This window comes from Microbacterium excoecariae (genome assembly GCF_011326725.1).
Lineage (GTDB): Bacteria > Actinomycetota > Actinomycetes > Actinomycetales > Microbacteriaceae > Microbacterium > Microbacterium excoecariae.
The window spans coordinates 54520-165937 of the sequence record NZ_JAANCO010000002.1 but is presented as its reverse complement, the minus strand read 5'-3'; the positions used below and the strand labels follow the sequence as shown (position 1 = coordinate 165937).

Annotated in this window: 109 protein-coding genes, 3 tRNA genes and 2 riboswitches (2 of these 114 running past the window's edge); of the genes, 40 read left to right on the top strand and 72 right to left on the bottom strand. The window is 71.6% G+C overall.

The features are described from left to right. The 6 genes in view from G8E01_RS12005 to G8E01_RS11980 are tightly spaced (at most 30 nt apart) and all read right to left on the bottom strand, a layout consistent with a single transcriptional unit that may run on beyond the window. A protein-coding gene (locus G8E01_RS12005) for a creatininase family protein (RefSeq protein ID WP_166320173.1) crosses the window boundary here: on the bottom strand, positions 1-605 show its 5' portion. Its footprint begins 175 nt before the window's first position; 605 of the gene's 780 nt are visible here — the first part of the coding sequence; the start codon lies at positions 603-605; its stop codon lies off the left edge, out of view. Next, positions 602-1936 carry an FAD-binding oxidoreductase gene (locus tag G8E01_RS12000; protein ID WP_166320171.1) on the bottom strand — a complete coding sequence of 445 codons (1335 nt, stop codon included), beginning with the start codon at positions 1934-1936 and terminating at the stop codon, positions 602-604. The genes G8E01_RS12005 and G8E01_RS12000 overlap by 4 nt, the downstream gene beginning before the upstream one ends. Then, positions 1933-3117: a substrate-binding domain-containing protein gene (locus tag G8E01_RS11995; RefSeq protein ID WP_166320169.1), complete on the bottom strand. Its 1185-nt coding sequence runs from the start codon at positions 3115-3117 to the stop codon at positions 1933-1935. Before G8E01_RS11995 ends, G8E01_RS12000 begins: the two co-directional genes overlap by 4 nt. A 30-nt stretch (positions 3118-3147) precedes the next feature. Beyond that, positions 3148-3993, bottom strand: coding sequence for an ABC transporter permease (locus tag G8E01_RS11990; RefSeq protein WP_166320167.1), 846 nt, complete (start codon positions 3991-3993; stop codon positions 3148-3150). Continuing rightward, the gene (locus G8E01_RS11985) at positions 3990-4760 is read right to left on the bottom strand and encodes an ABC transporter ATP-binding protein (protein WP_166320165.1); all 771 of its coding nucleotides are present in this window, start codon (positions 4758-4760) and stop codon (positions 3990-3992) included. Before G8E01_RS11985 ends, G8E01_RS11990 begins: the two co-directional genes overlap by 4 nt. Next, positions 4757-5983 carry an amidohydrolase family protein gene (locus G8E01_RS11980; protein WP_166320163.1) on the bottom strand — a complete coding sequence of 409 codons (1227 nt, stop codon included), beginning with the start codon at positions 5981-5983 and terminating at the stop codon, positions 4757-4759. The genes G8E01_RS11985 and G8E01_RS11980 overlap by 4 nt, the downstream gene beginning before the upstream one ends. Before the next feature lie 116 nt (positions 5984-6099). Here G8E01_RS11980 and G8E01_RS11975 point away from each other — a divergent pair, with 116 nt between their 5' ends. Further along, positions 6100-6657, top strand: coding sequence for a helix-turn-helix domain-containing protein (locus G8E01_RS11975; protein WP_166320161.1), 558 nt, complete (start codon positions 6100-6102; stop codon positions 6655-6657). Beyond that, positions 6654-7601: a PDR/VanB family oxidoreductase gene (locus tag G8E01_RS11970; RefSeq protein WP_166320159.1), complete on the top strand. Its 948-nt coding sequence runs from the start codon at positions 6654-6656 to the stop codon at positions 7599-7601. Before G8E01_RS11975 ends, G8E01_RS11970 begins: the two co-directional genes overlap by 4 nt. A gap of 4 nt (positions 7602-7605) precedes the next feature. On the opposite strand, the gene G8E01_RS11965 is transcribed toward G8E01_RS11970, so the two are convergent. The 3 genes from G8E01_RS11965 to galU are packed head-to-tail and all read right to left on the bottom strand — an operon-like array spanning position 7606 to position 10491. Further along, positions 7606-8898: an amidohydrolase family protein gene (locus tag G8E01_RS11965; protein ID WP_166320156.1), complete on the bottom strand. Its 1293-nt coding sequence runs from the start codon at positions 8896-8898 to the stop codon at positions 7606-7608. Between the two features lie 35 nt (positions 8899-8933). Continuing rightward, on the bottom strand, positions 8934-9563 hold the full coding sequence (locus G8E01_RS11960; RefSeq protein WP_166320154.1) for a GNAT family N-acetyltransferase: 630 nt from the start codon (positions 9561-9563) through the stop codon (positions 8934-8936). Positions 9564-9603: 40 nt separating this feature from the next. Continuing rightward, entirely contained in the window at positions 9604-10491 is an 888-nt protein-coding gene (gene galU / locus G8E01_RS11955; RefSeq protein ID WP_166320152.1) for a UTP--glucose-1-phosphate uridylyltransferase GalU, read from the bottom strand. A gap of 69 nt (positions 10492-10560) precedes the next feature. Here galU and G8E01_RS11950 point away from each other — a divergent pair, with 69 nt between their 5' ends. The 3 genes from G8E01_RS11950 (at position 10561) to mscL (ending at position 11928) form a co-directional block, all read left to right on the top strand. Continuing rightward, on the top strand, positions 10561-11142 hold the full coding sequence (locus G8E01_RS11950; protein ID WP_166320150.1) for a 5-formyltetrahydrofolate cyclo-ligase: 582 nt from the start codon (positions 10561-10563) through the stop codon (positions 11140-11142). Positions 11143-11187: 45 nt separating this feature from the next. Further along, positions 11188-11466: an FmdB family zinc ribbon protein gene (locus G8E01_RS11945; RefSeq protein WP_166320148.1), complete on the top strand. Its 279-nt coding sequence runs from the start codon at positions 11188-11190 to the stop codon at positions 11464-11466. A 63-nt stretch (positions 11467-11529) separates the two neighbouring features. Then, positions 11530-11928 carry a large conductance mechanosensitive channel protein MscL gene (gene mscL, locus G8E01_RS11940; protein WP_166320146.1) on the top strand — a complete coding sequence of 133 codons (399 nt, stop codon included), beginning with the start codon at positions 11530-11532 and terminating at the stop codon, positions 11926-11928. Positions 11929-11985: 57 nt separating this feature from the next. Here mscL and G8E01_RS11935 read toward each other — a convergent pair whose 3' ends face one another. Further along, positions 11986-12189, bottom strand: a complete 204-nt coding sequence (locus G8E01_RS11935; RefSeq protein ID WP_166320144.1) for a hypothetical protein — start codon at positions 12187-12189, stop codon at positions 11986-11988. A gap of 5 nt (positions 12190-12194) precedes the next feature. Then, the gene (locus G8E01_RS11930; protein ID WP_166320142.1) at positions 12195-15896 is read right to left on the bottom strand and encodes an AAA family ATPase; all 3702 of its coding nucleotides are present in this window, start codon (positions 15894-15896) and stop codon (positions 12195-12197) included. A gap of 183 nt (positions 15897-16079) precedes the next feature. On the opposite strand from G8E01_RS11930, the gene G8E01_RS11925 reads away from it, so the two are divergent. Beyond that, positions 16080-16697, top strand: a complete 618-nt coding sequence (locus tag G8E01_RS11925) for a DNA-3-methyladenine glycosylase I (RefSeq protein WP_166320140.1) — start codon at positions 16080-16082, stop codon at positions 16695-16697. Between the two features lie 57 nt (positions 16698-16754). Here the strand turns inward: G8E01_RS11925 and G8E01_RS11920 are convergent, their stop codons facing one another. Both G8E01_RS11920 and G8E01_RS11915 read right to left on the bottom strand, forming a co-directional pair. Continuing rightward, complete coding sequence (locus tag G8E01_RS11920) at positions 16755-18368, bottom strand: solute symporter family protein (RefSeq protein WP_166320138.1); 1614 nt, start codon at positions 18366-18368, stop codon at positions 16755-16757. Continuing rightward, a complete protein-coding gene (locus G8E01_RS11915; RefSeq protein ID WP_166320136.1) occupies positions 18365-18715 on the bottom strand; it encodes a DUF485 domain-containing protein in 351 nt (116 codons plus the stop codon). Before G8E01_RS11915 ends, G8E01_RS11920 begins: the two co-directional genes overlap by 4 nt. Positions 18716-18855: 140 nt before the next feature. Here G8E01_RS11915 and G8E01_RS11910 point away from each other — a divergent pair, with 140 nt between their 5' ends. Next, the gene (locus G8E01_RS11910) at positions 18856-19695 is read left to right on the top strand and encodes a LuxR C-terminal-related transcriptional regulator (RefSeq protein ID WP_166320134.1); all 840 of its coding nucleotides are present in this window, start codon (positions 18856-18858) and stop codon (positions 19693-19695) included. A gap of 17 nt (positions 19696-19712) precedes the next feature. Here the strand turns inward: G8E01_RS11910 and G8E01_RS11905 are convergent. The 8 genes from G8E01_RS11905 to G8E01_RS11870 all read right to left on the bottom strand — a co-directional run bounded on the left by G8E01_RS11905 (position 19713) and on the right by G8E01_RS11870 (position 25044). Next, positions 19713-19785: transfer RNA gene (locus G8E01_RS11905), tRNA-Arg, on the bottom strand. A 53-nt stretch (positions 19786-19838) separates the two neighbouring features. Next, a complete protein-coding gene (locus G8E01_RS11900) occupies positions 19839-20186 on the bottom strand; it encodes a histone-like nucleoid-structuring protein Lsr2 (protein ID WP_166320132.1) in 348 nt (115 codons plus the stop codon). A 62-nt stretch (positions 20187-20248) separates the two neighbouring features. Then, entirely contained in the window at positions 20249-20746 is a 498-nt protein-coding gene (locus G8E01_RS11895; protein WP_155048077.1) for an HNH endonuclease, read from the bottom strand. Positions 20747-21096: 350 nt separating this feature from the next. Continuing rightward, on the bottom strand, positions 21097-22020 hold the full coding sequence (locus G8E01_RS11890; RefSeq protein WP_166320130.1) for a M23 family metallopeptidase: 924 nt from the start codon (positions 22018-22020) through the stop codon (positions 21097-21099). Positions 22021-22225: 205 nt separating this feature from the next. Beyond that, positions 22226-22924 (bottom strand): iron-dependent transcriptional repressor DtxR, encoded by a 699-nt coding sequence (locus tag G8E01_RS11885; protein WP_166320128.1) that lies wholly within the window; start codon positions 22922-22924, stop codon positions 22226-22228. Positions 22925-23002: 78 nt separating this feature from the next. Beyond that, positions 23003-24112 carry a phosphoserine transaminase gene (gene serC, locus G8E01_RS11880; RefSeq protein ID WP_166320126.1) on the bottom strand — a complete coding sequence of 370 codons (1110 nt, stop codon included), beginning with the start codon at positions 24110-24112 and terminating at the stop codon, positions 23003-23005. 25 nt (positions 24113-24137) lie between these two features. After that, positions 24138-24680: a DUF3027 domain-containing protein gene (locus G8E01_RS11875; protein ID WP_166320124.1), complete on the bottom strand. Its 543-nt coding sequence runs from the start codon at positions 24678-24680 to the stop codon at positions 24138-24140. Beyond that, positions 24664-25044, bottom strand: a complete 381-nt coding sequence (locus tag G8E01_RS11870) for a cold-shock protein (RefSeq protein WP_166320122.1) — start codon at positions 25042-25044, stop codon at positions 24664-24666. Before G8E01_RS11870 ends, G8E01_RS11875 begins: the two co-directional genes overlap by 17 nt. Positions 25045-25156: 112 nt before the next feature. Here G8E01_RS11870 and G8E01_RS11865 point away from each other — a divergent pair, with 112 nt between their 5' ends. From G8E01_RS11865 to G8E01_RS11840, 6 genes are all read left to right on the top strand, one after another. Then, positions 25157-25420 carry a multidrug ABC transporter ATPase gene (locus G8E01_RS11865; protein ID WP_155048082.1) on the top strand — a complete coding sequence of 88 codons (264 nt, stop codon included), beginning with the start codon at positions 25157-25159 and terminating at the stop codon, positions 25418-25420. After that, entirely contained in the window at positions 25417-27102 is a 1686-nt protein-coding gene (locus G8E01_RS11860) for a helicase-associated domain-containing protein (RefSeq protein WP_166320120.1), read from the top strand. Before G8E01_RS11865 ends, G8E01_RS11860 begins: the two co-directional genes overlap by 4 nt. A gap of 42 nt (positions 27103-27144) precedes the next feature. Beyond that, positions 27145-28785 (top strand): DNA repair helicase XPB, encoded by a 1641-nt coding sequence (locus G8E01_RS11855; RefSeq protein WP_166320118.1) that lies wholly within the window; start codon positions 27145-27147, stop codon positions 28783-28785. Between the two features lie 73 nt (positions 28786-28858). Further along, positions 28859-29551, top strand: a complete 693-nt coding sequence (locus tag G8E01_RS11850; protein WP_166320116.1) for a response regulator transcription factor — start codon at positions 28859-28861, stop codon at positions 29549-29551. 96 nt (positions 29552-29647) lie between these two features. Next, positions 29648-31327: an ATP-binding protein gene (locus G8E01_RS11845; protein ID WP_166320114.1), complete on the top strand. Its 1680-nt coding sequence runs from the start codon at positions 29648-29650 to the stop codon at positions 31325-31327. Positions 31328-31447: 120 nt separating this feature from the next. Next, positions 31448-31735 carry a WXG100 family type VII secretion target gene (locus G8E01_RS11840; RefSeq protein WP_166320112.1) on the top strand — a complete coding sequence of 96 codons (288 nt, stop codon included), beginning with the start codon at positions 31448-31450 and terminating at the stop codon, positions 31733-31735. Positions 31736-31808: 73 nt separating this feature from the next. Here the strand turns inward: G8E01_RS11840 and groL are convergent, their stop codons facing one another. From groL to G8E01_RS11815, 5 genes are all read right to left on the bottom strand, one after another. Then, the gene (gene groL, locus G8E01_RS11835) at positions 31809-33431 is read right to left on the bottom strand and encodes a chaperonin GroEL (protein WP_155048086.1); all 1623 of its coding nucleotides are present in this window, start codon (positions 33429-33431) and stop codon (positions 31809-31811) included. Between the two features lie 183 nt (positions 33432-33614). Continuing rightward, positions 33615-33818, bottom strand: a complete 204-nt coding sequence (locus G8E01_RS11830) for a cold-shock protein (protein ID WP_155048087.1) — start codon at positions 33816-33818, stop codon at positions 33615-33617. Between the two features lie 119 nt (positions 33819-33937). Further along, entirely contained in the window at positions 33938-34483 is a 546-nt protein-coding gene (locus tag G8E01_RS11825; protein WP_166320110.1) for a LytR C-terminal domain-containing protein, read from the bottom strand. A gap of 22 nt (positions 34484-34505) precedes the next feature. Further along, positions 34506-34790, bottom strand: a complete 285-nt coding sequence (locus G8E01_RS11820; protein WP_155048091.1) for a DUF3263 domain-containing protein — start codon at positions 34788-34790, stop codon at positions 34506-34508. A 47-nt stretch (positions 34791-34837) separates the two neighbouring features. After that, positions 34838-35806, bottom strand: coding sequence for a DUF2332 domain-containing protein (locus G8E01_RS11815; protein WP_166320108.1), 969 nt, complete (start codon positions 35804-35806; stop codon positions 34838-34840). 74 nt (positions 35807-35880) lie between these two features. On the opposite strand from G8E01_RS11815, the gene msrB reads away from it, so the two are divergent. Further along, positions 35881-36282: a peptide-methionine (R)-S-oxide reductase MsrB gene (gene msrB / locus G8E01_RS11810; RefSeq protein WP_155048094.1), complete on the top strand. Its 402-nt coding sequence runs from the start codon at positions 35881-35883 to the stop codon at positions 36280-36282. Here the strand turns inward: msrB and G8E01_RS11805 are convergent. The 5 genes from G8E01_RS11805 to G8E01_RS11785 all read right to left on the bottom strand — a co-directional run bounded on the left by G8E01_RS11805 (position 36266) and on the right by G8E01_RS11785 (position 40789). Further along, on the bottom strand, positions 36266-37225 hold the full coding sequence (locus tag G8E01_RS11805; RefSeq protein ID WP_166320106.1) for a DMT family transporter: 960 nt from the start codon (positions 37223-37225) through the stop codon (positions 36266-36268). The genes msrB and G8E01_RS11805 overlap by 17 nt on opposite strands. A gap of 26 nt (positions 37226-37251) precedes the next feature. Then, positions 37252-37995, bottom strand: a complete 744-nt coding sequence (locus G8E01_RS11800) for a phosphoadenylyl-sulfate reductase (protein ID WP_166320104.1) — start codon at positions 37993-37995, stop codon at positions 37252-37254. Next, positions 37992-39713, bottom strand: a complete 1722-nt coding sequence (locus tag G8E01_RS11795) for a nitrite/sulfite reductase (protein WP_166320366.1) — start codon at positions 39711-39713, stop codon at positions 37992-37994. The genes G8E01_RS11800 and G8E01_RS11795 overlap by 4 nt, the downstream gene beginning before the upstream one ends. A 115-nt stretch (positions 39714-39828) precedes the next feature. Further along, positions 39829-39901, bottom strand: a tRNA-Thr gene (locus G8E01_RS11790). 27 nt (positions 39902-39928) lie between these two features. Then, positions 39929-40789, bottom strand: coding sequence for a DsbA family protein (locus G8E01_RS11785; protein WP_166320102.1), 861 nt, complete (start codon positions 40787-40789; stop codon positions 39929-39931). A gap of 234 nt (positions 40790-41023) precedes the next feature. Between G8E01_RS11785 and G8E01_RS11780 the strand changes: the two genes are divergently transcribed. After that, positions 41024-42127, top strand: a complete 1104-nt coding sequence (locus tag G8E01_RS11780; protein WP_155048100.1) for an ABC transporter ATP-binding protein — start codon at positions 41024-41026, stop codon at positions 42125-42127. A gap of 65 nt (positions 42128-42192) precedes the next feature. On the opposite strand, the gene rlmB is transcribed toward G8E01_RS11780, so the two are convergent. The 4 genes from rlmB to G8E01_RS11760 form a co-directional block, all read right to left on the bottom strand. Then, positions 42193-43164, bottom strand: coding sequence for a 23S rRNA (guanosine(2251)-2'-O)-methyltransferase RlmB (rlmB, locus tag G8E01_RS11775; RefSeq protein WP_166320100.1), 972 nt, complete (start codon positions 43162-43164; stop codon positions 42193-42195). Continuing rightward, positions 43157-44539, bottom strand: coding sequence for a cysteine--tRNA ligase (cysS, locus tag G8E01_RS11770; RefSeq protein ID WP_166320098.1), 1383 nt, complete (start codon positions 44537-44539; stop codon positions 43157-43159). The genes rlmB and cysS overlap by 8 nt, the downstream gene beginning before the upstream one ends. 31 nt (positions 44540-44570) lie before the next feature. Next, complete coding sequence (gene ispD, locus G8E01_RS11765; protein ID WP_166320096.1) at positions 44571-45761, bottom strand: 2-C-methyl-D-erythritol 4-phosphate cytidylyltransferase; 1191 nt, start codon at positions 45759-45761, stop codon at positions 44571-44573. Between the two features lie 65 nt (positions 45762-45826). Beyond that, the gene (locus G8E01_RS11760) at positions 45827-46312 is read right to left on the bottom strand and encodes a CarD family transcriptional regulator (RefSeq protein ID WP_155048103.1); all 486 of its coding nucleotides are present in this window, start codon (positions 46310-46312) and stop codon (positions 45827-45829) included. A gap of 162 nt (positions 46313-46474) precedes the next feature. On the opposite strand from G8E01_RS11760, the gene G8E01_RS11755 reads away from it, so the two are divergent. Further along, positions 46475-47008 (top strand): DNA modification methylase, encoded by a 534-nt coding sequence (locus tag G8E01_RS11755; protein WP_166320094.1) that lies wholly within the window; start codon positions 46475-46477, stop codon positions 47006-47008. Between the two features lie 64 nt (positions 47009-47072). On the opposite strand, the gene G8E01_RS11750 is transcribed toward G8E01_RS11755, so the two are convergent. Together G8E01_RS11750 and G8E01_RS11745 are read right to left on the bottom strand one after the other, a co-directional pair. Continuing rightward, the gene (locus G8E01_RS11750) at positions 47073-47756 is read right to left on the bottom strand and encodes a response regulator transcription factor (RefSeq protein WP_166320092.1); all 684 of its coding nucleotides are present in this window, start codon (positions 47754-47756) and stop codon (positions 47073-47075) included. Then, positions 47753-48946, bottom strand: a complete 1194-nt coding sequence (locus G8E01_RS11745) for a sensor histidine kinase (protein ID WP_166320090.1) — start codon at positions 48944-48946, stop codon at positions 47753-47755. The genes G8E01_RS11750 and G8E01_RS11745 overlap by 4 nt, the downstream gene beginning before the upstream one ends. A 194-nt stretch (positions 48947-49140) precedes the next feature. Here G8E01_RS11745 and phoU point away from each other — a divergent pair, with 194 nt between their 5' ends. After that, positions 49141-49824 (top strand): phosphate signaling complex protein PhoU, encoded by a 684-nt coding sequence (gene phoU, locus G8E01_RS11740; protein ID WP_155048106.1) that lies wholly within the window; start codon positions 49141-49143, stop codon positions 49822-49824. 59 nt (positions 49825-49883) lie between these two features. On the opposite strand, the gene G8E01_RS11735 is transcribed toward phoU, so the two are convergent. From G8E01_RS11735 to G8E01_RS11715, 6 genes are all read right to left on the bottom strand, one after another. Continuing rightward, a complete protein-coding gene (locus G8E01_RS11735; protein ID WP_155048107.1) occupies positions 49884-50630 on the bottom strand; it encodes a phosphoglyceromutase in 747 nt (248 codons plus the stop codon). A 31-nt stretch (positions 50631-50661) separates the two neighbouring features. Continuing rightward, a complete protein-coding gene (locus tag G8E01_RS11730) occupies positions 50662-51768 on the bottom strand; it encodes an FUSC family protein (RefSeq protein ID WP_166320086.1) in 1107 nt (368 codons plus the stop codon). A gap of 12 nt (positions 51769-51780) precedes the next feature. Continuing rightward, complete coding sequence (gene ygfZ / locus G8E01_RS11725; protein WP_166320084.1) at positions 51781-52884, bottom strand: CAF17-like 4Fe-4S cluster assembly/insertion protein YgfZ; 1104 nt, start codon at positions 52882-52884, stop codon at positions 51781-51783. Further along, positions 52884-53489 carry a nitrobindin family protein gene (locus tag G8E01_RS11720; protein WP_166320082.1) on the bottom strand — a complete coding sequence of 202 codons (606 nt, stop codon included), beginning with the start codon at positions 53487-53489 and terminating at the stop codon, positions 52884-52886. Before G8E01_RS11720 ends, ygfZ begins: the two co-directional genes overlap by 1 nt. Positions 53490-53580: 91 nt before the next feature. Continuing rightward, positions 53581-53715, bottom strand: a complete 135-nt coding sequence (locus G8E01_RS13000; RefSeq protein ID WP_268866060.1) for a hypothetical protein — start codon at positions 53713-53715, stop codon at positions 53581-53583. Between the two features lie 21 nt (positions 53716-53736). Beyond that, positions 53737-54078: a hypothetical protein gene (locus tag G8E01_RS11715; RefSeq protein WP_166320080.1), complete on the bottom strand. Its 342-nt coding sequence runs from the start codon at positions 54076-54078 to the stop codon at positions 53737-53739. Between the two features lie 168 nt (positions 54079-54246). Here G8E01_RS11715 and G8E01_RS11710 point away from each other — a divergent pair, with 168 nt between their 5' ends. From G8E01_RS11710 to G8E01_RS11655, 12 genes are all read left to right on the top strand, one after another. After that, the gene (locus tag G8E01_RS11710) at positions 54247-54960 is read left to right on the top strand and encodes a winged helix-turn-helix domain-containing protein (RefSeq protein WP_166320078.1); all 714 of its coding nucleotides are present in this window, start codon (positions 54247-54249) and stop codon (positions 54958-54960) included. A gap of 54 nt (positions 54961-55014) precedes the next feature. Continuing rightward, the gene (locus tag G8E01_RS11705) at positions 55015-57204 is read left to right on the top strand and encodes an RNA degradosome polyphosphate kinase (RefSeq protein WP_166320076.1); all 2190 of its coding nucleotides are present in this window, start codon (positions 55015-55017) and stop codon (positions 57202-57204) included. After that, entirely contained in the window at positions 57204-58175 is a 972-nt protein-coding gene (locus G8E01_RS11700) for an NUDIX hydrolase (protein ID WP_166320074.1), read from the top strand. Before G8E01_RS11705 ends, G8E01_RS11700 begins: the two co-directional genes overlap by 1 nt. 170 nt (positions 58176-58345) lie before the next feature. Then, on the top strand, positions 58346-59350 hold the full coding sequence (gene trpS / locus G8E01_RS11695; RefSeq protein WP_166320072.1) for a tryptophan--tRNA ligase: 1005 nt from the start codon (positions 58346-58348) through the stop codon (positions 59348-59350). Continuing rightward, on the top strand, positions 59343-59891 hold the full coding sequence (locus tag G8E01_RS11690) for a GNAT family N-acetyltransferase (RefSeq protein WP_166320070.1): 549 nt from the start codon (positions 59343-59345) through the stop codon (positions 59889-59891). The genes trpS and G8E01_RS11690 overlap by 8 nt, the downstream gene beginning before the upstream one ends. Before the next feature lie 49 nt (positions 59892-59940). Further along, a riboswitch (FMN riboswitch) is annotated at positions 59941-60079 on the top strand. A 56-nt stretch (positions 60080-60135) separates the two neighbouring features. Beyond that, positions 60136-61155 carry a bifunctional diaminohydroxyphosphoribosylaminopyrimidine deaminase/5-amino-6-(5-phosphoribosylamino)uracil reductase RibD gene (gene ribD / locus G8E01_RS11685; RefSeq protein ID WP_205827574.1) on the top strand — a complete coding sequence of 340 codons (1020 nt, stop codon included), beginning with the start codon at positions 60136-60138 and terminating at the stop codon, positions 61153-61155. Then, complete coding sequence (locus G8E01_RS11680) at positions 61155-61790, top strand: riboflavin synthase (RefSeq protein WP_166320066.1); 636 nt, start codon at positions 61155-61157, stop codon at positions 61788-61790. The genes ribD and G8E01_RS11680 overlap by 1 nt, the downstream gene beginning before the upstream one ends. Next, the gene (gene ribA / locus G8E01_RS11675; protein WP_166320064.1) at positions 61787-63070 is read left to right on the top strand and encodes a GTP cyclohydrolase II; all 1284 of its coding nucleotides are present in this window, start codon (positions 61787-61789) and stop codon (positions 63068-63070) included. Before G8E01_RS11680 ends, ribA begins: the two co-directional genes overlap by 4 nt. Positions 63071-63074: 4 nt before the next feature. After that, positions 63075-63548, top strand: coding sequence for a 6,7-dimethyl-8-ribityllumazine synthase (ribH, locus tag G8E01_RS11670; RefSeq protein ID WP_166320062.1), 474 nt, complete (start codon positions 63075-63077; stop codon positions 63546-63548). A gap of 233 nt (positions 63549-63781) precedes the next feature. Continuing rightward, positions 63782-64132: a Fe-S protein gene (locus G8E01_RS11665; protein ID WP_166320060.1), complete on the top strand. Its 351-nt coding sequence runs from the start codon at positions 63782-63784 to the stop codon at positions 64130-64132. 236 nt (positions 64133-64368) lie between these two features. Beyond that, positions 64369-65751 carry an MFS transporter gene (locus G8E01_RS11660; protein ID WP_166320058.1) on the top strand — a complete coding sequence of 461 codons (1383 nt, stop codon included), beginning with the start codon at positions 64369-64371 and terminating at the stop codon, positions 65749-65751. Between the two features lie 88 nt (positions 65752-65839). Continuing rightward, positions 65840-67699, top strand: coding sequence for an ABC transporter ATP-binding protein (locus tag G8E01_RS11655; protein WP_166320056.1), 1860 nt, complete (start codon positions 65840-65842; stop codon positions 67697-67699). A gap of 103 nt (positions 67700-67802) precedes the next feature. On the opposite strand, the gene G8E01_RS11650 is transcribed toward G8E01_RS11655, so the two are convergent. Beyond that, positions 67803-69659: a phosphoenolpyruvate carboxykinase (GTP) gene (locus G8E01_RS11650; RefSeq protein ID WP_166320054.1), complete on the bottom strand. Its 1857-nt coding sequence runs from the start codon at positions 69657-69659 to the stop codon at positions 67803-67805. A 131-nt stretch (positions 69660-69790) separates the two neighbouring features. Between G8E01_RS11650 and G8E01_RS11645 the strand changes: the two genes are divergently transcribed. Further along, a complete protein-coding gene (locus G8E01_RS11645) occupies positions 69791-71257 on the top strand; it encodes an XRE family transcriptional regulator (protein WP_166320052.1) in 1467 nt (488 codons plus the stop codon). Positions 71258-71314: 57 nt separating this feature from the next. Here the strand turns inward: G8E01_RS11645 and G8E01_RS11640 are convergent, their stop codons facing one another. The 3 genes from G8E01_RS11640 to G8E01_RS11630 form a co-directional block, all read right to left on the bottom strand. Next, the gene (locus G8E01_RS11640) at positions 71315-72202 is read right to left on the bottom strand and encodes a bifunctional methylenetetrahydrofolate dehydrogenase/methenyltetrahydrofolate cyclohydrolase (protein WP_166320050.1); all 888 of its coding nucleotides are present in this window, start codon (positions 72200-72202) and stop codon (positions 71315-71317) included. A gap of 66 nt (positions 72203-72268) precedes the next feature. Beyond that, positions 72269-73567 (bottom strand): serine hydroxymethyltransferase, encoded by a 1299-nt coding sequence (gene glyA, locus G8E01_RS11635; protein ID WP_166320048.1) that lies wholly within the window; start codon positions 73565-73567, stop codon positions 72269-72271. 36 nt (positions 73568-73603) lie between these two features. Further along, a riboswitch (ZMP/ZTP riboswitch) is annotated at positions 73604-73692 on the bottom strand. Positions 73693-73734: 42 nt separating this feature from the next. Next, positions 73735-75600 carry a S1 family peptidase gene (locus G8E01_RS11630; protein WP_166320046.1) on the bottom strand — a complete coding sequence of 622 codons (1866 nt, stop codon included), beginning with the start codon at positions 75598-75600 and terminating at the stop codon, positions 73735-73737. 446 nt (positions 75601-76046) lie between these two features. Between G8E01_RS11630 and G8E01_RS12995 the strand changes: the two genes are divergently transcribed. Both G8E01_RS12995 and G8E01_RS11620 read left to right on the top strand, forming a co-directional pair. Further along, positions 76047-78632: a sigma-70 family RNA polymerase sigma factor gene (locus tag G8E01_RS12995; RefSeq protein WP_166320044.1), complete on the top strand. Its 2586-nt coding sequence runs from the start codon at positions 76047-76049 to the stop codon at positions 78630-78632. A 112-nt stretch (positions 78633-78744) separates the two neighbouring features. Next, positions 78745-81060, top strand: coding sequence for an arylsulfatase (locus G8E01_RS11620; RefSeq protein ID WP_166320042.1), 2316 nt, complete (start codon positions 78745-78747; stop codon positions 81058-81060). A gap of 34 nt (positions 81061-81094) precedes the next feature. Here G8E01_RS11620 and G8E01_RS11615 read toward each other — a convergent pair whose 3' ends face one another. From G8E01_RS11615 to G8E01_RS11570, 10 genes are all read right to left on the bottom strand, one after another. Beyond that, positions 81095-81748, bottom strand: coding sequence for a DUF305 domain-containing protein (locus G8E01_RS11615; RefSeq protein ID WP_166320040.1), 654 nt, complete (start codon positions 81746-81748; stop codon positions 81095-81097). A 4-nt stretch (positions 81749-81752) separates the two neighbouring features. Continuing rightward, positions 81753-82448, bottom strand: coding sequence for a DUF3105 domain-containing protein (locus G8E01_RS11610; protein ID WP_166320038.1), 696 nt, complete (start codon positions 82446-82448; stop codon positions 81753-81755). An 88-nt stretch (positions 82449-82536) separates the two neighbouring features. Next, entirely contained in the window at positions 82537-84153 is a 1617-nt protein-coding gene (locus tag G8E01_RS11605) for a glycoside hydrolase family 13 protein (protein WP_166320020.1), read from the bottom strand. 37 nt (positions 84154-84190) lie between these two features. Then, positions 84191-85918, bottom strand: coding sequence for a glycoside hydrolase family 13 protein (locus G8E01_RS11600; RefSeq protein ID WP_338100814.1), 1728 nt, complete (start codon positions 85916-85918; stop codon positions 84191-84193). Positions 85919-86083: 165 nt separating this feature from the next. Continuing rightward, positions 86084-87013, bottom strand: a complete 930-nt coding sequence (locus tag G8E01_RS11595; protein ID WP_166320018.1) for a carbohydrate ABC transporter permease — start codon at positions 87011-87013, stop codon at positions 86084-86086. Then, positions 87013-88146, bottom strand: coding sequence for an ABC transporter permease subunit (locus G8E01_RS11590; RefSeq protein WP_166320016.1), 1134 nt, complete (start codon positions 88144-88146; stop codon positions 87013-87015). Before G8E01_RS11590 ends, G8E01_RS11595 begins: the two co-directional genes overlap by 1 nt. 3 nt (positions 88147-88149) lie before the next feature. Next, positions 88150-89478, bottom strand: a complete 1329-nt coding sequence (locus tag G8E01_RS11585) for an ABC transporter substrate-binding protein (protein WP_166320014.1) — start codon at positions 89476-89478, stop codon at positions 88150-88152. Between the two features lie 192 nt (positions 89479-89670). Then, positions 89671-90054, bottom strand: coding sequence for a 50S ribosomal protein L7/L12 (rplL, locus tag G8E01_RS11580; protein ID WP_155048130.1), 384 nt, complete (start codon positions 90052-90054; stop codon positions 89671-89673). 53 nt (positions 90055-90107) lie between these two features. After that, on the bottom strand, positions 90108-90623 hold the full coding sequence (rplJ, locus tag G8E01_RS11575; protein WP_155048131.1) for a 50S ribosomal protein L10: 516 nt from the start codon (positions 90621-90623) through the stop codon (positions 90108-90110). A 277-nt stretch (positions 90624-90900) separates the two neighbouring features. Continuing rightward, positions 90901-91653, bottom strand: coding sequence for a YqaJ viral recombinase family protein (locus G8E01_RS11570; protein ID WP_166320012.1), 753 nt, complete (start codon positions 91651-91653; stop codon positions 90901-90903). Between the two features lie 124 nt (positions 91654-91777). Between G8E01_RS11570 and G8E01_RS11565 the strand changes: the two genes are divergently transcribed. The 7 genes from G8E01_RS11565 (at position 91778) to G8E01_RS11535 (ending at position 98824) form a co-directional block, all read left to right on the top strand. Continuing rightward, positions 91778-93460: an MDR family MFS transporter gene (locus G8E01_RS11565; RefSeq protein WP_205827588.1), complete on the top strand. Its 1683-nt coding sequence runs from the start codon at positions 91778-91780 to the stop codon at positions 93458-93460. After that, positions 93457-93909 (top strand): MarR family transcriptional regulator, encoded by a 453-nt coding sequence (locus G8E01_RS11560; protein ID WP_166320008.1) that lies wholly within the window; start codon positions 93457-93459, stop codon positions 93907-93909. The genes G8E01_RS11565 and G8E01_RS11560 overlap by 4 nt, the downstream gene beginning before the upstream one ends. A 99-nt stretch (positions 93910-94008) precedes the next feature. Further along, positions 94009-94707, top strand: a complete 699-nt coding sequence (locus G8E01_RS11555) for an acyl-CoA dehydrogenase (RefSeq protein ID WP_166320006.1) — start codon at positions 94009-94011, stop codon at positions 94705-94707. Continuing rightward, positions 94680-95282 (top strand): signal peptidase I, encoded by a 603-nt coding sequence (locus G8E01_RS11550; RefSeq protein ID WP_166320004.1) that lies wholly within the window; start codon positions 94680-94682, stop codon positions 95280-95282. The genes G8E01_RS11555 and G8E01_RS11550 overlap by 28 nt, the downstream gene beginning before the upstream one ends. Before the next feature lies 1 nt (position 95283). Continuing rightward, positions 95284-96012: a hypothetical protein gene (locus tag G8E01_RS11545; protein WP_166320002.1), complete on the top strand. Its 729-nt coding sequence runs from the start codon at positions 95284-95286 to the stop codon at positions 96010-96012. Beyond that, a complete protein-coding gene (locus G8E01_RS11540) occupies positions 96009-97754 on the top strand; it encodes a choice-of-anchor G family protein (RefSeq protein WP_166320000.1) in 1746 nt (581 codons plus the stop codon). The genes G8E01_RS11545 and G8E01_RS11540 overlap by 4 nt, the downstream gene beginning before the upstream one ends. A 149-nt stretch (positions 97755-97903) precedes the next feature. Then, on the top strand, positions 97904-98824 hold the full coding sequence (locus G8E01_RS11535; protein ID WP_166319998.1) for an NADP-dependent oxidoreductase: 921 nt from the start codon (positions 97904-97906) through the stop codon (positions 98822-98824). A 56-nt stretch (positions 98825-98880) separates the two neighbouring features. On the opposite strand, the gene rplA is transcribed toward G8E01_RS11535, so the two are convergent. The 9 genes from rplA to G8E01_RS11490 all read right to left on the bottom strand — a co-directional run bounded on the left by rplA (position 98881) and on the right by G8E01_RS11490 (position 105776). Further along, the gene (gene rplA / locus G8E01_RS11530; protein WP_166319996.1) at positions 98881-99579 is read right to left on the bottom strand and encodes a 50S ribosomal protein L1; all 699 of its coding nucleotides are present in this window, start codon (positions 99577-99579) and stop codon (positions 98881-98883) included. A 14-nt stretch (positions 99580-99593) separates the two neighbouring features. Next, complete coding sequence (gene rplK / locus G8E01_RS11525) at positions 99594-100025, bottom strand: 50S ribosomal protein L11 (RefSeq protein WP_155048136.1); 432 nt, start codon at positions 100023-100025, stop codon at positions 99594-99596. Between the two features lie 145 nt (positions 100026-100170). Next, a complete protein-coding gene (nusG, locus tag G8E01_RS11520) occupies positions 100171-101100 on the bottom strand; it encodes a transcription termination/antitermination protein NusG (RefSeq protein WP_166319994.1) in 930 nt (309 codons plus the stop codon). A 17-nt stretch (positions 101101-101117) separates the two neighbouring features. After that, a complete protein-coding gene (gene secE, locus G8E01_RS11515) occupies positions 101118-101357 on the bottom strand; it encodes a preprotein translocase subunit SecE (RefSeq protein WP_420826125.1) in 240 nt (79 codons plus the stop codon). Between the two features lie 60 nt (positions 101358-101417). Then, positions 101418-101490 (bottom strand) — tRNA-Trp (locus tag G8E01_RS11510). A gap of 144 nt (positions 101491-101634) precedes the next feature. Then, positions 101635-102420: an ATP-binding cassette domain-containing protein gene (locus tag G8E01_RS11505; RefSeq protein ID WP_166319992.1), complete on the bottom strand. Its 786-nt coding sequence runs from the start codon at positions 102418-102420 to the stop codon at positions 101635-101637. Continuing rightward, entirely contained in the window at positions 102417-103334 is a 918-nt protein-coding gene (locus G8E01_RS12860; RefSeq protein WP_166319990.1) for an ABC transporter permease subunit, read from the bottom strand. Before G8E01_RS12860 ends, G8E01_RS11505 begins: the two co-directional genes overlap by 4 nt. Beyond that, complete coding sequence (locus G8E01_RS11495; protein WP_166319988.1) at positions 103331-104227, bottom strand: ABC transporter substrate-binding protein; 897 nt, start codon at positions 104225-104227, stop codon at positions 103331-103333. The genes G8E01_RS12860 and G8E01_RS11495 overlap by 4 nt, the downstream gene beginning before the upstream one ends. A gap of 85 nt (positions 104228-104312) precedes the next feature. Beyond that, the gene (locus G8E01_RS11490; protein ID WP_166319986.1) at positions 104313-105776 is read right to left on the bottom strand and encodes an NAD-dependent succinate-semialdehyde dehydrogenase; all 1464 of its coding nucleotides are present in this window, start codon (positions 105774-105776) and stop codon (positions 104313-104315) included. A gap of 185 nt (positions 105777-105961) precedes the next feature. Between G8E01_RS11490 and G8E01_RS11485 the strand changes: the two genes are divergently transcribed. Further along, entirely contained in the window at positions 105962-107161 is a 1200-nt protein-coding gene (locus G8E01_RS11485; protein ID WP_166319984.1) for an aminotransferase class I/II-fold pyridoxal phosphate-dependent enzyme, read from the top strand. 70 nt (positions 107162-107231) lie between these two features. Here G8E01_RS11485 and G8E01_RS11480 read toward each other — a convergent pair whose 3' ends face one another. From G8E01_RS11480 to G8E01_RS11455, 6 genes are all read right to left on the bottom strand, one after another. Next, positions 107232-108392 carry a UDP-N-acetylmuramate dehydrogenase gene (locus tag G8E01_RS11480; RefSeq protein ID WP_166319982.1) on the bottom strand — a complete coding sequence of 387 codons (1161 nt, stop codon included), beginning with the start codon at positions 108390-108392 and terminating at the stop codon, positions 107232-107234. Next, positions 108389-108808 (bottom strand): MaoC/PaaZ C-terminal domain-containing protein, encoded by a 420-nt coding sequence (locus G8E01_RS11475; protein ID WP_166319980.1) that lies wholly within the window; start codon positions 108806-108808, stop codon positions 108389-108391. Before G8E01_RS11475 ends, G8E01_RS11480 begins: the two co-directional genes overlap by 4 nt. After that, entirely contained in the window at positions 108808-109257 is a 450-nt protein-coding gene (locus G8E01_RS11470) for an FAS1-like dehydratase domain-containing protein (protein ID WP_166319978.1), read from the bottom strand. Before G8E01_RS11470 ends, G8E01_RS11475 begins: the two co-directional genes overlap by 1 nt. A gap of 2 nt (positions 109258-109259) precedes the next feature. Continuing rightward, positions 109260-110060 carry a sulfite exporter TauE/SafE family protein gene (locus G8E01_RS11465; protein WP_166319976.1) on the bottom strand — a complete coding sequence of 267 codons (801 nt, stop codon included), beginning with the start codon at positions 110058-110060 and terminating at the stop codon, positions 109260-109262. Positions 110061-110152: 92 nt separating this feature from the next. Continuing rightward, positions 110153-110995 carry a DUF4097 family beta strand repeat-containing protein gene (locus tag G8E01_RS11460; protein ID WP_166319974.1) on the bottom strand — a complete coding sequence of 281 codons (843 nt, stop codon included), beginning with the start codon at positions 110993-110995 and terminating at the stop codon, positions 110153-110155. Next, on the bottom strand, positions 110992-111418 hold the 3' portion of the coding sequence (locus G8E01_RS11455; protein WP_166319972.1) for a response regulator. Its footprint extends 266 nt past the window's final position; 427 of the gene's 693 nt are visible here — the last part of the coding sequence; its start codon lies off the right edge, out of view — the gene reads right to left on this strand; its stop codon occupies positions 110992-110994. Before G8E01_RS11455 ends, G8E01_RS11460 begins: the two co-directional genes overlap by 4 nt.

Below are 111418 nucleotides of genomic sequence, written 5' to 3'. Positions count from 1 at the left end.
CCGATCGTCTCGAACTCGGCGATGTGCTCCGGGACGTTGCGGACCGCGCGCGACATGTCCACGAGCTCCGGCCGGAGCGCGAGCATGAGGCTCGTCTCGGAGTGCCCCGCATGGATCCCCATGCCGTACTCGTCCGGCCCGCCCTCCGCCTGGCCGCCCGCCCGCTGAGTTCCGGATCCCAATGAGAAGGTCTTCAGCCCGAATCGGCGCCGGATTTCGCGATTGACGACCTGCAGGAGCGCGGAGTTGCCGCCGTGCCCATTCAGGAACACGAGCGTGCGCGCGGGGGTCGCCGCCACGGACCGGCCCACGTCGACGAGCGTGTTCCAGATGGTCGAGGCCTCCATCCAGATCGTGCCGGGCGCCCAATGGTGCTCGTCGCTCTTGCTCGCCGCGATGGGCGGCAACAGCCACGCGTCGACGCCGGCCGCGACGGCGCGATCCACCGCGCGCCGTCCGATCTCCTCCGGGATGACGAGGTCGGTGTTCAGCGGCAGGTGCGCGCCGTGCTGCTCGAGCGCGCCGATCGGCTGGACGATCACCGACGCGTCGGACAGCACCTCGAGCGCGGCCGGCTGTGGCAGATCGGTGAGGACGCGGGTCATCGGATGGATCCCTTCTGCGGGCCCCGATAGTCGGGATTGAGCTTGCCCGGGTTGAGCAGGCCCCGCGGATCCGTGACCCGCGCGAGCTCGACCGTGCGTGGCATTTCGAAGTCGACGTTCCACTGGTGGCAGTTGTGGACGCCGACGCCGATGGCCTCGAGTCGCGCGATCGCGGCAAGGACCTCCTCGGGGCCCGTGTACTCCGCCGCCAGCATGCCGATCGGCACCGTATGCCCGGCCTCGATGTGCAGGAGCCCGTCGCCGATCGTGTCGTGCACGAGCGCGATGTCGTCGGCAAGGATGTCGCCGCCGACCTCGAGGTGGTAGTAGTGCCCCGGCCGCGACTTCTGGAGCCACTCGATCGGGTGGTTGTAGCTGAGCGTCGAGAGCTTCGCGCCCTCCGCGGGCCCCGTCCGCACGTCTTCGACGCGGCCGCCGGCGCCCTCGATGAGCGTCGTCGCGGCGGCAACCGTGTCCGGGTGCAGGATGGCGCGCAGGCTCGCGCGCCCGCGCGGGATGGCGGGATCCTCCGGCAGCGCGGCCGAGACCTCCCGCGTGTCGGCGGAGACGAGGCGCGGGAGCGGCTCGAGCCGGCCGAGTTCGCGGAGCACGGACAGGGGACCCGCGAACGTCTCAAAGGACGCGTAGAGCGCGCGCCAGTCGACCGCGGGCTCGAGGCGGACGCTCGCGCGGGCGATGATGCCCGCCGTGCCGTAGTTGTGCACGTAGCGCTGAGCCTCCTCCCCCACGACGTGATGCAGGCCCGATCCGTCCGCGTGGACGACGTCGAGGGCGACCACGAACCCCATGTGGTTCGCGCCGTGCGCGATCGTTCCCGTGCCGCCGGATCCGCCCGCGAGGAACCCACCGACCGACGAGTTCATCGTCGACGGATACATCCACAGCTGCTGCCCGGTCTCGCGCGCCGCCTGCTCCAGCTGCGCCATGGGGACGCCCGCGTCGGCCGTGATGACGCCGTCGGCGACCTCGACGATCGTCCGGGCCCGCGACGTGTCGAGCACGAGTCCGCCGCGCGAGGGGATGGCCTGACCGTAGTTCCCCGTGCCCTTCCCGCGGGGCGTGACGGGGATCCCGCGGGAGACTGCCGCGTCGACGACGCGCGCGATGTCCTCGGCCGTGGTCGGGAAGGCGACGATCTGCGCGATGCCGAGGGGCAACAGCTCGCTGATGACGGGAGACATGCGCGCGCCGTCGACCGAGGCCCGCTCCAGCATGCGCCGGTCGGTCGTGACGCCCCGCGGGCCGAGGAGCTCGACGAGCGCGTCGTAGAGGTCCGAGACCGAGGCGCGTTCGGCTGTGGCGACGCTCATTCGGACAGGCCGATCGAGGTGTCGAGGAACTCGTTCGTGTAGATGTCCTCGGCAACGAGGTCGGGGTCGACGTCGGCGGCGATCTCCTGGAAGAGCTCCATGCCCGTTCCGAAGAACTCGCTCACGCGCTCCGGATCGAAGTCGCCGATGTACCCGTTGTCGCCGTTCGAGACGATGCCGTCCTCGATAAGCGTCTCCACCGCGTAGTCGGCCACGCCCTGGGAGTAGGTCCAGCCGTTGTTGTACTCGGCGACGAGCTCGAGGATGAGATCGACCGTGTCGGACGGGTCCGCGAAGAAGTCGACCTCCGCCTGCTGCAGGATCGGCACGAGCTCCTCAAGGCAGGGCGAGAGCTCCTCGATCTTGTCGGCGCGCACCGAGAGGGCGGATCCGTAGATGTCCCAGCCCGCGTCCGCGATGAGCGCGTACTCGACCGGCTTATTCCACGCCTCGACCTCGTTGGCGTAAATGTAGGGCTCGGCGGAGGCGAAGCCCTGCTGCGCGGAGAGGCCGTCGTCCGCCACAAAGGACGCGGGCGTGCCGTCATAGCCGCCATCTACGATCGACTCGGGCACGATCCCCGCGGCCATGAGGTACTCCATGTACGCGGCGCCGCCGAAGTAGCGCCAGGCGCCGCCCGACTCCTCGAGCGCGGCGGCGAGGTCCTCGATCGTCTCGACGTCCGGGTAGGTCTCCGGGTCCCACATCACCATCTGCGGGTTGACGTCCATCTGCGCCATGACGCCGACAACGGGGGTGATGGCCGAACTCGAGATCGCGGCGTCCGAGTGCACGTAGCCGAGGGTGATCGCGTCGTCCTGGAACATGATCGAGTTGACGGTCGAGTACCCGATGGCGGGACCGCCGGCGCGCACCTCGAAGTTCACACCCGTGTACTCGCCGTCGACGACGAGCGGCGAGGAGACCGACTTGTTCTCGGCGTCGATCGTGTAGTCGTCGCCGATGAGCTGGAAGAGGTGGCCGTGCTCGGCCTGGGGGTTCCAGTCGGTCTGGACGACGATGTCGGCGGGGCACACGGCCGACAGGTCGAGGGATCCGACCTCGAGATCGGCCGCGGCGTCGTCCGCGGTCGTCCCGCCCGAGCAGGCGGTGAGGGCGAGGGTCGCGACGCCGAGCGTCGAGGCGGCGGCGAGCGCGCGCCGGCGGGTGATGAGGGTCATGGTCTCGCTTCCTGAGGGGGGTGGGAGGGGTCAGGCCTTGGTGGCGTCGTACCAGCGGCCGACGACGAGGCGGGAGAGCAGGCCGAAGCCCACGAAGATGGCGACGCCGAGGAGGGCGGCGACGACGACCGATGCGTACAGCTCGGCCGCGAGTAGGCGCGACGTATACGCGCTCATGAGGGATCCGAGTCCGGGCGTCCCGCGGCGGAAGAAGTAGTCGCCCACGATGGCGCCCACGATCGACAGGCCCGCGGAGGTGCGCAGCCCGACGAAGATCGACGGCAGCGCGGCGGGGAGCTGCAGCTTTCGCAGGGTGGTCCAGCGACCGGCGTGCTGAAGCTGGAACAGTTCCTTCTGCGACTTGTCCACCGACTGGAGCCCGAACAGCGTGTTCGAGACCATGGGGAACAACGAGATAAGGACGCAGACGATGATGCGACCGGGCAGGCCGTACCCGAACCAGAAGCCGATGAGGGGGACAAGAGCGAGGATCGGGATGCACTGCAGGATCACGGCGTAGGGGTACAGCGAGCGCTCCGCCCACTTTGCTTGCAGCATCACGACCGCCCACCCGATGCCGAGGACGACGGCGATCGCGAGACCGATGAAGGCGACGAGGGTGGTCTGACCGAGCGCCTCGAGGATCTCCGGCCCCGTAATCGGGTCGAACAGGCCGTCCGTGAAGATGCGGTAGGGGGCGGGCAGGAGAAAGCTCCGGTCGCCGAGCATCGCGCTCGCGACCGACCACGCCACGAGGATGATGCCGAACACGACCAGCGGCGGCCAGGCGGTGTGCAGCCAGGCGGGCGCGGATGCTCGCCTGGCGCGCGTCGCGACGGGAGCGGGTGCGGCGGGCGCCGCAGTCAGCTGTGTCATGCGTGGGCCTCCTTGAGGGCGTGCGAGACGCGCCCGACGAGCGCACCGAACTCGCTCGAGAAGCGGATCTCGGGGTCTCGGGGCATGTCGAAGGGGACGTCGACGACGTCGACGATGCGGCCGGGTCGGCCGGACATCACCACGACGCGGGTCGAGAGATACACGGCCTCGGCGACCGAGTGGGTAATAAAGAGGCCTCCGAACCCGCGCTGGGCGAAGAGCCGGAGGAGCTCGTCGTTCAGCCGCTGGCGGGTGATCTCGTCGAGCGCGCCGAACGGCTCGTCGAACAGGAACAGGTCGGGGTTCAGCGTCAGCGAGCGCGCGAGCGAGGCGCGCATCCTCATCCCGCCGGAGAGCTGGCGCGGCATCGATCCCTCGAAGCCCGCCAGGCCCACGAGGTCGATCGCCTCCTGCGCGGCGGCGGAACGTTGGGTGGGGGTTTGTCCGTTCAGCTCCGCGAGCAGCTCGACGTTCTTCCGGACGTTTCGCCAGGGCAGCAGCGTGGCGTCCTGGAACACGAAGCCCACGCGGTCGGTGTGCGTGTCGCAGTCCCCCGCCGTGTGGCTTTCGAGCCCGGCCGCGATACGCAGGAGCGTCGACTTGCCGCACCCGGAGGGACCGACGACGGTGACGAACTCGCCGCGCCGGACCGTGATGTCGACGTGCTCGAGTGCGACGGTGCCGTCGTCGTAGGTCATTCCGACGTCGCGGAAGTCGACTAGGGCGTCGGCTGTCTCGCGCGGTCGGTCGATCGTCGCAGTGCTCATCGGGCCTCCTCCTGCGCGCGCGGGGCCATCCAGCGCGTCGTGTCGATGCGCGCGACCACGCGGCCACGCGAGAAGACGATGCGCTCTGCGGGCGCAAACGCCACGGCGTCGGCGAGCGAGTCGGCGCGCACCGCGAGGAGCTCCGCGCGGCGGCCGGGCACGGGGCCCGCCGCAGGGAGCCCCATCACGGTGCGTGCCGCATCCGTCACCGCGTCCCAGGCCTCGTCGATCGAGACGTGGGTCGTCGCGACGAGGAGCATGGCGGTCTCGAAGGCGTCGGCTCGCCCGACCGGGTTGAACGGATCCCGCATGTTGTCGCCGCCCGCCGCGGTCGTCACCCCGGCCCGCCGGAGCCGCCCCACCGGAGCGACGCCGCGTGGCATGGCGACGGGGTCGTCCCAGCCCTGCAGGTAGAGGTTCGTCAGCGGGTTGGCGACCACCCCGATGCCGGCGGCAGCGACCTCGGCGAGCAAGGGATCCAGCTCGTCGGCCGTCATCATCGACAGCCGCACGCAGTGGCTCGCCGTCCGCGTGACGGTCCAGTCGGCGGTGCGGCGCGACATCAGTCGGAGGGTGTCGCCGTGGCGCAGCGCCTCGTCGGCGTGGATGTCGACGCCGACGCCGTGGCGCTCCGCGACGTCCAGGAGGCGCGCGAGATCCGCACCCTCGTCGGTCGCGAGATGCGGCGCCCCGCCCACCAGGTCGGCGCCCGCGGCGAGCGCCGCCTCGACGCGGGCCGGGTCGATGTCGCGCGCGGCGAGCGCCACGATCTCGATGTCGACGATGCCCGCGAATTGCGCGCGGGCGGCGGCCACGGCGCGCACGCCGCGGGCGGGGTCGCCCTCGGAGGGCACGTCGACGTGGGTGCGCAGGGCCGTCGTGCCGTTCGCGACGTACCGCTCGATGGCGCGCACCGCCCGGCCTCGGATCTCGTCCTCGGTCGTGCCGCGGATGAAGTCGGTCCAGGACGCGATCGCCGTCTCGAGGTCGCCCGAGACGGGGCGGATCGCGTCCCACGACAGCGCCTTGTCGAGGTGCGTGTGGGGGTCGGCCGGCGCGGCCAGCAAGAGGAAGCCGCCCAGGTCGAGGTCGCCGTCCTCGAGCGGGGCGCCCGCGGCGGCTTCGGTCACGGCCCCGACGGTCTCGCCGTCCAGGACGACGTCGACGACGCGCCCGTCGGCCAGGGTGGCGCCGCGGAGGCGGCGGGGGGAGGAAACGTCCATGTGGTACACCTTGTGAGGAAGAAATGTTGATGTGATCAACATCGCCGACGCTAGACGCGACATGTTTCCCCGGCGTTTCGGTTCTTTGTCTTTCCGTGCATCACCCTGGAGGCCCCATGAGCGACACCGCCGGCGCCCGCCTCGGCGCCGCGATCCGCGCCCGTCGCCGCGCCCTCGACCTCACGATCGTGCAGCTCGCGGAGCGTGCCGACCTGTCCCACCCCTTCGTCAGCCAGCTCGAGAGGGGACGGGCGAACCCCAGCCTGGAGTCGCTCTCGCGGCTCGCTCGCGCCCTCGGCACGAGCCAGGTCGAGCTCATGAGCGGAACGTCGCTCGACGCCCCCGAAGCGGCCGTCGGGTCGTTCGGCGGCGCCGACGCGCGCGTTCTCACCTCCGGCGACACCCGATTCACCGTGATCGACGTCACGGGCGCCGTCACCGAGCTCGGCGAGTTCTACACCCACCCCGAGGACGAGTTCGTCACGGTCATCGCGGGCGAGGCCCTCATCGACGCGGGCCCCGGCGGACCCCAGCGCGTGCCGACGGGCGGGTCCCTCTACTACCGCGGCGGGACGCCGCACCGATGGGCCAGCGCCGACGGCGCGCCCTATCGCCTCATGGTCGTGAAGGAACGCGGGCCGCGCGGCGGCGCCGGAGAGGAGAAGGGCGCATGAGCTTCTTCAGCGACGTCGAGCGCGAGCTGGTCGTGCGCCGCCGCGTCGCGGAGACCCCCGGCATCGTGTCCCTCACGCTGGCCGCCGCCAACGGCCGCCCGCTCCCCGCGTGGGAGCCCGGGGCACACATCGACCTCGTGCTCGGCGACGGTCTAGAGCGGCAGTACTCGCTGAGCGCGGACCCCGACGAGCGCGACACCTGGCGCGTCGCGATCCTCCGCGAGGACGCGGGCCGCGGCGGATCCCGCGCGGCGCACGCGCTCGCCGAGGGCGCCGTCGTGCGCGCGCGCGGACCACGCTCGAACTTCGCGTTCGACGCGCCGGGGTCGGGCGAGCGCGCGGTATTCGTCGCGGGCGGGATCGGGATCACCCCGATCCTGCCGATGGTGCGCGCCGCCGAGCGCGCCGGCGCCGAATGGACGTTGCACTACAGCGTCCGCACGCGTGCGGCCGTTCCCTTCGCGGCCGAGATCGCCGCGCTCGGCGACCGCGTCCGCCTGCACGTGAGCGCGGAGGGCGACCGGGCCGACCCGGCCGCGATCGTCGCGGAGGCCGGCCCCGCGCCCATCTGGGCGTGTGGGCCGGATCCGCTCCTCGCGGCGCTCGCCGCGGCTGAACCCGCGCGCCTGCACGTCGAGCCGTTCGCCGTGGCGCCCGCGGAGCCAGAGCGCGCCACCGAGGCCTTCGAAGTCGAGCTCATGTCCACGGGCGAGGTGATCGACGTCCCCGCCGACCGGTCGATTCTCGAGGCCCTCGAGGATCGCGGCGTGTTCACGGTCTCGTCCTGCCGCGAGGGCACGTGCGGCACGTGCGAGACCGTCGTCGTCGAGGGGGAGGTCGACCACCGCGACCGCGTCCTCAGCGCGGCCGAGCGTGAAACGAGCCCCGTGATGATGATCTGCGTCTCGCGCGCGGCATGCCCGCGGCTCGTCCTCGACGTGTGAGGCGTCAGCGTCCGACACGCTCGGCGAGACGCCGGACGAGCTCCTCCTCGTCGGCCTCCACGAGGCGGTAGTCGCGCACGACGACCCGGCCCGCCACGATGACGTGCCGCGGCCGGCGGCCCGGGCGGAGCCAGACAAGCCCGGCGACCGCATCCGCCGTCCCGGCGTCCGCCGCGCCCGAGACATCCCAGACGCACACGTCCGCGGCCGCGCCGGGAGCGATGCGGCCGAGCTCGGGGCGGCCCAGCCCGTCCGCAGATCCCGCGGTGGCCGCTTCGAGGACGTCGCGCGCGGCGAGCGGCGCGCCCACGAGGCCCGAGACCTGCATCGCCAGGCGCGCGTCGGCGAGCAGGTGGCCGGCGTCGTTGCTCCCGCCACCCGAGGTCCCGAGCCCCACCCGGATCCCCGCCGCGCGCAGCCGGGCGACGCGGGCGATCCCCCATCCCATGGGGACGTCACAACCGGGCGCGTGCGTCGCGGCGACGCCGCGCGCGGCGAGCAGATCGATCTCGCCGTCGGTCACGTCGCACAGGTGCGCGATCGTCACGTCGGGCGCCAACCAGCCCCATTCCTCGAGGAGCTCGAGCGGGCGCCGGCCGTACCGCGCGAGCGCGATCTCGGTGTCGACCTGCTCGTTCGCCTGCGTGCGCCGTCGCAACCCCCGCTCCCGCGCGACGTCCGCGAGCGCCGCGAACGTCTCCGGCCGATCGCTGTGCACCCCCGCGGGGCCCACGGCGACCTGTACGAGCCCGTCGGGGGTCACGCCTCCCCGCCCGGGAGCCAGCGCCGCCGCGATCGCGTCGGCGCCGGTGGCTGCGACGTCCGGCGCATCGCCGGCGGTCCCGCGCACAAAGACCAGCCTCGCCCCCAGCCGCGCCCGCGCCCGCGCGACGCCCCGGGCGACATCGACCGCGCTCGCGCCGCCGTCCGTCGGCCAGTTCAGGTGATGGTCCGCGACCGTCGTCACGCCCGAGAGAAGCGCCTCGGCGAGCCCCACGAGCGCCGTGGACTCCGTCAGGGAGCCGTCGATGCCCGCCTCGGAATACGCCGCCGCCATGGCAGGCAGCCAGTCTCGCATCGCGACCCCGCGCGTGCCGGGGAGCGTGCGAAAACCGCTCTGCAGGAGATGGTGATGCGCGTTGACCAGCCCGGGGGTGACGACGCAGCCCGAGGCATCGATCACCTCGGCCGTCGGATCCCCCACGTCTGCGAACCGCTCGCCGCGGATGTGGATGTCGCCGGCGTGCTCGGCCCCCGGCGTCCAGACGGCGCGCGCCCCGCGCAGCGTGATACTCATGCCGCTAGAGGTATCAGAGCCGCGTTGCGGGCAGATCACGCGAGGTGCGGGCGGTCCCGTTCCGGAACGCGCGCGGCCTCCTCGGGGGCGCGCCCCTCGACGAAGCGCCGCAGGACGCCCTCGGGGGCGTCCTCCCGCGTGAGCGCAAAGGCATAGTGGTCGCGCCAGTCGCCGTTGATGTGGATATAGCGCCGACGGTATCCCTCGTACCGAAAGCCGAGCTTCTCGACGACGCGAATGCTCGGCGCGTTCTCGGGGCGGATGCAGATCTCCATCCGGTGCAGCCCGAGCGTCTGGAAGCAGGCGTCGGTCGCGAGCGCGACCGCCGTCGGCGTGATCCCGCGCCCCGCGAAGCGCTGGGACACCCAGTAGCCGATCGTGGCCGACGAGAGGGATCCGCGGGCGATTCCCCACACGTTCAGCTGCCCCGCCACGGACCCCTGATGCTCCATCACGAAGGGGACGCCCGCGCCGTCGCGATGCTGCTGCAGGAGCCGGCGGATCCCCGCGCGCATGTCCATGGACACGGCACCGTCGGGGTTCGTCGCCTCCCATGGGACGAGCCACGAACGGTTCGTCGCGAGCTCGTACTCGAGCACCCGCGCGTCCCGGGGACGGACGAGCCGGATGGACACCTCGCCGTGCGAGCGATCGAGCGTGTCCATCCGGCTCTCCTTGGTGCGTGCGGGCGGGCGCCCGGTGTGGCTAGAGCGTAGCCGCGAACTCCTTGAACCAGGGGCGCAGCTCGGGCCCAAGGTCCTCGCGGTCGGCCGCGAGGCGCATGATCGCCTTGATGTAGTCGAGCTTGTCGCCCGTGTCGTAGCGGCGCCCGCGGAAGATGACGCCATAGACGTCGACGTTCTCGTCGTCGGCGGCGACCTCCTTCAGCGCGTCCGTCAGCTGAATCTCGTTACCCTTGCCCGGCTCGGTGTGCTCGAGCACGTCGAAGATCTCGGGCGTGAGGAGGTAGCGACCGATGATCGCGAGGTTCGACGGGGCGTCCTCCTTTGCGGGCTTCTCGACGAGGTCGAGGATTTTCACGACGTCGGGGTCATCGGTCTGCTCGACCGAGGCGCACCCGTACAGGTGGATCTGCTCGGGGTCGACCTCCATGAGCGCGACGACCATGGCCTTCTTCTGCTCGTTGACCTGGATCATCTTGGGGAGCAGGGGGTCGCGCTCGTCGATCAGGTCGTCGCCGAGCATGACCGCGAACGGGCTGTCGCCCACGTGCTGCTTGGCGCGGTAGACGGCGTGGCCGAGGCCCTTCGGCTCGCCCTGGCGCAGGAGGTGCACGTCGGCGAGGTCGCTCGACTTGCGGACGTTGCCGAGCTTGCTGTCGTCGCCCTTGGCGGTCAGCTTCTCCTCGAGCTCGGGGACCGAGTCGAAGTGGTTGGCGATCGCGTTCTTGTTCCGGCCGATGATCATGAGCACGTCGCGGATGCCCGCGGCGACGGCCTCTTCGACCACGTACTGGATGGCCGGCTTGTCGACGACCGGGAGCATCTCCTTCGGCGTCGCCTTCGTGGCGGGGAGGAAGCGGGTGCCGAGACCCGCGACAGGCATGACAGCTTTGATCTTGGCAGGTTCCATGACTTCACCTTACCGACGCCACCGACATCGCCGTGTTCGCCGCCCCGGGGATCCGCGTACCCTGGGCCCGTGGAGACGGGCGAAGCCGAGGGGAAGCGGGACATCCGCCGCCGGATCCGCGACGCCCGGCGGGCCCTGTCGGCCGGCGCCGTCGCCGACGCCGACCGCCGGATCGCGGCCCGTGCGCTCGACCTCGCAGGAGGCCTCGGCGCGCGGACGGTCGCCTGTTATCTCGCCGCTCCGCAGGAACCCCCGACGACCGGCTTCCTTGCGGCGGCCCGCGCGCGCGGGATCCGTGTGATCCTCCCCCTCAGCCGCCCGGGCGGCCAGCTCGTGTGGGCGGACGACGACGGAACGAGCCGCCCCGGCCCCCTCGGCGTCCCGGAGCCCGCCGGACCGGCGCTCGGCGGGGATCCGCTCGCCGAGGCGGACCTCATCCTCGCGCCGGCCGCCGCCGTCGATGTGCGCGGCACGCGCCTCGGGTGGGGCCTCGGCTACTACGATCGCGCACTCGCGGCCTTCGCGGCCCCGCCGCCGGTCTACGCCGTGATTTATGATGTCGAGGTGGTCGACGCCCTCCCGCGCGAGTCGCACGATGTGCCGATGTCGGGGGCGCTCACGCCGACCCGCACCCTGTCGTTCGATCGCTGAGCCCGCCCGCACGGCCCGGCGATCCCCTTTCGGAGGTCCCCCGAGATGCCCACCTACGCCTACGCCTGCACGGACTGCGGCCACGCCTTCGACGCCGTCCAGTCCTTCAGCGACGCCTCGCTCACCGAGTGCCCCGCGTGCGGCGGGGCGCTGCGCAAGCAGTACGGATCCATCGGCGTGACCTTCAACGGCTCCGGCTTCTACCGCACCGACTCGCGCGCGAGCACCGGCGCGGCCGATGGGAAATCGGCGGCGGCACCGGCATCATCGTCTCAGGCGACATCGACGAGCGGCAGCTCGGGGGCGGTCGCCGCCAGCGCCTGAGGTGGGCGCTGGGTCGACACGACGGGGGCGCCCGATGCGCGCCCCAGGAGGGCGGGCACGATCGTGTTCCAGGGCTTCAAAGACTTCATCATGCGCGGCAACGTCGTCGAACTGGCGGTCGCGGTCGTCATCGGCGCGGCGTTCACGGCGATCGTCACGGCGTTCGTCGACTACATCGTCAACCCGCTCCTCGGCGCCTTCGTGCCGACGGGCGACTTGTCCGGCTGGGTCATCGAGATCCCCGGCATCTTCGCCACGGCGTCGATCGGCATCGGCGGGATCATCCAGGCGATCATCAACTTCCTCACCATCGCCGCGGTGGTCTACTTCGTCCTCGTGATGCCCATGAACAAGCTGGCCGAGCGCCGCAAGAAGGGCGAGCCCGAGGTTGTGAACCCGCCGAGCCAGGAGGAGCTGCTCACGGAGATCCGCGACCTGCTCGCGGCGCAGAAGCAGTCCTGACCCACTCGCGCGACAAGGCGGGCGCCGGATCGGATCCGACGCCCGCCTTGTCGCGTCTCACCCGTAGTGCGGCGGCACGTCGCGGCGCAGGCGATCGTCGTTCGCGCTCGGGGCGCCGGTGGGCGACGCGGGCGGCGCGTCCTCGGCCCGGAGCGTCGCCTCGGCCTCCGAGTCCGTCAGCGTGTCCGGGACGGGCGTGAGCCGTGCCCGGCGCGCCCCCCGCACCCGCTCCACGCGCTGCCGTGGGTCCTTCTCCGCCACGATGCTCAGTCGATGATCGGGGCGGTGTCGGCGTCCACGCGCTCGACCTCGGCGCGGATCCCCAGCACGGCCGCGACGCGCTCGGCGACCGCGCGCGGGTCGCTGTACAGGTCGAACGCGTGCACGCGGACGTAGTGCCAGCCGAGCCGGCGCAGGACCTGCGGGCGCAGGCGAAGCGATTCGCGCAGGGACTCGCCGCGCGTCTCCGGGTCGGACTCCACGATGACGGCCTTGCCGCCCGCCTGCGCGACAAGCGGGAGCAGCCCGCGGTAGTCCATCTCGACGGCGGCGCCCATGCGGCGCAGCTCGCGGGCGAGCACCCGGGTCAGCGGATCCGCGTCGTCCTCGCGCCGCGGCTCCCGCGCGCGCTCCTCGTAGGAACGCAGCAGGTCCATGAGCAGGGCGGCGCCGGTGGAGAACCGGCCGTCGTCGATGTCCGGCGGGCGCACGCACGTGACGATCACCATGGAGCGGCGCGCGCGCGTCATGCCCACCGTGAGGAGGCGCTCGCCGTCCGGACCGGACAGGTCGCCGAGGTCGCTCAGCACGCGCCCGTGACGCGTCACGCCGTAGCCGAGCGAGAAGATCACGCGGTCCCGGCTCTCGGCGACCGATTCCTCGAGCGTGAGGACCGCGAGCGGCTCGGCCGTCTCGCGCCCGACGAAGTCCGCGACGTCGCCGCGGCCCGCGAACGCGGCGGTCACCGCGGCGCGCACGCGGTCGGCGTGTCGGCGGCTCGCGGTCACCACCATGAGCGACTCGCGCGGGCGGTTGACGGCGTGCTCGACGACGAGCGTGACGACGCGCTGGACCTCGGGATCCGGGCTCTCGACCGCGCCCGTGCGCGGGTCGGGCGCGCCCTGGCCGCCCTCGATGTAGTCGACCGTCAGGCTGCCGCGGCCGAGGTAGGACCCCGCCCACGGCAACGAGGAGATCTCCCCGCCGTAGAACGCGTCGTTGACGAGATGCGCGAGATCCTCCCCGCCCGAGCGGTAGCTGCGCGTCAGCGTCTCGACGGGCAGGACCTCGGCGATCCGCTCGAACGCGCTGCGCTCGGCGCGCGCCGGATCCTCGCGCTCGGGCTCGACGGCGGCGGCGGTGGAGACCGCGAACGGCGTGGGGCGCTGCGTGACGGGGTCGCCGAAGACGACGACCTGGTTCGCGCGGCGGATCGCCGGGGCCGCCTCCGCGAGCGAGATCGCCGCGGAGTCGACGAGGAGGACGGCGTCGAAGCGCTCGGTGTCGGGCAGCTGGGGCACGTCGTACGGCGACGCGAGCCACACCGGCGCGAGCGTGCGCATGAGCTGCGGCGCGTCCTCGTGGACCTGCCGGGCCGTGACCTCGCCGCGCATGAGCGCGCGGCGCAGGCGATCGGACTCGTCGGGCTCGTCGACGATGCCGATCTTCCACTGCGCGGCCAGCTGCCAGGCCAGGAGCGGCCCGGAGGCGGCCGCGTGCGCCTCGTCGACGAGTCGGTAGTCCTTCTCCAGGCGGTCGACGACGCTCGTGGAGGCGCCGAGCAGCGCCTTGTCGCTCTGGAGCAGGTGCTCCAGGGCCGACTGCCACCACGTGAATTCGAGCTCCTCGCCCACGCGCGCCTCGTCCACGTGCCGCACGGACAGCTCGGTGAGCAGCGGCGAGAGGCCGAGCTCGTCGAGCGTCGCGCGCAGCTCGGCGCGCTCGACGATGTTCTCGAAGACGTCGGACTCGGCGGCGAGCCCGGCGAGCGTGCGAATCAGTCGCTCCACCGGCAGCGCCGCCAGCCGCGTTCCGCGCCCCAGGGCCTGGTCGAGCTCGCCCAGGTCGGCCTCGACGCGCTGCCACTCGACCTGCGCGTCGGCGAGCCCGAGCGGCACCTCGGGAACGCTCGCCCCCTCGGAGAGGTGCTGCCACTGGGCGCGCTGGTGCTGGATCCGCGTCAGCGCGTCGTGCATGTCGGCGACGTGCACGCCCGGTCGGACGAGCTCGCGCGAGAGCCGCTTCAGCCGGCGCCGCTGCGCGCCGGACATCGACTGGGCGTCGCGCCGCGTCCCGTGCGCCTTGATCATGTCGGCGAGGGGGCGCTCGAAGGCCATCGGCTGGAAACGGTCGAGCGAATCGCGGATCCCGTGCAGCAGCCGCAGGTATTCCCCCAGCTCGTCGAGGGTCGCGAAGGGGCGCATGCGCGTCTGCGAGATGAGCTCGTACCCGCGCTCCAGCAGCTGCGGCACGTCGGTACGGTGCAGGCGCCCCGCGAGGGCGTGCGCCGTGCGTGCGGCCTCCGTGGTCTCGAAGCTCACGCCGTACCAGGGCGAGTCGTCGGGTCCCGTCCGGAACTCGCCGAGGCGCGCGGCGAGCGCCAGCGTGCGCGCGGCGCTCGAGCGATCGTCGGCGAGCTTCTCGAGCGCGCGGATCCCCAGGCGCGCGGACGACGAGGGCGGCACCGGCAGCGAGGCGAGCCGGGTGAGCTCGCGCGTGATGTCGAGGACCGACACCCCGAGGCGATCGCGCGTGCGCGTCAGCGCCCCGCGGTAGTCGCGGAGCACGGTGCGCAGCCGCACGAGCGCGTCGTCGACGTCGGTCACGCGCGGTTGCGTCGCCTTCTCGTTGCGGCCGATCGCCCGGATGAGGTCGGTGCGCAGCGCCGTGGGCGTCACCGCGAGCGACTCCAGGTGGATGCCGCGGAGGCGATGGGCGACGCCCTCGAGCGTCGCGCGGCGCGCGCTCACGACGAGCACGCGCTTGCCCGCCCGGACGAACTCGCCCATCGCATTGATGACCGTCTGCATCCCGCCCGTGCCGGGGAGCGTGTGCACCGCGAGGGAGTGCCCCGCGCGGATCCGCGCCAGGACCGCCTCCTGCTCGGCGTCGGCGTCGAGGAGCAGCGTGTCGGACGCGGGGGCGCGGTCGTCGGGCCCCGCCGCGATCGGCGCGGGGCGCGGCGCCTGCACCGCGCGCAGGTCCTCCTCGTGCCCGCCGAGCGCGTTCAGAAGAGGGTGATCGGCCGATGCGAGGTCCCGCACCACGGGCCCCGAGACGTCGGCGAAGGTGGACACGAACAGCCGCGGCTTGACCGAGAACGTGTCCACGTGGGCGGTGAGGGCGCGCAGCCGGTCGATGACGGGCTGCGGCTGGAAGAGGCCGTCGTCGTAGGCGAGCGAGGCGAGCGCCGCCCCGTCGAGGTCGACGCCGAAGTGATCCCGCGCGGCGCGCAGCAGCTCGGGGTTGACGCGGAAGTGGCCGCGCAGCTTCAGCTCGAAGTCGGCGTGGTGGCGACGCAGGGCGAGCGGCCGGAGCAGCACGGGCGCCGTGAAGCGTTCGGACCCCACGCGCCAGGACGCGAGCCCGACGGCGAGGCGGACGGCGTCGATGCCGCGGGCCGTGCGCAGCTCCACGTTCTTCGCGGCGATCCGTTCGGCCGACAGGCGGGCGGTGCGCAGGGCGACCTCGTCGCGGAACAGGTTCGACAGGAGGGTCGAGCGACCCGTGATGAACTGCGGCAGGCTCCCGGGGTGCGCGGTCGTGATCTCGATGAACGACTCGGGCGCCTCGCGATACTGGAGGAGCGTCGAGCGCCCCCCGAGGCGCGACGCGGCGTCGCGCAGGCGCTCGCGCTCGGCGTCGGCGGCGTGGCCGACGGGCACGCCGGGCTCGGCCACCTGGAGATCGCTCGGGTTCACGCCGTCCTCCGTCCCGGACAGCGCCGCTGAGCCTTTGATACGCCACACAGGCGCAAGGCTACGCACGCGGCGGCCATTTCTCGCCCCGGATCGCCGCGCGCGCCGCAATCCGCCGCGCGGGATGTCCGGATCCGCCCGCCCGCTCGTCCCCAGGGCGCGGATCCGCGCCGTTCTCCCCGGATCCGGCGCCTCGCCCGCACGGCGGCGGCGCGGGCCGGGGAGGATGGGGGCATGACCGAGATCACCCTCCCCCGCGGGCTCGTCAAGGGCGCCGACGGGCTCGTGCGCCCCGCCTGGGCCGCCGCGAGCGACCTGCTGCGCGCCTACTACGACGACGAATGGGGCCTGCCCGTCACCGACGAGCGCGGCGTCTTCGAGCGCCTCAGCCTCGAGGCGTTTCAGTCCGGCCTGTCCTGGGCCACGGTCCTGCGCAAGCGCCCCGCGTTTCGCGACGCGTTCGCCGACTTCGACCCCGCGCGCGTGGCCGCGTTCGACGACGGAGACGTCGCGCGGCTTCTCGCGGATGCGGGCATCATTCGGAACCGCGCGAAGATCCTCGCGACGATCGACAACGCCCGGGCGACCCTGCGCCTGCGCGAGGACGGCACCGACCTCGCACGGCTCGTGTGGTCGTTCCGCCCGGCGGCCACGCCCGCGCCGCGGACCCCCGACGAGGTGCCGTCAACCTCCGACGAATCGATCGCTCTCTCGCGCGAGCTCAAGCGCCGCGGGTTCCGGTGGGTGGGCCCCACGACCATGTTCGCGCTCATGGAAGCGATCGGCATCGTGGACACGCACCTCGTCGGCAGCCACCGCCGCGGCTCCAGCGGCGTCTGGCCGACCGCGTAGGGCGCGCGGCGCGGTGGCCGCGCGCCCTCGAGGGTCGCCGTCGTCGGGCATGTCTCCCTAGTGCTCGACGGCCTTTTCGGCCCCGTGGCCCGTCAGCGAGCGCACATCCATCTCCGCCGCCAGCTTCGGATCCTCGGATCCGCGCCCGATGAAAGACCCGACGAATCCCAGCAGGAACCCGACGGGAATCGACACGATGCCCGGGTTCGTCAGCGGGAACACGGCGATGTCGATGCCGGGGAAGACACTCGTCTCGGATCCGGAGAACACCGGCGAGAGCACGATCAGGATGACGGCGGCCGCGAGACCGCCGTACATGCTGAGAACCGCCCCCATGGTCGTGAAACCGCGCCAGAACAGCGAGAAGAGGATCGTCGGCAGGTTCGCCGAGGCGGCCACCGCGAATGCGAGCGCCACGAGGAACGCGACGTTCTGACCCTGCACGCCGATGCCTCCGACGATCGCGAGCGCGCCGACGACGAGCGTCGTCATCCGCGCGACGCGCACCTCGCCGTCGCCCGTGACCTTCCCCTTCTTCCACACGTTTGCGTAGATGTCGTGGGCGAACGAGGCCGACGCGGTGATCGTCAGCCCGGCCACGACGGCGAGGATGGTCGCGAACGCCACGGCGGAGATGAACCCCATGAGGAGCGGCCCGCCGAGCGCGTTCGCGAGCAGCGGCGCCGCCGAGTTCACCCCGCCGGGCGCGGCCTCGATCTGCTCGGGGCCCACGAGGGCGCCCGCGCCGTAGCCGAGCACGAGCGTCAGCAGGTAGAACAGCCCGATCAGCCAGATCGCCCAGACGACGGAACGGCGGGCCTCCTTCGCGGTGGGCACGGTGTAGAAGCGCATGAGCACGTGCGGCAGCCCGGCGGTGCCCAGCACGAGCGCGAGGCCGAGCGAAAGGAAGTCGAGCGGGTTGGCGTACTTCAGCCCGGGGCTGAGGATCGCGTCCCCCTGCGGCGAGGCCGCGACGGCCGACTCGAGCAGCGCGTTGATGCTGAAGCCGTTGAGCGCGAGCACCCAGATCGACATCACGATGCCGCCGCCGATGAGGAGGAAGGCCTTGACGATCTGCACCCAGGTCGTGCCCTTCATGCCGCCGATGAGCACGTACAGCACCATGATCACGCCCACGACCGCGATGACGATCGACTGCCCGATCGCGCCGTCGATGCCCATCAGCAGGGACACGAGCCCGCCTGCTCCGGCCATCTGCGCAAGCAGGTAGAAGAAGCACACGGCCAGGGTCGTGACCGCGGCCGCCATGCGGACGGGCGCCTGCCGGAGGCGGAACGACAGCACGTCGGCCATCGTGAACTTCCCCGTGTTGCGCATCAGCTCCGCGACGAGCAGGAGCGCCACGAGCCATGCGACGAGGAAGCCGATGGAGTAGAGGAACCCGTCGTAGCCGTTGACCGCGATCGCGCCCACGATGCCGAGGAACGAGGCGGCCGAGAGGTAGTCGCCCGAGATGGCGAAGCCGTTCTGCGGCCCCGTGAACGACCGCCCGCCCGCGTAGTAGTCGGCGGCCGAGGCGTTGTTGCGGCTCGCGCGGATGACGATGAACATCGTCACGGCCACGAACGCCGCGAAGATCGACATGTTGAGGATCGGGTTGTTTTCGATCTCGGTGACGACGTCCGCCGCCGTCTCCAGCGCGCCGCTCATCGGCCGGCCTCCTCGCGCTCGAGCTGTTCGCGGATCCGCTGTGCCACCGGATCGAGCCGGCGATTCGCGAAGGCGACGTAGCCCATCGTGATGGCGAACGTTGTCACGAACTGGCCCAGCCCGAGGAGAAGGCCGACCGTGATGTCGCCCCAGACGCGCTGCCCCATGAAGTCGGGCGCCCACCCGGCGAGCAGCACGTACGCGAAGTACCACACGAGAAAAAGCGCGGCCATGGGAAACACGAACGACCGGTGCGTCCGCTTCAGTCCGCGGAACGTCTCCGAGTTCTCCACCGCGATATAGTCCACGACCCCCGCGGGTGTCGTGGCAGTATTCTTGTCCGTCATGTGGCCTCCTTGCCGCATGTCGCTGGGCGACGCACCGTTGCGCCGCCTCGGGAACCGGGGATCCCTCGTGGGGCCCCGAGCTGTCCACGACGCTACGAACTCGGCCCGCGGGCCGTCACCCCCGAAAGGCGGTAGGCACCATGTCGGCGACGCCCCCCGGGCCGAACGATCAGCAGCTTCTCGCCCGCGCCGTCGAGGAGTTCGCGGCCGTCACGCGGTTCCCCCTCGCCTTCGGCGGCCTCGCGGACGAGGACCAGCTCACGCGCGTGACCCGCATCGTGGGGAACCGCACGGGCGCGCTCGCGGGGCTCGCCGTCGCGCCCGACCGCGGGCTCGGCGGGCGGGCGGTCGCCGAGGCGCGCCCGCGCATGACGGGCGACTACGCCACGGCCAGGCAGATCACGCACGACTACGACGGCTTCATCCTCGGCGAGGGGATCGGCACGCTGATCGCGGTGCCCGTCGTCGTCGCGGGACGCCCGCGCGGCCTCCTGTATGGCGGGGCGTGGGGCTCCTCCACCGTGGGCGGCGTCGCCGCGGCTCCCGCGGTCGGCGTCGCGGAGCGCCTCGCCTCGGCGCTCGCGGAGCGGCCGAGCGCCCTCGAGGACACGCGCAACGCGCCCGGTCCCCTCCCCGCGGCGCAGCGGGAGGAGCTGCGCGCCACCTACGCGGAGCTCCGCCTCATCGCCGCCGAGGTCGACGACGCGGGCCTCCGCGGCCGCCTCGCGGCCGTGGAGCGACGGTTGGCGGCTCTCTCCGCGGACGCCCCGCCGCGCGCCTCCGAGATCCGGCTGGCGCCGCGCGAGGTGGACGTGCTCGCGTGCGCCGCGCTCGGCGCGACGAACGCCGAGATCGCCGAGCGCCTGGGCCTGCGCGAGGCGACCGTCAAGGCGTACCTTGCATCCGCGATGTCCCGCCTCGACGCCTCGACGCGCCACGCCGCGGTCGCGGCAGCGCGGCGCCACGGGTTGCTGCCGTAGGGGGTGCGGGGATCCGGTGCCCCTGACAGGACTCGAACCTGCGACGCACGGTTTAGGAAACCGACGCTCTATCCACTGAGCTACAGGGGCATGCGCCAACGCGCCCTCCCAGTCTATCTGGGAGGGCGCGTGGGCTTGTCGCGTCAGTGCGCGGCGTCGTAGGCCTGCAGGACCGCCTCGGGGACGCGCCCGCGATCGCTGACCGTGTGCCCGTTCGCCCGCGCCCACTCGCGGACGGCCGCGAGGTCGCGACCGCTTCCGCCGCTTGAGCGCGCACCGCGAGTCTTCGGGGTCGCCGTGGCCCCCGAGATACGCCGCGCCGAAGACACGAACGGCTCGAATGCATCGCGCACGGCCTGCGCGTTTTCCGCGCTCACGTCAATCTCGTAGCTCTTGCCGTCGAGGGAGAAAAGAATCGTCTCGCCCTCGCCCGGCTCCAGCACGGTTCCGTCGATGTCGTCGACCAACTGATGAACAATCTTTCTCGCCATAACGACACCATAACCCGTGTGCACGTGAAATTGCTTATCGAAAGCGATATTTCAATCGCGGCCTAAGCGGCCATTTCCAAATAGCGCTCCCACGAGGGGTCCGCTTTTTCGGAACCGCGCACCGCCCAGCTGTTTCCGCGGGGAATCGCGGGGACGTGGCGCAATTTCCAGCCCATTTCCTGCGGCGTCCGGTCGCTCTTGACGTTGTTGCACGTCACGCAGGCCGCAACGAGGTTCTCCCAGGAGTCCGCGCCACCCCGCGAGCGCGGGAGAACGTGGTCGATCGTGTTGGCCGCGCGACCGCAGTAGCCGCAGCGATAGCCGTCGCGGCGCAGAACCCCGCGACGGGTGACGGGAATGCGACGCGCGTGCGGAATTCTGACATATCTATTCAGAACGATCACGGCGGGGCGATCGTGCGGGCCGGAAACGCTCCACACGGGAGCGTTCTCCATCCGCTCTATCACATTCGCCTTGTCGTTCATCACGAGCACGAGCGCGCGCTTGAACGAGACCACAGCGAGCGGCTCGAATCCGGCATTCAACACGAGGGTGCGCATATGCGACCTTTCTTCCCTTCCCGGATGGCTTCCGGGAGTTGCGGATTGTCGTCGCGCGGGCCGGAGGGCACGAAAAAAGGCGCTGTCGCAATGACAGCGCCTCGATGGCACACCGCGGCGGCGCCGCGGCTCGTGTGCGCACAATGCCTCAGGACATAGCGTCCGAGCGCATCCGTGGTTCGGATGCGTGGGCGTTGGTCCATGGGCTTTCCTCTCCCTCGTCGTCGCGACGACGCGATCAGGATAGCCCAGCGGACACGCCCGGGAGACGAATGCCGAATGAATTTCGTGCAACATGCGATCGAGCCCGCACCGTGTCGTCGGTGCGGGCTCGATCGCGAGGTGCCTGATTAGATCGGCAGGTAGTTCATCGGATCGACGATCACGCCGTTGATCCGCAGCTCGATGTGGAGGTGGTTCGCCGTCGAGCGGCCGGTCGAGCCGACGTACCCGATGATCTGCCCGGCCTCCACGGCCTGGCCCGCCGCGACCTGGCGCGTGCCGTACGTCATGTGCCCGTAGAGGGTCTGCGTGCCGTCGTTGTGATCGATCGCGACCGTCACGCCCCAGCCGCCGTAGCCCTCGCTCGAGACGGTCACGGTGCCGGACTTGACGGCGTAGATCGGCGTCATGGCCGGAGCGACCATGTCGGTGCCGTCGTGGCCGGAGCTCACGGAGCGGCTGACGTAGTACGATCCCGCCGGCAGCGGGTTCACGGCGCCGTCGACGACGGTCGGCGCGGGCGCCTCGGCGCTCGCCACAGTCCCGGTCGTCTCGGCGGCCTCGGTCGCCTCGGCGGAGGCCGCCGCCTCCGCGGCAGCCTCCTCCGCGGCAGCCTGTTCGGCCTCGGCGCGCTCGAGGGCGGCGCGCTCGGCCTCGATCTTTTCGATCTCCTCGGAGGAGGTCGCGGCGTAGGTCGTCGCCGTGAGGTCGGTCGACGCGGCGTCCTCGCTCACCTCGAGCGACTGGGCTTCGCCCTCGGCGGCCTCGCGCACGCTCGCCGTCTGAGAGGACGTGTCCTGCTGGGTCGCCGCGTACGCGGGGATCGCGACGCCGGCGATGAGCGCACACACCGCGGCCAGCGTTCCCGCGGCACGCAGAGGCGTGAAGCGGCGCGACGCCTGGTGAGCCTCCTCGCGGCGGGCCGCGCGCTCTGTCTCACGCATGTCCTTGCGGGCGGCGGCGAGCATCTTGCGGCTCGTGAGGGGCTGCGCAGCGGGTACCTGCGCGTCGTCGGGGGCGAGCTCGTCGCGCGCCGTCATGTCGTCTGCCAAGATCGGGTTCCTCCATCGCCTCGCGCGTCGGGAACGCGGTGATTCGCCAGCACTGGTTGGGGGCACAGTGTCTCTCTGCGGGAGGGGCGAACCACACGAGGCGATTTCCCACAGAGCCCCCGGCGCGGGCGCCGGGTATCACCAAATGGTAACGAAAGATAACGGCAAAGTCACGCCCGGACCAGAATCCGCTGACGGCCGCGCGTCAGTCGGCGACGAGGAAGACGTGCGAGGCGACGTCGATCGGGAGCTCGAGGCCGTTCTCGGCGCCGTCCATGCGGACGAGCACATACCCCTCGTTGTACTCGAACGCCCCGGTCCCGCCGGGGACCACCCCGGCGTCCCGCAGCTGGCTCAGCAGCTCGGGATCCACCTGCGCGGGCTCGGCGAGCCGGCGCACCGTCCCGCGGATCGGCTCCCCCGCGAGGTCCAGCTTCTTCACGACGCCGATGACGCCCTCGTCGAAGGTGGTCGACGTCGCGACATCGCCCAGCTCGCCCAGCCCGGGGATGGGGTTGCCGTAGGGGGACTCGTCGGGGTGGCCGAGCAGCTCGACCAGCCGGCGCTCGACGAGCTCGCTCATGACGTGCTCCCAGCGACAGGCCTCCTCGTGCACATAGGCCCAGTCGAGCCCGATCACGTCGCTGAGCAGGCGCTCCGCCAACCGGTGCTTGCGCATGACCTCGATCGCCTTCCGGCGTCCGTCCACGGTGAGCACGAGGCGCCGGTCCTCGCCCACGCGGATGAGCCCATCGCGCTCCATGCGTCCCACCGTCTGCGAGACGGTCGGGCCCGAGTGCCCCAGTCGCTCCGAGATGCGCGCGCGCAGGGGCACGATCCCCTCCTCCTCGAGCTCGAGGACGGTGCGGAGATACATCTCGGTGGTGTCGATCAGATCAGTCATCGCGGCGCTTTCGTTGCGAAATGGGGTAAGGAGATCCTAACCCGCGCAGCGGGCCGTGGCGCGGCGCGGCGGGCCGCCTCAGCCCTGCGCGAGCACGTAGTCGATGCTGCGGGTCAGCTGGCGCACGTCGTCCGGCTCGATCGAGACGAAGGTCGCCACGCGCAGCTGGTTGCGGCCCAGCTTGCGGTAGGGCTCCGTGTCGACGATGCCGTTCGCCCGCAGGGTCGCCGCGAGCGCGGCGGCGTCGACCGACGCGTCGAAGTCGATCGTCACGACCACGCTCGACCGGTCGGCCGGGTTCCGCACGAACGGCGTCGCGACCGGGGAGGCCTCCGCCCAGTCGTAGAGCACCGAGGACGACTCACGCGTGCGCGCCGCGGCCCACTCGAGCCCGCCGTTGCCGAGGATCCACTCGAGCTGACTGTCGAGGAGGTGGAGCGTCGACAGCGCCGGCGTGTTGTAGGTCTGGTTCTTGCGCGAGTTGTCGAGCGCCGTGGTCAGGTCGAGGGAGGCGGGGATGTATCGCCCCGACGCCTGAATCGCGCCGATGCGCTCGATCGCGGCGGGCGAGACGGCGGCGATCCACAGCCCGCCGTCCGACCCGAGGTTCTTTTGCGGCGCAAAGTAATAGACGTCGAACTCGCGCGCATCGACGTCGAGGCCGCCGGCCGCGCTCGTGGCGTCGATCACGGTGAGCGCGCCGTCGTCTCCCGCCACGCGGGCCACGCGCGCCTGGGCGCCGGTGGACGTCTCGTTCTGCGGCCACGCGTACACGTCGATCCCGGGCACCGCCACGGGCTGCGCGACCGTGCCCGGCGTCGCCTGGCGCACGTCCGGGGTCTCGAGCCACGGCGCGGCGGCCGCCGCCGCGAACTTGCCGCCGAACTCGCCGAACGTGAGGTTCTGGCTGCGGGTCTGGATCAGACCGAACGCCGCGGCGTCCCAGAAGGCCGTGGATCCGCCGTTGCCCAGGATGACCTCGTAGCCGTCCGGCAGGCGCAGCATCGCGGCGAGGCGCTCGCGCACGCTCCCGACCAGGTTCTTCACCGGCGCCTGGCGGTGCGACGTGCCGAGCAGGGAACCGCCCGCCTCCGCGAGCGCCTGCACCTGCGCGTCGCGCACCTTCGACGGGCCGCACCCAAAGCGGCCGTCGGCGGGAAGGAGGTCAGCGGGGATCTGGAGCGTCATGGGCCCATCCTAGGCCCCGGCCCCGTTACTCCGAGTCGCCCTCCGCACCGTCGGGCGACTCGCCCTCCGCGCCCTCGTCCAGCTCGTCGATGTCGACGCCGTCCACGTCCCCGGCGTGCAGGAATGACGCGTCGTCGTCGTCCTCCGCGTCGTCCTCCGCGTCGTCGTCTGGGCCGTCCTCGCCCTCGTCGCCGTCGGGGGAACCGCCCTCGGCGTCGCCCATGTCCTCGCCCGCGGCGCGGGCGGCCGCCTGGGCGGCCTTGTACTCCTCGAGGCGCTGGGACCAGGGCACCCACTCGGGCGCGACGAGCGCGTCGTCGCCCGGCAGCAGCTCGGCCTCGAGCACGGTCGGATCCGCGCCACCGACCGCCGCGACGGACACCGTCCAGAACCACCCCGGGTACCCCGGCAGGGTCGCCGCGAACCGCAGCGACACCGTGCCGTCCTCGTGCGCCTCGTAGCCGGCGGGCGCGCCGATGGTGTCTTCGGGGGTGATCTCCGCCAGCGCGGCGAGAGCGAGGGGGCCCGCGCCGGTCAGGCGCTCGTCGGGCTCACGCGTCGATGTCATCGGCAACCTTTCGCAAGACGGCCGCGATCTTGCGGGCGTGCGCGTTCGAGGGGTAGCGCCCGCGGCGGAGGTCGCCGCCCATGTCGTCGAGGAGGCGCACGAGGTCCTCGACGATGACGGCCATGTCGTCGGGCTTCTTGCGCTGCGCGCGCACGGCGCTCGGCGGGGCGTCGAGCACCCGGACCGAAAGCGCGGAGGGGCCGCGCCGACCATCGGCGACGCCGAACTCGAGCCGCGTCCCGCTCACGAGGGACGCCCCGGCGGGGAGCGCGCTCGCGTGCAGGAAAACGTCCTGTCCGTCGTCGGACGAGATGAAGCCGAAGCCCTTGTCCTCGTCGTAGAACCTGACCTTGCCGGTGGGCATGGGAACCTCGCTGAAGCTGCCGGAAACGAAGAACGAGGGATCCGCTCGGTCCCCCGACCGTTCAGATTACCGTGCGCGCCACGGCGGGGGTCGGTGGACTACTGTGGGAGGGATGAGCAATAACGCCGATGGCGCCCCTCCCGTGCGCCGCATCGACCGGGTCCTGGCCGCCATGTCGCTGGGAATCCTCGTGCTGTCGATCGGCTGTTTCGTCGCGGTGATGATCGCCGGCGCGGTCGGCGGCGTCGACTACGCGTCGGGCGTCTGGCCGACCGTGTTCGTCGTGCAGATGGTCGGACCGGTCATCTCGTTCCTCCTGTTGCTCGCGCTGCTCATCATGAGCTTCATCCGTCGGGGCCGGGCGAACCGGCAGTGAACGCGGAGGACGGCGCCGCGGCGCGACTGATCGCCGAGCGGCTCCGCGCCGCCGATGATCGGGAGCTGGAGGCGCTGTTCGCCGAGCGTCACGTCCTCGCCGCCTCGGGCGCGTGGCGCGACTTCTTCGACGCGGCCGAGTGGCTCCTCCTCCCCGAGCACGTCACGGACGCACTCTCGGTCCTGCCCCGCGACGCCGTGTGGCGCCTCGCCTCGGGCGAGCCGCTGACCACCCTCGCGCTCACCGACGAGGCGGGGCTCGCGCTTCGGCCCGTCGCGCGCGCGCTGGCCGGCGCGAACCCGACGCCGACGCCCGACCAGGAGCCGCCGGCCGCGACGGGGGCCGCCGCCGAGCACGCGGCCGAACGCGCGTTCACGACGATCACGGCGCTCGCGGACATCCTCCTGCGTGCCCTCGGCGCCCCGCTCGCCCGCGTCGGGACGGGCGCCCTCAGCGCGACCGAGCGCCGTCGGCTCGTCGACGAACAGATCGTTTCCGCACCCGGCGAGGCGGACGCCCTCGTGCGCCTCGCGGGCGCCACGGGTCTCCTGCGGGGCCACGAGCGGGTGTTCGGCGTGACCGCCGCGGGCGCGGCCTGGATCGAGCACTCGACGCCCGAGCGATGGGCGACGCTCGCCGCGCGCCTGCGCGACGCCCTTCCGGACGGATTACGCCGGGGCGAGGGCTGGATCGATCCCGCGCTGTGGTCGGACGCCTATCCGCTCGACGAGGCCTGGCCCGACAAGGCCCGCGGCTGGCTCGAGTTCGCCCGCCTGGTCGGCGTGGTCGCCGACGGCGACCCGCCCACAGAACCCGCCTGGGCGGCGCCGTTGCGGCGCGGCGGCGCGGCCGACACGGCGGCGCTCGCGGAGTTCCTGCCGCACGAGGTCGACCGCGTGTACCTGCAGAACGACCTCACGGCGATCAGCCCCGGCCCGCTCGCGCCCGCGCTCGACGTGCGTCTCCGGCGCATGGCCCTGCGGGAGTCGCACGCGCAGGCCTCGTCGTACCGCTTCTCCGAGCCGACGCTGACCGAGGCCCTGGGCGCGGGCGAAACGGCCGCCTCCATGCGCGCCTTCCTCGAGGAGATCTCGCTCACCGGCGTCCCCCAGCCGCTCGCCTATCTCCTCGACCGCATCGCCGACCGCCACGGCCTCGTCCGCGTGTCCTCCGATGCCGAGCGGGGCCACACCGTCGTCACCAGCACGGATCCGGACCTGTTGCGCACGCTCGGCGTCGACCAGTCGCTCCAGAGCCTCGGTCTCGTGCACGAGGGCGAGCGCCTGCGGACGGCCGCCGCCGCCGACACCGTGTTCTGGGCGCTCGCCGACGCCCGCTATCCGGCCGTGCGCGTCGACGCCGCGGGCGATCCGCTCCCGCGCGATCGGCGGCGGGTGCTTCCCGACCGAGCTCGCCCCGCCGACGCCGCCGCCCTCATCGAGCGCCTCCGCGAGGGCCACGCGGCCGACGGCGACACCGCGTGGCTCGAGCGCGAGCTCGAGGCGGCCGTGAAGGACCGCGCGACGCTCGCGGTCGAGGTGAACATGCCCGACGGCAGCGTACGCGAGATGCGGCTCGACGCGACGGGGCTTGGCGGGGGTCGGCTCCGGGGGCGCGACGGGGGCGCCGACGTCGAGCGCACCCTCCCCGTCTCGCTGATCCGCTCCGCGCGCCGCGTCTGAACACGGGCCCCGGTTCGCCTCGCGCGGATAGACTCGTGGGCTATGGCTGATGGCCCCCTGATCGTCCAGAGCGACCGCACGGTCCTCCTCGAGGTTGCGCACCCCGACGCGGAGGCGGCGCGGCACGAGCTCGCCGTGTTCGCCGAACTGGAGCGCGCGCCCGAGCACATCCACACGTATCGGATCACGCGCCTCGGGCTGTGGAACGCCCGCGCCGCGGGCCACACGGCGGAGGACATGCTCGAGACCCTCGACCGCTTCACGCGCTTCCCCGTCCCGCCCTCGGTCGCGACCGACCTGCGCGAGACGGTCGGTCGATACGGGCGCCTGACGATCGAGCGCGGCGAGGAGGGCGAGCTTCTGCTCCGCTCGACCGACCGCGCGGTGCTCGCCGAGGTCTCCCGCAACAAGCGGATCCAGAACCTCCTCATCGGGCACCCGGACCCCGACACGCACGTGATCGACGCGTGGGCGCGCGGCCAGATCAAGCAGGAGCTCCTCAAAATCGGCTGGCCCGCCGAGGACCTCGCTGGCTACACCCCGGGAACGCCGCACGAGATCGCGCTCGCGGAGGACGGGTGGAGCCTGCGGCCCTACCAGGAGCAGGCCGTCGACACGTTCTCGGCCGACGGTTCCGGCGTCGTCGTGCTGCCCTGCGGCGCGGGCAAGACGCTCGTCGGCGCGGGCGCCATGGCGGCCACGAAAACGACCACGCTCATCCTCGTCACGAACACGGTGTCCGCGCGCCAGTGGCGCGACGAGCTGCTCGCGCGCACGACGCTGACCGAGGACGAGATCGGCGAGTACTCGGGGCAGGTCAAAGAAATCAAGCCCGTCACGATCGCGACCTACCAGATCCTCACGTCGAAGCGGAAGGGGCAGTACGCCCACCTCGACGTGCTCGACGCGCTGGACTGGGGGCTCATCCTCTACGACGAGGTGCATCTGCTCCCGGCGCCCGTGTTCAAGCTGACCGCCGACCTGCAGGCCCGGCGACGCCTCGGCTTGACGGCGACGCTCGTCCGCGAGGACGGGCGCGAGGGCGACGTGTTCAGCCTCATCGGCCCGAAGCGCTTCGACGCCCCGTGGAAGGAGATCGAGCAGCAGGGGTACATCTCCCCCGCCGCCTGCTACGAGGTGCGCATCGACCTGCCCGCCTCCGAGCGCCTCGAGTATGCCGCCGCGGCCGACGACCAGCGCTATCGGATCGCGGCGACCGCCCCCGCGAAGATCGACGCCGCGCGCGAGATCATCGCGCGGCACGGCGACGAGCAGATCCTCGTGATCGGGCAGTACCTCGATCAGCTGCAGGAGCTCTCCGACGCGCTCGGTGCGCCGCAGATCACCGGCGCGACGCCGGTCGACGAGCGCGAGGAGCTGTTCCAGGCGTTCCGCGAGGGCACGGAGCGGATCCTCGTGGTCTCGAAGGTCGCGAACTTCTCCGTCGACCTCCCCGAGGCGTCGGTCGCCATCCAGGTCTCGGGCTCCTTCGGGTCCCGGCAGGAGGAGGCCCAGCGCCTCGGGCGGCTGCTTCGCCCCAAGCGCAGCGACCACACGGCCAGCTTCTACACGCTCATCGCCCGGGACACGGTCGACCAGGAGTTCGCGCAGAACCGCCAGCGCTTCCTCGCGGAGCAGGGATACAGCTACACGATCCTCGACACGGAGGACATCGCGGCCTGATCGCGGGGTCGCCTGAGGGCGGTTCGGCGCCCAAAAGCGCCACCGACGGCGCATTGTCGACATAATGGGGGGTATGACCGCACCGCGCATCCTCGTAGTCGACGACGAGCCGAACATCCGCGACCTGCTCTCCCAGAGCCTGCGTTTCGCCGGATTCCAGGTCAGGACCGTGATCAACGGCGCCCAGACGATCTCGGCCGTGCTGGAGGAAGAGCCCGATCTCATCGTGCTCGACGTGATGCTGCCCGACATGAACGGATTCAGCGTCACGAAGCGCCTGCGCGACGCGGGCTACACGGCCCCCATCATCTTCCTGACCGCCAAGGACGACACCGACGACAAGATCAAGGGCCTCAACGTCGGCGGCGACGACTACGTCACCAAGCCGTTCAGCCTCGACGAGATCGTCGCGCGGATCCAGGCCGTGCTCCGGCGCACGATGCAGTCGGACGAGGAGGAGTCGGTCATCCGCTCCGGCGAGCTGACGATGGATCAGGACACGCACGACGTGTACGTGGGCGACACGGCGATCGATCTCAGCCCGACCGAGTTCAAGCTCCTGCGCTACCTCATGCTGAACCCGAACCGCGTGCTCTCGAAGGCCCAGATCCTCGACCACGTGTGGGAGTACGACTTCAACGGGGACGCGGGCATCGTCGAGAGCTACATCTCCTACCTGCGCCGCAAGATCGACCCGCACGCCTCGGAGTCGCTCATCCAGACCAAGCGCGGCTTCGGCTACATGCTCAAGGTCGACAAGCCCTAACCCCCGCCCCGAGGAAAGGCGCGCGCCCTGGCCACCCGCTCCGACGCGATCACACGCTGGTGGCGCCGCACGAGCCTGCGCGCCAAGATCACCGGCGTGACGGTGGGCGTGCTCGCGGCCGGCCTGCTGTCGGCGGGAATCGGATCCACCCCCGTCCTGCAGTCCATGCTGTCCGGATACGTGGGGACCTCGGCGCTGCAGCTGTCCGGCACCGACGTCTACGAGACGGTCTTCGACGTCGTCCAGGATGCGGACGGGATCCCCACGCTGCTGCCGAAGGACCCGGAGCCGCGCACCGAGTACATCGTCGCCATCTACGACGCCGAGGGATCCCTCGTGGGCGTCTCCGGCGGCGAAAGCGGGCCGGGCGCGGATCCGCTGTTCCCCACCGAGCTGACGGTGCAGGACGCGTTCCTCAACCAGGACGCGATCTTCAGCCTGGACACGCTCACGGGCCCGGGCTATCGCGCGTCCGTCGCCCCCGTCCAGGTCACGGTCGGCGGCACGAGCGCGCTGTACGCCCAGCTCGTGGCGCTCCCGCTGTCCGAGGTCGACGCCTTCATGAGCACCTACGTCGGGGTCTTCACGATCATGACGATCCTCACGCTCATCGTGGGCGCGCTCGTCACCCGGTGGCTCGTGACGCTCGCGTTCCGGCGCCTCGGCCAGGTCGAATCGACGGCGATGACGATCGCGGACGGCGACTTCGCGCAGCGCATGACCGACATCGAGCCGAGCACCGAGGTCGGGCGCCTCAAGCTGGCCATCAACACGATGCTCGATCGCCTCGACGAGTCGTTCGCCGAGCGCGACGCGACCGTCGACAAGATGCGCCGCTTCATCGGCGACGCGAGTCACGAGCTACGCACGCCGCTCGTGAGCGTCCGGGGCTACGCGGAGCTCTTCCGGATGGGCGCGATTCAGACGCACGAGGACACCGCGAAGGCCATGGAGCGCATCGAGAAGGAGGCGAAGCGGATGAGCTCGCTCGTCGAGGACCTCCTGTCGCTCGCTCGCCTCGACGAGCGCCGCGAGTTCGAGATCGGCGACGTCGACCTCAGGCAGATCGCGCGCGACGCGGCGCTCGACGTGCGCGCCGCGGATCCGGCGCGCCAGATCGCCGTGAACGACACGACGTTCGAGGCGCTCACGGGCCCCATCACGATCCTGTCGGAGAGCGCCCGCGACGCGCTCGAGCCGCCCGCTCCCGTCCGCGACGCCCCCGGCGAGGCCCTGCCGCCCGCTCCGCCAGCCTCGGGGGTGCGCGGCGCGTTCGGCGCGGGCTCGGCGGCGTTCTCGCGCGCGCAGCGCGCGTTGCTGCGGCGTCGCGGCGAGCGCGCGGCGCGCGACGAGACCCCCCGCGCCATCGCGCCGCTCGACTTCTCCGAGCCCCGCCCGGGCAAGCCCGTCGAGGTGCCCCCCATCGTCCGCGGATCCGAGGAGAAGATCCAGCAGGTCGTCGCGAACCTGCTGGGCAACGCGCGCCGATACAGCCCGGCGGACTCGCCGATCGAGCTCACGGTCGGCGTCGACGTCGACACGCGCATGGGCTGGATCTCGGTCGTGGACCACGGCGAGGGCATCCCCCCGGAGATCCGCGCCAAGATCTTCGAGCGCTTCTGGCGCGCGGACACCTCGCGCACGCGCGAGACGGGCGGCAGCGGCCTCGGCCTCGCGATCGTCGCGTCGATCGTCGAGCGGCTCGGCGGCTCGGTGTCGGTCTTCGACACCCCGGGCGGCGGCGCGACCTTCCAGGTCGCCTTCCCGCTCGTGTAGGACCCGAGCGCGTTCACACCCCGCGCGGCGCGCGGGTTATCTGAGCGCGGCGGCCCCTGGGCCGAAAAAGGCGGGGCGCGGATCCATACCGTCGAGGAACGAGACGAGAAAGGATCCGACATGACCCAGTTTCAGGTCGACAGCGACGCGCTCCTCCAGGCGCAGGCGGAGGCGCAGGCCTCCTCGGAGCGGCTGCGGGCGGAGGTTGCGCTCCTCATGGGGCGCATCCACCAGCTCGAGGCGACGTGGCAGGGCGGTGCGTCGCAAGCGTTCCAGGGCCTCGCCGCCGAGTGGCAGTCGGTGCAGGCGCGCGTCGAGGAGGGGCTGCAGCACCTCGCCCAGCGCCTCCAGGCCGCGGGCACCGGCTACCAGCAGGCCGAGGCCGACATCGCCGGAATGTTCCGCTGACGAACGACGAGAGGCGGCCCTCCTCCCGGGGGAGAAGGGCCGCCTCGTGACGTCGCCGGAGCGGGGGAAGGACTTAGAAGTCCATGCCGCCCGCGTCGGGGCCGCCCGCGGCCGGCGCGGCCGGCTCGGGCTTCTCGGCGACGACGGCCTCGGTCGTGAGGAACAGGCCGGCGATCGACGCGGCGTTCTGCAGAGCCGAACGCGTCACCTTGGCGGGGTCGATGATGCCGGCGGCCAGCATGTCGACGTACTCGCCCGTGGCGGCGTTGAGGCCCTGGCCGGTCGGGAGCTCCGCGACCTTGGCGGCCACGACACCCGGCTCGAGTCCCGCGTTCAGCGCGATCTGCTTGAGCGGCGCCTCGATGCCGACGCGCACGATCTTCGCGCCGGTCGCCTCGTCGCCCACGAGCTCGAGCTTCGCGAACGCGGTCGAGGCGGCCTGCAGGAGCGCGACGCCACCACCGGGGACGATGCCCTCCTCGACGGCCGCCTTCGCGTTGCGAACGGCATCCTCGATGCGGTGCTTGCGCTCCTTGAGCTCGACCTCCGTCGCGGCACCCGCCTTGATGACGGCGACGCCGCCCGCGAGCTTCGCGAGGCGCTCCTGCAGCTTCTCGCGGTCGTAGTCGCTGTCCGTCGCGTCGATCTCGCGGCGGATCTGCGTCACGCGACCCTCGATCGCCGACGCCTCACCGGCACCCTCGACGATGGTCGTCTCGTCCTTCGTGACGATGACCTTGCGCGCACGGCCGAGCAGCTCGAGGTCGGTGTTCTCGAGCTTGAGGCCGACCTCCTCCGTGATGACCTGGCCGCCCGTGAGGATGGCGATGTCCTGGAGCTGCGCCTTGCGGCGGTCGCCGAAGCCCGGCGCCTTGACGGCGACGGCCTTGAAGATGCCGCGGATCTTGTTGAGCACGAGCGTCGCGAGCGCCTCGCCCTCGACGTCCTCGGCGATGATGACGAGCTCCTTGCCCGCCTGCATGACCTTCTCGACGACGGGCAGGAGATCCTTGATGTTCGAGATCTTCTGGTTCGCGATGAGGATGTACGGGTCCTCGAAGACGGCCTCCTGGCGCTCCGGGTCCGTGACGAAGTACGGGTTCAGGTAGCCCTTGTCGAAGCGCATACCCTCCGTGAGCTCGAGCTCGGTGCCGAAGGCCTGAGCCTCCTCGACCGTGACGACGCCCTCCTTGCCGACCTTGTCGATCGCCTCGGCGATGAGCTGGCCGATCTCGGGGTCGGCGGCGGAGATCGAGGCGGTCGCGCCGATCTCCTCCTTCGACTCGATCTCCTTGGCGTTCGCGAGCAGCTCGGCGGTGATGGCCGCGACGGCCTTCTCGATGCCGCGCTTCAGGCTGATGGGGTCGGCGCCGGCCGCGACGTTGCGGAGGCCCTCACGAACGAGCGCCTGCGCGAGGACCGTGGCCGTCGTCGTGCCGTCGCCGGCGACGTCGTCGGTCTTCTTCGCGACCTCCTTGACGAGCTCCGCGCCGATCTTCTCGTACGGGTCGTCGAGCTCGATCTCCTTGGCGATCGACACACCGTCGTTCGTGATCGTGGGGGCGCCCCACTTCTTCTCCAGCACGACGTTGCGGCCGCGCGGGCCGAGCGTCACCTTGACGGCGTCGGCCAGCTGGTTGAGGCCGCGCTCGAGGCCACGGCGGGCCTCCTCGTCGAAAGCGATCATCTTTGCCATGTGTTGTCGTCCCTCCCGGACGTAGGCGTGTGGTCTTTAGCACTCAGTCACACTGAGTGCTAAGAGCATTCTGGCACTCGACCAGGGAGAGTGCAAACCTCTTCGCGCGCACGCCGCACGAACGCCGCCGGCGCCTCGCGCGGGTTCGCGCGAGGCGCCGGCGGCGCGACGATGAGGGGAGTCTCAGACGACCCGGACGGTCTCGGCCTGCGGCCCCTTCTGGCCGGAGCCGACGGTGAATTCCACGGCCTGCCCCTCCTCGAGAACGCGGAAGCCGCTCATCTCGATGTTGGAGTAGTGCACGAAGACATCCTTCCCGTCGGCGTCGACGGTGATGAATCCGTACCCCTTCTCGGCGTTGAACCACTTCACGGTGCCCTGCGTCATGCTCACTCCTGGTGCTGCGAACCTCCCGGCGTGGCGCCGGGGATGGGAGCGATGCTATCCGCGCGGATCCGCGGTTTCCGGCCGACCGGCGAAGGATTGACGGCCTCGACGCGAGGTGTTTACGACTCCGAAACACGGTCGAGGCCGACGACGATCGTCAGGCCCCCATCGCTCATCGCCGCGAACTCGTCGTTCTCCTGCACGGCGTCGATCTCGAGCGCGTCGGCGAGGCCCTGCGCGGCCGCCTGATCCTCCGCGTCCGCGTAATAGACCGTCGTGTGCTGGAAGTCGTTGACGTCGGAGTTCAGGGGGACGATGTCGCTCTCGTCCCACCCCGCGTCGCGCACCGCCTCCTGCACCGCCGCGGACGCCTCGGCGTCCGCCGTCCCGTTGAGGACGAGGACGGTGTACGAGGTGTCGATCTCCGACGGGGAGGGCGTCGCGACCGCGGTCTGGCTCGACGACGGGAGGCTGATCGACTCGGTGCTCGACAGCGCCAGGAACGCCAGGATCCCCGCCCCGGTCAGCACCGCCACGGCGAGGAGCCACCACAGCAGCACGACGACCCACCGGAAGCGGGGGCGCGGCGCGCGGTGGGCGCCGAGCCGCGCGGGGTCCTCGTCGACGTCGTCGAAGCGGTCCTGCGGGAAGTCGGTCTGCGGCACGCGGGTCATGGTAGCGGGCCCGTCAATGCAGCAGCCGCGCGCGGCGCGCGGCGCGGGCATCGCGCAGGCGGCGCAGCCGGCCGATCAACAGCGGCGCGTGCGCCTGGGCGCGGGGGTCGTCCGTCAGGCGCGCGAGGACCTGGTAATAGCGCGCGGGCTCCATCCCGAAGCGTGCGCGCAGGGCCTCCTCCTTCGCGCCGTCGTGCTGCGGCCACTCGGCCTCGAAGGCAAGGATGGCGCGGGAGCGCTCGTCGAGCCCGCCCTGCTCCGCCCCGGGACGTGGGGCGCCGAGGTGCACGTCAGACATGCCTCGAGCGTATGCGCCCTCCCCCGTGCGTCCGCCCAGACACGCGGTCAGGCGGGGGCGATCCACCCGCCGAGCGGATCCGTCGCGGCGACCGGGGTGCCGTCGAGCGCGAGCACGAACCCGGGCCACGCGTCCGCGTCGATCGGCGCCGTCCACGCGTCGTGGAGGCGCGGGTGATCGATCGTGATCCACCGGGCGCCCAGGTCGCGGATCTGCGAGATCAGGCGCTCGCGCGCGGGACGGGGCAGGTGCGGGAGGACGCCCGGTGTCGTCACGACGAGCGTCGCGTCCGCGGGCGCCCGCGCGGCGAGCGATGCGATGACGCCCTCCTCGGACGCGTCCGCGGCGACGATCTCGGGCGGATCCGCCGCCGCGATGTCGAGCGCGCCCGCGATCCGCCGCGCGCGCTCGTCTTCGCCCGGCCAGACGAGGCCCTCGATCCACGCGCGGTCCTCCTCACGGCGCGCGTCGCGCGGCTGCGGGTCGATGCCCGCCCGCCAGACGATCTCGGGGATCCGCTCGGGTGCGGCGAGGCCCCCGCGCAGCTCGGAGGTCAGCACGACGGGACCGGATCCGAGGAGCCGCGTGCCGCCGCCCGGCTCGACGAATCGGTAGGCGTAGCGGTCCGGAAACAGGCAGAGACCGGCCGACGCGCCGACCTCGAGGAGCGCGACGGGCCCCGGGATGCGCGCGAGCGCGAACGCGAGCGGCGCGCACCGGAGCGGCTCGTTGGTCTGGGTCGTGCGCGCGGCGCACTCGGCCACGATGCGCTCGGCGTGGGCGCGCACGAACGCGGCCCACGCCCCGTAATCGGCGGGCGCCCCCAGCATGCGCGTCACGGCGAACACGACGGGCGGCTGCCGGTGGGGCGCGGGAAGCGGGGCGAGGATCGCCGCCGTCTCCGGATCCGCCGCGAGCCCCGCGGCCCACTCCGCGTACCGGGCGCTGCGCCCGGGCGCCTCCTCCCGGGCGAAGCGGTCGTAGCGCTGGAGGACGTCGGCGAGGGCGGGATCCATCCGCCCATTCTCGCCCGCGTCACGGCGCGTCACGAGCCGCGCCCGCCCCGCGCGGCGCGTCGTATCCTGGGGGCATGGCATACGAGGTCGAGAAGTCCGAGGACGAGTGGCGCGCCGAGCTGAGCCCGGAGCAGTACGCGGTGCTGCGCGAGTCGGGCACGGAGCGCGCCTGGACGGGCGAACTCCTGGACGAGGAGCGCGCGGGCCTCTACACGTGCGCGGGGTGCGGCGCCGAGCTCTTCCAGAGCGGCACGAAGTTCGACTCGCACTGCGGGTGGCCCAGCTTCTACGAGTCGGTGCGCCCCGACGCGGTGCAGCTGCTCGAGGACAACAGCCTGGGCATGCAGCGCACCGAGGTGCGGTGCGCCGCGTGCGGCTCGCACCTCGGGCACGTCTTCCCCGACGGCTTCGGCACGCCGACGGGCGACCGCTACTGCATGAACTCGCTGTCGCTCACCTTCACCCCCGAGTCCTGAACCCCCGCCGCGGCGCGATCGCCACGGCGACGCCCGCCGCGGCCAGGAGGATCATGGCGGCCTGGCGCACCGGGTCCGGGTCCGCCTCGGGCGGCCACACAAGGTCGAACACGACCGACGACGCGAGCATGCCGACGACCGACCCGAGGGTCATGACGAGCACGCCGGTCCGCGGCGTGAGCGCCGCCGAGATGAAGATGTAGCTCACCCCGAGCACGCCGCCCGCGTATACGGCGGGCGCGGTGGGGAACTGGTCGGGCCACCCGCGGACGGCGACCGAGACCCCGGCGGCGACGACGAGGAGCGCCGTCCCGCCGACGAAGTTCACGGCCGTCGCGGCGAGCGCGGATCCGGCCCGCTGCCGCAGCCGCCCGTTCGTCGCGGTCTGCCACGAGACGCCGACCCCGACGAGGAACGGCAGCGCGAGCATCCAGGCCGGGACGGATCCGGCGGCGCCGCCGAGCGAGACGACGACGGCCGCGACGACGAGCGCGGCGCCCACGAGGCGCCCCGGGGTCACGGGCGAGACGCCCGCGGGGCTGTACCCCGTGCGGTCGAGGACGAGCCCGCCGACGGTCTGCCCCGCGATCATGCCGACCGAGAACAGCGCGACGCCGATCGCGCCAACCGTCAGGCCCTGCGTCGCGACGCTGAACGCCCCGGCCGCGCCGCCGCACAGGAGCCACCAGTCGAGGCGCCCCGCGCGGCGCTCGGCGGCGATGCGCTTCAGGCCCGCGCGGCCCGACGGGAGCGCGAGCCCGAGCACGACGAGGATCGCCAGCCCCGAGCCGAACGAGATGGCGGCGGCGAGAAACCCGTCGGCGAGGACGGCGCCGAGCTCGCCGTTGAGGCGCGCCTGCAGGGCCGTGAGCGCGCCGACGGCGACGGCGCCCACGACGCCGACCACGAGCGCGACGATGCGCGCGGACCCCGAGCGTTCCATGACCTCTCGAGGCTACCGGCGGCGGCTCAGATCACGTGGATCCCGCACTCCACCTTCGCCGTGCCCGCCCAGCGGCCGGACCGCGGATCCGCGCCGTCGGCGACGGGCTGCGTGCAGGGCTCGCAGCCGATCGACGGGTATCCCGCCCCGAGGAGGAGGTTCATGGGCACGCCGTGCTGCGCCGCGTAGCCATACAGCTCGTCGCTGGTCCACGCCACGAACGGGTTGACCTTCACGAGCCCGTTCTTGTGGTCGAACGTCACGAGCGGGGCCATCGTGCGCGTCGCGGACTCCTCGCGGCGCACCCCCGAGATCCACACCTCGTACCCGCGCAGCGAGTCGCGCAGCGGCTCGACCTTGCGCATGGCGCAGCAGTACTCGGGGTTCGAGGCGAACAGGTCGCGCCCGTAGGCGGCGTCCTGCTCCGCGACCGAGAGGCTCGCGGTAACGTCCACGACGCGAATGTCGAGCTGGCGCTGGGCCTCGTCGCGCGTCGCGAGCGTCTCGACGAAGTGGTAGCCGGTGTCGAGGAACAGCACGTCGACGCCCGGGATCCGCTGCGAGACGAAGTGGGGCAGCACGGTGTTGGCCATCGAGGAGGCGACCGCGACGGCGCCCGGTTCGAAGGTCCGGACGACCCACGCGATCGCCGCCGCCGCGTCGACCTCGCGATCCGATCCGCTCCCCAGCTCGACGACGGCCTCGCGCGCGAGGGCCTCGAGCTCGTCGGCCGTGCGCCGCGTGGCCCGCGGCGCGAGGCTCACGCTCATGTGAGCACCTCGTCGTCGACCCGGTGCGCCCACTGCGCGAAGGACTCGCCGCCCTCGCGGCCGTCGGCGTAGCGGCGCGCGACGCGCTCGACGTAGTCGGAGATGCCGTCCGCCGTGACCTTCAACCCGCGCACCGTGCGTCCGAGGCCCGCCTCCTCGCGGTCGGGCGAGGCGAGGCCGCCGCCCAGGTGCACCTGGAAGCCCGGGACCTGGTTGCCCGCGTCGTCCGTGATGATCTGGCCCTTCAGGCCGATGTCGGCCGTCTGGATCCGCGCGCACGAGTTGGGGCAGCCGTTGACGTGCAGCGACAGGGGCGCCGGCAGGTCGGTGTCGGCGAAGCGCTCCTCGAGGTCGCGCACGGCGCGCTCGGCGGTGTCCTTCGTGTCGACGATCGCGAGCTTGCAGTACTCGATGCCGGTGCACGCGATCGTGCCGCGGCGGATGAGGCTCGGGCGCGCGCTGAGCCCGAGCCCGTCGAGGCCCGCGATGAGCGACTCCGTCCGGTCCGCCGGGATGTCGAGGATCACGAGCTTCTGGTGCGGCGTCGTGCGCAGGCGCGCGGATCCGTGCTCCTCGATCAGGTCGGCGAGCGCCGTCAGGCGCTCCCCCGACACGCGCCCGACGATCGGCGTCGCGCCGACATAGACGCGGCCGTCCTTCTGCGGGTGCACGCCGACGTGGTCGCCGGGCCCCGTCGGCCGCACGGGCGCCGGCCCGTCGGCCAGGCGGTACCCGAGGTATTCCGTCTCGAGCACCTCGCGGAACTTCGTCACGCCCCAGTCGGCGAGGAGGAACTTCAGGCGCGCCTTGTTGCGCAGGCGACGGTAGCCGTAGTCGCGGAAGATGCGCACGACGCCGTGCCAGACGTCGGCCACCTGGTCGGGCGCCGCCCAGGCTCCGAGCCGCTCGCCGAGGCGCGGCACGGTGGAGAGCGCGCCGCCGACCCACACGTCGTATCCGACGCCGTACTCGGGGTGGGTCACGGCGACGAACGCGACGTCGTTGATCTCGTGCACGACGTCCTGGCTCGGGTGGCCCGTGATCGCCGTCTTGAACTTCCGGGGCAGGTTCGCGAGGTCCGGATCCCCGATGAAGCGCTCCGTGATCTCGTCGATCTGGGGCGTCGGGTCGATCAGCTCCTCCGAGGAGATGCCCGCGACGGGGGACCCGAGCACGACGCGCGGCACGTCGCCGCACGCCTCGGTGGTCCCCAGCCCGACCGCCTCGAGGCGCCGCCAGATCTCGGGCACGTCCTCGACGCGGATCCAGTGCAGCTGGATGTTCTGCCGGTCGGTGAGGTCCGCGGATCCGCGCGCGAACTCGGTGGAGATCGTGCCGATCACGCGCAGCTGCTCGGTCGTGAGCTGGCCGCCGTCGATCCGGACGCGGAGCATGAAGTATTCGTCCTCGAGCTCGTGCGGCTCGAGGGTCGCGGTGCGCCCGCCGTCGATGCCGGGCTTGCGCTGCGTGTACAGCCCCCACCACCGGAAGCGGCCGTGCAGGTCGGTCGGGTCGATCGACGCGAACCCGCCCTTCGCGTAGACGTTCTCGATGCGCGCGCGAACGTTGAGCCCGCTGTCGTCCTGTTTGAACTGCTCGTTGGCGTTCAACGGCTCCGTGCCGTCGATCTTCCACTGCCCGTGCGGCTTGCTCGCGCCCCGCTGCGCGCGCGTGCGCGCCCCGCGTCCCGACGCCGCCTGGTTCGTGTCCTCGCTCATCGCCATCCCGTCCTTCGCCCGCACATAGGACGAGCCTAAGGACCGCCGCCGCGCCAGGCGCGGCGCGTGACCCTCTGTGACGAAATGCGGCGTCGCGGGCGCCGCGGTGTGACGGTGCCGGCTGCCAGGTTCGAACTGACGACCCCCTGTTTACAAGACAGGTGCTCTACCAACTGAGCTAAGCCGGCGGGGCCCCGAGCGGGGCGGGATCCACCCTACTCGGCGTCGGCCGAATCGCCCGTGTCGCCGTAGTACAGCTCGCTCTGCACGGTGAGGAGGAACTGGCTGAATTCCGCGGCGTCGTCGAACGCGCCCTCGTACTCCATGCCGTCGACGAGCACCATCGCGTCGCCGGTCAGCGCGACCCCGTCGGTGCCGGGAAGCTCGCCGTCGAGCGCGCGGGCCGTCGCCTCCGACACCCACGGCGTGTAGGTGTGGTCGGCGATGCAGTCGCCCAGGTCCTCGGCGCCGGATTCCTCGGCCAGGTCCGCGAGCTCCTCGTCGGTGTAGCCGTCCGTGTCGGGCTCCGGCTGATTCGTGAGGAGCGCCGTGTTGAACGCGCGGAACGCCTGCGGCGCGTCCGAGACGACGCACATGGCGGCGCCGGCGGCGCGCGCCGAGTACTGCGTGCCGTTCGACTGCCCCGACAGCAGGGAGAGCGGGTGGTAGGCCACCGTCACGACGCCCTCGTCGACCAGCTCGAAGATCGCCGGCGCGAGGTTCTGCTCGATGTCGCCCGCGTCCGGCGAGAGGTAGTCGACGTAGATCTCGATGTCGATCGGGTCCGCGACGGTCTCCGGCCGCTCCTCCTCGGGGAGGAGGGAGATCATGTCGACGGCGTCGCCCGTGACGTTGTTGGGGGTCACGACGGGGCGGTCGATCTCCGGCGAGACCTCGCGCCAGATCCACCAGGCGGCGGCGCCGACGGCGACGATCACGACGAGCGCGATCACGGCCCAGCGGATCAGCCGCCGGCGGCGGATCCGCGCCTTCACGGCCGTCGCCTTCTCGCGCAGCGCCTCGCGGCGCGCGCCGGGCGCGGAGTTCTCGGGGAGTTCGGGCGTCTCGTTCGTCATGATCTGGTGGGTCTCCTCGGTCCGCCAGGTGCGGACGACAACCCCGAAAGCATAGTGACGACCGCTGGGAAAGGGCCAGGTGCGCGGGATATCCGGATCCGCGCTGGCGCGCCGCGTGACTCCCATGCAATACTCAGGCCAGGCCCAACGACGGGCCCGCGGTACGCTCCGGCGCCCCGCTTCCATTCACAACGGATCGTCCGGCACGTACCTGCCGGTGAAGGAGAAACAGTCATGGCCACTGTGACGTTCGACAATGCCACCCGCGTCTACCCGGGCGGCGTCCGCCCCGCGGTCGACAAGCTCAACCTCGAGATCGGCGACGGCGAGTTCCTCGTCCTCGTGGGCCCCTCCGGTTGCGGTAAGTCCACCTCGCTCCGCATGCTCGCGGGCCTCGAGGAGGTCAACGACGGCGCCATCCGCATCGGCGACCGCGACGTGACCGACGTGCCGCCGAAGGACCGCGACATCGCGATGGTCTTCCAGAACTACGCCCTCTACCCGCACATGACGGTCGCCGACAACATGGGCTTCGCGCTCAAGATCGCGGGCGTCAGCAAGGAGGAGCGGGCCAAGCGCGTGCAGGACGCCGCGAAGCTCCTCGACCTCGAGCCCTACCTCGACCGCAAGCCGAAGGCCCTGTCGGGCGGTCAGCGCCAGCGCGTCGCGATGGGCCGCGCGATCGTGCGCGAGCCGCAGGTGTTCCTCATGGACGAGCCGCTGTCGAACCTCGACGCCAAGCTCCGCGTCCAGACCCGCACGCAGATCGCGTCGCTGCAACGCCGCCTGGGCGTCACGACGGTCTACGTCACGCACGACCAGACCGAGGCGCTCACGATGGGTGACCGTATCGCGGTCCTCAAGGACGGCGTCTTGCAGCAGGTCGGCACGCCGCGCGACCTGTACGAGAGCCCCCAGAACGACTTCGTCGCCGGGTTCATCGGCTCGCCCGCCATGAACCTCTTCCCCGCCGACATCGCCGAGGGCGGCGTGACCGTGGGCACCCAGGTCGTGGGCGTCGAGCGCCAGGCGCTCGGCCGCGCGCACGGCTCCAAGGTCCGCATCGGCGTGCGCCCCGAGGACTTCGTGGTCGCCGGCCCGGGCCAGCCCGGCCTCAGCGTCAAGGTGGACCTCGTCGAGGAGCTCGGCGCCGACGGGTACCTCTACGGCCACACTGAGATCGAGGGCGAGAACGTAGAGCTCGTCGCGCGCGTCGACGGCCGCGACCACCCGATGGCCGGCGACACCGTCACGCTCTCGCCGACGCCCGGCCGCGTGCACGTCTTCGACGCCGAGACGGGCGAGCGCCTGATCGACAAGGCCATCGCCTCCGCGTAACACTCGCGGGATACGACGAGGGGGACGGCGCCACGCGCCGTCCCCCTCGTCGTATCTGCGCCGGATCAGCCCTGGGCGGCGCGCAGGGTCGACACCTGGTACAGCGCGACGCTCGCGGCGATCCCCGCGTTCAGCGACTCGGCCGCGTCCGAGATCGGGATCGACACGATCTGGTCGCACGTCTCGGCCACGAGCCGCGACAGCCCGTCGCCCTCGCTGCCGATGACGAGCACGAGCGGCCGGTCGGACAGCTCGACCGCCGGCATCTGGACGTCGCCGCCGCCGTCGAGGCCCAGCACGAACACGCCCTGCTTCTTGAGCTCCTTCAGCGTCGACGTGAGGTTCGAGGCCATGGCGACCGGCACGCGCGCCGCGGCGCCCGCGCTCGTCTTCCACGCCGCCGAGTTCACGCCCGCCGAGCGGCGCTGCGGGATGATGACCCCCTGGCCGCCGAATGCCGCCGTGGAGCGAATGATCGCGCCGAGGTTGCGCGGATCCGTGATGCCGTCGAGCGCGACGAACAGCGGCGTGGATCCCTGCTCGAGGGTCTGCTCGAGCAGGTCCTGCGGGTGCGCGTACTCGTACGGCGGCACCTTCAGGGCGACACCCTGGTGCACGCCGTCGAAGCCCGCCATGCGGTCGAGCTCGGGCCGCGTGACCTCGAGCACCGCGAGCTCGCGCTTGCGGGCGAGCGCCAGCATCTCCTTGACGCGGTCGTCCATCTCGACGCGCTGCGCGACGTAAAGCGCGGCCGCGGGGATCCGCGTGCGCAGCGCCTCGAGCACGCTGTTGCGGCCCGTCACGTACTCGTTGTCGTCGTTCGGGCGGCGGCGCGGGGCGGACGAGCGCTGCTGCGGCCGCTTGGCCGCCGAACGCTCCGCGAGCTCCCGGCGCTTGTGCGCCTTGTGGTAGACGCGGTCCTCCGCCTTGGGCGTGGGACCGCGGCCCTCGAGCTTCTTGCGCCCCTGGCCGCCCGACCCCTTGGTCGCGCCCTTCTTGCCCTTGCCGCCCGCGCCGGGCCTGCCTGGCTTAGCCATCGATGCTCCAAACCGTTCCATCGGAAGTGTCTTCGAGGGTGACACCCGCGGCCGCGAAGTGATCGCGGATCCGGTCGGCCGTCGCCCAGTCCTTGTCGGCGCGCGCCTCGGCGCGCTGCGCGATGAGTGCCTCGACGAGGGTGGCGAGCGCGTGCCCCTCGGCCCCGCCCGCGGGAGCCGCGCTCCCCGGCTCGTCGAAGCCGAGGATCTCCATCATGCCCGACACGCCTGAGAAGGCGCCACGGGCCGCGTCCAGATCGCCGCCGTCGAACGCCGTGTTTCCCGCGCGCACCGTCTCGTGTAGTACCGCGAGCGCCTGCGGCACGCCCAGGTCGTCGTCGAGCGCGTCGGCGAACGCGCCGGGAATCTCGGGCTCGGGCGCCCCCAGCGCGCGCTCCGCGCGGGCGCGGAACCCGTCGATCCGCTCGAGCGCCGCGGCCGCCTCTTCGAATGCCTTGTCCGAGACATCGAGGCTTGAGCGGTAGTGCGCGGCGGCCAGCGCGTACCGCACGACGCGCGGCGCGCGATCGCGCAGCACGTCGGCCGCGAGCGTGAAGTTACCGAGAGACTTCGACATCTTCTGGCCGCCGACGGTGACGAGACCGTTGTGCACCCAGTAGCGCGCGAACGCGTCGCCCGCCGCGCCGGACTGCGCGAGCTCGTTCTCGTGGTGCGGGAAGCGCAGGTCGAGGCCGCCGCCGTGGATGTCGAACTCCCCGCCGAAGTACCGGCGCGACATCGCCGAGCACTCGATGTGCCACCCGGGCCGCCCCGGGCCCCACGGCGAGTCCCAGCGCGCGCTGTCGGGCTCGCCCTCCTTCGCCGCCTTCCAGAGCGCGAAATCGTGCGGATCCCGCTTGCCCCGCGGATCCGCCTCGCCGTCGTCGGCCATCGCGTCGACGTCCTGCCGCGTGAGCGCGCCATAGGACGGCCAGGAGCGCACGTCGAAATAGACGTCTCCCCCGGCCGCGTACGCGTGGCCGCGGGCGATGAGCAGGGCGATGAGCTCCTGCATCTGCGGAATCGAGGCGGTCGCGCGCGGCTCGTAGGTCGGCGGCAGGATCGACACGGCGTCGTACGCCGCCTGGAACTCGCGCTCTACCCGGTAGGCGAGCGCCCACCACGGCTCGTCGGCCGTCGCGTTCTGCAGGACCTTGTCGTCGATGTCCGTCACGTTGCGCACGACGGTGACGCGACCGAACCGATGGGCGAGCCACCGCCGGAGCAGGTCGAACGCCAGCGCGGCCCGCACGTGGCCCACGTGCGGGCCCGACTGCACCGTCGGGCCGCAGACGTACATCGTGACGTTCCCGTCGTCGAGGGGAACGAAATCGCGAGGCGCCTGCGCGCGCGTGTCATAGAGCCGGACTGCCACCCGCCCAGCCTATCCGCGCGCGCCGGCGCCGTCAGGCGCGCGCCACGAGCGCGACGGCGATCGCCTGGACCCCCTCGCCCCGCCCCGTGAATCCCAGCCCGTCGGTCGTGGTCGCGGACACAGACACAGGCGCGCCGAGCGCGTCGGTCAGCGCGCGCTCCGCCGCGCCGCGGCGCGGCGCGAACTTCGGCCGGACGGCCTGGACCTGGACCGCGACGTTCTCGACGCGCCAGCCCGCGCGCGACAGGATCCGCGCGGTCTCCGCGAGGAAGGCGTCGGCGTGCGCGCCCGCGAACTCCGGCCGGTCCGTGCCGAAGTGCGTGCCGATGTCCCCCAGGCCGGCGGCGCCCAGCACCGCATCGACGATTGCGTGCGCGACGGCGTCTCCGTCCGAGTGCCCGGACAGCGCGGGCTCCCCCGGCCATGCGACGCCCGCGAGCCAGAGCTTGCCGCCGCCGCCGAACGCGTGCACGTCGGTCCCCACGCCCACCCGCGTCGCGGGCGCGGCCGGCCGCACGCTCGGGAGCGGATCCGCGGACACGAGCGCCCGGGCGCGGTCGAGGTCGGCGGGCGTCGTGATCTTGAACGCCAGCGGCGACCCCGCGACGCTGTCGATCTCGTGACCCGCGTCGGCGACGAGCGCCGCGTCGTCCGTGAACTCGGTGTGCGCCCGCTCGTACGCCGCCACGAGCACGTCGCGGCGAAATCCCTGCGGCGTCTGCGCGGCCGCGAGCTCCGAGCGGTCGACGACCCCCGTGATCGTGTCGGCGGCGACGCGCTTGATCGTGTCCACGACCGGGAGCGTCGGGACGACGCCGTGGCCCGTGCGTCGCACGGCGTCCGCGACGCGGTCGATCGCGTCGCCCGGGGTGAGAGCGCGCGCAGCGTCGTGCACGAGCACGACCTCGATGTCTGCCCAGACGCGCGAGAGCCCCGCCGCGACCGAGGCCTGGCGCGTCGCACCGCCGGCGACGACCGTGACGAGCTCGCGCCGCGGGCCGGCCGCCTCGTGCGCGTCGGCGAGCGCCGTGCCCACGCGCTCCTCCGGGGCGACGACGATCACCTGGGCGGGCTCGGCGTCGAAGACCCCGCGCAGGCAGTGGCGCAGGATGGTGTGCTCGTCGAGTCCGACGAACGCCTTGGGCGCGCCTCGCCCCAGGCGCGTCCCACTGCCGGCGGCGACGACGATGATGGCGGTACGAAGGGGCGCTGCGGTGCTCACGCTCCACACAGTAATCGCCCCGCCGCCCGAAAGCGGGCGGCGGGGCGATCTGCGCGCGGGGCGGCTCAGCTGCTGGCGAGCGCCTCGTCGAGGATCGTGGCGGCCTCCGCCTCGGAGACCTCCTTCGCGAGCGCGAGCTCGGACTCGAGCACCTGCCGCGCCTTCGCGAGCATGCGCTTCTCACCGGCCGACAGGCCGCGGTCCTGGTCGCGGCGCCAGAGGTCGCGCACGACCTCGCTGACCTTGATGACGTCGCCGGAGGCGAGCTTCTCGAGGTTCGCCTTGTATCGGCGCGACCAGTTGGTCGGCTCCTCCGTGAACGGCGCCTTGAGAACGTCGAGAACCTGGTTCAGGCCGTCCTCCCCGATCACGTCGCGGACGCCCACGAGGTCGACGTTGTCCGCCGGAACCTCGATGACCAGGTCGCCCTGCGTGACGTTGAGCTTGAGGTAGGTCTTCTCCTCGCCCTTGATGACTCGCGTCTTGACTTCGGTAATGGTTGCTGCCCCGTGATGGGGGTAGACGACGGTCTCGCCAACCTCAAAAAGCATATGGATTACGTCCTTCCCGGCCTCACCCAGTTTACCACAGCCGCATATGCGCTAGGATTCCCGCTCCTGTCCGCCAGGGACCCTCGGGAGCACCCCCGTCGACCCTCTAGGATGGAGGGGAAGGCCCGCAGCCGGGCGGTGCCTGCACCACCTGGAGGATCCGTGAACTCGCGCATCATCGCGTCCCTCGCCCTTGGCGGCACCGTGCTCCTGGCGGCCTCTGGCTGCGCAGCGATCACCCCTCAGGCCACGACGTTTTCCTACACGGCGTCCGATGGCGTCAACGTTCCCGACGCCGAGGGATCTGCGGTCGCCGTGCGCAACGCGCTCGTCGTCGCCGACGCCGACGGCGCCGAGGGCAACTTCGTCGCCGTCCTCATCAACGACGGTGAGGACGACGCGCGCCTCAACCTCGACTGGACCTCGGGCAACGCCGCCATTACCGTCCCGGCCGGCGAGACGATCAGCCTCGGCGGCGACGCGGATCCGATCCTGATGAGCGCGCTCGACACGATGCCCGGCAACACGCTCAGCATGTACGTCCAGGCGGGCGCGGCCGAGGGCACGACCGTCGAGATCCCCGTTCTGAACAACTGCCTCACGGAGTACGCGGAGCTCGCGCCGAACGACTCCGCCACCGACCGCTCCTCCTGCGAGCCCGTCTCCGAGGTCGAGACCGAGTCCGAGGGCCACTGACCCTTTCCGGAAACACCAGGGGCCGCCCGCGCGATCGCGCGGGCGGCCCCTGGTGTTTTAAGGGTCAGCCCTCGAAGCGGTACCCGAGGCCGCGCACCGTCACGAGCATGACGGGCTGGGACGGCACGCGCTCGATGCGCGAGCGGATCCGCTTGATGTGCACGTCGAGCGTCTTGGTGTCGCCGAAGTAGTCGGATCCCCAGACCCGATCGATGAGCTGGCCGCGCGTGAGCACGCGGCCCGTGTTGCGCATGAGGAGCTCGAGCAGCTCGAACTCCTTGAGCGGCATGTTGATCTGCTCGCCATCGACGGCCACGGTGTGCCGGTCGATGTCGAGCATGACCCGGCCGCCCTCGAGGACGTGCTCGTCGAGGTCCTCCTCCGCGGTCGCCGAGCGCCGCAGCACCGCGCGCATGCGGGCGAGCAGCTCGCGCGACGAATAGGGCTTCGTGACGTAGTCGTCGGCCCCGAGCTCGAGCCCCACGACGATGTCCACCTCGCTGTCCTTCGCCGTGAGCATCACGATCGGCACGGCGGACGTGGTGCGGACCTGGCGGCAGACCTCGGTGCCGGGGATCCCGGGGAGCATGAGGTCGAGGAGGATGACGTCGGCGCCCTGCTCGCGGAACATCCGCAGGCCCTTTTCCCCGTCGTCCGCGATCTCCACCTCGTACCCCTCCCGCTGCAGCAGGTAGGCGAGCGGATCCGCCAGGTCGGGTTCGTCCTCCACGAGCAGAACGCGCGTCATGCGATGTCTTCCTTTCCGGTCGCGGGCGCCTTCTGCGCGCGCTTCTTCCGTCGTTTGGGCTTCTCGGGCGCGGCCGGCGGATCCGCGAGCGGCAGGCGGATCGTGAAGGTCGACCCCTGACCCTCGCGCGACCAGAGCCGCACCTCGCCGCCGTGGCGCTGGATCGCGTGCTTCACGATCGAGAGCCCGAGGCCCGTGCCGCCCGTGCGGCGGGAGCGGGCCTGGTCGGCGCGGAAGAAGCGCTCGAAGACGCGCTTCTGGTCGTCCTCCGCGATGCCGATCCCCTGGTCGGTCACGGCGATCTCGACCGCGTGCTCGACGCCGCGCACGCCCACGCCGACGTGCGACCCGGCGGGCGAGTACGCGATGGCGTTCGAGACGAGGTTGCTCACGGCCTCGATGAGGACGCGGCCGTCGCCGTGCACGAACAGGCCGCGGTCCCCGCCCACGACCAGCTCGACGCTCGCGCCCGCGGCGGTCACCTGCTGCGCCTCGACGGCCGCGTGCACGACCTCGTCGACCGCGACGTCGCCGACGTCGATGAGCTCGTCGGCCGCCTGCAGGCGCGAGAGGTTCATGATGCGACCGGTCAGCTGCCCCAACCGGTCGGCCTCGGCCGACATCCGCTCGGAGAAGCGCCGCACCTGCTCCGGGTCGTCCGCCGCCATCTCCAGCGCCTCGGCGAGGAGCGCGATCGCGCCGACGGGCGTCTTGAGTTCGTGGCTCGTGTTCTGGATGAAGTCCTGTCGCATCTGCTGCAGACGCTCCTGCTCGGAGATGTCCCGGACCGAGACGAGGATGAACCCCTGGCCGATCTGCGCCGAGCGCGCGACGACGAGCCGCGGCTCGCGCGAGATCCGTCCCGCGCGGATCCGCATCGTCTGCGCCTCGGACATGCCGGCGTGCCGCGCCTCCTTCATGAGGTCGCGCAGCTCCTCCTGCTCGAGCCGCTCCCCCGCCACGGCGCCCACCCAGGTCGACGACGGCGACGTGGCCACGACGATGCCGGACGGATCCGTCACGATCGCCGCGTCGTCGAGCACATCGAGCATCGCGGTCACGGCCTCGGGCAGCCGCGGATGCGCCTCGGCCTCGGCGCGCTGGCGCGCCCGCATCGCAGCGACGACGACGATCGTCAGCAGAGCACCGATGAGCGCCCCCACGAAGAGGGCGAGCAGAGCTGCGGGCATGTCTACAGGGTAAAGTCTTCGCACACCCCCGTGTGCACGCGGGGCACGCGATCGCGCGGGCGGGGAGAAGAGTGTTCACGCGGGTTCCACCGCCCGTTAACCTTCGCTCGACACAATCGCCGCCGCCGTGCGCGACGCTGGGCGAAGCCGCCCGGCCGCCGCAGGAGACACCACGACCCGAAAGGCCTTCCACAATGCGGGAAGTGTTCCACGACACCCTCGAAGACATCCAGAACCGCCTCGTCGAGATCTCGGAGCTCGTGACGGAGGCGATCCAGAAGGCCACGCAGGCCTTCGCCACGGGAGACGTCGCGCTCGCCGAGGAGGTGATCGCGAACGACGACACGATCGACCGCCTCGTCATCTCGACCGACGAGATCGCGATCGAGACCCTCGCGATGCAGCAGCCCGTCGCGCACGACCTGCGCGTCATCATCACGGCCCTGCGGGCGAGCGCGTCGCTCGAGCGCATGGGTGACCTCGCCGAGCACATCGCCCAGCTGGTGCGCTCGCGGTACCCCGAGCGCGCCATCCCCGCGGGCCTGAAGCGCACGTTCGTCCGCATGGGCGAGCTCGACGTCGAGGTCGCGCAGACGCTGACGCGCCTGCTGCGCACGCAGGACCTGCAGTTCGCGACGAAGATCCGCGACACCGACGACGACATCGACGAGCTGCACGCGTCGGTGTACGAGCGCGTGCTCGGCGACTCGTTCGCGGGCGAGATCCCGGGCGCGATCGACGCGACCCTCGCGAGCCGGTACCACGAGCGCTTCGCCGACCACGCGGTCTCGGTCGCGAAGAAGGTCGTCTACCTCTCGACGGGCGACTGGTCGGGCCACGACGACACGCAGATCGAGATCGTCGACCGCGAGGCCTAAGCCGCTTCACGACGAAGGCCGCCCCGCGATGCGCGGGGCGGCCTTCGTCGTGGCTGAGGCTACTTCTTCGAGCCCTGCGCCGCGACGGCCGCGGCGCCGGCGGCCGCCGCCTCGGGGTCGAGGTACCGCGCGGGGGCGACGGGACGCATCGCCTCGTCGAGCTCGTAGACCAGCGGGATGCCGGTCGGGATGTTCAGGCCGGCGATGTCCTCGTCGCTGATGCCGTCGAGGTGCTTCACGAGCGCGCGCAGGGAGTTGCCGTGCGCCGCGACGAGCACGGTCTTGCCGGCCGCAAGGTCGGGGACGATCTGGCTGTCCCAGTACGGCAGCATGCGGTCGATGACGAGCTTGAGCGACTCGGTCGCCGGCATCTCGCCGTCCATGCCCGCGTAGCGGGGGTCGTTCGTCTGGGCGAACTCGTTGTCGGCCGCGATCTCGGGCGGCGGCACGTCGAAGGACCGGCGCCACTCCATGAACTTCTCCTCGCCGAACTCGGCGAGCGTCTGGGCCTTGTCCTTGCCCTGGAGCGCGCCGTAGTGGCGCTCGTTCAGCCGCCACGAACGCTTCGTGGGGACCCAGAGGCGGTCGGCCGACTCCAGCGCGATGTTCGCGGTCTGGATCGCGCGGCTCAGGAGCGACGTGTGCAGCACGTCGGGCAGGACGCCCTCCTCGGCGAGCAGCTCGCCGCCGCGCGCAGCCTCGGCCCGCCCCTTCTCCGTGAGCCGGACATCGACCCATCCGGTGAAGAGGTTCTTCTCGTTCCACTCGCTCTGCCCGTGGCGGAGCAGGATCAGGGTGTGCGTCATGCTCCCCATGCTACTGGCGGCGGGGCGCGCCTCAGATGCGCGGGAGCTCGTGCGCGGCCTCTGACCGCTCGACGCCCGCGGCGACGAGCAGGTCGACGACCATGGGGCGCAGCGACGTGACGACGTTCTGATCGCCGAGCTGCGCGCGCGGCACGAGGGACGCCGGATCCAGCCGCCGCGCGATGGCGCGCAGAGCCTCCTGCGCGCGGCTCTCCGCGCCCGGATCCGTCACGCATCCCGCGACGAGCGCGGCGGCGGCTTGCACCTCCGCGACGAGGTCGGCGAGGCCCTCGCGCGGCGCGCCGTCCTCGACCGCGTAGTGCGCGCGGCGGGCGAGCACGCGCAGGTTGCGCGTGGCCAGGTCGGCGGCCTGCTGGATCCGCCCGAGCCGCGCGAGCTCGAGCCGCCTCGTGCGGAGGAACGGCGACACCCGCGAGATCGCGCGGCCGGACTCGAGCGATGCCGCCCACGCCGTGACCGGCGCCTGCAGCTCGCGCGCGAGCGCCAGGCCGCGCTCGGCCCGCAGGCGATCGCCGCGCCGGAGCCCCTGCACGACGCGCGTCATGGCGTGGTCCAGGCCGCCCCAGACCTCGTGGGCGTCGCGGGCGATCGCGCGCATCGGGTTGCGCGGCAGGAGCGCCGTGACGATCAGCGCCGTGGCTCCCCCGATCGCGCCGTCGAGCAGCCGGAGCCCCGCGAAGTCCCCGACGGGGAGGATGAACGCGATCGCCGCCTGCACCGCCGCGGCCAGCGGGAACTGCGGCGAGGGAGACACGAAGCGGCCGACGATCAGGGTGATCGTCAGCACGATGGCGAGCTGCCACCACCCCGGGCCCATGGCGAGCAGCGCCAGCTCCGAGATCGCGATGCCCGTGAGCATGCCCGCGATCGTCTGGGCGACCTTCGCGGGGCGCGCGTCGCGCAGGAGGCCGAGGCTCGAGATCGTCACGGTCGCCGCGAGGAGCGGCGTGTCGTGCCCCAAGACGAGGTGCGCGAGCGCGTACCCCGCCGACGCGGCGACAACGATCTGCGCGATCGCGATCCAGCTCTCGCGGAGCCGGGCGACGCCGGCGCGGGGACGGTAGCCGTGGTGCCAGCGCGCCGGCGTGACCTGGGTGAGCGGATCCGATTCCGACACGGCCCGTGCGGCCTACGACTCGGCCGGGCGGCGACGAGACAGCCGCGTCAGCCGAGGAACCTCGGCCGTGCGGCCCGCGTCGCCCGGCACGATGACCTCCTGCGCCGCGGCGATCGCCGCGTCGTCGTGCCGCACGACGAGCGCGGCCTCCTCCGGGGCGCGGCGCGAGAGGATCGCGAGGGCGATCGGCCCCAGCTCGTGGTGGTGCGCGGCTGAGGTCACACGGCCCACCTCCTCGTCGTCCAGGAGGACGACGTCGCCGCGCTCGGGCAGGACGTTCTCGGATCCGTCGAGGTGCAGGAGCGCGAGGCGGCGCGGCGGATGGCCGAGGTTGTGCACCTTGGCGACGGTCTCCTGACCGCGGTAGCACCCCTTGTCGAGGTGCACCGCGGAGCGCAGCCAGTCACTCTCGTGCGGCAGCGAGCGTTCGTCGACCTCGGCGGCCCACCGCGGCCGCCACGCGGCGATGCGCAACGCCTCCGCGGCGAGCGCGCCGGCGACGTCGAGGTCGACGAGCGATGCCTCCCCGGCGTCGTCGACGAGGGCCTCGAGGAACGCGTAGTCGGCCCCGGGGTGGTCCTCGGCGCGGGCGTACTGCCACCCGCCCGGCGAGACGCGCCCCCAGGGGTCGGCCCACACGAGGGGTAGCTCGCGGCCGCGCAGCGCGGCCGCGACGAGCCGGTCGGCGGCCACACCGCCGCGCATCGCGCCCACGACCGCGAGGTCGTCGCGCACGGCGACCGTCACGGCGGCGCGGAACCGCATCATGGTCAGCCACTTCGCCAGGCCAGCGGCGTCGCCGCGGTCGGCGATCAGCCAGGTCGACGCGCCGTCGTCGAGGACCGCGGCCGCGTGCTCCACGCGGCCCTGCGGGTCGAGCACGAGCAGCTCCGTGCTCTCGCCCGCGGCGAGGGAACCGAGGGCCTGGGAGGTGATCGAGTCGAGCCAGGTCAGCCGATCCGGGCCCGCGACCTCGATGACCACGCGGTCCGCGCGCGGGACGACCGCCCGGCCGGCCGCGAGCGCGCGCTGCTCGGCCCACGGTCCGCCCGCGTGCTGGATGACGCCCTCGTCGTCCGTGACGACGCCCGGCAGCGAGGCGAACGCGCCGGTCATCAGGAGACCTTCGCCAGGCGGGCGGACGCGTGCGAGGCGAGCTCGGCGCCGAGCGCCGCGATGTCCCACGCCCAGAGCAGGTGGCCGTCGACGAGCCCGTACAGGCGCGTGGCCGCACCGTACGGCTGTGCGCTCGCGGTGCGCACGACGGCGTCGGTGGCGATGTCGATCCGCGGGCCGGACACCTCGCCGACATAGAGCTCCTGCACACCGTCGGAGTGCGAGAGCACGACCTCGATCGGGAACCCGCCCGCCGACGTCCGGAGCGCCTCCACGTCGTCGGCCGTGCGGGCCGCCTCCGTCGCGGTCGCGGGCAGCAGCCCGGGGCCCGGCGCCGCCGGCGTCGCGGGGCGAGCGACGCGCCAGAAGCCGCTCTCGGCCGTGAGCGGGCGATCCGGGCGCCCGTCCGCGCCGAGCAACGTCGCGGTGGCCGCGTAGTTCAGGTACGGGCCGCCGTCGTGGCTGAAGCTCGCGCGGTAGTGGAACTCGCCCTCGAAGTGCGTCTCGCCTGCGCGGTAATCGATGACGCCGGTGCCCTCCCACACGCCGACCAGCCAGGACAGCGGAACGAGGTCGGCGGGGATGTCGGTGGGGATCTCGATCATGGTGCCTCCAGCGTATCCGGCGCCGCCGACATCCGGGCGGGCACGGAGGCGCGCCGGCGCCCCGAGAGCGTCCGGCGCGGCGGGCGGCGCGTTACTTCTGGCCGCGGAAGAGGTTGACGAGGACCGAGCCGCCCACGAACGCGATCGCGAGGCTCGCAAGACCGAGCAGACCCACGAAGAACATCTCGAGGGCGAACACGTCGACGTCAGCGAGGAATTCGAGCATGCGGGAAGTGTACCGCGCCGTTCACGCGCCCGCGGCGGGGAAGGTCTGCAGCCCCGTCGCCACGACGGTCAACAGCGCCTCGACCAGCGAGACGAGACCCACGATGAGGACGCTCCCGAGCGATGCCGTCGACGTCCGGAGAAGGAACCCATCGCTCCGGCCGATGATGATCTGCACGACAAACGCGACGATGAGGCAGACGCCGGCCGCCGCGCCGTACCAGGACCAGCGCACACCAACGGGCGCGACGAAGGCGACCGCGAGTGCGAGCACGAGGGCGAGCACCCAGGGCACGAGGAGCCCCTGGCTCCGTGCGATGCGTCCGATCAGCCCGCCCGGGCCGTGCGTGTCTGCGTCCGCCATGTCGCCCCTCTCCCGCCCCACACGTGGGCGCGGGGCCCTCCCATTGTGCCGGACCGGCGCACCCGGAACGCGCCGACCGCGCCGCCCCGCTCAGCCCCCTTTCAGAATTCCCCTATTATTGGGGCACTGCAGGGCACGGACCCCCGGCCGGCCCGAAAGGAAGTTCTCGTGGCCCAACTCCTCGTTCTCAGCTCGTCCTCCGACTCGGATCCCGTTCTGCCCGCGCTCGAGCTCCTCAGCCACCGCGTGCGGCAGATTCCGGCCGAGCCGGCGCAGCTGGTGAACGCGCCGAACGCCGACGCCATCTTCGTCGACGCGCGGGGCGACCTCGTGAGCGCGAAATCGCTCTGCAAGATCCTCACCACCACGGGCCTCGACGCGCCGCTGCTCCTCGTCATCACCGAGGGCGGGCTCACCGCCGTGTCGGTCGACTGGGGCGTGGACGACGTCATCCTCGTGGGCGCGGGCCCGGCCGAGGTCGACGCCCGGGTGCGCCTGGCGATCGGCCGGCAGGCCCACGAGCCGCAGTCAACCCGGATTCAGACCTCCGGCATCTCGATCGACGAGTCGTCTTACTCGGCGAAGGTGCACGGCAAGCCGCTCGATCTGACCTACAAGGAGTTCCAGCTCCTGCACTTCTTCGCGACGCACCCCTCGCGCGTCTTCACGCGCGAGCAGCTGCTCAGCGAGGTGTGGGGCTACGACTACTTCGGCGGCACGCGCACGGTCGACGTGCACGTCCGCCGCCTGCGCGCCAAGCTCGGCGACCTCGACCAGCTCATCGGCACCGTCCGCAACGTCGGCTACCGCTTCAACGTCTACGACGAGGACCAGGCGGGCGCGGCGCGGCCGCGCGAGGGGTCCCCCCGCGCCGAGCGCTGACCCCGCGCGGATCCGTTCACCTGCACGTTCCCCGATGGTGCCAGGATGGGACGCATGACCGACTCCACGATCGTCGACACCGGCCTGGGCGACGCCGAAGACGACGACTTCGACGAGCTCATCGAGGTCGACGAATCCGACCTCCCCGACCACCGCTACATCGACCGCGAGCTCAGCTGGCTCGCGTTCAACCAGCGCGTGCTCGAGCTCGCCGAGGACCCGAACGTGCCGCTGCTGGAGCGCACGAACTTCCTCGCGATCTTCGCGAGCAACCTCGACGAGTTCTTCATGGTCCGCGTCGCGGGCCTCAAGCGCCGCATCCTCACGGGCCTGGCGGTCCCCACCAACATCGGCACGACGCCCCAGCGGGTGCTCGAGTGGATCAGCCACGAGGCCCACGACCTGCAGGAGCGCCACGCCTCCGTGTGGCACGACGCCCTCGCGCCGGCGCTCGGGGACGAGGGCATCGCGTTCACGACGTGGGAGGACCTCTCCGACCTCGAGCGCGCGGGCCTCTACGAGTACTTCCAGCAGCAGGTATTCCCCGTCCTCATGCCGCTCGCGGTGGATCCGGCCCACCCGTTCCCGTACATCTCGGGCCTGTCGCTAAACCTCGCCGTGCGGATCCGCCACGCGCGCACGGGGCGCGAGGAGTTCGCGCGCATCAAGGTGCCGCCCATGCTCCCCCGCGTCGTGCGGGTGCCGGAGAAGGATCCGGCCAGCGAGCGGGTGCGCCTGCTGCCGCTCGAGGAGCTCATCGCGGAGAACCTCGGCGAGCTGTTCCCGGGCATGGAGATCCTCGAGCACCACGCGTTCCGGCTCACGCGGAACGAGGACGTGGTCATCGAGGAGGACGAGTCCGAGAACCTCATTCAGGCGCTCGAGCAGGAGCTGCTGCGCCGCCGCTTCGGCCCGCCCATCCGCCTGGAAATCACGCAGGACATGGACGACGTCACGCTCGGGCTGCTGCTCGAGGAGCTCGACATCTCGGAGCAGGAGGTCTACCGCCTGCCCGCGCCGCTCGACCTGCGCGCGCTGTTCCAGCTCGGGAGTATCGACCGCCCCGACCTGCGCTACGCCAAGCACGTCCCCGTCACGCCGCTCGCCTTCCAGCCGACCGACAGCGACTCGAAGCACACGAAGGCCGACATGTTCGCGGCCATCCGCAAGCACGACGTGCTGGTCCACCACCCGTACGAGTCGTTCGCGACGAGCGTCCAGGCGTTCCTCGAGCAGGCGGCACGGGATCCGCAGGTCCTCGCGATCAAGCAGACCCTGTACCGCACCTCGGGCGACAGCCCCATCGTGCAGGCCCTTATCGACGCGGCCGAGAACGGCAAGCAGGTCCTCGCGCTCGTCGAGGTGAAGGCGCGCTTCGACGAGGCGAACAACATCGAGTGGGCGCGGATCCTCGAAAAGTCTGGCGTGCACGTCGTGTACGGCCTCGTCGGGCTGAAGACCCACTGCAAGATCGCCTCCGTCGTGCGCGAGGAGAACGGTCAGCTCCGCCACTACACGCACGTCGGCACGGGCAACTACAACCCCAAGACGAGCCGCATCTACGAGGACATGGGCCTGTTCACGTGCGACCCGATCGTCGGGCGCGACGTCACGCGGCTGTTCAACGAGCTGTCGGGCTACGCGATCGAGAAGAAGTTCTCGCGCCTTCTGACGGCGCCCCTGCACCTGCGCAACGGCCTGCTGCGCCTCATCGAGCGCGAGCGCCGCGTCGCCGAGGAGGGCCGCCCCGCCCACGTCCGCATCAAGGTCAACTCGATGGTCGACGAGCAGATTATCGACGCGCTCTACCGCGCGTCGATGGCGGGTGTGAAGGTCGACGTGTGGGTCCGCGGCATCTGCAGCCTGCGCGTGGATCTCCCGGGGGTCAGCGACAACATCCGCGTGCGCAGCGTCCTCGGGCGCTACCTCGAGCACTCGCGCATCTTCGCGTTCCACAACGACGGCGCGGACGAGGCCTACATCGGCAGCGCCGACATGATGCACCGCAACCTCGATCGCCGCGTCGAGGCGCTCGTCCAGGTCACGCGGCCGCAGCACGTGTCGGAGCTCATCGACTACTTCGACCTCGCGATGGACGACTCCGCCGCGACGTGGCACCTCGGCGAGGGCGGGTCGTGGACGCGCCAGCACCTCGATGAGGCCGGCGTCCCGCTCGTGGACGTGCAGGACCGCACGATGCAGCTCATCCAGCGACGCCGCCGCGTGCGGCAGACGAGGCGCTGATGGCGCGCCGGGGTGGATCCGCGGTCCTGACGAAGAAGGCCGCGACGGACACCGTGTACGCCGCGGGCGGCGTGATGTGGCGGCACGAGGGCGGCGAGCTCCTCGTCCTCCTCGTGCACCGGCGCAAGTTCCGCGACACGTCCTTCCCCAAGGGCAAGGTCGACCCCGGCGAGACGCTGCCGGAGACCGCCGTGCGCGAGCTGCACGAGGAGACGGGGATCCGCGGCGTGCTCGGGCCGGAGCTCGGCACGGTCGAGTACCGCATCCCGTCGGGCCGCGACAAGGTCGTGCGCTACTGGGCCGTCGAGACGACCCCGGCCGCGTTGAGCGCCTCGACCTTCCGCCCGAACCGCGAGATCGACGCGGTCTCCTGGGTGACGCTCGGCGCGGCGCGCGAGCGGCTGAGCTACCCCGCCGACCACCAGATCCTCGACGACTTCGAGCGCCTCGTGGCCGCGGGCGGGCTCGGCACCTTCCCGCTCGTGCTTATGCGGCACGGGCAGGCCGTCTCCGGCTCCGACACGGACGGGCCCGACGCCGCGCGCGTGCTCACCGCCCGCGGGCAGCGGCAGGCGCGCGCCGCCGTGGGTCCGCTCGGCGCGTTCGGGATCCGCCGGATCCTCGCCTCCCCCGCCACCCGGTGCCTGCAGACCGTGCGCCCGCTCGCGCGCGCGACGGGGCGCCGGATCCAGGAGGTCGAGGCCCTCAGCCAGGACGCCTGGGAGGCCGGCGTCGACGAGGTGGCCGACGTCGTCGACAAGCGGCTCGCGAAGCAGAAGGCCGCCGTGCTCTGCTCCCACGGCCCGGTCCTGCCGCGCGTCATGGAGCTGCTCGGATCCGCGACCGGAACGGCGCACCCGCGGGAGCTCGCCGCCGCCGCGTCGCTCGGCACGGGCTCCTTCACGGTGGCGCACGTCTCGCGGGACGGATCCGGGATCATCGCGATCGAGACCCACGCCCCGAGCGCCTAGGGCGTGTCTCCCTCCTGATCGCCTCCTGCGCAGGGCCCGAGCACGCGCCTCGCGGCGTTGTCCTCGGTCGACGATGCTCCGCATCGCCTCCCTCGTCCGCCTTGCGATGCACGCACTCGGACCCTTGCTCGGTGCGGCTCCAAGAGGGAGACACACCCTAGAGTGGAAGCGTGACCAAGGCACGTCTCTTCTCCGGTATGCAGCCCTCGGCCGATTCTCTCCAGATCGGCAACTACATCGGGGCGCTCATGCAGTGGCGCGACATGCAGGACGCCTACGATGCGTTCTTCGCGGTCGTGGACCTGCACGCGATCACCGTGCCGCAGGACGCCGCGCAGCTGCGCGACAAGACGCGCCGCACCGCCGCGCAGTACATCGCGGCGGGCATTGAGCCCGACAAGTCGACCCTGTACGTGCAGTCGCAGGTGCCCGCGCACGCCGAGCTCGCCTGGATCCTTTCCACCCTCACGGGCTTCGGCGAGGCGCAGCGGATGACGCAGTTCAAGGACAAGTCCCAGCGCTACGGCGCGGACTCGTCGAGCGTGGGGCTGTTCACGTACCCGGTCCTGATGGCGGCGGACATCCTGCTGTACCAGACGAAGGTCGTCCCGGTCGGCGACGACCAGAAGCAGCATGTCGAGCTGACGCGCACGCTCGCCGAGCGCTTCAACTCGCGCTTCGGGGAGACCTTCCAGGTGCCGGATCCCGTGATCCAGAAGGAGACGGCGCGGATCTACGACCTCCAGGCCCCGACGTCGAAGATGTCGAAGTCGGCGGAGTCGCAGGCGGGCGTGCTGTACCTGCTCGACGACATCAACGTCACGGCGAAGAAGATCATGCGCGCCGTCACGGACAACGACGGCACGGTGCGCTACGACCGCGAGGCGAAGCCGGGCGTCGCGAACCTCCTGACGATCTACGCGGCCCTCACAGGTCGCACCGTGGAGTCGATCGAGGACGAGTACGCGGGCCGCGGGTACGGCGACTTCAAGAAGGGCCTGCGCGACGTCGTCGTGGCCGAGTTCGAGCCCGTGCGCGCCCGCGCGCTTGAGCTGCTCGAGGATCCGGCGGAGCTCGACCGCGCCCTCGCACAGAACGCGGATCGCGCGTCTGAGGCGGCCGAGGAGACCCTCGCCGCCGTGTACGAGCGCGTGGGTCTCCTGCGGCGTGGGTGACCCCGTCCCGCTTCGGACCCCGCGCCTGTTCCTCACCGCCCCGGCGCCCGCCGACGCCGACGCGATCTACGAGGCATGCCAGGATCCGCTGATTCAGCGCTTCACCACCGTGCCCGCGCCGTACACGCGCGAGGACGCGGCGGTGTTTATCGGATCCGTCGTCGAGGGCTGGGAGAGCGGCACGGAGCTGGTCTGGGCGGTCCACTCGCAGCGCGCGCTCGCCGGCATGGTGGGCCTGCACCGCGTCGCAAACGGCGCGGCGGAGCTCGGGTACTGGGCCTCGCCCGCCGCGCGCGGTGCCGGCCTCATCACGGAGGCCGCGCGCGCCGTGGTGGAGTTCGCTTTCGGTCCGATGCGGCTGCGGCGCCTCGAGTGGCACGCCGTCGTGGGCAATGACGCGTCGGCCCGGGTGGCGCAGAAGCTCGGGTTTCAGTTCGAGGGCGTCCGCCGCCAGGCCCTGCACGGGGATCCGCCGTTCGATGGCTGGATTGCCGGCCTCCTCGCCACCGATCGCCGCACCCCGACCCGCTGGGACGCGTAGGCACCGGCCCGCGGGAATACCGGGTCGCGGGGGGCGTTATGCTGAGTGCACGTGCTCCGGGGTCGGTGAGAATCCGAACCGGCGGTGATAGTCCGCGACCTCCTGCGAACAGGGGTTGATCCGGTGAAAATCCGGAACCGACGGTGATGCTGGCCCCGGCCAGCGAGTCCGGATGGAAGGTGGCACGGCGGGCCCCAGGGCCCTGATCTGCGAACCCCGGCGCACCCGCATGAGAGGGATCCGGATGGTCACGCAGCCCGAGCTCGCCGCGATGCATCGCGCGCTGGAGCTGGCGGCCCGTGGCCCCGCGAGCAGGAACCCCCAGGTCGGCGCGGTGCTGCTGTCCCCCGCGGGGGACGTCCTCGCCGAGGGCTGGCACCGCGGCGCCGGCACCCCGCACGCCGAGGTCGACGCCCTCGCGCAGCTGCCCGCGGGCGCGGCGCGCGGCGCCACGGCCGTCGTGACCCTCGAGCCCTGCAACCACACGGGGCGCACGGGCCCGTGCGCGCTCGCGCTGATCGAGGCGGGCGTCGCCCGCGTCGCGTACGCGCTCGACGATCCCGGCGAGCACGAGGGCGGCGGCGCGGCGCGGCTGCGAGCAGCGGGCGTCGACGTGGAGGGCGGGATCCTCGAGCCCGAGGCCCGCGCCTTCCTCGCCCCGTGGCTCGAGACGCGCCGGCTCGGGCGCCCGCACGTCACCGTCAAGTGGGCGCAGAGCCTCGACGGCCGGGCCGCGGCGGCGGACGGCACGAGCCAGTGGATCACGGGCGCCGCGGCGCGGGCCGACGTGCACCGCCGGAGGGCCGCGTCCGACGCCATCGTCGTGGGCACGGGCACGCTCCTCGCCGACGACCCCGCCCTGACGGCTCGCGACGGGGACGCCCTCCACCCGCACCAACCCGTCCCGATCGTGATCGGGGCGCGGGCCGTTCCCGCGGGCGCGCGGATCCACGACCACCCGCACGCGCCTCTCGTCTATGCGACGCATTCCCTCCAGGACGTCCTCGCGGACCTGGCCGACCGCGGCCACCACCGCGTCTTCGTGGAGGGCGGCCCCACACTCGCGAGCGCCTTCATCGCCGCGGGGCTCGCCGACCGGATCCTCGCCTATGTCGCGCCGACGCTCCTCGGCGGACCGCGCGTGGCGCTCACCGACGTCGGCGTGGCGGGCATCACCCAGCAGCGCCGCCTCACCATCGACCGTATCGACCGCCTCGGCGAGGACCTGCTGGTCATCGCCTCCCCCGAAGGAGAAGCCGACTGATGTTCACGGGAATCATCGAGGAGATCGGCCGGGTCACGGCCGTCGAGCCGTCGGGCGACGGCGTGCGCCTCACGATCCACGCCCCGGGCGCGATCGACGGCGTGCGTCACGGCGACTCCATCGCCGTCAGCGGCGTGTGCCTGACCGTCGTCGCGTGGACCGACGAGGCGTTCACCGCCGACGTCATGCGCCAGACCCTCGACATGTCGACGCTCGACGACGTCGCCCCCGGCCGCACGGTCAACCTCGAGCGCGCGCTCGCGTCCGGCGGCCGCCTCGGCGGGCACATCGTGCAGGGCCACATCGACGGCACCGGCACGGTCGCGGAAGTCCGGCCGGGCGACGAGTGGCAGGTCGTGCGGATCGAGATCTCGCCCGAGCTCGCCCCCCTCGTCGTCGACAAGGGATCCGTCACCCTCGACGGCACGTCGCTGACGATCAGCGCCGTGAGCGACGCGAGCGCGGAGCGTCCGTGGCTCGAGGTGTCGCTCATCCCGGAGACGCTGCGCGCCACGACCTTCGGCGAGCGCCGCGTGGGCGACCGCGTGAACGTCGAAACCGACATCCTCGCCCGCCACGTGCAGCGTCTCGTGGCGTTCGCGAGCGCCCCTGCGACCGAAGGATCCGTGCGATGAGCCTGTCCGACCTCCCCCCGCTCTCCTCCATCGACGACGCGATCGACGCGATCCGCGCCGGGCGTCCCGTGCTCGTGGCCGACGACGAGAATCGCGAGAACGAGGGCGACGTCATCATCTCGGCGGAGCTCGCCTCCCCCGAGACGATCGCCTGGATGGTGCGATACACGTCGGGGTACCTCTGCGCGCCGATGCCGCAGGACTGGGCGGATCGCCTCGAGCTGCCGCCCATGGTCGAGCGCAACGAGGACATGCGCTCGACGGCATACACCGTCTCGGTGGACGCCGCCGAGGGTGTCACGACCGGGATCAGCGCGCGCGACCGCGCTCACACGCTGAACGTGCTGGCGGATCCGGACGCCACGCCGGCGAGCCTCATCCGCCCGGGCCACGTGCTGCCGCTGCGCGCGCGGCCGGGCGGCGTGCGGGAGCGCGCGGGCCACACCGAGGCGGCCGTGGACCTGATGCGGCTCGCCGGTGTCAGCCCCGTCGGGGTCATCGGCGAGGTCGTCGCCGACGACGGCGAGATGGTGCGCCTGCCGGGCCTGCTCGAGATGGGCCGCGCCGAAAACGTGCCGGTCATCACGATCGAGCAGCTGGCGGCGCACCTCGACGAGGCGGATCCGCGCCCCGCGCCCGCGACCGCCCAGCGCGCCGTGAGCCTCCGCGCGGACACGACCGTCCCGACGTCCCACGGCGACCTGCGCTTCCTCGCCTACCGCGACCGCATGACGGGCACGGACCACCTCGCGATCGTCGCGGGCGACCTCACGGTCGACGCGCCGCTCGTGCGGGTGCACTCGGAGTGCCTGACGGGCGAGGCGTTCGGATCCCAGAAGTGCGAGTGCGGGCCGCAGCTCGACGCCGCGCTCGACACGATCGCCCGGGAGGGCGGCGTCGTCGTCTACATGCGCGGCCACGAGGGGCGCGGCATCGGGCTCATCAACAAGCTGCGCGCCTACGCGCTGCAGGAGCGCGGCTTCGACACCCTCGACGCGAACACCGAGCTGGGCCTCCCCGCCGACGCCCGGGACTACGCGGCAGCCGCGTCGATCCTCGCCGACCTCGGCATCGAGCGCCTGCGCCTGCTCACGAACAACACCGACAAGGTGAACCAGCTGCGCGGGTTCGGCATCGACGTCACGGAGCAGGTGCCGCTCATCGTCGGCGTCGGGCCCAACAACCACCAGTACCTCGAGACCAAGCGCGACCGCATGGGGCACGTCATCGGCGAGGCCGAGCTGCAGGCCGCCGTCGCCCGCATGCACGAAGGAGCATAAACACATGGCCGGAACCGGACAGCCGACCCAGGGCGGAATCGACGCGACGGGAAAGCGCGTCGTCGTCGTGGCGGGCACGTGGCACGAGGAGATCGTGTCGGGCCTCGTCGAGGGATCCGAGCGCCTCCTGGAGGAGGCGAACGCCGACTACCGCGTCGTGCGCGTCGCCGGAGCCTTCGAGCTCCCCGTCGTGGCGAAGGCCGCGCTCGACGGCGGCGCCGACGCGGTGATCGCGCTCGGCGTGATCATCCGCGGCGGCACCCCGCACTTCGAGTACATCGCCGCGAGCACGACGGACGGGCTCACGCGGCTCGCGCTCGACACGGGCAAGCCCGTCGGGTTCGGCGTCCTCACCCTCGACGACGAACAGCAGGGCATCGACCGCGCGGGCTTCCCGGGCTCGAAGGAGGACAAGGGCTACGAGGCGGCCGACGCGGCGCTCCGCGCCCTGGACGCCATCCGCTCCCTCACCGCCTGACGCGCCCCGCGCCCGTCCGGCGACAGCGCAGCGCCTCGCCGACGCTCTTCCTCGGCGATAGCGCAGCGCCTCGTCCCGGCGGCGCCGCTGGCTCGGGTCTGGCGGGAGCCCGAGGGACGAGGGCGACGGGATCGCGGCGACGCCGGGGCGAGGCGCGGAGCGACCCCCGAAGCACGAAGCACGAAGCGACACCCGCATGGCACCGCCTCCACGTTCTACGTAGAGTAGAACTCATGGAGACCCTGCGGAGCATCGTCGTTCTCGTTCACCTCATCGGATTCGCCACGCTGTTCGGCGCGTGGATCGTCGAGGTGGCGTCGCGCCGCCGCGAGATCACGCGCGTGATGCACTGGGGCCTGGCGATCGCGCTCGTGGCCGGCCTGGCACTGGCGGCGCCGTGGGGCATCGACGGCGAGCTGAACTACACCAAGATCGCGATCAAGCTCGTGGTCGTCGTCGTCATCGGCGCGCTGCTCGGGATCGGCGCCGCGCGGCAGAAGCGCACGGGCGCGGTCCCGGCGGCCATCTTCTGGCTCATCGGCCTGCTCACGGTGCTCAACGCGGCACTGGCCGTTATTTGGTGATGCACCCCGGATCCGCGGGTTCCTGAGCACTTCGCTCAAGATTTCCCGCGCATCGCGCCCGCGCACCCGGCACTTCGGCCCGGATGCGCGGGCGCAATGTTCATTGTGCGCACACAGGCGCGTATGCTTGTTCATCGTGCGTCGACCATCGGTCGGCGCACGCGGCGATTCTGCGCCCGTGCAGCCGATCGCCCGTCCCGCCCTCTCGGGCACATCCACGTATCTCAGGCAGCAGCATGACTTCGACAGCTCCCGCCCGGTCCTCGCAGCAGGACGCGGGCACGAAACCCCTCAACTCGCGCGGCCGTGTCATCACGGCGAGCCTCGTCGGCACGACGATCGAGTTCTACGACTTCTACGCGTACGCCACGGCGGCCGCCCTCGTCTTCCCCGTGCTCTTCTTCCCCACGGGGAACCCGACGACGGCGCTGCTCGCCTCGTTCGGCGTGTTCGGCGCGGCGATGGTCGCCCGCCCGATCGGCGCGATCGTGTTCGGTCACTTCGGAGACAAGTTCGGGCGCAAGGGCACGCTCGTCGCGTCGCTGCTCACGATGGGCATCGCGACGTTCGTGATCGGCCTGCTCCCGACGCACAACGACATTGGCGCGTGGGCGGCGTTCCTCCTCCTCCTGTGCCGCCTCGCGCAGGGATTCGCCCTGGGCGGCGAGTGGTCCGGTGCGGCGCTCGTGGCGACCGAGAACGCCCCCGAGGGCAAGCGCGCGCTGTACGGCACGTTCCCGCAGCTGGGCGCCCCGATCGGCTTCATCATCGCGAACCTGCTGTTCCTGACGATCAACCTGGCGATGCCCGGCGAGGACGGCGCCGCGAGCGAGGCGTTCCTCGCGTGGGGCTGGCGGATCCCGTTCCTGTTCTCGGCCGTGATGGTGATCGTGGGCCTGTGGGTCCGCCTGAAGCTCGTGGAGTCGGACGCGTTCCAGAAGGCGGAGAAGAAGGGCGAGATCCGCAAGGTTCCCGTCGGCTACGTCTTCCAGAAGTACTGGTGGCAGCTGATCCTCGGCACGTTCATCATGCTCGCGACGTACGTGCTCTTCTACCTCATGACGAGCTTCACGCTGAGCTATGGCACGACCCCGACCGACGCCGCCGTGCCGGGCCTCGGGTTCGCGCGCACCGACTTCGTGCTGATGCAGATCATCGGCGTCGTGTTCTTCGGCCTGTTCACGCTCATCTCGGGCCCGCTCGCCGACGCGATCGGCCGGCGCCGGCTGCTGATCTGGGTCACCGTCGCGATCATCGTGTTCGGCCTGTCGTACGTCGTGTTCCTCACCCCGCAGTCCAGCGAGCTGTTCACGGGCGCCCTCGTGCAGGCCTTCCTCGTGTTCGGCTTCCTGCTCATGGGCATGACGTTCGGCCCGATGGGCGCGCTCCTGCCCGAGCTGTTCCCGACCGCGGTGCGCTACACCGGATCCGCCGTCGCCTACAACGTCTCGTCGATCCTGGGCGCGGCCGTCGCCCCCATGATCGCGATCTGGCTGTGGGGCCTCGCGGGCGGGAGCCCCTGGCTCGTGGGCGTGTACCTCGCCGGCGCGGGCGTGCTGACGCTCATCGCCGTCGTGCTCAGCAAGGAGACGAAGGACGTCGACATCTCCTCGCGCTGACGACGAGGGTGGCGAAGGGGCGCGGATCCGTGGGGTCCGCGCCCCTTCGCGTGTCCGGGGGCGCCCGCGAGGGAGGACAATAAGAGGGATGTCCGAATCACGACGCTCCCCCTTCGCCCGGCCTCCGAAGAACGACGGCCCGCGGGCCTCGCTCCGGCAGCTGTTGCCGTTCGTCTTTGAGAACCGCCCGGTCATTGTCGCCGTCGCGATCCTCTCCGTCCTCGGCGCGGTGTTCACCCTCGTCCAGCCGCTCGTGATCGGCGAGGTCATCGCCCGCGTGCAGTCCGAAGACCCGCTCGGCTGGCTCATCTGGGGCCTCGTGGCGTTCGTCGTGGTCTCGTCGGTCGTGAGCGCCTACCAGCACTACCTCCTGCAGCGCACGGGGACGGCGGTCGTCTTCTCAAGCCGGCGGCAGCTGATCCGGCGGATCCTGCACCTGCCCATCAGCGAGTTCGACGCGCGGCGCACGGGCGACCTCGTCAGCCGTGTCGGCACGGACACGACCATGCTCTACGCCGTCCTCACGCAGGGCCTGGCGGACAGCGTCGGGAACGTGCTGATCTTCGCCGGCGCCCTCGTGGCGATGCTCGTGATCGATCCGGTGCTGCTCGCAACGATCGCGGGCGTGCTCGCGCTCGCCGTCATCGCCGTCGTCGCGCTGTCGGGGCGGATCCGGGGCGCGACGGCGCGCCAGCAGGAGCGGGTGGGCGCGCTGTCCAGCGGCATCGAGCGGGCCATCGGATCCGTGCGGACGGTGCGCGCCGCGGGGGCGACGGACCGCGAGCAGGCGACCGTGACGGCGCAGGCGGAGGACGCGTTCCGCGCGGGCCTGGACGTCGCGCGGGCGTCGGCCCTCGTCGTGCCCGTCGCCGGGGTCGCGGTCCAGGTGTCCCTCCTCGTGGTGCTCGGCGTGGGCGGGATGCGCGTCGCCTCCGGCGCCGTGTCCGTCGCGTCGCTCGTGACGTTCGCGATGTTCCTGTTCCTCATGATCATGCCGCTGGCCTCGGCCTTCGGCGCGCTCTCGAGCGTGGGACAGGCGCTCGGCGCGCTGGGGCGGATCCAGGAGGTCCTCGACCTGCCCGAGGAGGACGCGGAGGACCGCCCCACCGCCGCCGCGCCGACGCCGGGCGAGGCCCCCGCGCTGGCGTTCGAGGACGTGCGCTTCCGCTACCCCTCGCACGTCGTGGAGGCGCGTCGCCGCGCGACCGCGGCGGTGCGCGAGGCGGCCGGCGACGCCCACCTGGACGCGGAGATCGACGACGCCCGCGCCGACGTGCTCCGCGGGGTGTCGTTCGAGGTTCCGCGCGGGTCGCGCGTCGCCCTCGTGGGCCCCTCCGGCGCGGGCAAATCGACCATTCTCGCGCTCATCGAGCGCTTCTACGACGCGACCGGCGGCGCGATTCGCCTGCACGGGCGCGACGTGCGCGACCTGCCGCGCGACGTGCTGCGGGCGCAGTTCGGCTACGTGGAGCAGGACGCCCCCACGCTCGCGGGCACGCTCGCGGACAACCTGCGCCTCGCGTCGCCCGCGGCGTCCGATGCCGACTGCGAGGCCGCGCTGCGCGCGGTCAACCTCGGGGGCGTCGTCGACCGCTCGCCCGAGGGGATCCATACCCCCGTGGGCGAGGACGGCGTCATGCTCTCGGGCGGCGAGCGCCAGCGCCTCGCGATCGCCCGCGCGCTCCTCGCCGCTCCCCCGATCCTGTTGCTGGACGAATCGACGTCGTCCCTGGACGGCGTCAACGAGCAGCGCATGCGCGAGGCGATCGACGCGGTCGCGGAGGGACGCACGCTCATCGTCATCGCCCACCGCCTCTCGACCGTCGTGGACAGCGACGAGATCGTCGTCCTCGACGGCGGCCAGGTGGTCGGGCGCGGAACGCACGCGGAGCTCGTCGAGTCCGTGCCGCTGTACCGCGACCTCGCGGCCCATCAGCTGCTCGTCTGAGAAGGCATGAAGCGGCCCGCCCCCGGATCGGCAGGGGCGGGCCGCTGGTGTGCGCCGTTCCGGGTGCGGGCCGGGCGGGCGCGAGACGAAGGACCGAGTGCGGTCAGTCCTTCGTGGCCTGGAGCCGCGCGCGGAGCGCGGCAAGCTGGTCGGTGAGGGCCGCGGGCATGCGGTCCCCGAACGAGCGGAAGAAGTCCTCCGTCAGGTCGGCCTCGACGAGCCAGGACTCGGGGTCGATCCGGAAGAGCTCGTCCAGGTCGGCGCTGCTCACCTCGACGCCGTCGAGGTTGAGGGATCCGCTCGCCGGCACGTGGCCGATGGGCGTCGCGTCTGCCTCGGCCGCGCCCTCGAGGCGGCGCACGATCCACTCGATCACGCGCGCGTTCTCACCGAAGCCCGGCCAGAGGAAGCGGCCGTCCTCGCCCTTGCGGAACCAATTGACCTGGAAGATGCGCGGCAGCGCCTCGGCGCGCTCGCCCATGCCGACCCAGTGCGCGAAGTAGTCAGCCATGTTGTAGCCGCAGAACGGCATCATGGCGAACGGATCCCGCCGCAGCTCGCCGACGGTGCCCTCGGCCGCGGCGGTGCGCTCGGAGGAGATGGTCGCCCCCATGAAGGCGCCGTGCGTCCAGTCGAACGACTCGACCACGAGGGGCACGTTGGTCGCGCGGCGGCCGCCGAAGAGGATCGCGTCGAGCGGAACGGCCTCGTCCCAGTCGACGGCGATCGACGGGGCCTGGGAGGCGGCGACCGTGAAGCGCGAGTTGGGGTGCGCGGCCGGCCGGCCGCTGTCCGGGGTCCAGTCCCGGCCCTGCCAGTCGATGAGGCTCTCCGGCGCCTCGTCCGTGAGCCCCTCCCACCAGACGTCGCCGTCGGGGCGCAACGCGACGTTCGTGAAGATGACGTTGGCGTGCAGCGTCTCGACGGCGGTGATATTCGTCGACTCCCCCGTGCCGGGCGCGACGCCGAAGAACCCCGCCTCGGGGTTGATCGCGTAGAGGCGACCGTCGCTGCCCGGGCGGATCCACGTGATGTCGTCGCCGAGCGTCTCCACGCGCCAGCCCGGGAGGGTGGGGCGCAGCATCGCGAGGTTCGTCTTGCCGCAGGCCGAGGGGAACGCCGCCGCCACGTGGAACGCCCGCCCCTCGGGCGACACGATGCGGATGAGGAGCATGTGCTCCGCGAGCCACCCCTGGTCGCGGCCGAGAACCGACGCGATCCGCAGCGCGTAGCACTTCTTCGCGAGGATCGCGTTGCCGCCGTATCCGGATCCGAAGGACCAGACCTCGAGGGTCTCCGGGAAGTGCGCGATGTACTTCTCGGGGTTCGACGGCCAGGCGGAGTCGGCCTGACCGGGCGCCAGCGGGGCCCCGACGGAATGCACGGTGCGCACCCAGCTCGTACCCTCGGCGATGAGGCGCGTCACGTCCTCGCCCACGCGGGTCATGATCTCGATCGAGGCGACCGCGTACGGGCTGTCGGTGATCTGGACCCCGATCTGGGACAGCGGGCCGCCGATCTTGCCCATGGAGAACGGCACGACGAACATCGTGCGTCCGCGCATGGATCCGGCGAACAGCGGCATGAGCGTCTGGCGCATCTCGTCGGGGGCGACCCAGTTGTTCGTGGGGCCCGCGTCGGCCTCCCGCTCGCTGGCGATGAACGTGCGCGCCTCGAGGCGCGCGACGTCGGAGGCGTCGCTCCGGGCGAGGTAGCTGTTCGGGCGCCACTCGTCGTTCAGCGCGATCAGGGTGCCCTGGTCGATCATGTCGTCGAGGAGCGCGCGGTTCTCCTCCGCGGATCCGTCGACCCAGTGGATCCGATCCGGCGTCGTGAGTTCGGCCACCTCGTGCACCCACGCGACGAGCTCCGAGAACGCGGCGGACGCGTACCGCGGCTGGGCGCCGTACGCAGCGAGGCGGGTCGTGCCGGCGTGGGTCTGCGGGTCTGCGATGGCCATCGTGCGCTCCTTCGGGCCGGGCGGTGGTCGCGGGGCGAGATCGCCGCGCAGATCTAGATTCCGTCATGCTCAGGGCTCCTTGACGCACTTTTGGAGGGAAAGAATGTCGCATCTTTCGCTACGCTCAAGGAATGAGCCTCAACGCCCCCGGCGCCGCCTCCCCCGCCCGCATCGAGCTCAAGACGCTCGGCCACCGGATCCGGCATTTTCGCCTCGACCGCGGCATGACGCTCGACGACCTCGGCGCCGCCGTCGGGGTCGCGGGGAGCCAGCTGAGCCTCATCGAGAACGGCAAGCGCGAGCCCAAGCTCACGCTGCTGCAGGCGATCGCCGAGGCCACGGGCATCGCGATGACGGACCTCATCTCGTCGGAGCCGCCGAACCGCCGGGCCGCCCTCGAGATCGAGCTGGAGCGCGCCCAGCACGCCCACTCGTTCCGCCAGCTCGGGATCGCCCCGCTGAAGGTCACGAAGGGCCTCTCGGATGACGCGCTCGAGACGGTGCTGGGACTGCACCGCGAGCTGCAGCGGCGCGACCGCGAGGCCAACGCGACCCCCGAGGAGGCCAGGCGTGCCAACACGGAGCTGCGGCTGCGGATGCGCGAGCGCCACAACTACCTGCCGGACATCGAACGCCTTGCGGAACAGCAGCTCGGGCAGGCGGGGCACACGCGCGGCGCGCTCACGCACCGCACCGTGAGCATCATGGCCGAGCGCCTCGGCTTCGACCTCATCTACGTCAACGACCTGCCGTCCACGACCCGCTCGATCACCGACCTCGAGAACGGCCGGATCTACCTGCCCCCGGCCTCCATCCCGGGCGGCCACGGCCTGCGATCCATGGCGCTCCAGGCGATGGCCCACCGGCTCCTGGGCCACCAGCCGCCGACCTCCTACGCCGACTTCCTACAGCAGCGCCTCGAGATCAACTACTTCGCCGCGTGCTGCCTCGTCCCCGAGACCGCCGGGGTGGCGTTCCTGCGCGAGGCGAAGAAGGACCGCAACCTCGCGGTCGAGGACTTCCGCGACGCGTTCGGCGTCACGCACGAGGCCGCGAGCATGCGCATGACCAACCTCATGACCGAGCACCTCGGCATGTCGCTCCACTTCCTCCGCGTCGGGGGCGAGGGCCAGATCGAGCGCGTCTACGAGAACGACGATCTGCCCCTGCCGCAGGACGTCACGGGCGCGGTCGAGGGCCAGATCGTCTGCCGCCGGTTCTCCGCGCGCACGGCGTTCGAGCAGCAGAACCGCACGACCGAGCACTACCAGTACACGGACACCCCCGCCGGGACGTTCTGGTGCGCGACGCAGACCGGGAGCCGCGACACAGGCGACTTCTCGATCACGGTCGGCGTCCCGTTCGACGACGCGAAGTGGTGGCGCGGGCGCGAGACGCAGATGCGCGCGAGTTCGACCTGCCCCGACGAGTCCTGCTGCCGCCGGCCGGATCCGTCCGTCACGGCGCGCTGGGCGGGCAGAGCCTGGCCGAGCGCGCGCGTGCACACGCACATCTTCAGCCCCCTGCCGCGCGGCAATTTCCCCGGCGTCTCCGAGAGCGACGTCGTCGAGTTCCTCGAGCGGCACGCCGAGAGCTGACGGAACGCGGACGCGCCGGGCGGATCCCACGGATCCGCCCGGCGCGTCGCCGCGGGATCAGGCCCGTGCGCCCTCGCGCTCGGCGGCCTCGACGACGTTCGTCATGAGCAGCGCAACGGTCATCGGCCCCACGCCCCCGGGGTTCGGGGAGAGCCAGCCGGCCACGTCCGCCACGTCCGGGTGGACGTCGCCGAAGACCAGAGGCTTCCCGCCCGCGGGGTCGTCCTCGCGCGTCACTCCGACGTCGAGCACGGCGGCGCCGGGGGCGACGTCCTCCGGCCGGATGAGGTGCTTCACGCCCGCGGAGGCGACGATCACGTCGGCCTGGCGGAGGTAGCGCGCCATGTCGACGGTGCCCGTGTGCACCTGCGTCACGGTCGCGTTGATCTCGCGCCGTGTGAGCAGCAGACCGATGGAACGCCCGATCGTGATCCCGCGGCCGACGACGACGACGTGCTTGCCCGCGAGGTCGTACCCGTTGCGGAGGAGCAGCTCGATCACGCCGCGGGGCGTGCACGGCAGCGGCGTCTCGATGGGCCGGTTGACGTTGAGCACGAGGCGCCCGAGGTTCGTCGGGTGCAGGCCGTCGGCGTCCTTCGCGGGGTCGATCCGCTCGAGGACCGCATCCGTGTCGATGTGCTTCGGGAGCGGCAGCTGCACGATGTACCCGTGGCAGGACGGATCCGCGTTCAGCTCGTCGATGAGCGCCTCGACCTCGGCCTGCGTGGCGTCGGCGGGCAGCTCGCGCTGGATCGAATTCATGCCGATCGCCTCGGAGCGCCGGTGCTTCATGCCGACGTAGAGCTGGGACGCCGGGTCCGCCCCCACGAGCACGGTCGCGATGCCGGGGGTGATGCCGCGCTCCTTCAGCGCCGCGACGCGCTCGATGAGCTCCTGGGTGATGGCGGCCGACGCCGCCCTGCCGTCGAGAACCTTCGCGGTCATCGCGGCCTCCTTTTCGTCAGAACGAGCGGGCGCCCCGCGGCTCGCGGGGCGCCCGTGCGGGTCGGGTCAGGCGCTGGCGTAGCCCTGGCCGGCCTCTTCGACGCCCGGGTAGAGCGGGAAGCGGTCGGCGAGCGCGGCGACGCGGTCGCGGAGGGCCGGAATGTCGGCGCCGGGCTGGAGGGCGAGCGCGATCACGTCGGCGACCTCGGTGAACTCCTCGTCACCGAAGCCGCGCGTGGCGAGCGCCGGCGTGCCGATGCGCAGGCCCGAGGTGACCATCGGCGGGCGCGGGTCGTTCGGCACGGCGTTGCGGTTGACCGTAATGCGGATCTCGTGAAGGAGGTCCTCGGCCTCCTTGCCGTTGATCGCCGCGTCGCGGAGGTCGACGAGGACGAGGTGCACGTCGGTGCCGCCCGAGCGGATCGAGATGCCCGCGTCCTGGACGTCCTGCTGCAGGAGGCGCTCCGCGAGGATCTGCGCGCCGCGGACCGTGCGCTCCTGGCGGTCGCGGAAGTCCTCCGACGCGGCCAGCTTGAAGGCCGTGGCCTTGGCGGCGATGACGTGCATGAGCGGCCCGCCCTGCTGACCGGGGAACACGGCGGAGTTGATCTTCTTGGCGATGTCCGCGTCGTTCGACAGAATGAAGCCCGAGCGCGGCCCGCCGATGGTCTTGTGCACGGTCGAGGAGACGACGTGCGCGTGCGGCACGGGGCTCGGGTGGATGCCCGCCGCCACGAGGCCCGCGAAGTGGGCCATGTCGACCCAGAGGTAGGCGCCGACCTCGTCGGCGATCCGCCGGAACTCGGCGAAGTCGAGCTGGCGCGGGTACGCGGACCAGCCCGCGATGATGACCTTCGGCTGGTGCTCGTGCGCCAGGCGACGCACCTCGTCCATGTCGACGAGCGAGGTCTCGGGGTCGACGCCGTAGGCGACGATGTCGTAGAGCCGGCCCGAGAAGTTGATCTTCATGCCGTGCGTGAGGTGGCCGCCGTGATCGAGCGAGAGCCCCAGCACCGTGTCGCCCTGGCGCGCGAGCGCGTGGAGCACGGCGGCGTTCGCCGACGCGCCGGAGTGCGGCTGCACGTTCGCGAAGCCCGCGCCGAAGAGCGACTTGGCGCGCTCGATCGCGAGGTTCTCGGCGACGTCGACCTCCTCGCAGCCGCCGTAGTAGCGGCGGCCGGGGTAGCCCTCGGCGTACTTGTTCGTCAGGACGGATCCCTGCGACTGCAGGACCGACACGGGAACGAAGTTCTCCGAGGCGATCATCTCGAGGAACCCGCGCTGGCGGTCGAGCTCGCGCTGCAGGACCTGCGCGATCTCGGGGTCGACCTCGGCGAGGGGGGCGTTGAACAGCGATTCGGTCATGCGTGCTCCAGAACGACTCAGCGGAATAGTGGTCATCGCTTCGGCCCAGGCGCGCGGTCGAATGCCGTTCTTGGGTGTCGCTCCCCGATGGTGGCCCACCTCAGACGCCAGTCGCGACGCTGTCGATCATAGCGCCCGCGGGCGCCCGATCGCGAGGGGGATCCGGGTCAGCAGGCCCACCGGCGACGCGCGGCCAGCGTCGCGAGGCCGGCCAGGAGCGCGAGCGCGCCGGCGGCCGTCAGCGGCAGCGTGGCGGTGCGCTCGATGCCGGTCGCCTCGAGCCGTCGCGCGGCCTCCGCCTCGGCCGCGGCCGGGAGCGGATCGGCGGGGACCGACGACGCGGATGCGGCGGGCGCCGCGGCGGGCGCGATGTCCCCGGAGGCGGGCTCGTCGCCGGAGGAGGGGTCCTCCGCCGGCAGGCTCTCGGCCCCCCCGCTTGGCGTCGACGCGCCCTCGGCGTCCCCGCCGCCGTCGGCCGCGTCGGCAGCGCCCGACGAGGCGGCGTCCTCCGCGGAGGCGTCGCCGCCCGCGGGCGCGCCCGTCGCGTCGTCGTCGGCGGCGGCCGCGGTGTCGGCGACAGCCTCGGTCTCGTCCACCCCGCCCGTGTCGTCCGTCGCGCCCTCGGCGGTGCCGTCGCCCCCGGCGCCGCCCGCGGCGTCGGCGCCGCCGGTCTCGGCCCCGTCGACGGCCCCGTCGGCGATCGCCTCCGCGGCACCGTCCGACGCCCCGGCGGCGTCGCCGTCCGCGCCGGCCTCGGCGTTCGCGTCGGCGGGCGCCGCCACCGTCACGGTCGCCGCCACGGCGTCCGAGCGGTCGTAGCCGCGCGCGGCGACGAGCTCGACGTCGTACGTCCCGGGATCCGCCGGCGCCGCGAGCGAGAACGCGCCGGCGTCATCGGCCTCGAGCGTCGCCTCGATATCCCCCGTGACCTCCACCGTGGCGCCGGCGGGCGCAGTCCCGGCGACGGCGGATCCGGGCTCGGCGGTCCCCGCGGCCAGCTCCGGCTCGACGAGGTCGAGCATGAGCGCGTACGAGCCGGCCCGAGCCGCGACGACGTCGAGCGCGTACGCGAGGTCGGCGAAGAGCAGACGGTCGCCCGCGGCGTTACCTCCGCTCACGATTCCGACGGCGGTCTCCCCGACGACGACGGGGCCGCCCGAGTCGCCGCGCAGCACCAGCGGATCCGCCCCCGTCTGCTCCGCCACGTGCCCGAAGACCACGCGACCGTCGATCGCAAAGAAGCCCGTGTCGGTCACCACGCCCGCGCGCCACCCGGTGCTGCGCCCGCTGCGCCAGACCGTGTCGCCGACGGCCGCGACGCCGACGCCCGTGACCGGGACGGATCCGGCGGCCAGGTCGCCCGTGAGGGCGGTCGACCAGTCCGCCACGGCCGGCACGGGCGAAAGCCCGTCCGCCAGCCCGTCGATCACCGCGATGTCCGTCTCATCGAGGACCTCCACGCCGACCGCGGTGTTCCCCGGTCCGCCGAACTGCGAGAACCCGTACGTGCCGAGATCGTCGAGCACGACGGATCCGCCCCCGCCGACGGCGGGTTCGTCGGCCGGAGCGCTCCGGTCCACGTCCGTCAGGGCCCCGTCGAGCGTGCAGTGCCCCGCCGTGAGCAGGGCGGGCTCGCCCGCGGGCGACCACGCCGCGAACCCGAGCGAGCAGGTGTGGGTCGTCGCGCCGTCACTCGCGAGGGTGCCTGCTCCGCCGACCACGTCCGTCGCGGCCGTCGTCACGAGCTCCTCCGCCGGCTCGTCGGCCAGCTCGACGTTCGCGTACGAGCGCGCGAGACCGGAGACGGTCGTGAAGGCGTCGGCGTCGTCGGTGTGGATGACGATCGTCGACGCGTCGGCGCCGTCGTACGTGACCGCGACCACGCCGGGGTCGGCGAAAGCCTCCGCCGCGACCTGCTCCAGCGTCGCGTCGGGCGCGCCGCCGTCAGCCCACGCCGCGGAGACCCCGACCCCCGTCACGGCGAGCGCGGCGACGAGCGCGATGGCGGTGCGGCGCGCGGGACTCAGCGGCATGACGATCCTCGTGTCGGTGGGCGGAGTGACCAGGCTATCGCCGGAACCCCACCCGCACCACGGGCAACTTTCGTCACACGCGTCACGCGCGCACGGCAGGGGCCGGCGGATCCAGGGCGATCCGCCGGCCCCGCCCCCACGCTCCGCGCACCGTGAGCGGTGCCTCCTCGCGTGCGGGCCCTCGGCGGGGCCGCAGCCCCGCCGGGCGAACGCGCCGCGCCGTTCGCCCGCTCGGGATGCGGTCCCCTCCGCACGCCGAGCACGTCACTCTCTCCCCCATGAGACGCGCGGCCTCGCGGATCATCACGCGATTCTCGAGAAAAAATCCTCGCGCGGGACAAACCCGCGGTCAGCCTGAAAATCGCCGCAGTTTTTGGCCGGGGGCTTGGCAGGTCGCGTGGGTTGCGGGCAGAATCTTGAGGGCTATTACCCTGCCGAGGAGACCCATGCCCGACATCCGCGAGGCGCGCATCAGCGACGCGTCACACGTGTCGGACGTCGACCTCGTGACCCGCACGCGGGAGGGCGACACCTCCGCCTTCGGCGAGCTGTGGACGCGGCACTACCGGTCCGGCATCACGGCCGCGCGCAGCATCACGACGAGCATCGATCCCGACGATCTCGTGCAGGAGGCGTACACGCGCATCTTCCAGACCGTCGCGCGGGGCGGGGGACCGACGGGCTCCTTCCGCGCCTACCTCTTCACCGCGATCCGCAACACGGCGGCGAGCTGGGGGCGTGCGCGGCACGAGGTGGCGATCGACGAGGCCGAGCTCATCGCCGACCCCGCGACGACCGACGCCGCCACCGAGGAGGCCCTCGACCGCGGTCTCACGCACACGGCGTTCCGCTCCCTGCCCACGCGGTGGCAGGAGGTGCTCTGGTACACCGAGATCGAGCAGATGAAGCCGCGCGAGATCGCGCCGCTCGTGGGAATGCGCGCGGGCGCCGTCGCCCAGCTCGCGGTGCGCGCCCGCGAGGGGCTCCGCGAGGCCTGGATCCAGGCGCACATCTCGGCGTCCGCCGAGGGATCCGAGCACGCCTGGGTGCTCGACCGCCTCGGCGCGCGCACGCGCGGTAACCTCTCCTCCCGCGACCGGAAGCGGATCGAGGCGCACCTCGGCGAGTGCACGCGCTGCGCGATCGTCGCGGACGAGGCCGATCACGTCGGCAGCCGCCTCGTCATGGTGCTCCTCCCCCTCGCGATCGGCGTGCCGGCGGCGGGCGCATACCTCGCGGCGCTTCAGCGCGGCGAGGAGGCCGTCGTGGCCCTGGCCGCCATGCCGCCGAGCGTCGTCGAGGGCGCCGGGGGCGCGGTCGTCGCGGGCGGCGCCGCCATCGGCGGCCACGCCTCCTCGGGCGGACCCGCCGGTACCGGCGCCGCCTGGACGGTGGGGGGCGTGCTGGTGGGCGGAGCGACCGCCGCTGTGCTCGTCGCGGCGGTCGCGATCTCGTCCTTCACGGGCGGCCCCGCCTCGTCCTCGGCCGCCAGCGACCAGTTCTCGTCGGGGAGCATGACCGAGGACGCCGAGACGCGCGCGTCGGACGACCTGGCGCAGGCCACCCAGGCCGAGGAGGCGGATCCGCCCGCCGCGCACGAGGAAGACGCGCCGCGCGCCGCACTCGACATCTCGGGCGCCCGCGTCGTGGACGCCGCCGAGGGCACGATCGCGCTCGACGTCGCGGGCTCCGCGGGGGCGCCAGTCAGCGCCCACGTCGACGGATCCACGACCGTCGTCGCGGCCGGGTTCGCCGGTCACCTCCCCCTCGCCGCGGCGCGCACCGTCGGCGGCCCGGCAATCGGCGAGGCGGTCCTCGACAGCGACGGGTTCTCCACTCTTGTCGTGCGGGTCACGGCCGACCAGGTGGAGGACGACGCCGCGATCACGGTCGTCTATGCCGACGGCGCCGACGCACCCGCGCGCTCGACGCTGTCCGCGCTCGGGGTGCGCGACGCGCTGCGACAGGCGCTCCGGGCGGACGAGCCCGAGCCGGAGCGCGCGTCCCCGCGGCGGGAGGCCGAGAGCGACCGGAGCGCGGCGACCATCGCGCCGCCGACCGAAGACGTCGCCCCGCCGGCGGAGGCCGAGGAACCCGTGACGCCGGTCGACCCGACCGAGCCCGCCGACCCGACCGAGCCCGCCGACCCGACCGAGCCCGCCGACCCGACTGAACCCGTCGACCCGGAGGACCCCGACGAGCCGACGGACCCGGAGGAGCCGGCCCCGCTCGCGGCGCCGACGGGCGTCTCCGCGACGGCCACCGGGCCGGGCACCGTCGCGATCCGCTGGGAGGGCGTCGACGACGCCGACGCCTACCGCGTCTTCCGGACCGACGGCGGCGCCCTCGCCGACGCGCAGCTGGTCGACGAGACCGCGGAGCTGACCGCCGTCGACATCGAGGTTCCCCCGGGAACGCACGCGTACGTCGTCCTCGCGACCGCGGGCGAGCGCGAGAGCGCCGCCTCCGACCCCGCCACCGTCGACGTGGCGCTCGGCGCCCCGCAGGACGTGGCGGTCACCCCCTCCGGGCGCGTGACGTGGGTGCCGGTCGACGGCGCGGCGGAGTACGTCGTCACGCGAACCGGCCCCGAAGGTGCCGCGACGACGCTCGGCGCCACGGCCGAGGCGTCGTTCCTCGACGACGAGACGCTCGCCGCGGGCACGTATTCCTACACGGTGACGGCGGCCGCCCCCGCGGCGCCGTCCAGCGCGCCGAGCGCCCCGGCCGTGCGCGAGGTGGCGGAGACGCCCCTCGCGATCGTCGCGGCGACGCGGGGCCAGCAGACCGAGGGCGCGGCGGTCTACGCGGTCACCGTCACGGGCCGCCCCGGCGCGCTCGTGGAGCTGCAGATGCACAACATCGGCATGGCGAACTCCTTCGGGTCCGGGGTCCTCGACTCCACCGGCACGGCGACCCTGCGCGTGCTCGTCGCCGACCGCGCGCACGACCGCGATCTCACGCTGAGCTACACGCTCGGCTTCGGGGAGGGCGTCACCACGACGATCTCGGCGCTCGCTCCCACGACCTAGGTCGTATTGCGCGAGGCGGGTATACGGGCTCGCGCCGGGGAGCTGCGGCACCCTCGCCAGCTCTAGGTGAGTCCGGTTGCCATCACCCGCGTGTCGCAGATAGACATGGGGAATGACCGAAGCATCCGCGTGGCCCGACCGATCCGTTCTGCCGATTCCGTCGTATCAGCAGGTCGGCAAGCTCGATCGCACGGTGGCGGGTTCTGATCCGGTGGACTGGCCGCGTACTGCTTCCGCACCAGAAGGAGCACCGAACATCCTCGTCGTGATGACCGACGACGTGGGGTTCGGTGCGACCGAACTGTTCGGCGGCCCGATCCCCACGCCCACGTACGCCCGTCTCGCGGAGCGGGGTCTGCGGTGGAATCGTTTCCACACGACGGCACTGTGCTCCCCGACGCGCGCGGCGCTGCTGACCGGTCGCAATCACCATGTCGCGGCAACGGGAATCATCATGGAGTTCTCCACACCGTTCCCGGGATATCACAGCATCGTGTCCAAGAGCGTCGGCACGATCGGCGAGGTGCTCACCGGTAACGGATATGGCACGGCATGGTTCGGAAAGAACCACAATGTGCCGGACTGGCTGACCACGCCAACGGGCCCGTTCGATCTGTGGCCGACGGGACTGGGCTTCGAGTACTTCTACGGTTTCCTCGGTGCGGACGCGCATCAGTTCCGCCCGGCGGTATACGAGAACACCACGCCCGTGGAGCCGTACCTCGACCGGGATGATTACCACTTCGACGCCGACATGGCTGATCACGCGACCGCGTGGATCCGTCGGCAGAAGGCGGTCAACCCCGACAAGCCATTCTTCGCGTACTACACGCCTGGGACCGCTCACGCCCCGCATCACGCGCCGAAGGAGTGGATCGAGAAGTTCGCCGGGAAGTTCGACCACGGCTGGGACGAGCAGCGGGTGCGCACGTTTGAACGGCAAAAAGAGCTCGGGATCATCCCGGCTGACGCGGTGCTGAACCCCACGCCGGAGGATTACCAGCGATGGGACGATCTTTCTGACGAGATGAAGCGGGTCTGCGCCCGGCAGATGGAGTGCTACGCCGCGGCGCTCTCGCACTGTGATCATCAGGTCGGACGCGTCGTGGATGCGATCGAACAGCTCGGCGAGCTCGATAACACCCTGATCATCTACATCCAGGGAGACAACGGCTCCAGCGCCGAAGATCCGACCGGCCATGGCCTGACCAGCGAGATCGGTGTCCTCGCGAACGGGATCGTCGACCGGGAGGATTTCATGCAGGAGAACATCGATGAGTTCGGCGGCATGTGGTTCCAGAACCATTTCTCGCACGGCTGGGCACACGCGATGAACACGCCATACCAGTGGGACAAGAAAATCGCGTCCCATCTGGGCGGCAGCCGCACGTCGGCCGTCATCTCGTGGCCGGCCCGAATCGCCGACCAGGGCGGACTGCGCTCCCAGTTCACCCACATCACCGATATCGTCCCCACGATCCTGGAGGCCGCCGGCATCCCGATGCCCGACACGATTGATGGCGTCGAGCAGGTCGCGCTCAACGGCACCAGCATGGTCCCGTTCTTCGATGACGCAGACGCGGCCGAGACGCACACCACCCAGTACTTCGAGGTCGTTGCCAACCAGGGCATCTATCACGAGGGGTGGATCGCGAATACGGCCCCGAAACGGCTGCCGTGGGTAGGCATGGGTCAAACGCACGCGGACCCGTTCAATGAGTACGAGTGGCAGCTCTACAACCTCACTGAGGACTTCACCCAGTCGAAGAATCTCGCCGAGGCGCACCCCGAGAAACTCGAGCAACTGAGGCAACTGTTCCTCGACGAGGCGGGCAAGAACCAGGTGTTCCCGCTCGATGACCGCTACATCGAACGGCTGCGCCCCGAGAATCGGCCCGTGCACAACGTGGGACGGACGATCTACACGTATTACCCGGGGATCAGCCGGATCACCGAGGGCATGGCCCCGAACATGAAGAACACCTCGTACCGGGTGACGGCGAACGTGACTATCCCCGATGAGGGGGCGGAGGGCATCCTCATGTGTCAGGGCGGCTGGTTCGGGGGAAACGCGTTCTACCTGCTTGAGGGTAAGCCCACGTTCTCGTACGCGCGGTCGCACTATCCCGAGCACAAGTACACCATTGCCGGCACCGACCCCGTCTTGCCGGGCGACCACGAGCTGGTCGTGGACTTCGCGTACGACGGCGGAGCCCCGGGCGGCGGCGGACTGGCGACGATCACCGTTGACGGCGTCAGCGTCGCTTCCGGCCGCATCGACCAGACAATCCCGGTCCGCGTCTCAGCGGACGAAACGTTCGACGTCGGCGAAGACACCGGCACGCCGGTCGTCCGAGACTACGACGTTCCCTTCCGCTTCACGGGGATCTTGCATCAGCTCACAGTTGATACCGACCCCACGACCTAGAAAGGCTCAGTGCGCGATCTGATCGTCGGGGAACTCACCCGCAGCCGAGGCGCGCGCCGATCGAGGCGAGCGCCTCGATCTCGGCCTGCTGCGTCTCGCCCATGGCGCGCGCGGTACCGAGCACCTCGGGCCGCGACCCCAGCTCCTCCACGGCGTCGACCATCTCGATCGCGCCGCGGTGGTGGGTCGTCATGAGGTCCACGAAGAGGCAGTCGAGCTCCGTGCCCGACGCGGCCTCGAGGCGCCGCATGTCGTCCGCGGAGGCCATGCCCATCTCCTCGAGCAGCTCCTCCTCGGACGCCGTGGCGGGCGCCCCGTGGTCGTGGGCGGATCCGCGCATCCACGTCATGAGCGGATCCCCCGCCTGCGGCAGCCCCCACGTCTCGAGCCACTGGTACATCTGGCCGCGCTGGCCGGCCTGCGCCGTCGCGATGTCGTACGCCATGAGCCGCACGGCCTCGTCGTCGGTCGCGCGATAGGCGATCATGCCCATCTCGATGGCCTGGGTGTGATGCACCTGCATGTCGCGCGCGAAGCCCGCGTCCGCCTCGTTCGGACCCGCCTCCGCGGTCTCGCCACCGACGGCGACAATCCGGCCCGCGGTGAACGCCAGCGCCGCGACGGCCACGAGCGCGACCAGGACGACCAGCCGCGGCACGCCCGCGCGCCGGGTCCGCCCCTCGCTCACGGCGTCAGCTCACCTTGCCCGGGCCGTCGACGGCGCCCGAGCAGAGCGCGCCCGGCTCCGGGACGTCGCCCGAGCGCCAGTACTCCTCGTAGAAGTCGCGGATCCGCTCGTCGCTCGCCGAGTCGACCTTCAGCTGCGCGTTCCACGCGCTCACGGCGATCGGGGTGTCCATGCCGGGGTACGGCGACAGGATCGAGTAGCTCGAGGGGGCGTAGGACTCGAGCAGCTCGACGTCCTCCTCGGACACCTGCTCGGGGTCGTAGGTCAGCCACACGGCGCCGTGCTCGAGCGAGTGCACGGCGTTCTCGTTCGTCTGGGGCTCGGAGTACACGCCGCAGTTGAGCCAGTAGGCGTTGTGCGGGCCACCCGCGGGGGGCGACTGCGGATAGTCGACGGTGCCCTCGACGTGCTCGGTCTCGTTGTCGAAGGTCTCCACGCCCTCAATCGCGGCACCCGAGGACCCCGCGCTGTAGTCGTTGAGCGGCTCGGGAGCCGTGACGTACAGCGTCACGATCGCGGCAATGACGGCGACGGCCGCGACGGATCCGCCGATCCACGCGAACTTCTTCGTGCGCCGGGAGCGGGCCAGCTGGCGCTGATACTCGGCCAGCTTCTCCTGCCGGCGCTCCTCGCGCCGCTGCTTCGTGGTCTGCTCGTGCTCTGCGCGCTTCGCGGGGTTCCCGCTGCGTCCCTGCGCCATGTCGCTCCCGGGGCGTCGACGATCCCCGGGGGATCCGGGGCTGGCTAAATTCTATGCAGACGCAACGAATGCGATCCTGCGAGTCTCCTCACACCCGGATCCACGCGGTCTCGTCAGTGCCGAGCGGGTCCGCGGCGCGCCCGCCGCTGCGCACGAGGACCTCCCCCGGCGGGAGCGGGACGGGATCCGCGCCGAGGTTCGCCACGACCCGCACGTCGCCGTTGCGGAACGCGAGGACGTCGCCCTCGTCGGTTTCCCACTCGAGGTCGCCGGATCCGAGCCCGTGCGCCCGGCGCAGCCGCAGCAGCGCGCGGTAGAGCGAGAGCGTGGAGGCCGGATCCCCCGCCTGCGCGTCGCGGGAGTGCGCGCCCCACCCGTCGGGCTGCGGGAGCCACGAGGCGCCCGTGTCGTTGAACCCGAAGGCCGGGCCGCCCGCGGTCCACGGCATCGGCACGCGGCACCCGTCGCGGCCGTACTCCGCGCCGGCCGTCCGGATGAAACGCGGATCCTGGCGCGCCGCGTCCGGAATCTCGACGACCTCCGGCAGCCCCAGCTCCTCCCCCTGGAACAGGTAGGCGGATCCGGGCAGCGCAAGCATCAGCGCGGTGGCGGCGCGCCCCCGGCGCAGCGCGACGACGGGGTCGGGCAGGACCTTCGAGGCGGGCCCGATGCCCTCGGACTGCTCCTCCTCCGGCAGTGCGAGGCGCGACGGGTGGCGGATCACGTCGTGGTTCGAGAGCACCCAGGTCGGCGGCGCGCCCACGGCGCCGAACACGGTGCGCGACTCGTCGATGACGTGGCGCAGGCGCTCGGCGTCCCACGGCGTGCCGAGGTAGTTCATGTTGAAGGCCTGGTGCATCTCGTCGGGGCGCACCCACAGGGCGACCTGCTCGAGAGTCGGCAGCCACGCCTCCGCGCACAGCGCCCGGTCGCCGTCGTAGGTGTCGAGCAGCGCCCGCCAGTCGCGATAAATGTCGTGCACGCCGGGCTGCGCGAGGTACGGCGCCTCGTTCCCGAGCCCGCCCATCTGGCCGGAGGTGTCGACGACGCGGTCGGGGAGCGCGGCGTCCTTCACGAGCCCGTGGGCGACATCGACGCGGAAGCCGTCGACCCCGCGGTCGAGCCAGAACCGCAGGATGTCGCGGAACTCCTCCCGCACCTCGGGGTTGTCCCAGTTGAAGTCGGGCTGCGATGAGTCGAACAGGTGCAGGTACCACTCGCCGTCCGGGAGCCGGGTCCAGGCCGGCCCGCCGAAGAACGACGGCCAGTTGTTGGGCGGCTGCGCGCCGCCGCGCCCCTTCCCCTTCGCGAATACGTAGCGGCCCCGCGCGGCGGATCCGGGGCCCGCGGCGAGCGCCTCCTGGAACCACGCGTGCTGGTCGCTCGAGTGGTTCGGGACGAGGTCGACGATCACGCGGATCCCCCTCTCGTGCGCGGCGGCGAGGAAGGCGTCGAAGTCGGCGAGCGTGCCGAACATCGGGTCGATGTCACGGTAGTCGGAGACGTCGTAGCCCGCGTCCTTCTGCGGCGAGGGCATGAACGGTGAGAACCACACGGCGTCCACCCCCAGGTCCGCGAGGTGATCGATGCGCGCGAGCGCGCCCGGCAGGTCGCCGATGCCGTCGCCGTCCGCGTCGGCGTAGGAGCGCGGGTACACCTGGTAGATGACGGCTGTCCGCCACCACTCGGATCCGGGGGTCGTCATGCGTCGATCCTGGCCGCGAGGGCCCGCGCGCGCAAGCTCACGCCGCGCCGTCGCCGTAGTGCTCGAGGAGGTCCTCGAGGTCAGCCCGCACGATCGGGACGCCGCCCGTCTCGGGGCCGATCGGGACGCCGCCCGTGTCGATCCACGCGGCGGTGTCGGTCGGGAGGTGGTGGTCGACGAGCGGCCCGCTGGCCGCGATGACGGTCCCCGACGGCAGGGGCAGGGGCTCCGCGCCGAAGTTCGCCACGACCGTGACGTCGCGGTTGTGGAACGCCAGCACGTCGTCGCCCATGTCGTCGACCCAGACGAGCACGCTGCGCCCGAGGCGGTGCTCGCGGCGCTCGGCGAGGAGGCGCCGGTACAGGTTCAGCGTGGAGCGCGGATCCGCCCGTTCCGCGTCGCGGGCGTGTGCGGCCCAGGACGCGGGTTGCGGGAGCCAGCTCTCGCCGGACGCGCTGAAGCCGCACGCGGGCGCGTCCGCCTCCCACGGAATCGGGACCCGGCACCCGTCCCGGCCGTACCGGCGCCCCGCGGTGCGCGCGAAGGTCGGATCCTGCCTGTCCGCGTCCGGGATGTCGACGACCTCGGGCAGGCCCAGCTCCTCCCCCTGGTACAGGTACGCGGATCCGGGAAGCGCGAGCATGATGGTCGTCGCCGCGCGCGCCCGCGCGAGCCCCGAACCCTCCGCGGGGATGAACGGCGAGCGCGGCCCGATGCCGTCGTCCTGGTCCGGCGGCATCATGAGGCGGGTCGCGTGGCGGATGACGTCGTGGTTCGAGAGCACCCACGTCGCGGGCGCGCCCACGGCCGGGTACGCGCGGAGGGAGTCCGTGATGACCTCGCGCAAGGCCGCCGGGTCCCAGGCCGTCATGAGGTACGCGAAGTTGAACGCCTGGTGCATCTCGCCGCTGCGCACCCACAGGGCGGTCTTGTCCGAGGTCGGCAGCCACGCCTCGGCGCAGAGCACGCGGTCGCCGTCGTAGGTCGCGAGGAGGTCGTGCCACTCCCGGTAGATCTCGTGCACCTCGGGCTGTCCGCGGTAGGGCGACAGGTCGTCTCGGCTCCCCATGGGCCCCGCGTTCTCGGGCTTCTGGTGATCCGCCATCCCCTCCTTCTTGATGAGGCCGTGCGCGACGTCGACGCGGAAGCCGTCGACGCCGCGGTCGAGCCAGAACCGCAGGATCGAGAGGAACTCCTCCCGCACGACGGGGTTTCGCCAGTTGAAGTCCGGCTGCGACGAGTCGAACAGGTGCAGGTACCACTGCCCCGGCGTGCCGTCGGGCTCCTCGATACGCTCCCAAGCGGATCCGCCGAACTCGCTCTCCCAGTTGTTGGGCGGCAGCTCGCCGTGGGCCCCGCGGCCGTCCTGGAAGAGGTAGCGGTCGCGCTCGGGCGATCCGGGCGCGGCTGCGAGCGCCTCGCGGAACCAGGCGTGCTCGACCGAGGAGTGGTTCGGGACGAGGTCGACAATCACCCGGATCCCGCGCGCGTGCGCGGCGGCGAGGAAGGCGTCGAAGTCGGCGAGCGTGCCGAACAGCGGATCGATGTCGCGATAGTCGGCGACGTCATAGCCCGCGTCGTGCTGCGGCGAGCGCATGAAGGGCGAGAACCATACGGCGTCGATGCCGAGGTCGGCCAGGTCGTCGATGCGCCGGAGCGCGCCGGCCAGGTCGCCGACGCCGTCGCCCGAGGCGTCCGCGAATGAGCGCGGGTAGATCTGGTAGATGACGGCCTCGCGCCACCATTCGGATCCTGCTGCGGACACGGCTGTCCCCCTCTGCTCGCGAGCGATGCGTCAGGGCCGATCCTGTCACCGCCCGCGCACCGGCGTCACGCGACGCGCCCCGCGTGTCGCCCCACCCCCATCAAGTCCACATTTCTCCGGCAAGTCTCCCCGGATCCCGGGGAGACTTGCCGGAGAAATGTGGACTTAGCCCTTGGCGGCGCCCGCGAGGAGGCCGCGGACGAAGAACCGCTGCAGGAGCAGGAACACGACGAGCGGGACGATGATCGCGATGAAGGCGCCGGCGGTCAGCAGGTGCCAGTCCTCGCCGCGCTGGCCCGTCATCTGCGCGAGCACCTTCGTGACCGGCGCGACGTTCCCGTCGGCGAAGATCAACGACACGAGCAGGTCGTTCCAGACCCACAGGAACTGGAAGATCGCGAACGACGCGATCGCCGGCATCGACAGCGGCAGCACGATGCGGAAGAAGATCTGCCCGTGCCCCGCGCCGTCCACGCGCGCCGCCTCGATGACGTCGGCCGGGATCTGCGCGATGAAGTTGTGCAGCAGGAAGATCGCGAGCGGGAGCGCGAAGATCGAGTGCGCCACCCACACCTGCGCGTACCCCGCGCTCCCGAACGCCTGGATCACGGGGAAGCCGAAGATCTCCCCCTGCGAGAACAGCTGCAGGAGTGGGATGAACGCCATCTGGATCGGGACGATCTGGAGGGCGAACACGCACACGAACAGGACGTTCTTGCCCGGGAAATCGAGCCACGCGAACCCGTACGCCGCGAGCGTCGCGACAATGAGCGGGATGATCGCGGCGGGCAGCGTGATGGCGAAGGAGTTGATGAACGCCTGCGCCATCGTGAGGCCGCCGGTGGCGGTCGAGAGCGCCTCGGAGTAGTTCTCGAACGTCCACCCCCAGTTCTCGAACGCCGTCCACCAGCCCGTCGTCTGGATCTCCGTGCGCGGACGGAAAGACGACACGAGGATCCCGAACGTCGGGATCGTCCAGATCACCGCGATGACGAGCGCGGCGACCGTCGCCCACGGCGACGTCAGGCGCATCTTGGCACCCCGGAGGGCCCGCGGCTTCGCGCCCGCCGTGACGAGGTTCCGTGTCTCACTCATCAGCGCACCTCCTTCTGCTTGTTCATCTGGCGGGCGTTGTAGATGATGAGCGGCAGCACGAGCACGAACAGGATCACGGCGTAGGCCGCTGCACGCCCCGACTCGAAGCTCCGGAACTGCGTGTACATCTCGTTGGCGATGACCGAGGTGTTGTTGCCGCCGGCGGTCATCGTGCGCACGATGTCGAAGATCTTCATCGACGTCAGTGCGATCGTCGTGAGCACGACGATGATCGACGAGCGGATCCCCGGCACGACGATCCGCGTGAACCGCTGATACGCGTTCGCCCCGTCGATCTGCGCGGCCTCGAGCTGCTCGGCCGGCACGCCCTTGATGGCCGCCGACAGCACGACCATCGCGAATCCCGTGTAGATCCACACGAAGACGACGATGAGGAAGAACGTGTTCCACGGCTCGACCTGCAGGAACCGGACGGGCTCGCCGCCCAGCCAGACGATCACCTGGTTGAGGAATCCGATCTGCTCGCGATCCGCCGGCCGCGCCGTGTACATGAAGCGCCAGATGATGCTCGCGCCCACGAACGAAATCGCCATCGGCAGGAAGATCAGCGTCTTATAGATCTTCTCGCCGCGCGTCTTGTCGATGAAGTACGCGTACACGAGGCCGATCACGGTCGAGGCGACGGGCGCGACGAGCACCCACACGATCGTATTGGCGATGGTCCGGATCCCCTGCGGTTGCGTCACGATCCAGAGGTAGTTGTCGAGCCCGATGAAGTCGGTGCCCCGCGAGTTCATGAACGACTGGATGAGCGTCTGGATCACCGGGAGCACAAGGCCCACGGCGAGCAGCGCCAGGGCGGGCGCGAGGAACCCGACCAGCTGGAACAGGTACCCCGCGCCCTCCTTCGCGCGCATGTCGAGCCAGAAGAACAGCAGCCCGAGCACCCCGGCGGCGAGGATCGCCCACCACCACGACTGCAGGACCCAGAGCACCCCGAGCGGCATCAGGACGCACGCGGCGAGGCGGATGAGGGTGTACACCCGCCCCGGCCGCGGTGCGATCTCGATGAAGAACAGCAGCACCCCCACCGCGGCGGCGAACACCGCGATGACGATCGGGATCTGAGCCCAGGGCGACAGCCAGCTGAGCCACTCGAGGAAGGAGGCCACGGGTTACTCCCCCGTCGGCCAGCCCGACTCGATCTGCTCGAGCACCGTGTCGACGTCGGATCCCCCGACCCAGTCGCGCATGCCCGTCCAGAAGGTGCCGGCGCCCACGGCGCTCGGCATGAGGTCGGATCCGTCGAAGCGGAAGGTCGTCTCCGGGTCCTGCAGGAGCGCGACGGACTCCTCGAGGATCGGGCTCGACGCGAGCGACGGGTCGAGGCCCGAGTTCGCGCTGATCACGCCGCCGAGCTCGACGCGGGAGTTGGCCCACTCGGCGCTCGAGAGGTACTCCTGCACCTGGACCGTGGCCTCGTCGTCGTTGAACGCGCCGATGAGCTCGCCGCCGCCGGTGACGGCGGTCTCGCCGCCGTCCTCGTACGGCGGCGTCATGAACGCCCACACGTCGCCGTCCTCGGCGACCTCGCCGCCCGCGTCGATCAGGAAGCCCTCGAGGAAGGAAGCCTGGTGCGAGAGGATGCAGTCGCCCGACACGAGCGGGTTCGACACGTCGCCGAACGCGGTCGAGTCGATGGAGTTCACGCCACCGAAGCTCGCGTTGACGTAGTTGTCGTCGAGCATGATCTGGCCCGCGTCGTCGAACGCCTGCGCGATCGCGTCGTCCGTGAACGGCACCTCATTGTCGACCCACTGGTCGTACACGTCCGGTCCCTGCGCGCGCAGCACGAGGTCCTCGATCCAGTCGGTGCCCGGCCAGCCCGTCGCCGCGTCGGATCCGAAGCCCACGCACCACGGCGGCTCGCCCGTGTCCTGGCGGATCTGTTCCGTGAGGTCGAGCAGGCCCTGCCACGAGGTCGGCGTCTCCCAGCCGTGCTCCTCGAAGGCCGGCACCGAGTACCAGATCCACCCCTTGATGTTCGCCATCAGCGGGGATCCGTACAGCTCGTCCTCGTAGGTGAGGTAGGACGCCCAGTCCTCGCTCCAGAACTCCTCGACGTTCGAGGCGACCCCGTCCGAGGCGGGCACGAGGTACCCGCGGCTCGCGAGGTCGGTGAACAGGCCCGGCTGCGGGAAGAAGGCCAGGTCCGGCGGGTTACCGCCCTGGGCGCGGACGGCGATCTGCGCCTCGAACTCCTGGGAGCCCTCGTAGACGATGTCGATCCCCGTCTCTTCCTCCCAGTCGGCCCAGGACTCCTCGAGGAGCTCGGCCTCCGTGTCGACGATCGTGCCGTAGATCGTCACTTCCTGGTCCCCGCCGGAACCACCGGACCCACCGGATCCGCCCGTCCCCGGCCCACCCGTGCAGGCGGAGAGAGTGAGAGCGGCGGCCGCGAAGCCGGCTCCCGTCAGGATCCATCGGTTTCGTCGTAGCGTCATCGTCGTGCCCCCATCGGCTGTCGTTGACTGACGGGGCGTCGTCACCCCGTGCCGACGAACATAGCCGCGACGGCGGCGCGTGGCAACGCTCCCACGGCCCGCGCGGGCGAGACGTGACCGACACGTAACGCGAACAGCGCCCCCGGAGCCGTCGGGCTCCGGGGGCGCTGCCGAAAAAGGCGTCAGCCTCGATTACTTGACGGTAACCGTGGCGCCGGCCTCCTCGAGCTTCGCCTTGGCGGCCTCGGCGGCGTCCTTCGCGGCGCCCTCGAGAACCGGCTTCGGGGCGCCGTCAACGAGGCCCTTCGCGTCGCCCAGGCCGAGCGAGGTGAGCTCGCGCACGACCTTGATGACCTGGATCTTCTTGTCGCCCGCAGCCTCGAGGATGACGTCGAACTCCGTCTTCTCCTCCTCGGCCTCGGCGGCGGCGGCGGGAGCGCCCGCAACGGCAACGGCGGCGGGGGCCGCGGCGGTGACGTCGAACTTCTCCTCGAACGCCTTCACGAACTCGCTGAGCTCGATGAGCGTGAGCTCCTCGAACGCGCTGAGCAGCTCTTCGGTGCTGAGCTTCGCCATGATGTATCTCCTGTTTGTTGAGGTAGGTAGGGGGTCTGTGTGAACGACGGCGATTAGGCCGCGTTCTCCTGCTTCTCGCGCAGCGCCTCGACCGTACGGACGGTCTTCGACGGCAGCGCCTGGAAGACGGCAGCAGCCTTCGACATCGAGGCCTTCATCATTCCTGCCACCTTGGACAGCAGGACCTCACGGCTCTCGAGGTCGGCGAGCTTGTCGACTTCCTCAGCGGTGAGCGGGTTACCGTCGAAGTAACCGCTCTTGATCACGAGAAGAGGGTGTGCCTTGGCGAAGGTGCGCAGGCCCTTGGCGACGGCGACCGGGTCACCGTGCACGAAGGCGATCGCCGACGGACCCTGGAGGTCGTCGTCGAGCCCCTCGACCCCCGCGTTGCCCGCGGCGATCTTGGTCAGCGTGTTCTTCACCACGGCGTATTCCGCGTCCTGACGAATGCTCGTGCGGAGCTCCTTGAGCTCAGCTACCGTCAGGCCGCGGTACTCGGTCAGCAGGACGGCGGTCGAGCTCTCGAACTTCTTCGTGAGCTCGGCGACCGATGCTTCCTTCTGCGCCATGGCCACTCCTTGATACGTACGAGGCGCCTCACGGTGGTGAGGTGCCGGCCGGACCCGCCCGCCGCACATGAAAAAAGCTCCGGCGCGAGGCGCACGGAGCTGAGAATCCCGGATTCGGGAAGCAGTTCGATACACCTGCGCGGGCCCCTGCATCTGCAGCGCTTCGTTCGGTACGTGTACACGCACCGACGACCGGCGGTCTTCGGCTTCCTCCAGCGTACGACACGCGCGGCCTCGCGCCAAATCGGGGACAGCCCCTCCCGGCGATTCCCCAGCGTCAGTCGATCAGCGCGAGGGCGCGATACGCGTCGGCCGTGGCCTCGCGGAGCATTGCCTGCTCGCGTGGCGAGAGGTCGTGCTGCGGGATCGACTGCCCCGTCGTCATCCGGTACAGCTCGTCGATGAGCGCGGTCGCCATCGTCACGAGAGTGCCGATCTCGGCGTCGTCGCGGTCGATCCAGACCGATTTGGGCTCGTCATGCAGCGGGCGGAAGTCGCGGTGCTCCTCCCACGCGAACAGCGTGCGCTCGGCGCCCGTGACGTGCTGCTGCCACCACACCTGCCGCAGATAGTGACGCGGAATCGTGCGCCACGGCTTGTTCGTCGTCTTGATCTCGGCGAGAAGGATCCGCCCCTCCGCGTCCTGCGAGATCCCGTCGGGGGTCGCGAGGTGGCGCCGCTCGACGACGGCGCAGAACAGCGCGCTCGAGGGCGCGATGCCGTGCTCGCGCTCCACCCATGCCGCGATCTCGGGCTCGCGGCGCCGGCCGTGGTCGGTGTAGGCATTCCCGGAGAAGCTCGACGGGCGCAGCTTCTGCTGGGCGGCCCGGAGGATCGACGCGGGCGTCGAGAGGTGGGCGACGTCGGTCGCCGTGATGCCCTGCGACCGCGCCCGCAGCCACGCGACCCGGTCGCGCGAATCGGCGACGATCCGGGCTTCGAGGTCGGGGGTGAACACGCCCCCGACGATAGCCGAGGGATCCGACAACTCCCGGAGCGACGCGACGGATCCGATTTGGTTGACGAACATCAACCAATCGCCTATAGTTGACGTTTATCAACTTTCTGCGCGACAGCGTCGCCGCGCGTTCCCGTCTCCTCCCGCAGAAAGGACGCGCGTGAGTTCTTCACCCACGACCTCCGTCTCCACGAACATGTCGCACCGCCAGGTGCTCGAGGCCCTCTCCGGCCTCCTGCTCGCCATGTTCTGCTCCATGATGTCGATGACGGTCGTCGGCACGTCGCTGCCGATCATCGTCCCCGAGCTGGGCGGATCCCAGACCTCCTACACCTGGGTCGTCACGATGACCCTGCTGACGACCGCGATCTCGACGCCGATCTGGGGCAAGCTCGCCGACCTGCTCAACCGCAAGGTCCTCATGCTCCTCGCGCTGACGATCTTCGTCCTCGCGAGCGCCGGCGCGGGCCTGTCGCAGAACGTCGAGATGCTCATCTTCTTCCGCGCCCTCCAGGGCATCGGCGGCGGCGGACTGCAGTCGATGGCGCAGATCCTCATGGCCGACATCATCAGCCCCCGCGAGCGCGGCAAGTACATGGGCCTCATGGCGGGCATCATGGCGATCGGCACGGTCGGCGGCCCCCTCCTCGGCGGCCTGCTCACCGACTCGATCGGCTGGCGCTGGAACTTCTACGTCGGCGTGCCGCTCGGCATCGTGGCCTTCATCGTCATCATGCGCACCCTCAAGATCTCCCAACGACGGCAGGGGAAGGTGCGGATCGACTACCTCGGCATCGGCCTGTTGAGCGTCGCCGCCGGGTTCCTCCTCGTGTGGGTCTCGAACGTCTCCGACTACGGCTGGGCCAGCTGGGAGACGCTCTACATGGTCGGCATCGGCGTCGTCGCGGCGATCGTGTTCGTCCTCGTCGAGCGCAAGACGGCCGAGCCGCTCATCCCCATGACGCTCTTCCGCAACCGCACCTTCACGCTCGCGGTGCTCGCCTCGATCTCGATCGGCGTGTCCATGTTCGGCACGGCGATCTACCTCAGCCAGTACCTGCAGATCGCCCGCGGCTTCGGCCCGACCGAGGCGGGCCTGCTGACGATCCCCATGGCCGCGGGCATGCTCGGCGCGTCGACGATCGTCGGTCAGGTCGTCTCGCGCACGGGCGTGTGGAAGCCGTACCTCGTCACGGGCGGCGTCTTCCTCATCGCCGGCACGGCGCTGCTCTCGACCCTGCACGTCGACACGCCGCTGTGGATGGTGGGCGTGTTCATGTTCATCCTCGGCGCGGGCACCGGCATGACGATGCAGAACCTCGTCCTCGTCGTGCAGAACGCCGCGGATCCCGCACAGATGGGCGTCGCGAGCTCCGGCGTGAACTTCTTCCGCTCCGTCGGCGGCACCGCCGGCGTGGCCGTGATGGGGTCCGTCCTCGCCGCGAGCATGACCGAGCAGGTCACCGACCGCATGAACGAGATCGGGCAGGCGATCGCCTCGCTCGGCGAGCAGGGCCAGGCGATCGCCGCCGAGCTCGCCGCCGGCGCGCTGCCCACGACGCGCGACATGCCGAGCGTCGTGGCGACCATCATCGAGGACATCGCGGCGAACGCGATCTCCCACGCTTTCCTCGTCGGCGTGCCGCTCGCGATCGTGAGCCTCATCGCGATCGCGTTCATCCCGAACGCGCCGCTCAACCGCCAGAACAACATCCAGCGCCTCGAGGAGCGCGCGGAGCAGGACGCCTCGGCCACGAGCCTGGCCGGCGCGGGTGCCGTGGCCACGGGATCCGTCCCGACGGTCGGGGCGAGCGGATCCGTTCCCGCGGCGAACGCCGTCGGCCAGGCACGCGAGGCGGGCGAGGACGGCCGCGCGTGAGCGACGACCACGACGAGGCGGTCCGGGAGCTCGAATCGGAGTTCTCGGACCTCCTCGCCCACTTCCGCCGCGTCGTCACCGAGACGGCGCAGCGGGTCTCGCCGGGGCTCAACCCCGGCGCGTACAAGCTCCTGACGTTCGTGGAGCGGCACGGCCCGATCCGGGCGACGGAGATCGTCGAGCGCGTTGAGATCGACAAGGCGCACGTGAGCCGCATGGTGCGCGAGCTCGACGAGCTGGGCCTCATCGCCCGCGCGCCGTCCCCCGAGGATGGACGCGTCCAGCTGCTGTCGGCGACCGACGAGGCCCGCGCGCGGCTGGACGCCGCGCGCGCGGGCCGCGCCGGGCACCTCCGCGACACGGTCGACATGTGGACCTCCGACGAGCTGCGGCAGCTGGCCCGCCTCCTGCACGCCCTGTCGAACAACGAGGCGCCCCCGCGCGAATAGCGGCGTGTTGCTGGGAAAACCCTGGACAAATCTCTTGGCATGTGGGTATATCGGACTAACCCGCATTCCGCCGGGACCGAGATACTCCAGGAGCCCACCATGCCGCAGTCGCCCTCGCGCTCGCGTCGCTCGGCCAAGGTCGTCGCGATCGTCAGCGCATCCGCCCTCGCCGCCGTCGGCGGCCTCTTCAGCCTCGCCGCCTGGACCGACACGGAGTGGATCACTTCCGCTCTCCAGGACGACAGCGGCACAAACATCGAAACGTCGTCGTTCGAAGTCGTCCAACGGGCGTATCCCGCGGCCGGCGAAGCTGGCGCATACGCCGATTTCGACCATTACGAGAGCGCAGATGGCGCCGACGTCGTCACCTTCTCGGACCTCAGCCTCACGCCGACCGAGCCCACGTACGGTCTCGTGGGCATGACCACGGAGGCGGGTTCCATCGCGGGCGCGCTCGAGCTGCAGCCCGCCGTGAACGCGTTCGACCCCGCCAGCACGGCGCAGGCGGCCCTGTTCGCCGCAACAGACATCACCGTGTGGACGTGGTCGGAGGCCGACGCCACCCCGGAGTTCGGCTGCGACGCAGCCACGGCGGCGCAGGCTGGCGTGACGGAGATCGCCGCGGGCGACCTCGGCACGTCGGGCGCGACCGCAACGCAGAGCCTCTCTGCGGACACGGGCGCCTACCAGTACTACTGCTTTGAGCTCGTGTTCACGATGCCCGCGGGCGAGGACGAGGAAGACTACATGGGCGTCGAGCTTCGGCCCGCGTGGGAGTTCGACGGCCTGAGCAGCTGATCGGATCCGCCGTGTCCCTCCCGACGCGCGCGCACAGCGCCGTCCGGGCGGCCGGTGCCGGCCCCGCACGCCACGCGGCGGCGGGGCCCGGCGCCGCCGACCGGGCGCGCGACGTGCTCGTATGGATCCTCGGCGCAGCCGGGGCCCTCGCGGTCGCGTGGCTCCTGGCCGCGTGGGCGTTCGGGCTCCAGCTCGTCGTCCTCACGACCGGATCCATGTCGCCCGGCATGCCGCCGGGCACCGCCGTGGTGACGGAGACGGTGCGCGCCGACGAGCTGGAGGTCGGCGACGTCGTGAGCGCCCCCCGCGCGTACGACGAGCGGCTCGTCACGCACCGGATCGTCGCGATCGACGCCGGAGACACGGCCGACGAGCGGGTCCTCACCCTCCGGGGCGACGCCAACGAGGAGGACGACGCGCAGGCCTATCACGTGACCCAGGCGCAGCGGGCGGTCGTTGCCGTCCCCGGCCTCGGGTACGCCGTGTCGTTCCTCGGCACGCCCCAGGGGATCACGGTCCTCGCCGTCGTCATCCCCGCCGCCGCGCTCTGGGTGCTCTGGCCCTCAAGGAGTTGAGATGTTTCGGATCCGCCGTGCCGCGGGCCTCGTCGCCCTTGCGGGCGCCGGCCTCGTCGCGGCGTGGAGCGCGCCCGCGCTCGCGGCGGGGGCGACCGAGTTCGTGCCGGATCCCGACCAGGCGACGCCGAACGAGATGCTGACCCTCGCCTCGGCGTTCGCGGCCGAACCGCGCGACGCGCAGTCCATCTCGCCGGGCGACCCCGCCTACTGGGTCATCCGAGCCACGCAGGACGACCCGTCGGGCGTCGCGGAGGCGAACCTGCGCCTCGCGGGCAGCGGGCCGCTGCTCGAGCGCGAGGACGGGCTGTCGGTGCGGGTCGAGGAGTGTCTCGTGCCGTGGACGGGGATCGATGACGACGCCCCGGCCTGCGCCGAGCCCGGCGCCCCGGCGATCGTGCAGGCGGCCGGATCCCTCTCCCCCACCCCCACCGCGCGCGTCGACCTCACGCCCCTGGCGTCCGACGCGCCCCACTACCTTCTGGTCACGCTCGCGCTCACGGGGGTGGATCCCTCCGACGAGGCCTGGCAGGGGCAGACCGGATCCGTCTCCGTGGGTGTCACCGCGACGCTCGCCGACGCGGGCGCGCCCGCCGCGCCGGGCGACGACGCGCTCCTCCCCACGGGCGGCCGGCCGATCGTGGCCTTCCACCTCGCGGCGCTCGTCGGCGCCGCCGCGCTTGCGGCCGGCGGCGTCGCGCTCCTCCGACCCCGGAGGGCCGAGGCATGAGGCTCCGCGCGCCCCTCCTCGCCGCGGGCCTCGCGGCCGCCCTCGTCGTGCCGCTGGGAGTCACGAGCTCCGCCGCCAGCTGGAACGACAGCGAGTGGGTCTCAGGGTCGATGCAGACCACGGAGTTCGACTGCGGGACGCAAACCGGGTACGCCGTCGAGGCAGGATCCCGGCAGGTGGGGGGCACGCTTCTCGGCCAGAATCTGGACGGGCTCGCTTCCGTGGCGGGGATCGACCTCGAGGTGGACGGCATTGGGACAGAGACGTATTCCCCCGACTCGGCGATCGACCTGGATCCGAGCGGCGATCCGCAGCACACGCGGGCCGTCTCCCTCGCCGTCGGCGCCCTCGGTGGGCTCGTGGGTGTGAGCCTCCCGCAGATCACGGCCGGCGTCCCGGGTCTCGACGTCGGGGCGCTCGCACAGTATGCGCGCGTCGACGAACGGGGTGTCGCTCTCGGAGCGACGGGCCTCGTCGCCGATCAGTCCGGCGTGATCACGATCGGCGAGACGTCGGCCGCACCCCCCGAGCACTCGACAATCAGCCTGAACGAGCTTCTGCCCGTGACGTCGTCGATCAGCGATGTGGGGCTCGAGATCGGAGCGGTCTCCGCCCTCGCGCAGGTCGACGGCTGCGACCTCCTCCGCGAGTCGCAGTGGAGCATCGCCGCGGCGGAAGATGCGGTCGTCCGCGACTACGAGATCGCGGGCCTCGAGCTCGTGATTGACTCGCCGGTGCTCGCGTCGTTGGCATCGACGGTCGTGAGCACCGCGGCAACGCTTCAGACCGACCTCAATTCGTTGGAATCAGATCTGACGGCTGGCCTCAATGGTGCGCTCAGTCAGCTTTCGATCGACCTCGCGATCCTTTCCGTGTCCACCGCGGGCACAAGCGTCGACGTGACAGCAATTCCCAACGTCAGTGACGCCGTCGCGGACCTCCTCGCGGGCTTCGCGGACGACACGGACACCATTCGTCTCGAGCCGACGGACGGTCGAATAGTGGTGGACCTTGCAGGAATTTTGGGCGGGACCAACGGACTGAATTCACTCGGGCCGAACACCGAGCTCGTTCTCAACGACACCGTCGTGAACGAACTCACTACCCGCATCGGCGCTCTGCTCGATTCATGGACGGGCGAAGTCGTCTCCACTCTCGAGACCGCGGTCAGCGGGACCCACGTCGACATCGACCTTTCCGCGGCCGTGAGAGCGCAGCTCGCGTTGGTGCAGGTTCAGGTCGCCACAGTCACTGTCGATATTGATGCTGACCTGGGAGACCTGCAGGACGGCGCGGCGGTCGAGGCCGGCGTCTCCGTGAACCTTCTGAACCTCAACGTGCTGGGCGCGCTCCTGAATCCCATCCTCGCGGCGCTCGACCCGCTTGCGGACACCCTGGCGGCGGTCATCGTGTCGCTTGTCGGTGGCCTATTCGATACGGTCGCTACGCTCGGCACGACACTCACTTCCGGCCTCGCGCCCGTCGTGACGGACCTCGGCTCGGTCCTCGCCCCGCTCGCGAACGTGCTGTCCCTCTGGGTGAATACCCAGCCCGATCAGCCGATCCCGCCCGGCAACATCACTCCGGAGGACCTGCCCGACTTCGAACCGCGTACGGACACGTCGTCCGGGAGCTATCTCGTCACGGCGCTGCGCGTCAACCTGCTTGGCGAACAGATGCTTGTGACGAGCGTCTCGCTCGCCACCGCGCGGGCCGGGGTTGTCACACTGCCGACACCGTAGGGGCCCGGCGCACGACAACTCGTACGCCGCCCGTGACGCCGCCGTAACCCGCGCCCTGTTGGATGAGACCAGACGCGCGACGAAGGGGGACGCGGATGAGACACTGGGCGCCAACACGGACGCGGGCGGTCTCCGCCCCACCCGCCACGATGCGCGGCATCGTCGAGACGGCCGCGGGCCTCGAGGTCGCCGAGATCCCCACCCCCGTCCCCGTCGGCGACGAGGTGCTCGTGCGGGTCCACGCCGCCGGCGTCTGCGGCACCGACGCGGGCACGCTCGCGGATCCGACCTCCGCGGCCCCCTCGACCCCCGGGCTCGACGTGGCCGGCGTCGTCGTCCGCGCGCCCTACGACGCGCACCCGCTCGCCGTCGGCACCGAGGTGCACGGCATCGTGCCCTACCCGCGCGTGCCGGGCGCCTACGCCGAGTACGCCGTGGTGCCGTCCGGATCCCTTGCCGTCCGCCCCGACTCGCTCTCGCTCGTCGAGGCGGCCGCCGTGCCCGTCGCGGGGCTCAGCGCGTGGCAGGCCGTCGTCGAGGTCGCGCAGGCGCACCGCGGGCAGCGGATCCTCGTCCACGACGGCGCGAGCGGGATCGGGCACCTCGCCGTCCAGATCGCCGCCTACCTCGGCGCGCACGTGACGACCACGGCGTCCGGCGCGGGCGCTGCCTGGATGCGCGAGCTCGGTGCCGACGTCGTCGTCGACACCGACACGACGCGGTTCGAGGACGTCCTTCCCGACGTCGACGTCGTCATCGACCCCGTGGGCGATCGCCCGAACGGGGCGGGATCGCGCTCGCTCGACGTGCTGCGCCCGGGCGGCCTCCTCATCGCGATGCACCCGTGGGCGAGCTACGCCCACGACGCCGAGGGGCGCGGGATCCGGGCGACGGACTTCCGCTTCTCCCCGGACGGCCAGACGCTCGCGACCCTCGGGCGCCTCCTCGACGACGGATCCATCCGCGTCTTCGTCGACAGCGTGCTCCCCCTCGCGGACGCAGCCACGGCCCACGCCCGGTTCGATGAGGGCCACACGCGCGGCCGCATCGTCCTCTCCGTCACCGCCTGACGCGAAAAGCCCCCGCCGCCGGAATCGGCGACGGGGGCTTCGAGAAGGCGTCAGGCTCAGCTGACGGCAGCGATGGAGCTGACGTCGAGCGGGATGCCCGGGCCGAACGTGGTCGACACGGCGCCCTTCTGGATGTAGCGGCCCTTCGAGCTGGCCGGCTTCAGGCGCACGACCTCGTCGAGGGCAGCAGCGATGTTCTCGTTCAGCTTCTCGGCGTCGAACGAGGCCTTGCCCACGATGAAGTGGAGGTTGGCGTGCTTGTCGACGCGGAAGTCGATCTTGCCGCCCTTGATGTCCTCGACGGCCTTCGCCGGGTTCGGCGTGACGGTGCCGGTCTTCGGGTTCGGCATCAGGCCGCGGGGGCCGAGGACCTTACCGAGACGACCAACCTGGCCCATGAGCTCCGGAACGGCCACGGCCGAGTCGAAGTCGGTCCAGCCGTCGGCGACCTTCTGGATGAGCTCGGCGCCGCCGACCTCGTCGGCGCCAGCCGCGATCGCGGCCTCGGCCGCGGGGCCCGTCGCGAACACGATGACCTTGGCGGTCTTACCCGTGCCGTGCGGCAGCATGACCGTGCCGCGGACCATCTGGTCGGCCTTGCGCGGGTCGACGGCCAGCTTCAGCGCGACCTCGACGGTCGCGTCGAACTTCTTCGAACCGGTCTCCTTGGCAAGCGCGACGGCTTCGGTGGGCGTGTAGAAGCGCCCCTCCTCGATCTTCGCGGCTGCGGCGGTGTAAACCTTGGACTTCGCCATTTTCGTTATCCCCCTCAGCCCTCGACCGTGATGCCCATGGAACGGGCGGTGCCCGCGATGATGCGCGACGCGGCCTCGAGGTCGTTCGCGTTCAGGTCCGGCTCCTTGGTCTTGGCGATCTCCTCGACCTGGGCCTTCGTGATCTTCGCGACCTTGACCGTGTGCGGCGTGGCCGAACCGGACTTCACGCCCGCGGCCTTCTTGATGAGCTCAGCCGCCGGCGGCGTCTTGAGGACGAAGGTGAAGCTGCGGTCCTCGTAGACCGTGATCTCCACGGGCACGACGTTGCCGCGCTGCTGCTCCGTCGCGGCGTTGTACGCCTTGCAGAACTCCATGATGTTGACGCCGTGCTGACCCAGGGCCGGGCCGATCGGCGGCGCCGGGTTGGCCTGGCCGGCCTGGATCTGGAGCTTGATGAGCCCCGAGACCTTCTTCTTCGGTGCCATGTTTCTTCCTTTCGTCGAGCGCACGCCGTGTGCGTGCCCTCTCCCACGCCCGCGAGGGGGTGGTGGCAATGCGCGCGCCGAGGCGCGCAAACTCCGTAAATATACCGGAGAAAGCTGAGCGTGTCCCGCCAGACCCCGAAAGGGGTCAGGACATCTTCGAGACCTGGTCGAACGACAGCTCGACCGGCGTCTCGCGCTCGAAGAGCGACACGAGCACCGTGAGCTTGCCGCTCGCGGGGCTGATCTCGCTGATCGAGCCGGGCAGGCCCGCGAAGGAGCCGTCCTTGATCGTGATCGTCTCGCCGATCTCGAAGTCGACCTCGGCCGGGATCGAGCGCGACGCCGTCGCGTCCTTGGCCTTCTTGTCGCCCGCGGCGGCCTTCTCGGCCTCCTTGATCTCGGCGAGAGGCTTCAGCATGTTGAAGGCCTCGTCGAAGCGCAGCGGCGTCGGGTTGTGGGCGTTGCCCACGAAGCCCGTCACGCCCGGCGTGTGACGCACGACCGACCAGGTGTCCTCGTTGAGCTCCATGCGCACGAGCACGTAGCCCGGGATCCGGACGCGCGTGACCATCTTGCGCTGGCCGTTCTTGATCTCGACGACGTCCTCCATCGGGACCTCGACCTGGTAGATGTCTTCCTCGACCTCGAGCGTCTGCTTACGCTGCTCGATGTTGGTCTTCACCTTGCGCTCGAAGCCGGCGTACGAGTGGATGACGTACCACTTGCCCTCGAGCGAGCGCAGCTCGGCGCGGAACTCGTCGTACGGATCCGCCTCGACCTCGGCCGCTTGCTCCTCGGCCTCGTCGTTCAGGACCTCGGCCGCGGCCTCGACCTCGGCGGCCTCGTCGATGTTCAGTGCGTCGTTCACGATCGCGTCTGCCTCCGGGTCTGCGATGGAGATCTCTTCGCTGTCGGCGATTCCGCTGCCGTCGTCGACGTGCATCGCCTTGGCCTCTGCGGCCGCGCTGGCGTTCTCGTTGCCCGCGAGCGTGTTGCCCGTCTGGGCCTCGTCGTCCTCGCTGGACTGCTCCGCAGCGGGAGCCCAGTCAGCGTCGTCGAGGTGCTTCTCGGACACGTGTTGCCTCTTTCGAATCAGTTCGGAACGCCGAAGACGACGTTCACCACCCACGAGAAGACCGTGTCGAGCCCGAGGATCAGGGCCATCATCACGACAACGAAGCCGAGGACGACGGCCGTGAACTTGACCAGTTCCTTGCGGGTCGGCGTGACGACCTTGCGGAGCTCCGCGATGACCTCACGGAAGAAGGTCACGATGCGAGCGAAGAAGTTCGGCTTCTTCGCGGCGCTCGTGCCCTTTGCGCTGGCGGCCATTCCGCCTGCTGCATCCTGAGACATTCGTCACCTTTCGTGGGTCAGCGTGCCGCTGACGCGCAGGGCGGACAGGAATCGAACCTGCAACCTGCGGTTTTGGAGACCGCTGCTCTGCCAATTGAGCTACCGCCCTAGAGGCCCTGCGGCCTCGAGGATCGCTCCCGAACCCCCCACCGGTACACGAGGCACGGCGAAGGATGCAGTGAACGACTGCTCTATCGATCATACGGCATGCACTCGCGAGGCGCGAACCGGGCCGCCCCTCGCGCGCGCCGCATCAGCCCGCGATCCGCTGGAGAAATGCCCGCGTGCGCTCGTGCTGCGGGGCGTCGATGACGCGCTCCGGCGCGCCCTCCTCGACCACCACGCCGTCGGCCATGAAGACGACCCGATCGCAGACCTCGCGCGCGAACGCGATCTCGTGCGTCACGACGATCATGGTCATGCCCTCCTCGGCGAGGTGGCGCATGACGCCCAGCACCTCGCCGACGAGCTCCGGATCCAGCGCGCTCGTCGGCTCGTCGAAGAGCATCACCTTCGGGCGCATCGCGAGGGCTCGGGCGATCGCGACCCGCTGCTGCTGGCCGCCCGACAGCTGCGCGGGGTACACCCCCGCGCGGTCGGCGAGCCCGACCTGTTCCAGCAGGCGCAGGGCGTCGGCGCGCGCCTCGTGCCGGGGCGTCCCGAGCACGCGGATCGGCGCCTCCGCCACGTTCTCCAGCGCCGTCATGTGCCCGAACAGGTGAAAGCGCTGGAACACCATGCCGAGGTCGCGGCGCCGGGCGGCCACCTCGCGCGGGCGCAGCTCGTAGAGCCTCCCCCTGTGCTCGCGGTACCCCACGAGGACGCCGTCGACCCGGATCTCGCCCGCGTCCAGCTCCTCGAGGTGGTTGATGAGGCGCAGGAGCGTGGACTTTCCGGATCCGGACGGGCCGAGGATCCCCACGACCTCGCCGCGGCGGACGTCGAGGGAGACGTCGCGGAGGACGGGAGTCGAGCCAAAGGACTTGCCGACGTGGGCGATCCGGACGAGCGGACCCGCCGCCGGCGTCGAGGAACTCACGCGTGCTCTCCCGTCTTCTCGGCGGGCGCGGCGGCCCGCTCCGTGTTGCGGAACCCGAACATGCGGGCGGCGAAGCCGGATCCGCTCGCGCGCGCTCCGGGGTCGAAGCGGCGTTCGAGCCAGGCCTGGAGCACGCTCGCCACGGAGGTCAGGGCGAGGTACCAGACGCTCGCGACGAGCAGCATCTCCATGAGGCTGAAGTCGGCGGCGCCGATCTGGCGGGCGCGGTAGAGCAGGTCGCCCGCGCCGATGACCGACACGAGCGAGGTCTCCTTCAACAGCGTCACGAGCTCGTTGCCCGTGGGCGGCAGGATCGCGCGCATCGCCTGAGGCAGCACCACCCGCCGCAGGGTCTGCGCGGGCGTCATGCCGAGGGCCCCGGCCGCCTCCTGCTGGCCCGGATCCACCGACAGCAGCCCGCCGCGCACGATCTCGGACATGTAGGCCGCCTCGTTGAGCGTGAGCGCGATGAGCGCCGCCGCGAAGGGCGAGATCGTGTTGAGCGGGATCGAGAAGGACCCGACGCCGATCTCGGGCAGGAAGAGCGCGAGGTTGAACCAGACGAGGACCTGGACGAGGAGCGGCGTGCCGCGGAACACCCACACGAACACCCACGCGACCGTCGCGAGCACCGGGTTGCCCGAGATGCGCATGACCGCGACGACGACGCCGAGCGCCACGCCGAGGACCATGGCGATGACCGTGAGGACCACCGTGACGAGCGCGCCCTGCATGATCGCCTCCGCGCCGAGGCGCGAGAAGACGAGATCCCAGCGGATCACGCTGTTCAGGGCGACCTGCCACACGAGGAGGGCCGCGAGCGCCGCGATGACCGCGATGCCCACCCACTGCCCGTAGTGGCGGACGGGGACGACCCGCCGGCCGCCCGCGCCCCGCGCCGAGGTGCCGGTCACTGCGCGCCGTTGACGACGATCTCGTCGAGGGCGCCGAGCGAGACGTCCCACGAGGACAGGATCTCGTCGTACGTCCCGTCCTCGACGAGCGACTGGAGCGCGGCCTGGAACGCGTCGCGGAGCTCGTCGTCGCCCTTCGCGAACACGAAGCCGAGCGGCTCGCCGCTGATGGGCCCGTCGTTGGCGACCTCGAACGCCTCGCCGCCCTGGATCTGGGCCGCGTTGTAGACGCCCACCGCCTCCTGCGTCAGGGTGGCGGCAGCGCGGCCGCCCTGCACCTGCGTGAGCGCCTCGGTGTCGGTCTGCTGCGTGAGGATGTCGATCTCGTCGCCCGCGCACGCGTCCGCGTTGGCGTCCTCGAGCAGCGCCTGCTGCGTCGTGTCGACGAGGACGGCCACGGTCAGGCCACACAGGTCGCCCATCTCGGAGATCCCGTCGGGGTTGCCGGCCGGGACGATAATCGCCTGGTCGGCCGAGAAGTAGTCGACGAAGTCGTAGTTCGCCTGGCGCTCCACGCTGTCCGTGATGCCCGCGACGACGAGGTCGTAGCGCTCGGAGTCGAGCGAGGGCAGGAGCGTGTCGAACGCGACGTTCTGCAGCTCGTAGTCGAGCCCGAGCTTCGCGGTCGCCGCCTCAAGGAGGTCGATGTCGAGCCCCGTGATCGTCTCGCCGTCGGAGGGGTCGACGAACTCGTAGGGCGGGTACTGCGCCTCCGTGCCGACCGTCACGACGCCGGCGTCGCGAACGTCTTCCGGCACGAGGGCGGCCGCGTCGTCGTCGACGGCGATCGACGACGCGGGGGCGGCCTCCTCGTCGGAGGAGGAGCACCCGGCGAGGGCGAGGGCCGAGGCGGCGGCGACGGCGGGAACGAGGGCAAGGCGGGACAGGCGCATTCGGCCATTCTCCCCGTCCGGCCTGGATAAATGCCAGAGGCCGGCACCCCCGTTCCGAGAGGACGGGGGCGCCGGCGCGGATCCGCTACGCGTTCGGCAGCAGCGTGTACTTCGTCGAGAGGTACTCGTGGATCCCCTCGAGCCCGCCCTCGCGGCCCATGCCGGACTGCTTGACGCCGCCGAACGGGGCCGCCGCGTTCGAGACGACGCCGGCGTTCAGGCCCATCATGCCCGTCTCCAGGCGCTCGATCATGCGGTGCCCGCGCGCGAGGTCCTCCGTGAAGACGTAGGACACGAGGCCGTATTCCGTGTCGTTGGCGATCTCGACCGCCTCGTCCTCCGTGGCGAACGTGACGACGGCGAACACGGGCCCGAAGATCTCCTCCGACATGATCGCGGCGTCGCGGCTGAGGCCCGTGACGACGGTCGGCTCGTAGAAGCTGCCGGCGCCCTCGATGCGGCGCCCGCCGTGCACGAGCGTGGCGCCCTTGGCGACCGCGTCCCGGACGAGCTCATCGGCCTTGTCGACCGCGTCGGAATCGATCAGCGGGCCGATCTGGACCCCCTCCTCCGTGCCGCGGCCGATCTTCATCGCCGCCACGCGCTCCGCGACCTTGGCCGTGAACGCCTCCGCGACGTCCTCGTGCACGATGATCCGGTTGGCCGCCGTGCACGCCTGCCCGATGTTCCGGAACTTCGCGGCGAGCGCGCCGTCGACGGCCTTGTCGAGGTCCGCGTCCTCGAAGACGACGAACGGCGCGTTGCCGCCGAGCTCCATCGAGACCCGCAGCACGTTCTCGGCCGCCTGCGCGATGAGCCGCTTGCCCACGCCCGTGGATCCCGTGAACGACAGCTTCCGGAGCCGGTCGTCGCCGATGATCGGCTCGGACACGCGGCTCGACGACGAGGAGGTGACGACGTTCACGACGCCCTTCGGCAGGCCCGCCTCCTCGAGGATCCGCACGAACAGCATCGTCGTGAGCGGCGTGAGCTGCGGGGGCTTGATGACGCTCGTGCAGCCCGCGGCGAGCGCCGGGGCGATCTTGCGCGTCGCCATGGCGAGCGGGAAGTTCCACGGCGTGATGAAGAAGCACGGCCCCACGGGGCGCTGCGACACGATCATCTGGCCCGTGCCCTCGGGGTTGGATCCGTAGCGCCCCGAGATGCGCACGGCCTCCTCGCTGAACCAGCGGAGGAACTCCCCGCCGTAGGCGACCTCGCCGAGCGACTCCTCGACCGGCTTACCCATCTCGAGCGTCATGACGAGCGCGAGCTCTTCCTTGCGCTCCTGCACGAGCTCCCACGCCCGGCGCAGAATCTCGCTGCGGCGGCGCGGGGGCGTGGCGGCCCAGTCCGCCTGCGCGGCGACGGCGGCGTCGAGCGCGGCCGTCGCGTCCTCCGCCGTCGCGTCGGCGACGCGGGCGATGACCTCGTTCGTGGCGGGGTCGCGCACCTCGAGCGTGCCGCCGCCGGTCGCGTCGACCCACTCTCCGCCGATGAACAGCTGCGGCGGGATCGAGGCGATCAGGGTCTTCTCGTTGTCCTGCATGAGGGCTCCTTTGCGGTCAGAGTGCGGTGCGTCCTCGGGTTGCTCTCTCGACGCTACGACGATGTGCGGGAGCCTGCGCGATCCGGGTGGGGGAATTCCGTGCGACGCGCGCGCAGATGACGGCGCGCGTCGGCGGATCCGCCCGCCTGTTCCCGCGGATCCACCCGGCTCGTTAATCTGGACGCGTGACTGAACGCGCCCCGCTCTCCCGCAAGATCTCCGCCATCGCCGAATCGGCCACCCTCAAGGTCGACGCGAAGGCCAAGGCCCTCAAGGCGGAGGGGCGCCCCGTGATTTCGTACGCCGCGGGCGAGCCGGACTTCGCGACCCCCGCCGGCGCCGTGGACGCCGCGCGCGAGGCCCTCGAGAACCCCGCGAACTTCCGGTACTCCCCCGCTGCGGGCCTCGCCGACCTCAAGCAGGCGATCGTCGACAAGACGCGGCGCGACTCGGGCCTCGAGATCGCCCCGAACCAGGTCGTCGTTACCAACGGCGGCAAGCAGGCCGTCTACCAGGCCTTCCAGGTCCTCCTGAACCCGGGCGAGGAGGTGCTGCTGCCCGCGCCGTACTGGACGACCTACCCCGAGGCGATCCAGCTCGCCGACGGCACGCCCGTGGCGGTGTTCGCGGGCGCGGAGCAGGAGTACAAGGTGACCGTCGAGCAGCTCGAGGCCGCCCGCACGCCGCGGACGAAGGCCGTCGTGTTCGTGTCGCCCTCGAACCCCACGGGATCCGTGTACACCGAGGAGGAAACGGCCGCGATCGCACGCTGGGCCCTCGAGCACGGGGTGTGGATCGTCACCGACGAGATCTACCAGAACCTCACCTACGACGGCGTGCGCGCCGTGTCGGTCGTCGAGGCGGTTCCCGAGGTGGCCGGCCAGACGATCCTCCTGAACGGCGTCGCCAAGACCTACGCGATGACGGGCTGGCGCGTGGGCTGGATGGTCGGCCCCGCGGACGCGATGAAGATGGCCGCGAACCTGCAGTCGCACCTCACGAGCAACGTGAACAACATTGCGCAGAAGGCCGCCGTGGCCGCGCTCGCCGGCCCGCAGGACGACGCGGAGGCGTTCCGCCAGGCGTTCGACCGGCGCCGTCGGACGATGGTCGAGGAGCTGTCGAAGATCGACGGCGTGACGGTCCCCGTGCCGCAGGGCGCGTTCTACGTGTACCCCGACGTGTCGGGCCTGCTCGGCCGAGAGTGGCGCGGCCGGCGGATCGAGACCTCGCTCGAGCTCGCCGACCTCATCCTGGACGAGGCCGAGGTCGCGGTCGTGCCGGGCGAAGCCTTCGGCCCGAGCGGCTACCTGCGTCTCAGCTACGCGCTCGCGGACGACCAGCTGCTGGAGGGCGTCCGCCGCCTTCAGGCCCTGTTCGCGTAGCCCCAAGTCCACATTTCTCCGATAAGTCTCACCGGTTCCCGGTGAGACTTATCGGAGAAATGTGGACTTGTTAGAGCGTGACGCCGACGAACACCGGCTCGGGGTTGAGCTCGACCCCGTACTCGGCGGCGACGCGGGTGCGGCAGAAGCGCGCGAGCTCCGCGACCTGCTCCGCCGTCGCGCCGCCGCGGTTCGTCAGCGCGAGCGTGTGCTTCGTCGAGAGCGTCGCCCGGGATCCGGGAAGGCCGTAGCCCCGCCCGAGCCCCGCGTGCTCGATAAGCCACGCCGCGCTGACCTTCACGGGCGGGGCCGACGGCGCGGGCGGCCGGACGACGCCATCCCACGTGTCGAGCGCGAACACCTGCGGCCGGTCCGCCTCCGACTCGATCGGCCACCGGGGGCAGTCCGCGGGGAGGGCGCGCGCGTCCGCGTCCGACAGGATCGGGTTGTTGAAGAACGACCCCGCGCTTCGCGTATCCGCATCGTTCGCGTCGAGGACCATGCCCTTCGACCCGCGGATCGCGAGCACCGTGCGGCGGATCCAGCCGAGCGACACCCGCCCGGCGCCGTCCTCGCCGTCGGCGCGCGCGCCGTCGAGGCCCAGGGCCTGCCGCAGGCGCGGATCCTCGAGCGGGCGCGGATCCGTGCCCACCTCGCGCAGCTCGAGCGTCAGCGCAACGACGACCGCCGAGCGCTCGGGCTCCGCGCCGTAGTGCCGTTTGAGGACCGAGGTGCGCGGCCCCAGGCCGAGCTCGTCGGCCGGGACCTCCACGACCGCCTCAGCGCCCTCGTCGAGGAGCTCGACCGACACGAGGGTCTGCACGATCTCCTGCCCGTAGGCGCCGACGTTCTGGATCGGCGCGGCGCCCACCGTGCCGGGGATCCCGCTCATCGCCTCGATGCCCGCGAGCCCCTGTTCGACCGTCCACGCGACCAGCGCGTCCCAGTCCTGTCCCGCCTCGACACGGATCCGCCGGGATCCCTCGGGCGCGCCCGGAACCGCTGCGAAGCCCGCGGTGCGCACGAGGACGACAGTGCCGTCGAAGGGCTCGTCGCCCGCGAGCAGGTTCGACCCGCCGCCGAGGACGAACCATTCGTCCCCCGCCTCCCACACGGCGCGCAGCTCGGCGACGAGCTCCTCCGGCGTCGCCGCCTCGCGCATGCGCAGCGGCGCGGCGCCGACGCCGAGCGTCGTCAGCTCGGCCAGGGGGCGCGGGGTGATCTCGCTCACGCGCGCCCCGCGACGACCGCCTGTGCCTTGCCGAACACCTTCGTCTCCCCGTGCGTGACGGCGAGGTCGATGCGCGCCGTGCCGTCGTCGTTCACGGCGCCCACGGTGGCGCGGATCGCCACGTCGGCGCCCGCCTCGGCGTCGACGACGACGGGCTTGGTGAACCGCACGACATAGGACGCGATCTCTCCGTCGGAGCCCAGCCATTCCGACACGACGGAGGCGCCGATGCCCATCGTCAGCATGCCGTGCGCCAGCACGCCGGGAAGGCCCACCCGCTCGGCCACCGCGTCGCGGTAGTGGATCGGGTTGAAGTCGCCCGACGCGCCCGCGTACCTCACGAGCGACTCGCGCGTGAGGTGCACCGTGCGCTCGGCGACCACCTGGCCCTTCTCGAGACCGTCCAGCACGCTCATCACTCCGCCTCCGATCCGATCAACAGCGTCGACGCGGCCGTGACCACGTGCGCGCCGGTCGCGTCCGTCACCTCGGTCTCGCTCGAGACCATGGCGCCCGCGCCCATCTGCCGCACGCGCGTGACGGTCAGCTTCCCCGTCAGCGCGTCGCCCGCGACGATCGGCCGCGAGTAGCGGAACTGCTGATCCGTGTGGAGCGCGCGCTCGAGCACGACGCCCGTCGACGGATCCGCGAGCAGCTGCTGGAGCGTCTGGTCGGCGATCACCATCGCGAAGGTCGGCGGCGCGACGACGTCGGCGTGACCGAGCGCGCGGGCGGCCGCGACGTCCGTGTGCTGCGGCGCGGTCGCGAACACGGCGCGCGAGAACTCGCGCACCTTCTCGCGGCCCACGAGATACGGCTCGGTCGGCGGGAACTCGCGCGCGGCGAGGTCGGGATCCACGGGCATGATCAGTCCTCTCGGGTACGGCGCGCGCGAATCGCCTTCTGCGCCATCTGCGCGCCGATGACGACGAGGAAGGCGGCGAAGAGCATGTTCGCGACGAACGGATCCACGAGCCCCGCGACGAGCGCGCCGAGCGGGGTCGTGAGGATCGTGGCGGCGGCGATGACGCCGGCCGCGACGAAGTCGACGTTGTGATTGCGCGCGTTGCGGATCGCACCCGAGATCGTCGTGGGGATCATCATGAGCAGCGACGTGCCCTTCGCGACGAGGTCGCTCGACCCGAACAGCAGGATCAGCACGGGCACGACGATGATGCCGCCGCCGACGCCGATGAGGCCCGACAGGATCCCCGTGACCACGCCCAGCGCGACGAGCGCTATGCCGAGCCAGACGTTGAGGGGCACGCCCGCGTCGCGGTCCGGCACGATGAAGAACAGGCTGACGATCACGACGACGAGGAACCCGACGAAGAACCACCGCAGGGTCGCCTCGCTCAGGCGGTGCAGGAGCTGCGCGCCGATCGGGGCGCCGATGACGCCGCCGACCGCGAGGAGGAGCGCGGCGATCCAGTCGACCTGGCCCTGGGACGCGTAGGCGATGACGCCGACCGCCGCCGTGACGATGATCGAGGCGCCGGACGTGCCGGAGGCGAGCTTCTGCCCGAACACCGCGAAGGTGACGAGCAGCGGGACGATGACGGTGCCACCGCCCACCCCGAAGAGCCCGGACATGAAGCCCGAGACGAGGCCGATGGCGAGGAAGGTGAGGAGCGTGCGGGCCCCGCGGGACCGGACGTCGGAGATCATGCGCGAATCACCCGCCCCACCTTACCCGCGCCGCGCGGCGCCCCCGGATCCGCCCGGCACGCGTGCCCCCGCGCGCGCACCGGGCGGAGGTCTCATTCGGCGAACACCTCGACGCTGCCGGCGGTGATCGCGATGTCGAGCGTGCGCTCGGCCGCGGGGTCGTGCGCAACCCGGCTCGTGATCTCGCCCGCGTCGCGCGAGGTCCGCACGTCGTACGGCACGTCGGGGAGCGTGAGGGCGACGGATCCGGCCGTCGCGCGCACGGCGACCGCCCCGGGCGCCTCCCCCGCGAACGCCGCGTCGAGGCGGCCCGCGGTGACCTCGAGGTCGGCGGTGCCGACGTCGGCGAGCGCGAGCACGCCGCGCCCGGCCGACATCTCCGCATCGACCGACCGGGCCGTACCCTCGATCTCCGTGGATCCCGCGCTCATGGCGGCCGTGACATCCCCGAAGTCGCCCTCCGCGACGAGGTGGCCCGCGTCGACCTCGGCGTCGAGGTCGACGCCCGCGAGCGAGGCCGGGAGGGTCAGCGTCGCCGAGGTGCCGCGGCCCCAGGTGACGGGCCACCCGAAGCGGTCCTCGGATCCGACGACGATGGCGTCGCCGTCCCGTTCCAGGGTCCACGACGCGCGGCCGTCCTCGGCCTCGAGCACGGCCTCGCTCACGGGCCCGAACTCCACGCGCAGCTCCCCCGCCGCGACGTCCGCCTCCACGGCGGTCGCGCCGGCCACGCCGACGGAGGTCGTGGCCTCCCCCGTGAGCGACGAGGCGACCGAGCTGCCGACCGCGGCGAACGCGACGCCGACGCCCGACAGCGCAAGCGCCCCGGCGCCCAGGACCCCGATCGTGATCGCGAGCGCCCGTGCACCCGATCGGGCCGCGTCGCTCTGCGTGGGCGCCGCGCCCGTGCGCGGCGTCTGATCGTCCTCAGTCATCGCTCGTGTCCGTTCTGCGTGGGGGTGACGGGACCGGGTTCGGCCGTCGCGTCGATGTGGGCGAGCACGGCGAGCACGCGGCGGTTGCCGTGCTGGTCCTGCTCGAGGTCGAGCTTGGAGAAGATCGAGGTGATGTGCTTCTCGACCGCCCCCTCGCTCACGAAGAGGATCCGGGCGATCGCGCCGTTGCTCTTGCCCTCCGCAATGAGGGACAGCACGGCCCGCTCTCGCTCGGTGAGGCGCTGCATGCGCGCGTCCCGCGAACGGCGCGCGAAGAGCTGGGCGACGACCTCCGGATCCAGCACGCTCGCGCCGGCGCGGATCCGCTCGATCGCCTCGAGGAAGTCGGCGACGTCGGTCACGCGGTCCTTGAGGAGGTACCCCACCGCGCCGCCGGCCTGCGCGATGAGGTCGCTCGCGTAG

What these genes read in the sequence shown, in the direction of transcription:
- G8E01_RS11665 (WP_166320060.1), top strand. Translation starts at nt 63,782, where the DNA reads ATGGAGACCCTGCGGAGCATCGTCGTTCTCGTTCACCTCATCGGATTC.
- G8E01_RS11745 (WP_166320090.1), bottom strand. Translation starts at nt 48,946, where the DNA reads ATGCCCGCAGCTCTGCTCGCCCTCTTCGTGGGGGCGCTCATCGGTGCT.
- G8E01_RS11700 (WP_166320074.1), top strand. Translation starts at nt 57,204, where the DNA reads ATGGCGCGCCGGGGTGGATCCGCGGTCCTGACGAAGAAGGCCGCGACG.
- G8E01_RS11650 (WP_166320054.1), bottom strand. Translation starts at nt 69,659, where the DNA reads ATGGCCATCGCAGACCCGCAGACCCACGCCGGCACGACCCGCCTCGCT.
- rplK (WP_155048136.1), bottom strand. Translation starts at nt 100,025, where the DNA reads ATGGCACCGAAGAAGAAGGTCTCGGGGCTCATCAAGCTCCAGATCCAG.
- G8E01_RS11865 (WP_155048082.1), top strand. Translation starts at nt 25,157, where the DNA reads ATGAGCAATAACGCCGATGGCGCCCCTCCCGTGCGCCGCATCGACCGG.
- G8E01_RS11945 (WP_166320148.1), top strand. Translation starts at nt 11,188, where the DNA reads ATGCCCACCTACGCCTACGCCTGCACGGACTGCGGCCACGCCTTCGAC.
- G8E01_RS11975 (WP_166320161.1), top strand. Translation starts at nt 6,100, where the DNA reads ATGAGCGACACCGCCGGCGCCCGCCTCGGCGCCGCGATCCGCGCCCGT.
- G8E01_RS11800 (WP_166320104.1), bottom strand. Translation starts at nt 37,995, where the DNA reads ATGAGCGTGAGCCTCGCGCCGCGGGCCACGCGGCGCACGGCCGACGAG.
- G8E01_RS11795 (WP_166320366.1), bottom strand. Translation starts at nt 39,713, where the DNA reads ATGAGCGAGGACACGAACCAGGCGGCGTCGGGACGCGGGGCGCGCACG.
- G8E01_RS11895 (WP_155048077.1), bottom strand. Translation starts at nt 20,746, where the DNA reads ATGCGCACCCTCGTGTTGAATGCCGGATTCGAGCCGCTCGCTGTGGTC.
- G8E01_RS12000 (WP_166320171.1), bottom strand. Translation starts at nt 1,936, where the DNA reads ATGAGCGTCGCCACAGCCGAACGCGCCTCGGTCTCGGACCTCTACGAC.
- G8E01_RS11605 (WP_166320020.1), bottom strand. Translation starts at nt 84,153, where the DNA reads ATGACGACCCCCGGATCCGAGTGGTGGCGGACAGCCGTCATCTACCAG.
- galU (WP_166320152.1), bottom strand. Translation starts at nt 10,491, where the DNA reads ATGGAACCTGCCAAGATCAAAGCTGTCATGCCTGTCGCGGGTCTCGGC.
- G8E01_RS11540 (WP_166320000.1), top strand. Translation starts at nt 96,009, where the DNA reads ATGAGGCTCCGCGCGCCCCTCCTCGCCGCGGGCCTCGCGGCCGCCCTC.
- G8E01_RS11535 (WP_166319998.1), top strand. Translation starts at nt 97,904, where the DNA reads ATGCGCGGCATCGTCGAGACGGCCGCGGGCCTCGAGGTCGCCGAGATC.
- G8E01_RS11610 (WP_166320038.1), bottom strand. Translation starts at nt 82,448, where the DNA reads ATGGCGCAGGGACGCAGCGGGAACCCCGCGAAGCGCGCAGAGCACGAG.
- G8E01_RS11910 (WP_166320134.1), top strand. Translation starts at nt 18,856, where the DNA reads ATGTCGGCGACGCCCCCCGGGCCGAACGATCAGCAGCTTCTCGCCCGC.
- ygfZ (WP_166320084.1), bottom strand. Translation starts at nt 52,884, where the DNA reads ATGACCGGCGCGTTCGCCTCGCTGCCGGGCGTCGTCACGGACGACGAG.
- G8E01_RS11750 (WP_166320092.1), bottom strand. Translation starts at nt 47,756, where the DNA reads ATGACGCGCGTTCTGCTCGTGGAGGACGAACCCGACCTGGCGGATCCG.
- G8E01_RS11830 (WP_155048087.1), bottom strand. Translation starts at nt 33,818, where the DNA reads ATGACGCAGGGCACCGTGAAGTGGTTCAACGCCGAGAAGGGGTACGGA.
- G8E01_RS11990 (WP_166320167.1), bottom strand. Translation starts at nt 3,993, where the DNA reads ATGACACAGCTGACTGCGGCGCCCGCCGCACCCGCTCCCGTCGCGACG.
- G8E01_RS11960 (WP_166320154.1), bottom strand. Translation starts at nt 9,563, where the DNA reads ATGGACACGCTCGATCGCTCGCACGGCGAGGTGTCCATCCGGCTCGTC.
- G8E01_RS11875 (WP_166320124.1), bottom strand. Translation starts at nt 24,680, where the DNA reads ATGACATCGACGCGTGAGCCCGACGAGCGCCTGACCGGCGCGGGCCCC.
- G8E01_RS11920 (WP_166320138.1), bottom strand. Translation starts at nt 18,368, where the DNA reads ATGAGCGGCGCGCTGGAGACGGCGGCGGACGTCGTCACCGAGATCGAA.
- G8E01_RS11545 (WP_166320002.1), top strand. Translation starts at nt 95,284, where the DNA reads ATGTTTCGGATCCGCCGTGCCGCGGGCCTCGTCGCCCTTGCGGGCGCC.
- G8E01_RS11855 (WP_166320118.1), top strand. Translation starts at nt 27,145, where the DNA reads ATGGCTGATGGCCCCCTGATCGTCCAGAGCGACCGCACGGTCCTCCTC.
- G8E01_RS11995 (WP_166320169.1), bottom strand. Translation starts at nt 3,117, where the DNA reads ATGACCCTCATCACCCGCCGGCGCGCGCTCGCCGCCGCCTCGACGCTC.
- phoU (WP_155048106.1), top strand. Translation starts at nt 49,141, where the DNA reads ATGCGGGAAGTGTTCCACGACACCCTCGAAGACATCCAGAACCGCCTC.
- G8E01_RS11715 (WP_166320080.1), bottom strand. Translation starts at nt 54,078, where the DNA reads ATGGCGGACGCAGACACGCACGGCCCGGGCGGGCTGATCGGACGCATC.
- glyA (WP_166320048.1), bottom strand. Translation starts at nt 73,567, where the DNA reads ATGACCGAATCGCTGTTCAACGCCCCCCTCGCCGAGGTCGACCCCGAG.
- G8E01_RS11470 (WP_166319978.1), bottom strand. Translation starts at nt 109,257, where the DNA reads ATGCCCGTGGATCCCGACCTCGCCGCGCGCGAGTTCCCGCCGACCGAG.
- G8E01_RS11585 (WP_166320014.1), bottom strand. Translation starts at nt 89,478, where the DNA reads ATGACGCTACGACGAAACCGATGGATCCTGACGGGAGCCGGCTTCGCG.
- G8E01_RS11785 (WP_166320102.1), bottom strand. Translation starts at nt 40,789, where the DNA reads ATGACGAACGAGACGCCCGAACTCCCCGAGAACTCCGCGCCCGGCGCG.
- G8E01_RS11900 (WP_166320132.1), bottom strand. Translation starts at nt 20,186, where the DNA reads ATGGCGAGAAAGATTGTTCATCAGTTGGTCGACGACATCGACGGAACC.
- G8E01_RS11680 (WP_166320066.1), top strand. Translation starts at nt 61,155, where the DNA reads ATGTTCACGGGAATCATCGAGGAGATCGGCCGGGTCACGGCCGTCGAG.
- G8E01_RS11495 (WP_166319988.1), bottom strand. Translation starts at nt 104,227, where the DNA reads ATGCGCCTGTCCCGCCTTGCCCTCGTTCCCGCCGTCGCCGCCGCCTCG.
- G8E01_RS11840 (WP_166320112.1), top strand. Translation starts at nt 31,448, where the DNA reads ATGACCCAGTTTCAGGTCGACAGCGACGCGCTCCTCCAGGCGCAGGCG.
- G8E01_RS12995 (WP_166320044.1), top strand. Translation starts at nt 76,047, where the DNA reads ATGCCCGACATCCGCGAGGCGCGCATCAGCGACGCGTCACACGTGTCG.
- G8E01_RS11620 (WP_166320042.1), top strand. Translation starts at nt 78,745, where the DNA reads ATGACCGAAGCATCCGCGTGGCCCGACCGATCCGTTCTGCCGATTCCG.
- ribH (WP_166320062.1), top strand. Translation starts at nt 63,075, where the DNA reads ATGGCCGGAACCGGACAGCCGACCCAGGGCGGAATCGACGCGACGGGA.
- G8E01_RS11885 (WP_166320128.1), bottom strand. Translation starts at nt 22,924, where the DNA reads ATGACTGATCTGATCGACACCACCGAGATGTATCTCCGCACCGTCCTC.
- G8E01_RS11565 (WP_205827588.1), top strand. Translation starts at nt 91,778, where the DNA reads ATGTCGCACCGCCAGGTGCTCGAGGCCCTCTCCGGCCTCCTGCTCGCC.
- G8E01_RS11705 (WP_166320076.1), top strand. Translation starts at nt 55,015, where the DNA reads ATGACCGACTCCACGATCGTCGACACCGGCCTGGGCGACGCCGAAGAC.
- G8E01_RS11645 (WP_166320052.1), top strand. Translation starts at nt 69,791, where the DNA reads ATGAGCCTCAACGCCCCCGGCGCCGCCTCCCCCGCCCGCATCGAGCTC.
- G8E01_RS13000 (WP_268866060.1), bottom strand. Translation starts at nt 53,715, where the DNA reads ATGCTCGAATTCCTCGCTGACGTCGACGTGTTCGCCCTCGAGATGTTC.
- G8E01_RS11965 (WP_166320156.1), bottom strand. Translation starts at nt 8,898, where the DNA reads ATGAGTATCACGCTGCGCGGGGCGCGCGCCGTCTGGACGCCGGGGGCC.
- G8E01_RS11820 (WP_155048091.1), bottom strand. Translation starts at nt 34,790, where the DNA reads ATGTCTGACGTGCACCTCGGCGCCCCACGTCCCGGGGCGGAGCAGGGC.
- G8E01_RS11760 (WP_155048103.1), bottom strand. Translation starts at nt 46,312, where the DNA reads ATGCTTTTTGAGGTTGGCGAGACCGTCGTCTACCCCCATCACGGGGCA.
- G8E01_RS11815 (WP_166320108.1), bottom strand. Translation starts at nt 35,806, where the DNA reads ATGGATCCCGCCCTCGCCGACGTCCTCCAGCGCTACGACCGCTTCGCC.
- rplL (WP_155048130.1), bottom strand. Translation starts at nt 90,054, where the DNA reads ATGGCGAAGCTCAGCACCGAAGAGCTGCTCAGCGCGTTCGAGGAGCTC.
- msrB (WP_155048094.1), top strand. Translation starts at nt 35,881, where the DNA reads ATGGCATACGAGGTCGAGAAGTCCGAGGACGAGTGGCGCGCCGAGCTG.
- G8E01_RS11925 (WP_166320140.1), top strand. Translation starts at nt 16,080, where the DNA reads ATGACCGAGATCACCCTCCCCCGCGGGCTCGTCAAGGGCGCCGACGGG.
- G8E01_RS11805 (WP_166320106.1), bottom strand. Translation starts at nt 37,225, where the DNA reads ATGGAACGCTCGGGGTCCGCGCGCATCGTCGCGCTCGTGGTCGGCGTC.
- G8E01_RS11465 (WP_166319976.1), bottom strand. Translation starts at nt 110,060, where the DNA reads ATGATCTCCGACGTCCGGTCCCGCGGGGCCCGCACGCTCCTCACCTTC.
- G8E01_RS11460 (WP_166319974.1), bottom strand. Translation starts at nt 110,995, where the DNA reads ATGACTGAGGACGATCAGACGCCGCGCACGGGCGCGGCGCCCACGCAG.
- G8E01_RS11570 (WP_166320012.1), bottom strand. Translation starts at nt 91,653, where the DNA reads ATGTTCGTCAACCAAATCGGATCCGTCGCGTCGCTCCGGGAGTTGTCG.
- G8E01_RS11555 (WP_166320006.1), top strand. Translation starts at nt 94,009, where the DNA reads ATGCCGCAGTCGCCCTCGCGCTCGCGTCGCTCGGCCAAGGTCGTCGCG.
- G8E01_RS11850 (WP_166320116.1), top strand. Translation starts at nt 28,859, where the DNA reads ATGACCGCACCGCGCATCCTCGTAGTCGACGACGAGCCGAACATCCGC.
- G8E01_RS11640 (WP_166320050.1), bottom strand. Translation starts at nt 72,202, where the DNA reads ATGACCGCGAAGGTTCTCGACGGCAGGGCGGCGTCGGCCGCCATCACC.
- G8E01_RS11985 (WP_166320165.1), bottom strand. Translation starts at nt 4,760, where the DNA reads ATGAGCACTGCGACGATCGACCGACCGCGCGAGACAGCCGACGCCCTA.
- rlmB (WP_166320100.1), bottom strand. Translation starts at nt 43,164, where the DNA reads ATGGCTAAGCCAGGCAGGCCCGGCGCGGGCGGCAAGGGCAAGAAGGGC.
- G8E01_RS11780 (WP_155048100.1), top strand. Translation starts at nt 41,024, where the DNA reads ATGGCCACTGTGACGTTCGACAATGCCACCCGCGTCTACCCGGGCGGC.
- rplA (WP_166319996.1), bottom strand. Translation starts at nt 99,579, where the DNA reads ATGGCGAAGTCCAAGGTTTACACCGCCGCAGCCGCGAAGATCGAGGAG.
- G8E01_RS11735 (WP_155048107.1), bottom strand. Translation starts at nt 50,630, where the DNA reads ATGACGCACACCCTGATCCTGCTCCGCCACGGGCAGAGCGAGTGGAAC.
- G8E01_RS11915 (WP_166320136.1), bottom strand. Translation starts at nt 18,715, where the DNA reads ATGACGGACAAGAATACTGCCACGACACCCGCGGGGGTCGTGGACTAT.
- rplJ (WP_155048131.1), bottom strand. Translation starts at nt 90,623, where the DNA reads ATGGCGCAGAAGGAAGCATCGGTCGCCGAGCTCACGAAGAAGTTCGAG.
- secE (WP_420826125.1), bottom strand. Translation starts at nt 101,357, where the DNA reads ATGGCCGCCAGCGCAAAGGGCACGAGCGCCGCGAAGAAGCCGAACTTC.
- ribA (WP_166320064.1), top strand. Translation starts at nt 61,787, where the DNA reads ATGAGCCTGTCCGACCTCCCCCCGCTCTCCTCCATCGACGACGCGATC.
- G8E01_RS11970 (WP_166320159.1), top strand. Translation starts at nt 6,654, where the DNA reads ATGAGCTTCTTCAGCGACGTCGAGCGCGAGCTGGTCGTGCGCCGCCGC.
- ribD (WP_205827574.1), top strand. Translation starts at nt 60,136, where the DNA reads ATGGTCACGCAGCCCGAGCTCGCCGCGATGCATCGCGCGCTGGAGCTG.
- G8E01_RS11655 (WP_166320056.1), top strand. Translation starts at nt 65,840, where the DNA reads ATGTCCGAATCACGACGCTCCCCCTTCGCCCGGCCTCCGAAGAACGAC.
- G8E01_RS11870 (WP_166320122.1), bottom strand. Translation starts at nt 25,044, where the DNA reads ATGCCCACCGGCAAGGTCAGGTTCTACGACGAGGACAAGGGCTTCGGC.
- G8E01_RS11490 (WP_166319986.1), bottom strand. Translation starts at nt 105,776, where the DNA reads ATGCAGGACAACGAGAAGACCCTGATCGCCTCGATCCCGCCGCAGCTG.
- G8E01_RS11720 (WP_166320082.1), bottom strand. Translation starts at nt 53,489, where the DNA reads ATGATCGAGATCCCCACCGACATCCCCGCCGACCTCGTTCCGCTGTCC.
- G8E01_RS11595 (WP_166320018.1), bottom strand. Translation starts at nt 87,013, where the DNA reads ATGAGTGAGACACGGAACCTCGTCACGGCGGGCGCGAAGCCGCGGGCC.
- groL (WP_155048086.1), bottom strand. Translation starts at nt 33,431, where the DNA reads ATGGCAAAGATGATCGCTTTCGACGAGGAGGCCCGCCGTGGCCTCGAG.
- serC (WP_166320126.1), bottom strand. Translation starts at nt 24,112, where the DNA reads ATGACGCTCCAGATCCCCGCTGACCTCCTTCCCGCCGACGGCCGCTTT.
- G8E01_RS11475 (WP_166319980.1), bottom strand. Translation starts at nt 108,808, where the DNA reads ATGAGCGTGCTGGACGGTCTCGAGAAGGGCCAGGTGGTCGCCGAGCGC.
- G8E01_RS11660 (WP_166320058.1), top strand. Translation starts at nt 64,369, where the DNA reads ATGACTTCGACAGCTCCCGCCCGGTCCTCGCAGCAGGACGCGGGCACG.
- G8E01_RS11980 (WP_166320163.1), bottom strand. Translation starts at nt 5,983, where the DNA reads ATGGACGTTTCCTCCCCCCGCCGCCTCCGCGGCGCCACCCTGGCCGAC.
- G8E01_RS11630 (WP_166320046.1), bottom strand. Translation starts at nt 75,600, where the DNA reads ATGCCGCTGAGTCCCGCGCGCCGCACCGCCATCGCGCTCGTCGCCGCG.